At 30.4% G+C, this 115,343-nt stretch carries 99 protein-coding genes (1 of these 99 running past the window's edge); 54 read left to right on the forward strand and 45 right to left on the reverse strand.

Going from position 1 to position 115,343, the window contains the following annotated elements; translation table 11 throughout:
• Positions 1-561: 561 nt before the first annotated feature.
• Positions 562-1,611: a thiamine-phosphate kinase gene (gene thiL, locus FDT66_RS06070; protein WP_138535276.1), complete on the reverse strand. Its 1,050-nt coding sequence runs from the start codon at positions 1,609-1,611 to the stop codon at positions 562-564.
• A 199-nt stretch (positions 1,612-1,810) separates the two neighbouring features.
• Here thiL and FDT66_RS06075 point away from each other — a divergent pair, with 199 nt between their 5' ends.
• The 12 genes from FDT66_RS06075 to FDT66_RS06130 all read left to right on the forward strand — a co-directional run bounded on the left by FDT66_RS06075 (position 1,811) and on the right by FDT66_RS06130 (position 12,290).
• Positions 1,811-3,025, forward strand: coding sequence for a choice-of-anchor B family protein (locus tag FDT66_RS06075; RefSeq protein ID WP_138535277.1), 1,215 nt, complete (start codon positions 1,811-1,813; stop codon positions 3,023-3,025).
• Between the two features lie 7 nt (positions 3,026-3,032).
• Entirely contained in the window at positions 3,033-4,361 is a 1,329-nt protein-coding gene (locus FDT66_RS06080) for a hypothetical protein (RefSeq protein WP_138535278.1), read from the forward strand.
• Between the two features lie 4 nt (positions 4,362-4,365).
• A complete protein-coding gene (locus FDT66_RS06085; protein WP_138535279.1) occupies positions 4,366-5,109 on the forward strand; it encodes an MbnP family protein in 744 nt (247 codons plus the stop codon).
• Between the two features lie 83 nt (positions 5,110-5,192).
• Entirely contained in the window at positions 5,193-6,209 is a 1,017-nt protein-coding gene (locus FDT66_RS06090; RefSeq protein WP_138535646.1) for a cytochrome-c peroxidase, read from the forward strand.
• 106 nt (positions 6,210-6,315) lie between these two features.
• Positions 6,316-6,645: a HesB/IscA family protein gene (locus tag FDT66_RS06095; RefSeq protein ID WP_138535280.1), complete on the forward strand. Its 330-nt coding sequence runs from the start codon at positions 6,316-6,318 to the stop codon at positions 6,643-6,645.
• A 35-nt stretch (positions 6,646-6,680) separates the two neighbouring features.
• Positions 6,681-7,073, forward strand: coding sequence for a four helix bundle protein (locus tag FDT66_RS06100; RefSeq protein WP_138535281.1), 393 nt, complete (start codon positions 6,681-6,683; stop codon positions 7,071-7,073).
• 61 nt (positions 7,074-7,134) lie between these two features.
• Positions 7,135-8,580: a Fe-S cluster assembly protein SufB gene (gene sufB / locus FDT66_RS06105; protein ID WP_138535282.1), complete on the forward strand. Its 1,446-nt coding sequence runs from the start codon at positions 7,135-7,137 to the stop codon at positions 8,578-8,580.
• Positions 8,581-8,592: 12 nt separating this feature from the next.
• Positions 8,593-9,438 (forward strand): N-acyl homoserine lactonase family protein, encoded by an 846-nt coding sequence (locus tag FDT66_RS06110; RefSeq protein WP_138535283.1) that lies wholly within the window; start codon positions 8,593-8,595, stop codon positions 9,436-9,438.
• A gap of 16 nt (positions 9,439-9,454) precedes the next feature.
• Positions 9,455-10,204: a Fe-S cluster assembly ATPase SufC gene (sufC, locus tag FDT66_RS06115; RefSeq protein ID WP_138535284.1), complete on the forward strand. Its 750-nt coding sequence runs from the start codon at positions 9,455-9,457 to the stop codon at positions 10,202-10,204.
• Positions 10,205-10,235: 31 nt separating this feature from the next.
• Positions 10,236-10,625 carry a four helix bundle protein gene (locus tag FDT66_RS06120; protein WP_138535285.1) on the forward strand — a complete coding sequence of 130 codons (390 nt, stop codon included), beginning with the start codon at positions 10,236-10,238 and terminating at the stop codon, positions 10,623-10,625.
• Positions 10,626-10,673: 48 nt separating this feature from the next.
• Positions 10,674-11,987 carry a Fe-S cluster assembly protein SufD gene (gene sufD, locus FDT66_RS06125; RefSeq protein WP_138535286.1) on the forward strand — a complete coding sequence of 438 codons (1,314 nt, stop codon included), beginning with the start codon at positions 10,674-10,676 and terminating at the stop codon, positions 11,985-11,987.
• Between the two features lie 99 nt (positions 11,988-12,086).
• Positions 12,087-12,290 (forward strand): hypothetical protein, encoded by a 204-nt coding sequence (locus FDT66_RS06130; RefSeq protein WP_138535287.1) that lies wholly within the window; start codon positions 12,087-12,089, stop codon positions 12,288-12,290.
• Positions 12,291-12,335: 45 nt separating this feature from the next.
• Here FDT66_RS06130 and FDT66_RS06135 read toward each other — a convergent pair whose 3' ends face one another.
• From FDT66_RS06135 to FDT66_RS06150, 4 genes are all read right to left on the reverse strand, one after another.
• On the reverse strand, positions 12,336-13,922 hold the full coding sequence (locus tag FDT66_RS06135) for an OmpA family protein (RefSeq protein WP_138535288.1): 1,587 nt from the start codon (positions 13,920-13,922) through the stop codon (positions 12,336-12,338).
• A gap of 9 nt (positions 13,923-13,931) precedes the next feature.
• Positions 13,932-14,837 (reverse strand): PorP/SprF family type IX secretion system membrane protein, encoded by a 906-nt coding sequence (locus FDT66_RS06140; RefSeq protein WP_138535289.1) that lies wholly within the window; start codon positions 14,835-14,837, stop codon positions 13,932-13,934.
• Between the two features lie 15 nt (positions 14,838-14,852).
• Positions 14,853-35,900: an isopeptide-forming domain-containing fimbrial protein gene (locus tag FDT66_RS06145; protein ID WP_138535290.1), complete on the reverse strand. Its 21,048-nt coding sequence runs from the start codon at positions 35,898-35,900 to the stop codon at positions 14,853-14,855.
• A 127-nt stretch (positions 35,901-36,027) separates the two neighbouring features.
• The gene (locus FDT66_RS06150) at positions 36,028-37,347 is read right to left on the reverse strand and encodes a serine hydrolase domain-containing protein (RefSeq protein WP_138535291.1); all 1,320 of its coding nucleotides are present in this window, start codon (positions 37,345-37,347) and stop codon (positions 36,028-36,030) included.
• Between the two features lie 98 nt (positions 37,348-37,445).
• Between FDT66_RS06150 and FDT66_RS06155 the strand changes: the two genes are divergently transcribed.
• The 3 genes from FDT66_RS06155 (at position 37,446) to FDT66_RS06165 (ending at position 40,480) form a co-directional block, all read left to right on the forward strand.
• Positions 37,446-38,660: an aminotransferase class V-fold PLP-dependent enzyme gene (locus FDT66_RS06155; protein WP_138535292.1), complete on the forward strand. Its 1,215-nt coding sequence runs from the start codon at positions 37,446-37,448 to the stop codon at positions 38,658-38,660.
• Between the two features lie 231 nt (positions 38,661-38,891).
• Positions 38,892-39,983, forward strand: coding sequence for a zinc metalloprotease (locus tag FDT66_RS06160; protein ID WP_138535293.1), 1,092 nt, complete (start codon positions 38,892-38,894; stop codon positions 39,981-39,983).
• A 71-nt stretch (positions 39,984-40,054) separates the two neighbouring features.
• Positions 40,055-40,480, forward strand: coding sequence for a hypothetical protein (locus FDT66_RS06165; protein WP_138535294.1), 426 nt, complete (start codon positions 40,055-40,057; stop codon positions 40,478-40,480).
• A 44-nt stretch (positions 40,481-40,524) separates the two neighbouring features.
• On the opposite strand, the gene FDT66_RS06170 is transcribed toward FDT66_RS06165, so the two are convergent.
• Positions 40,525-42,072: an SGNH/GDSL hydrolase family protein gene (locus FDT66_RS06170; RefSeq protein ID WP_138535295.1), complete on the reverse strand. Its 1,548-nt coding sequence runs from the start codon at positions 42,070-42,072 to the stop codon at positions 40,525-40,527.
• Positions 42,073-42,090: 18 nt separating this feature from the next.
• Positions 42,091-44,808, reverse strand: a complete 2,718-nt coding sequence (locus FDT66_RS06175) for a TonB-dependent receptor (protein WP_138535296.1) — start codon at positions 44,806-44,808, stop codon at positions 42,091-42,093.
• A gap of 191 nt (positions 44,809-44,999) precedes the next feature.
• On the opposite strand from FDT66_RS06175, the gene FDT66_RS06180 reads away from it, so the two are divergent.
• Both FDT66_RS06180 and serS read left to right on the forward strand, forming a co-directional pair.
• A complete protein-coding gene (locus tag FDT66_RS06180; RefSeq protein WP_171032330.1) occupies positions 45,000-45,932 on the forward strand; it encodes a bifunctional riboflavin kinase/FAD synthetase in 933 nt (310 codons plus the stop codon).
• Positions 45,933-45,990: 58 nt separating this feature from the next.
• A complete protein-coding gene (gene serS, locus FDT66_RS06185; protein ID WP_138535298.1) occupies positions 45,991-47,265 on the forward strand; it encodes a serine--tRNA ligase in 1,275 nt (424 codons plus the stop codon).
• Between the two features lie 123 nt (positions 47,266-47,388).
• On the opposite strand, the gene FDT66_RS14005 is transcribed toward serS, so the two are convergent.
• Positions 47,389-47,532, reverse strand: coding sequence for a hypothetical protein (locus FDT66_RS14005; protein WP_171032331.1), 144 nt, complete (start codon positions 47,530-47,532; stop codon positions 47,389-47,391).
• A 124-nt stretch (positions 47,533-47,656) separates the two neighbouring features.
• On the opposite strand from FDT66_RS14005, the gene FDT66_RS06190 reads away from it, so the two are divergent.
• The 4 genes from FDT66_RS06190 (at position 47,657) to mgtE (ending at position 52,065) form a co-directional block, all read left to right on the forward strand.
• A complete protein-coding gene (locus FDT66_RS06190; protein ID WP_138535299.1) occupies positions 47,657-49,456 on the forward strand; it encodes a tetratricopeptide repeat protein in 1,800 nt (599 codons plus the stop codon).
• Positions 49,457-49,515: 59 nt separating this feature from the next.
• Positions 49,516-49,845 (forward strand): DUF4286 family protein, encoded by a 330-nt coding sequence (locus FDT66_RS06195; RefSeq protein ID WP_138535300.1) that lies wholly within the window; start codon positions 49,516-49,518, stop codon positions 49,843-49,845.
• 74 nt (positions 49,846-49,919) lie between these two features.
• Positions 49,920-50,729, forward strand: coding sequence for a 16S rRNA (adenine(1518)-N(6)/adenine(1519)-N(6))-dimethyltransferase RsmA (gene rsmA / locus FDT66_RS06200; protein ID WP_138535301.1), 810 nt, complete (start codon positions 49,920-49,922; stop codon positions 50,727-50,729).
• Positions 50,713-52,065: a magnesium transporter gene (gene mgtE / locus FDT66_RS06205; protein ID WP_138535302.1), complete on the forward strand. Its 1,353-nt coding sequence runs from the start codon at positions 50,713-50,715 to the stop codon at positions 52,063-52,065. The genes rsmA and mgtE overlap by 17 nt, the downstream gene beginning before the upstream one ends.
• A 171-nt stretch (positions 52,066-52,236) precedes the next feature.
• Here the strand turns inward: mgtE and FDT66_RS06210 are convergent, their stop codons facing one another.
• Complete coding sequence (locus FDT66_RS06210) at positions 52,237-52,767, reverse strand: RNA methyltransferase (RefSeq protein ID WP_138535303.1); 531 nt, start codon at positions 52,765-52,767, stop codon at positions 52,237-52,239.
• A 154-nt stretch (positions 52,768-52,921) separates the two neighbouring features.
• Between FDT66_RS06210 and mutS the strand changes: the two genes are divergently transcribed.
• Entirely contained in the window at positions 52,922-55,495 is a 2,574-nt protein-coding gene (mutS, locus tag FDT66_RS06215; RefSeq protein WP_394347927.1) for a DNA mismatch repair protein MutS, read from the forward strand.
• 167 nt (positions 55,496-55,662) lie between these two features.
• Here the strand turns inward: mutS and FDT66_RS06220 are convergent, their stop codons facing one another.
• The 3 genes from FDT66_RS06220 to FDT66_RS06230 form a co-directional block, all read right to left on the reverse strand.
• Entirely contained in the window at positions 55,663-56,172 is a 510-nt protein-coding gene (locus FDT66_RS06220; protein ID WP_138535305.1) for a hypothetical protein, read from the reverse strand.
• Between the two features lie 836 nt (positions 56,173-57,008).
• Positions 57,009-57,614, reverse strand: a complete 606-nt coding sequence (locus tag FDT66_RS06225; protein WP_317130841.1) for a DUF6705 family protein — start codon at positions 57,612-57,614, stop codon at positions 57,009-57,011.
• A gap of 107 nt (positions 57,615-57,721) precedes the next feature.
• Positions 57,722-58,306, reverse strand: coding sequence for a DUF6705 family protein (locus FDT66_RS06230; protein ID WP_138535307.1), 585 nt, complete (start codon positions 58,304-58,306; stop codon positions 57,722-57,724).
• A 315-nt stretch (positions 58,307-58,621) separates the two neighbouring features.
• On the opposite strand from FDT66_RS06230, the gene FDT66_RS06235 reads away from it, so the two are divergent.
• Positions 58,622-59,083, forward strand: coding sequence for an RNA methyltransferase (locus tag FDT66_RS06235; RefSeq protein ID WP_138535308.1), 462 nt, complete (start codon positions 58,622-58,624; stop codon positions 59,081-59,083).
• Between the two features lie 173 nt (positions 59,084-59,256).
• On the opposite strand, the gene FDT66_RS06240 is transcribed toward FDT66_RS06235, so the two are convergent.
• Positions 59,257-59,463 carry a hypothetical protein gene (locus FDT66_RS06240; RefSeq protein ID WP_138535309.1) on the reverse strand — a complete coding sequence of 69 codons (207 nt, stop codon included), beginning with the start codon at positions 59,461-59,463 and terminating at the stop codon, positions 59,257-59,259.
• A gap of 105 nt (positions 59,464-59,568) precedes the next feature.
• On the opposite strand from FDT66_RS06240, the gene FDT66_RS06245 reads away from it, so the two are divergent.
• Positions 59,569-59,874, forward strand: a complete 306-nt coding sequence (locus FDT66_RS06245; protein ID WP_138535310.1) for a Sec-independent protein translocase subunit TatA/TatB — start codon at positions 59,569-59,571, stop codon at positions 59,872-59,874.
• A gap of 5 nt (positions 59,875-59,879) precedes the next feature.
• Here the strand turns inward: FDT66_RS06245 and FDT66_RS06250 are convergent, their stop codons facing one another.
• From FDT66_RS06250 to FDT66_RS06265, 4 genes are all read right to left on the reverse strand, one after another.
• Positions 59,880-60,521 carry an O-methyltransferase gene (locus FDT66_RS06250; RefSeq protein ID WP_138535311.1) on the reverse strand — a complete coding sequence of 214 codons (642 nt, stop codon included), beginning with the start codon at positions 60,519-60,521 and terminating at the stop codon, positions 59,880-59,882.
• A 147-nt stretch (positions 60,522-60,668) separates the two neighbouring features.
• The gene (locus FDT66_RS06255) at positions 60,669-60,932 is read right to left on the reverse strand and encodes a hypothetical protein (protein ID WP_138535312.1); all 264 of its coding nucleotides are present in this window, start codon (positions 60,930-60,932) and stop codon (positions 60,669-60,671) included.
• Positions 60,933-60,935: 3 nt separating this feature from the next.
• The gene (locus FDT66_RS06260) at positions 60,936-61,502 is read right to left on the reverse strand and encodes a sigma-70 family RNA polymerase sigma factor (protein ID WP_138535313.1); all 567 of its coding nucleotides are present in this window, start codon (positions 61,500-61,502) and stop codon (positions 60,936-60,938) included.
• A gap of 27 nt (positions 61,503-61,529) precedes the next feature.
• Positions 61,530-62,009 (reverse strand): nuclear transport factor 2 family protein, encoded by a 480-nt coding sequence (locus FDT66_RS06265; protein ID WP_138535314.1) that lies wholly within the window; start codon positions 62,007-62,009, stop codon positions 61,530-61,532.
• 138 nt (positions 62,010-62,147) lie between these two features.
• Between FDT66_RS06265 and panB the strand changes: the two genes are divergently transcribed.
• The 7 genes from panB to FDT66_RS06300 all read left to right on the forward strand — a co-directional run bounded on the left by panB (position 62,148) and on the right by FDT66_RS06300 (position 66,419).
• Positions 62,148-62,966 (forward strand): 3-methyl-2-oxobutanoate hydroxymethyltransferase, encoded by an 819-nt coding sequence (gene panB / locus FDT66_RS06270; protein ID WP_138535315.1) that lies wholly within the window; start codon positions 62,148-62,150, stop codon positions 62,964-62,966.
• Positions 62,967-63,222: 256 nt separating this feature from the next.
• Positions 63,223-63,576 carry a four helix bundle protein gene (locus tag FDT66_RS06275; RefSeq protein WP_138535316.1) on the forward strand — a complete coding sequence of 118 codons (354 nt, stop codon included), beginning with the start codon at positions 63,223-63,225 and terminating at the stop codon, positions 63,574-63,576.
• 25 nt (positions 63,577-63,601) lie between these two features.
• Positions 63,602-64,582 (forward strand): 2-hydroxyacid dehydrogenase, encoded by a 981-nt coding sequence (locus tag FDT66_RS06280; RefSeq protein WP_138535317.1) that lies wholly within the window; start codon positions 63,602-63,604, stop codon positions 64,580-64,582.
• Positions 64,583-64,605: 23 nt separating this feature from the next.
• Entirely contained in the window at positions 64,606-65,064 is a 459-nt protein-coding gene (locus FDT66_RS06285; protein ID WP_138535318.1) for a DUF1801 domain-containing protein, read from the forward strand.
• 94 nt (positions 65,065-65,158) lie between these two features.
• Complete coding sequence (locus tag FDT66_RS06290; protein WP_138535319.1) at positions 65,159-65,545, forward strand: VOC family protein; 387 nt, start codon at positions 65,159-65,161, stop codon at positions 65,543-65,545.
• Between the two features lie 26 nt (positions 65,546-65,571).
• The gene (locus FDT66_RS06295; protein ID WP_138535320.1) at positions 65,572-66,009 is read left to right on the forward strand and encodes a hypothetical protein; all 438 of its coding nucleotides are present in this window, start codon (positions 65,572-65,574) and stop codon (positions 66,007-66,009) included.
• 11 nt (positions 66,010-66,020) lie between these two features.
• Positions 66,021-66,419, forward strand: coding sequence for a DoxX family membrane protein (locus tag FDT66_RS06300; RefSeq protein WP_138535321.1), 399 nt, complete (start codon positions 66,021-66,023; stop codon positions 66,417-66,419).
• 143 nt (positions 66,420-66,562) lie between these two features.
• Here the strand turns inward: FDT66_RS06300 and FDT66_RS06305 are convergent, their stop codons facing one another.
• The 4 genes from FDT66_RS06305 to FDT66_RS06320 form a co-directional block, all read right to left on the reverse strand.
• A complete protein-coding gene (locus tag FDT66_RS06305) occupies positions 66,563-67,420 on the reverse strand; it encodes a class I SAM-dependent methyltransferase (RefSeq protein ID WP_138535322.1) in 858 nt (285 codons plus the stop codon).
• Between the two features lie 145 nt (positions 67,421-67,565).
• Positions 67,566-69,443 (reverse strand): tRNA uridine-5-carboxymethylaminomethyl(34) synthesis enzyme MnmG, encoded by a 1,878-nt coding sequence (mnmG, locus tag FDT66_RS06310; RefSeq protein WP_138535323.1) that lies wholly within the window; start codon positions 69,441-69,443, stop codon positions 67,566-67,568.
• Positions 69,444-69,489: 46 nt separating this feature from the next.
• Positions 69,490-69,903: an rRNA maturation RNase YbeY gene (ybeY, locus tag FDT66_RS06315; protein WP_138535324.1), complete on the reverse strand. Its 414-nt coding sequence runs from the start codon at positions 69,901-69,903 to the stop codon at positions 69,490-69,492.
• The gene (locus FDT66_RS06320; protein WP_138535325.1) at positions 69,900-73,349 is read right to left on the reverse strand and encodes a DUF4175 family protein; all 3,450 of its coding nucleotides are present in this window, start codon (positions 73,347-73,349) and stop codon (positions 69,900-69,902) included. The genes ybeY and FDT66_RS06320 overlap by 4 nt, the downstream gene beginning before the upstream one ends.
• Before the next feature lie 110 nt (positions 73,350-73,459).
• Between FDT66_RS06320 and FDT66_RS06325 the strand changes: the two genes are divergently transcribed.
• The 4 genes from FDT66_RS06325 (at position 73,460) to FDT66_RS06340 (ending at position 77,961) form a co-directional block, all read left to right on the forward strand.
• A complete protein-coding gene (locus FDT66_RS06325) occupies positions 73,460-74,293 on the forward strand; it encodes a hypothetical protein (protein ID WP_138535326.1) in 834 nt (277 codons plus the stop codon).
• 162 nt (positions 74,294-74,455) lie between these two features.
• Positions 74,456-75,988: a glutamate--tRNA ligase gene (gltX, locus tag FDT66_RS06330; RefSeq protein ID WP_138535327.1), complete on the forward strand. Its 1,533-nt coding sequence runs from the start codon at positions 74,456-74,458 to the stop codon at positions 75,986-75,988.
• Between the two features lie 150 nt (positions 75,989-76,138).
• Entirely contained in the window at positions 76,139-77,062 is a 924-nt protein-coding gene (locus FDT66_RS06335; RefSeq protein ID WP_138535328.1) for an SPFH domain-containing protein, read from the forward strand.
• A gap of 20 nt (positions 77,063-77,082) precedes the next feature.
• Positions 77,083-77,961, forward strand: a complete 879-nt coding sequence (locus FDT66_RS06340; RefSeq protein WP_138535329.1) for a LytTR family transcriptional regulator DNA-binding domain-containing protein — start codon at positions 77,083-77,085, stop codon at positions 77,959-77,961.
• 198 nt (positions 77,962-78,159) lie between these two features.
• On the opposite strand, the gene tatA is transcribed toward FDT66_RS06340, so the two are convergent.
• The 5 genes from tatA to rnr form a co-directional block, all read right to left on the reverse strand.
• Positions 78,160-78,348 carry a twin-arginine translocase TatA/TatE family subunit gene (gene tatA / locus FDT66_RS06345; RefSeq protein WP_138535330.1) on the reverse strand — a complete coding sequence of 63 codons (189 nt, stop codon included), beginning with the start codon at positions 78,346-78,348 and terminating at the stop codon, positions 78,160-78,162.
• A 69-nt stretch (positions 78,349-78,417) separates the two neighbouring features.
• Positions 78,418-79,107 (reverse strand): head GIN domain-containing protein, encoded by a 690-nt coding sequence (locus FDT66_RS06350; protein WP_138535331.1) that lies wholly within the window; start codon positions 79,105-79,107, stop codon positions 78,418-78,420.
• Between the two features lie 82 nt (positions 79,108-79,189).
• Positions 79,190-79,810: a hypothetical protein gene (locus tag FDT66_RS06355; RefSeq protein ID WP_138535332.1), complete on the reverse strand. Its 621-nt coding sequence runs from the start codon at positions 79,808-79,810 to the stop codon at positions 79,190-79,192.
• A 36-nt stretch (positions 79,811-79,846) separates the two neighbouring features.
• Positions 79,847-80,170, reverse strand: a complete 324-nt coding sequence (locus FDT66_RS06360) for a YbjQ family protein (protein ID WP_138535333.1) — start codon at positions 80,168-80,170, stop codon at positions 79,847-79,849.
• An 11-nt stretch (positions 80,171-80,181) separates the two neighbouring features.
• Positions 80,182-82,401 (reverse strand): ribonuclease R, encoded by a 2,220-nt coding sequence (gene rnr, locus FDT66_RS06365; protein ID WP_138535334.1) that lies wholly within the window; start codon positions 82,399-82,401, stop codon positions 80,182-80,184.
• 111 nt (positions 82,402-82,512) lie between these two features.
• On the opposite strand from rnr, the gene FDT66_RS06370 reads away from it, so the two are divergent.
• The 4 genes from FDT66_RS06370 (at position 82,513) to FDT66_RS06380 (ending at position 85,379) form a co-directional block, all read left to right on the forward strand.
• Positions 82,513-83,442: a diacylglycerol/lipid kinase family protein gene (locus FDT66_RS06370; RefSeq protein ID WP_138535335.1), complete on the forward strand. Its 930-nt coding sequence runs from the start codon at positions 82,513-82,515 to the stop codon at positions 83,440-83,442.
• A gap of 81 nt (positions 83,443-83,523) precedes the next feature.
• Entirely contained in the window at positions 83,524-83,697 is a 174-nt protein-coding gene (locus FDT66_RS14010; protein ID WP_171032332.1) for a hypothetical protein, read from the forward strand.
• 734 nt (positions 83,698-84,431) lie between these two features.
• Positions 84,432-84,866 carry a ribose 5-phosphate isomerase B gene (gene rpiB / locus FDT66_RS06375; RefSeq protein ID WP_138535336.1) on the forward strand — a complete coding sequence of 145 codons (435 nt, stop codon included), beginning with the start codon at positions 84,432-84,434 and terminating at the stop codon, positions 84,864-84,866.
• Between the two features lie 72 nt (positions 84,867-84,938).
• Complete coding sequence (locus FDT66_RS06380) at positions 84,939-85,379, forward strand: GNAT family N-acetyltransferase (protein WP_138535337.1); 441 nt, start codon at positions 84,939-84,941, stop codon at positions 85,377-85,379.
• 2 nt (positions 85,380-85,381) lie between these two features.
• Here FDT66_RS06380 and FDT66_RS06385 read toward each other — a convergent pair whose 3' ends face one another.
• From FDT66_RS06385 to FDT66_RS06395, 3 genes are read right to left on the reverse strand one after another with little or no spacing between them, the layout of a single operon-like run.
• The gene (locus FDT66_RS06385; protein WP_138535338.1) at positions 85,382-87,913 is read right to left on the reverse strand and encodes a TonB-dependent receptor; all 2,532 of its coding nucleotides are present in this window, start codon (positions 87,911-87,913) and stop codon (positions 85,382-85,384) included.
• Complete coding sequence (locus FDT66_RS06390; RefSeq protein WP_138535339.1) at positions 87,903-88,817, reverse strand: FecR family protein; 915 nt, start codon at positions 88,815-88,817, stop codon at positions 87,903-87,905. The genes FDT66_RS06385 and FDT66_RS06390 overlap by 11 nt, the downstream gene beginning before the upstream one ends.
• A 48-nt stretch (positions 88,818-88,865) precedes the next feature.
• Positions 88,866-89,375, reverse strand: coding sequence for an RNA polymerase sigma factor (locus tag FDT66_RS06395; protein WP_138535340.1), 510 nt, complete (start codon positions 89,373-89,375; stop codon positions 88,866-88,868).
• A gap of 181 nt (positions 89,376-89,556) precedes the next feature.
• Between FDT66_RS06395 and FDT66_RS06400 the strand changes: the two genes are divergently transcribed.
• The 3 genes from FDT66_RS06400 (at position 89,557) to FDT66_RS06410 (ending at position 92,190) form a co-directional block, all read left to right on the forward strand.
• Complete coding sequence (locus tag FDT66_RS06400) at positions 89,557-90,609, forward strand: hypothetical protein (RefSeq protein WP_138535341.1); 1,053 nt, start codon at positions 89,557-89,559, stop codon at positions 90,607-90,609.
• 99 nt (positions 90,610-90,708) lie between these two features.
• Positions 90,709-91,296 carry a porin family protein gene (locus tag FDT66_RS06405; RefSeq protein ID WP_138535342.1) on the forward strand — a complete coding sequence of 196 codons (588 nt, stop codon included), beginning with the start codon at positions 90,709-90,711 and terminating at the stop codon, positions 91,294-91,296.
• A 117-nt stretch (positions 91,297-91,413) separates the two neighbouring features.
• Entirely contained in the window at positions 91,414-92,190 is a 777-nt protein-coding gene (locus FDT66_RS06410) for a membrane metalloprotease (protein ID WP_138535343.1), read from the forward strand.
• Positions 92,191-92,219: 29 nt separating this feature from the next.
• Here FDT66_RS06410 and FDT66_RS06415 read toward each other — a convergent pair whose 3' ends face one another.
• Both FDT66_RS06415 and FDT66_RS06420 read right to left on the reverse strand, forming a co-directional pair.
• Positions 92,220-92,792, reverse strand: a complete 573-nt coding sequence (locus FDT66_RS06415; RefSeq protein WP_262709559.1) for a pseudouridine synthase — start codon at positions 92,790-92,792, stop codon at positions 92,220-92,222.
• A gap of 4 nt (positions 92,793-92,796) precedes the next feature.
• Positions 92,797-93,588, reverse strand: a complete 792-nt coding sequence (locus FDT66_RS06420; RefSeq protein ID WP_138535344.1) for an aldose 1-epimerase — start codon at positions 93,586-93,588, stop codon at positions 92,797-92,799.
• A gap of 111 nt (positions 93,589-93,699) precedes the next feature.
• Between FDT66_RS06420 and recA the strand changes: the two genes are divergently transcribed.
• Entirely contained in the window at positions 93,700-94,710 is a 1,011-nt protein-coding gene (recA, locus tag FDT66_RS06425; protein ID WP_138535345.1) for a recombinase RecA, read from the forward strand.
• A 77-nt stretch (positions 94,711-94,787) separates the two neighbouring features.
• The gene (locus tag FDT66_RS06430; protein WP_138535346.1) at positions 94,788-95,366 is read left to right on the forward strand and encodes a GNAT family N-acetyltransferase; all 579 of its coding nucleotides are present in this window, start codon (positions 94,788-94,790) and stop codon (positions 95,364-95,366) included.
• Here FDT66_RS06430 and FDT66_RS06435 read toward each other — a convergent pair.
• From FDT66_RS06435 to FDT66_RS06450, 4 genes are read right to left on the reverse strand one after another with little or no spacing between them, the layout of a single operon-like run.
• On the reverse strand, positions 95,324-95,476 hold the full coding sequence (locus FDT66_RS06435) for a PspC domain-containing protein (protein WP_138535347.1): 153 nt from the start codon (positions 95,474-95,476) through the stop codon (positions 95,324-95,326). The two genes, FDT66_RS06430 and FDT66_RS06435, sit on opposite strands and share 43 nt — an antisense overlap.
• 23 nt (positions 95,477-95,499) lie before the next feature.
• The gene (locus FDT66_RS06440; RefSeq protein WP_138535348.1) at positions 95,500-95,865 is read right to left on the reverse strand and encodes a hypothetical protein; all 366 of its coding nucleotides are present in this window, start codon (positions 95,863-95,865) and stop codon (positions 95,500-95,502) included.
• 3 nt (positions 95,866-95,868) lie between these two features.
• Complete coding sequence (gene dut, locus FDT66_RS06445; protein ID WP_138535349.1) at positions 95,869-96,300, reverse strand: dUTP diphosphatase; 432 nt, start codon at positions 96,298-96,300, stop codon at positions 95,869-95,871.
• 1 nt (position 96,301) lies between these two features.
• Entirely contained in the window at positions 96,302-97,171 is an 870-nt protein-coding gene (locus FDT66_RS06450; protein WP_138535350.1) for an alpha/beta hydrolase, read from the reverse strand.
• A 95-nt stretch (positions 97,172-97,266) separates the two neighbouring features.
• Here FDT66_RS06450 and FDT66_RS06455 point away from each other — a divergent pair, with 95 nt between their 5' ends.
• Both FDT66_RS06455 and FDT66_RS06460 read left to right on the forward strand, forming a co-directional pair.
• Positions 97,267-98,262 carry an NAD(P)H-dependent glycerol-3-phosphate dehydrogenase gene (locus tag FDT66_RS06455; protein ID WP_138535351.1) on the forward strand — a complete coding sequence of 332 codons (996 nt, stop codon included), beginning with the start codon at positions 97,267-97,269 and terminating at the stop codon, positions 98,260-98,262.
• 43 nt (positions 98,263-98,305) lie between these two features.
• Positions 98,306-98,965: a hypothetical protein gene (locus FDT66_RS06460; RefSeq protein ID WP_138535352.1), complete on the forward strand. Its 660-nt coding sequence runs from the start codon at positions 98,306-98,308 to the stop codon at positions 98,963-98,965.
• A 57-nt stretch (positions 98,966-99,022) separates the two neighbouring features.
• Here the strand turns inward: FDT66_RS06460 and FDT66_RS06465 are convergent, their stop codons facing one another.
• Entirely contained in the window at positions 99,023-99,427 is a 405-nt protein-coding gene (locus tag FDT66_RS06465; protein ID WP_138535353.1) for a hypothetical protein, read from the reverse strand.
• Positions 99,428-99,803: 376 nt separating this feature from the next.
• Between FDT66_RS06465 and FDT66_RS06470 the strand changes: the two genes are divergently transcribed.
• Entirely contained in the window at positions 99,804-101,072 is a 1,269-nt protein-coding gene (locus FDT66_RS06470) for an MFS transporter (protein ID WP_138535354.1), read from the forward strand.
• A 70-nt stretch (positions 101,073-101,142) separates the two neighbouring features.
• Here FDT66_RS06470 and FDT66_RS06475 read toward each other — a convergent pair whose 3' ends face one another.
• On the reverse strand, positions 101,143-101,904 hold the full coding sequence (locus FDT66_RS06475; RefSeq protein ID WP_138535355.1) for a DUF547 domain-containing protein: 762 nt from the start codon (positions 101,902-101,904) through the stop codon (positions 101,143-101,145).
• Between the two features lie 22 nt (positions 101,905-101,926).
• On the opposite strand from FDT66_RS06475, the gene FDT66_RS06480 reads away from it, so the two are divergent.
• Positions 101,927-102,631, forward strand: coding sequence for a TIGR04283 family arsenosugar biosynthesis glycosyltransferase (locus tag FDT66_RS06480; protein ID WP_138535356.1), 705 nt, complete (start codon positions 101,927-101,929; stop codon positions 102,629-102,631).
• 58 nt (positions 102,632-102,689) lie between these two features.
• Here the strand turns inward: FDT66_RS06480 and FDT66_RS06485 are convergent, their stop codons facing one another.
• Entirely contained in the window at positions 102,690-103,025 is a 336-nt protein-coding gene (locus FDT66_RS06485) for a hypothetical protein (protein WP_138535357.1), read from the reverse strand.
• Between the two features lie 298 nt (positions 103,026-103,323).
• Positions 103,324-104,982, reverse strand: a complete 1,659-nt coding sequence (locus FDT66_RS06490) for a glycerol-3-phosphate dehydrogenase/oxidase (protein WP_138535358.1) — start codon at positions 104,980-104,982, stop codon at positions 103,324-103,326.
• Between the two features lie 177 nt (positions 104,983-105,159).
• Here FDT66_RS06490 and FDT66_RS06495 point away from each other — a divergent pair, with 177 nt between their 5' ends.
• Positions 105,160-105,594, forward strand: coding sequence for a tellurite resistance TerB family protein (locus FDT66_RS06495; protein WP_138535359.1), 435 nt, complete (start codon positions 105,160-105,162; stop codon positions 105,592-105,594).
• Between the two features lie 4 nt (positions 105,595-105,598).
• Here the strand turns inward: FDT66_RS06495 and FDT66_RS06500 are convergent, their stop codons facing one another.
• Positions 105,599-106,141, reverse strand: a complete 543-nt coding sequence (locus FDT66_RS06500; protein ID WP_138535360.1) for a pyridoxamine 5'-phosphate oxidase family protein — start codon at positions 106,139-106,141, stop codon at positions 105,599-105,601.
• A gap of 83 nt (positions 106,142-106,224) precedes the next feature.
• Between FDT66_RS06500 and FDT66_RS06505 the strand changes: the two genes are divergently transcribed.
• Both FDT66_RS06505 and FDT66_RS06510 read left to right on the forward strand, forming a co-directional pair.
• Positions 106,225-107,700 carry a Na+/H+ antiporter NhaC family protein gene (locus tag FDT66_RS06505; RefSeq protein WP_138535361.1) on the forward strand — a complete coding sequence of 492 codons (1,476 nt, stop codon included), beginning with the start codon at positions 106,225-106,227 and terminating at the stop codon, positions 107,698-107,700.
• A gap of 10 nt (positions 107,701-107,710) precedes the next feature.
• Positions 107,711-108,199, forward strand: coding sequence for a hypothetical protein (locus FDT66_RS06510; protein WP_138535362.1), 489 nt, complete (start codon positions 107,711-107,713; stop codon positions 108,197-108,199).
• 1 nt (position 108,200) lies between these two features.
• On the opposite strand, the gene FDT66_RS06515 is transcribed toward FDT66_RS06510, so the two are convergent.
• From FDT66_RS06515 to pheS, 4 genes are read right to left on the reverse strand one after another with little or no spacing between them, the layout of a single operon-like run.
• Positions 108,201-108,596, reverse strand: a complete 396-nt coding sequence (locus FDT66_RS06515) for a hypothetical protein (RefSeq protein WP_138535363.1) — start codon at positions 108,594-108,596, stop codon at positions 108,201-108,203.
• 36 nt (positions 108,597-108,632) lie between these two features.
• Positions 108,633-109,055: an META domain-containing protein gene (locus FDT66_RS06520; RefSeq protein WP_138535364.1), complete on the reverse strand. Its 423-nt coding sequence runs from the start codon at positions 109,053-109,055 to the stop codon at positions 108,633-108,635.
• A gap of 53 nt (positions 109,056-109,108) precedes the next feature.
• Positions 109,109-109,366 carry a hypothetical protein gene (locus FDT66_RS06525; RefSeq protein ID WP_138535365.1) on the reverse strand — a complete coding sequence of 86 codons (258 nt, stop codon included), beginning with the start codon at positions 109,364-109,366 and terminating at the stop codon, positions 109,109-109,111.
• Entirely contained in the window at positions 109,366-110,385 is a 1,020-nt protein-coding gene (gene pheS, locus FDT66_RS06530) for a phenylalanine--tRNA ligase subunit alpha (protein ID WP_138535366.1), read from the reverse strand. The genes FDT66_RS06525 and pheS overlap by 1 nt, the downstream gene beginning before the upstream one ends.
• Positions 110,386-110,594: 209 nt before the next feature.
• On the opposite strand from pheS, the gene gdhA reads away from it, so the two are divergent.
• The 3 genes from gdhA to FDT66_RS06545 all read left to right on the forward strand — a co-directional run bounded on the left by gdhA (position 110,595) and on the right by FDT66_RS06545 (position 113,502).
• Complete coding sequence (gene gdhA, locus FDT66_RS06535) at positions 110,595-111,938, forward strand: NADP-specific glutamate dehydrogenase (protein WP_138535367.1); 1,344 nt, start codon at positions 110,595-110,597, stop codon at positions 111,936-111,938.
• An 84-nt stretch (positions 111,939-112,022) separates the two neighbouring features.
• Positions 112,023-112,646 carry a LysE family transporter gene (locus FDT66_RS06540; RefSeq protein ID WP_138535368.1) on the forward strand — a complete coding sequence of 208 codons (624 nt, stop codon included), beginning with the start codon at positions 112,023-112,025 and terminating at the stop codon, positions 112,644-112,646.
• 10 nt (positions 112,647-112,656) lie between these two features.
• Complete coding sequence (locus FDT66_RS06545) at positions 112,657-113,502, forward strand: alpha/beta hydrolase family protein (RefSeq protein WP_138535369.1); 846 nt, start codon at positions 112,657-112,659, stop codon at positions 113,500-113,502.
• Positions 113,503-113,504: 2 nt separating this feature from the next.
• On the opposite strand, the gene FDT66_RS06550 is transcribed toward FDT66_RS06545, so the two are convergent.
• On the reverse strand, positions 113,505-115,343 hold the 3' portion of the coding sequence (locus tag FDT66_RS06550) for a BspA family leucine-rich repeat surface protein (protein ID WP_138535370.1). 669 nt of this gene lie beyond the right edge of the window; 1,839 of the gene's 2,508 nt are visible here — the last part of the coding sequence; its start codon lies beyond the right edge, outside the window; the stop codon is at positions 113,505-113,507.

Raw genomic sequence — 115,343 nt, forward strand, 5'->3', positions numbered from 1 at the left:
AATGACCTTGAATAGAGCCATAACAATCAAAAACAGCCTTACTAATGTCAATTCCAAAAGTTTCATTATATTTATTCATATGAAATGATTTAGGAAAGAATAAACTACTTGAACTCACAACAACTTGAAATCGAGATCTAAAGTCTCACAGAACTGAACGTGATGTAAAGTAGAAAAGAGAGAGGATTATCAATGTTGTCGAAGTCTAAGCTTCACCGTGTATACTAACCTTAATTCTCTCTTTTATTCTTTCTGATTATTTGTCAAATTTATTAAAAGACAAACTTAAGCCGTATATATCTCATAGCTAATTAGTTGCTTAGTTGCTTAGTTGCTTAGTTGCTTAGTTGAAGTTAAGGCTTATTTGCAAGACCTCCAAATTTTTAAATCTGGCTTATTGATAAAATAAGGTAATAAGAAAATAAAAAATTCGGCTCGTGCTAAACCGAAGAAATATTGATAATTTGCACGCTACGAGCCATATACAAAACCGTTAAACGAACAATAAAAAAACCGAAAACTAAAAATTTTCGGTTTTTTTAAAATCAATTTTATATTTTTTTATTCATTCTGTAACCCATTCCAACCCTGAGCTTTCAGTTCTATTTCCTGGTTGGCTCTGGTAATTAATTGTAAACCTTGGTTTTCTTCTGTGATATGTCCAATAATCGAAAAGTTAGGATTGCCTTTTATCTTGTCAAAATTAGAAATTGGCACAGTAAATAGCAATTCATAATCTTCACCTCCACTTAAAGCTACCATAGTAGAATCTAATTCAAATTCTTCGCAAGCAGAAATTACTTGAGGATCTAAAGGCAATTTATCTTCATAAATTTTACAACCTACTTTACTTTGTGTACAAATATGAAAAAGCTCAGATGAAAGTCCGTCAGAAATATCGATCATAGAGGTTGGTTTTACCTCTAATTCTTTTAAAATTCCTGCAATATCTTTTCTTGCTTCTGGCTTTAGTTGTCTTTCTATTAAATAGGTGTAATTATCTAAATCCGGCTGATTTTGAGGGTTTACTTTAAAAACCTGCTTCTCTCTTTCCAACACTTGTAAACCTAAATAAGCTGCACCTAAATCACCAGAAACCACAATTAAATCTGTTTCTTTAGCAGTGTTTCTATAAACAACATCTTCTTTATTTGCTTTTCCAATAGCAGTTACAGAAATTAAAATTCCTTTTGTTGATGAGGTAGTATCACCGCCAATTAAATCAACTTTATAAGTATTACAAGCCAACTGAATTCCTGCATATAATTCTTCAATTGCTTCCAAAGGAAACCTATTAGAAACAGCAATGGAAACTGTAATTTGTTCAGCAACAGCATTCATTGCATATACATCACTTAAATTTACCATTACAGCTTTATAACCCAAATGTTTTAGTGGCATATAACTTAAATCGAAATGTACACCTTCTATCAACAAATCTGTTGTAACCAATGTTTGTTTTTCTGATGCATCTAAAACAGCTGCGTCATCTCCAACAGCTTTTATTGTAGATGTATTTTCAACTTTAAAATATTTTGTAATATGATTTATTAAACCAAACTCACCAAGTTCAGCTAACGATGTTTTTTGTGGATTTTTATCTTCTAACATTTTGCAAAGATAAATACAATAAAAAAGAATACAGAATTACTTTAACAAAGTTGTTCAAATAATTTACATTAATATGTTTATTTTTGATAGCTAGAAGGTTAACTTGTTTTTTTTGCATTGTGCTTCTAACAAGTTTTAAATACTAATTAATAATAATTTCGTTATTTAAGTAAAGAATTTATTCCCTATAAAAATAAAAATGATGAGAAAAATTTGCTTTCTTTTAATTTTGGTAGCCTTTAGCTGCACTAAAAAAGATGTTTTTAATGCACCTAATCAACTAATTATAAACCCCATAGCTAAATGTGAAAATGGATTTGCAGGCGAGTTTCCATGTAATAATTACGATTTACTTACATATATTTCTTTAGAAGAAATCGCTGGAGATAATACAGAAGGTAATGATAGTTGGGGTTGGGTAGATCCTGTCACAAATAATGAATATGCACTAATGTGTACTAATAAAGGTGTTTCTTTTATAGATATTACAGATCCAGCAAATGCAATTATCGTAGGTTTTTTAAAAACAAGAACAGAAAACAGTTCGTGGAGAGATGTTAAAGTATATAATGATGTTGCTTATATTGTTAGTGAAGCCAAAAATCATGGTGTACAGATTTTTAATTTAAACAGATTAAGAGACGTTACAAATCCTCCAGTAGAATTTACTCAAGATAGAGAATATGTTGGTTTTGGTAGTGCACACAATATTGTAATTAATGAAGAAAGCGGATTTGCTTACGCTGTTGGAACACAGTCTTTTTCTGGAGGACCACATTTTATGGATTTAACAAATCCCTTTAACGTTGTTTCTGCTGGTGGTTACCAAGAAAGCGCATACTCTCATGATGCCCAAGTAGTAACATACAAAGGTCCAGATAAAGATTATACAGATAAAGAAATTTTAATAGGCAGTAACGAAAATGAAGTTGTAATTATAGATGTTACAGACAAAACTAATCCAACCAAAATTTCTGCAATTTCATATTCAAACATAGGATACACACATCAAGGTTGGTTTACTGAAGATTTTAAATATTTTATTGTAGGTGATGAACTTGATGAAAGAGATAAAGGAGTAAATACACGAACCATTATTTTTGATTTTACAGATCTAGACAATCCTATATTACACTTCGAATATTTAGGAAAAACTGCAGCAATAGATCATAATGGCTATGTAAAAGGAAATCTGTTTTTTCAAGCAAATTATACTGCAGGTGTAAGAATTATTGATATTACTAATATTGAAAATAAAAATTTTACAGAAATTGGTTTTTTTGACACTTATCCAGAAAATGACAATACCGCTTTTAATGGCGCTTGGAATGTGTACCCTTATTTACCAAGTGGAAATATAATTGTAAGCGACATAAATCGTGGTTTATTTGTTATTAGAAAAAGCAAAACATAATTTTTTAATGAAAAATTATTGGCTCATTTTTAGTTGTTTTTTTATATTAAGTTGCTCAAATTCAGATGGTATTTATATAAATACAAATACGCAACAAAACAATACCTCAACAATTGTAAACACTTTTGGAGGCAGTAAAAATGACACTTTTTATTCCGTTGAAAAAACATCAGATGGAGGTTATGTTGCTGCTGGTTTTACACAAAGTAACAATGGTGATATTACCAACAAAACAAATGAATCTTTCAATTTTTGGGTCGCTAAATTTTCTTCAGAAAATATAGTAGAATGGCAAAACAATTTTGGTGGTTCTAATGACGATAGGGCTGCAGATATTATTCAAACTTCTGACGGTAATTTTGCCATTTTAGGATATACTAGAAGTTCCGATTTAAATGTTTCTGTAAATGCTGGTTCACAAGATTTTTGGCTAATTAAAATTTCAAATACAGGAAACCTACTTTGGGAAAAAACATATGGTTTTTCGGGTGCAGATTATGGCACAACACTTTTAGAAACTAAAAATGGTGGATTTTTACTTATAGGTACTTTAGATATTACAGCTTCTGGCGGACAAGGAAACTCAAAAAGAAACGAAATAAAACATGCTGGTGGTGATTATTGGGCCATAAAAACAGATACTTCTGGAAATTTAGAGTGGAGTAAATATTTTGGAGGTTCCTTTACAGACATTCCTCTAGGTGTTTTAGAAACAGAAGAAAACGATTTTATAATTGCAGGCTCATCAGATAGTAACGATTTTAATATTTCCAACAATAAAGGAACTTACGATTTTTGGTTAATCAAAATTTCAAATACAGGAAACCTACTTTGGGAAAAAAGTTTTGGTGGTACAGAAATTGACGAAGCAAGAGCAATTTCAACAACAAATGATGGTAATTTTATAGTCGTTGGCGATACTAGAAGTTCAAACAATGATGTTGCTACAAATGCTGGAGCAGCAGATGTTTGGATTATAAAATTTTCTAAAGAAGGAAATTTAATATGGGAAAAAACCATTGGTGGAAGCAGTTTTGATGTTGCAAGATCTATATCTAAAACACAAGACAATAGTTTTGTTATTGCTGGAAGCTCAAGAAGTTTAAACAATGGTTTTTCAAATAATGGCGAAAATGATGCCCTCGTTTTAAAAATTAATTCTGAAGGAAAAGTGCTTTGGAAACAAACTATTGGAGGTGCTAAAATAGATTTTTTATACGACGCAGTAGAGCTAAATAACAAATCAATTATTGCTGTTGGAGAAAGCAGTAGTGCCGATTTTGATATTCCTGAAAATAAAGGATTTACAGATGCGTTAATTATTCAAATTAAATAAAAAAATGAAAAAATTTAGTTTTCTATTAATTGTAATTTTAATGACTTTTAATAGTTGTAAAGAAATCGATTGTTGTGAAAATCCGCCTTTTATTAATTTAAAATTTACCCATAATTGGAATGGAGTTCCATTAACGAATTTAGATTTTAACGAGCTCAAATTTACAACTGAAAATGGCGAAAAAATCAGCATCGAAAGATTGCGTTATTTGGTTTCAAACATCAATTTAACAGGTTTTAATAATTATGTTTTAGTAAATGTGGGAGAAAATTCTGGAACAGAAATTAGTATTTTAGATGTAAAAGATGGTACTTACGACCTTACTTTTCATTTTGGATTTTCTAACCAAGACAATTTAGATGGCGAGTACCAATTATTAAATTCTGTGAGTTTCGATGTTCCTGCAATGTTGGGTGGAGGTTATCATTTTATGCAGTTAGATGGAAAATATATAAACAATAACAACCAAGAAACTGGTTACAATTACCATGTAATTAGAGCAGTTGATAGAACAGATCCTGCAAATTTAAAATTCGAAGACACTTCTTTTGAAGTAAATCTTGGAAAAGTGCAAATTAAAGGCAATACCGAAATTGAAGTTAAGGTAAATATTGCAGAATGGTTTAAAAATCCGAATTTGTGGAATTTAAACGAATTAGACACCAATTTAATGGGCAATTTCGAAGCTCAAAAAATGATGAGCGCAAACGGAAAATCAGTTTTTTCTTTGGGAGAAGTTAGTCAATAAATTAAATGTTACCTTGAATGTAATCAAAAGGTATTTACAAAATGAAATTAAAATCTATTTTTCTTCTCTCCTTTTTATTTTTGATGCATTGCACATCAAAAGAAGAAGAAATCTATACACCAATTCCTTATAATTTAGAAATTCCTTCCTTATTTGCCGATAAATTAATTGCTCCCATAATTCCCATCAACAATCCATTAACCGAAGAAGGAGTTGCCTTAGGAAAGAAATTGTTTTTTGATAAAACACTTTCTGGCGATAATACACAATCTTGTGCTTCTTGTCACAATCCTAAAAAAGCATTTACAGACGAAACACGTTTTAGTGATGGAATAGATGGCAATTTCGGAACCAGAAACTCTATGCCATTATTCAACTTAGCGTGGAATTTCGATGAGCGTTTTACTTGGGATGGAAAAGATTTTAGTTTAGAAAAACAAGCTTTTGAGCCAGTTTCTAACCCCATTGAAATGCATGCCGACTGGAAAATTATTACTAAAAAACTGCAAGAAAACTCAGAATATCCAGACTTGTTTTTACGTGCTTTCGGCACTTCAACAATCGATTCTGTTTTGGTAACGAAAGCAATCGCACAATTCGAAAGAACCATCATTTCTGCAAATTCCAAATTCGATAAATATCTTTTAGGAACTGCAACGTTAACGCCAGAAGAACAAAACGGATTCAACATTTTTATGGATGAAACAAAAGGCGATTGTTTTCATTGTCATGGAAGTAACAACAACCCACTTTGGACAGATAACAAGTTTCACAACAACGGTTTAGATGCCACTTTCACAGATTTAGGTTTAGGAAAAGTTACTGGAGATCCTAACGATAATGGAAAATTCAAATCACCATCCATAAGAAACTTAAAATTTACTGCACCTTATATGCATGATGGCAGGTTTGCAACCTTAGATGAAGTTATCAATCATTATTCTGAAGGACTTCAAAAATCTTCAACAATAGATCCTTTAATGAAAAAAGTAAATCAAGGAGGCGTAAATTTATCATCCAAAGATAAAGCCGATTTAAAAGCCTTTTTACTATCACTTTCCGATGAAGCATTTATTAATAATACAAACTTTAATAAATAATCAATAAAACCAATTGCTACATTGTGTTTCATAATGAAAGTTGTGTGTTTTTCTGCGACATATATTGTATATTTGTACCCAATTTAGATTTAATCTATTTAAAATTATGATAAAAGTTTCAGACACAGCAAAAAAGAAAGTCATTGAACTAATGACTGACGATGGCTTTGACGCATCTAAAGACTATGTTAGAGTAGGCGTAAAAAGTGGTGGTTGTTCAGGTTTATCTTACGATTTAACTTTTGATAACAAACAAGAAGAAAACGATAAAGTTTTCGAAGAAAATGATGTAAAAATCATTGTTGATAAAAAAAGCTTTTTGTATTTAGTTGGAACTACCTTAGAGTATTCTGGAGGTTTAAATGGAAAAGGTTTCGTTTTTAATAATCCAAATGCCAACAGAACTTGTGGTTGTGGTGAGAGTTTCAGTTTGTAAATAGGTTCAAAATTTAAGATTTAAAATTCCGGGTTATGGCTTCTGTTAAAATATTCGAAGATTTAGAAATTTGGAAACTTTCCAGAGCTCTTTGCAACGATATTAATTTTGTAGCTAATAATACTGAATTGAGAAAAGATTACAAACTATATAGTCAAATAGACGGTTCTTCAGGTTCAGTTATGGATAATATTACTGAAGGATTTGAAAGAAATGAAAATAAAGAGTTTATTCAATTTTTATCAATTGCAAAAGCATCCTGTGGAGAAACAAGATCTCAATTATATAGAGTTTTTGATAGAAATTATATTAATGAAAAGGATTTTAACAAATTAAAAGAACAAGCACTTAAATTAAGTAAAATGATTGGTGGTTTTATCAGTTATTTACAAAAAAGTGATTTTAAAGGAAGTAAATACAAGAGTTAAAGATGAAAGTAAAGTAGCTAACGTCCCACAACTTTGAACTTTAAACAAAGAACCTTGAACCATGAAGTATACAGAAGAAGATTTAGAACAAGAACTAAAAACCCAAGAATATAAATACGGTTTTTATACAGATATAGAAAGTGATACATTTCCAGTAGGTTTAAATGAAGATGTTGTTCGTGCAATTTCTAAAAAGAAAAACGAACCAGAGTGGATGACTGAATGGCGTATAGAAGCATACAGAGTTTGGGAAAAAATGGAAGAACCAGAATGGGCAAACGTACATTATGAAAAACCAAAATTTCAAGATATTGCCTACTATTCTGCTCCAAAAAAGAAACCAAAATTAAATTCGTTAGACGAAGTAGATCCTGAATTATTAGATACTTTTAAACGTTTAGGAATTTCTATAGACGAACAAAAAAAATTAGCAAATGTTGCTGTAGATATTGTAATGGATTCAGTTTCTGTTGCAACAACTTTCAAGAAAACATTAGGTGAAAAAGGTATTATTTTTATGCCAATTTCTGAAGCAATTCAAGAACACCCAGAATTGGTTCGTAAATATTTAGGAACTGTTGTACCAACAACAGACAATTTTTACGCAGCATTAAATTCAGCTGTTTTTTCTGACGGATCTTTCTGTTACATTCCAAAAGGTGTAAAATGTCCAATGGAATTATCAACTTATTTTAGAATTAACGAAGGTGGAACAGGACAGTTTGAAAGAACTTTAGTAGTTGCAGACAAAGGGAGTTTCGTTTCTTACTTAGAAGGTTGTACAGCTCCAATGCGAGATGAAAATCAACTACATGCAGCTGTGGTAGAGTTAATTGCTATGGACGATGCAGAAATCAAATATTCTACCGTACAAAACTGGTATCCTGGAAATAAAGAAGGAAAAGGTGGTGTTTACAACTTTGTAACCAAAAGAGGTTTGTGTGAAAACGATGCAAAAATTTCTTGGACACAAGTAGAAACTGGTTCTGCTGTAACATGGAAATATCCTTCTTGTATCTTAAAAGGAAACAATTCAGTAGGTGAATTTTACTCAATTGCTGTAACCAACAACCATCAGCAAGCAGATACTGGAACAAAAATGATTCACTTAGGTAAAAATACCAAGTCAACTATTATTTCTAAAGGTATTTCTGCAGGAAAATCGCAAAACTCATACAGAGGATTAGTACAAATAAATGCAAGAGCAGAAAATGCACGTAATTTTTCTCAATGTGATTCTTTATTGATGGGAAATGAATGTGGTGCACACACATTTCCATACATTGAAGCAAAAAACAAATCGGCACAAATAGAACACGAAGCAACAACCAGTAAAATTGGTGAAGACCAACTGTTTTATTGTAACCAACGTGGAATTGATACTGAGAAAGCAATCGCATTAATCGTAAACGGATTTAGTAAAGAAGTGTTGAACAAATTACCAATGGAGTTTGCTGTAGAAGCTCAAAAATTATTGGAAATTTCTTTAGAAGGTTCTGTAGGATAAAATTCAATTAAAATGAAAAAAATACTTTTCTTATTATTTGCAATTAGTATTGTAAGTTGTAAAAATTCAGAAAAAAAAGTAGAAGAAACTGCTAAACCAGAAGTAAAATTACATCAATTAATAGGTGGTTCAATTTTAGTAAAAAAATTAGAAGTTTTTTCTCAAGACACAACGTATACAGGTCAGCAAAAGCAATTTACTGATGCTTATTATGTAATTGAACACCCAAAAGGAAACTTAATGTGGGATGCAGGTTTACCAGAGCAATTAGTAATGCCAGAACCTTATGACGAACCAAGTGGAGTTTACAGAATTCAAAGACCAGATTCTTTAGTAAATCAACTAAAATCAATAGGTTTTAAAATTGAAGATTTTAAATATTTCGCAATGTCTCATTCACATTTTGATCATACAGGACATGCAAATTATATGAAAGATGCAACACTATTAATTCAAGAAAATGAATTTAATGCAAATCTTTCTGATACGTTACAACAAAAAAACACTGCTCTTTCAGTATTAAAAAACATCAAAAAAATAAATGGTGATTATGATGTTTTTGGTGATGGAACAGTCGTAATAAAATACATGCCTGGGCATACCATTGGTCATCAAGTTTTATATGTTGAAGTTGCAAATTCTGAAAAACCAATTTTGTTAACAGGTGATTTGTATCATTTTGAAGAAAACAGAACAAATAAAGGAGTTCCTTCATTCAATTACGATGTAGCTCAAACCTTAGAAAGCATGAATAAGTTCGAAGCTTTTGCAAAAGAAAAAAATGCAGAAGTTATTATACAGCATTCACCAAAAGATTATCAAAAATTAGAAAAAATATTAAACGCTAATAAGCAATAGTAAATCGCTAAAGAAGATGTTAAAAATAGAAAATTTACAAGCAACCATAGAAAATAAAACAATCTTAAAAGGATTAAATTTAGAAGTAAAAGCTGGTGAGGTACACGCAATTATGGGTCCAAATGGTGCAGGAAAAAGTACTTTGGCAAATATTATTGCTGGTAAAGAAGAGTACGAAGTTACAAACGGATCTATTGAATTAAATGGTGAAGATATTAGCGAATTAGCTCCTGAGGAAAGAGCACATAATGGTGTATTTTTATCTTTTCAATATCCTGTAGAAATTCCTGGAGTTTCTGTAACCAACTTTATAAAAACCGCTATTAACGAAACTCGTAAAGCAAAAGGTTTAGAAGACATGCCTGCAAAAGACATGTTAAAAATGATTCGTGAGAAATCTGAATTATTAGAAATAGATCGTAAATTTTTATCTCGTTCTTTAAACGAAGGTTTTTCTGGAGGAGAAAAAAAGCGTAACGAAATCTTTCAAATGGCAATGTTAGAACCAAAATTAGCCATTTTAGATGAAACAGATTCTGGTTTAGATATTGATGCTTTGCGTATTGTTGCAAACGGAGTAAATAAATTAAAATCAAAAGACAACGCTGTAATTGTAATTACACACTACCAACGTTTGTTAGATTATATCGTACCAGATTTTGTACACGTTTTACATGATGGTAAAATTGTAAAAACTGGTGATGCTTCTTTGGCTTTAGAATTAGAAGCAAAAGGGTATGATTGGATTAAGCAAGAGTTAGTTTAAAAATTGTTTCTATTGTTTCAAGTTTCAAGTTTTGGCTACTATTAAAAGGTTTGAAGATTTAGAAATATGGCAACTTGCTAGAAAATTATCTCAGCTAGTTATTTTTATATCTAAAAACACAGAGTTAAAAAATGATTATCGCTTTAAAGATCAAATAAAAGCTTCATCGGGTTCAATTATGGACAATATTGCTGAAGGTTTTGAAAGAGATGGAAATTTAGAGTTTAGACAATATTTATCAATAGCAAAAGGTTCTGCTGGCGAAACACGTTCACAATCGTATAGACTTTTTGATTCAGAATATATTTCTGAAGAACAATTAAAACAATTAATTACTAAGTGTGAAAGCTTGAGTAGAAAAATAGCAAGTTTTATTAGCTATTTAAATAAAAAAGATTTTAAAGGAAATAAGTTTAAATAAGCAACAACTTGCAACAAAAGAAACTTTAAACCTGAAACTTATAGAAAAATGGAATTAAAAGATAAAATATTATCACAATACGTAGCTTTTGAAAATGATAAAGATATCAATTCTGATGTTCACGAAATTCGTTCAGAAGCATTTAAAAACTTTGAAAGCTTAGGTTTTCCAACCAAAAAACTAGAAGCTTGGAAATACACTTCTTTAAACTCCGTTTTAAAGCAAGATTATAGTTTATTTCCTAAAAATGAAAATGCAGTTGAATTAGCGGATGTAAAAAAATACTTTATACATGATATAGACGCTTACAAATTAGTGTTTATTGATGGAAAATACAGCTCTTTTTTATCACAAACTACGCATGATACTATTGATGTTTGCTTAATGTCATCAGCATTATCAAAACCAAAATACAAAGCAGTAATTGAAAACTATTTTAACAAAGTAGCGCAAAAAGACAATTTAACTTCTTTAAATACTGCTTTTGCAAATGAAGGAGCTTACATTTATATTCCTAAAAATGTTGAAGTAGAAAAACCTATTCAAATTATTAACTTTACAACAGGTTCTGAAGCTGCAACAATGCTACAACCAAGAAACCTAATTGTTGTAGAGCAAAACGCACATGTTCAAATTATAGAACGTCATCAAAGTTTAACTTCTAACCCAGCTTTAACAAATTTAGTTACAGAAGTTTTTGCAGCAAAAGATGCCACTGTAGATATTTATAAAATTCAAAATGATGATTTAAATGCTTCTTTAGTTGACAATTCTTATATAGAACAAAAATCTAATAGTGTGGTTTCTGTACATACTTTTTCTTTTGGAGGAAATATTACCAGAAACAACTTAAACTTTTATCAAAAAGGAGAACACATAGATTCTATTTTAAAAGGAATTACAATTATTGAAGGAAAACAACATGTAGATCATCACACTTTGGTGCATCATATAGAACCTAATTGTGAATCTCATCAAGATTATAAAGGAATTTATAATGAACGTTCAACAGGTGTTTTTAACGGAAAGGTAATTGTTGAAAAAGAGGCTCAAAAAACGAATGCTTATCAGCAAAACAACAACATTTTAATTAGTGACAAAGCAACAATTAATGCAAAACCTCAACTTGAAATTTTTGCTGATGATGTTAAATGTTCTCACGGTTGTACCATTGGTCAGTTAGATGATAATGCTTTGTTTTACATGCAACAACGTGGTATTCCTAAAAAAGAAGGAAAAGCTTTGTTAATGTTTGCTTTTGCAAATACTGTTTTAGAAAGCGTAAAAATACCTGAAGTAAAACAACGTATTGCAAAAATAATTGCTAACAAACTAAACGTAAAAATTGGTTTTGATTTGTAAGTGATGCAGTTAACTTTTGTTTTGAACAAGTTAATTAAACTTACACTTTTGCTTTAATTTTGTTTTGGAATCAACTTTAACTTTTTAAAAAATAAAATTATGAACAAGACAATCAAAACAGTATTATTAATTGCTGGAATTATTTTAATTGCATACGGTATTTATACGATGATTCAACCAGAAGCACAAGTTTCTATTGGAGATTTAGATTTAGTAGAAGCACAAGACAACACAAACGCTTACATAACAATTGCAATTGGAGTTGTTGCTCTAGCTTTAGGTTTGGTAAAAGGAAAAAGCTAATTATTAAAAAATCTATAGTAAAACCACTTAGAAATAAGTGGTTTTTTAATGCCCAATTACAACAGGATTTAATATTACAAACTCTGTTCTTCTATTGTTTGCATGTTCTTTTTCAGAACACTTTACACCGTTTTTACAATCATTAACCAATTGTTCTTCTCCAAAACCAACTGCTAAAATTCTGTCTTTATGAATTCCTTTATTAACAATCCAGTTCATTGTAGCATTTGCCCTTTTCTCTGATAATTTAAAGTTAAAATCGTCATTTCCTCTACTATCAGTATGAGCTCTAATTTGAATAATTATTTCTGGAAATTTATTCATAATGGCAACAACGGTTTCTAGTTCTTTTTCTGAAACTGGTTTTATGGTTGCTTTTCCTAAATCGAAATAAATTGGGGCAATGTTTAACATTACTGCATCTTTAACCCTAATAAAATGATCGTTTTTTTCAGGATTTAAAGCTAAATCAACTTCTAAAACTCCATCATTTTCTGTAGCAATTTCAATACGTTTTTCATCGAAATATTTTTTAGAAGCAACAATTTTATAGTTCGATTTACATTGTACGGAAAATTTGTAACGTCCTTCTTTATCTGTTAACATACTTGCCAATTCTTTGTTATTATGATACAAAACAACATTTGTTGCTGGCAAAATTTTGTTGTTTTTAGAGCTTATAACAACTCCTTCAATAGTTTCTGAACAATCAAAATATGGTGCTTTTAATTCTTTAAAAGCATAAATATCATCATTTCCTTTTCCATTAATTCTATTGGATGAAAAATGACCTGTATTCTTTCCTCTTTGCTTTACAAAAGCAAAATCATCAGCAATGCTATTTATTGGAAAACCTAGGTTTATAGGCGTATAAAACTCTCCTTTTCTATTGAGTTTTGATACATAAACATCAAGTTTTCCTTTGGAATTTGTATATCCATCAGAAGAAAAGTAAAGCACGTTGTTTTCATCTAAAAACGGAAACATTTCTTTTTTAGATGTATTTATCGAATTTCCTAAATTTATTGGAGTTCCATAACCTCCATCAGCATTAATTGAAACTTTATAAATATCTGTTTCTCCATAAGACCCTGGCATATCAGAAATAAAATACAATTCAGTTTCATCCGAATTTAAAGCTGGATGTCCAGTGTTAAACTCGTCACTATTAAAAGGTAATTTTACCACATTCGTCCAAACTCCTTTTTCGTTAATTTCTGCCTTATAAAGCTGAATTAAATTAACACCGTTTTTATTTGTTTTATATTTTTTATGATTGTAGTTATTTCTAGAAAAATAAACTGTTTTTTTATCTTTTGTAAAAACCAGATTAGATTCGTGGTATTTTGTATCTATTTCTCCACCAAAAGGTTTCACGTTTACAATTTGTCCGTCTGTTGTTAAAGTTCCTTGAAATAGGCTCAAAAATGGCTCATGATTGCCAGACCAAACTCGTTTCATAAAAACAGTTTTACCTGCGGAAGAGAAAATTGCAGTAGAGTCTCCAAAATAGGCAACACCAAAATCTTGAAATTTTTTATTAACATCTAAATTTGTGATACTATAATTTTCATTTTGACCACAAATAAATGCGTAAGAGAAAAGAAAAGATAATATGATTAGTTTTTTCATAATTCGTTTTTAAAAGAATCTTGGGCTTTTTAATTTTTGTCGATTAAAATCTATCAAAAGCATTATTTCGTGAGAACCAAAATTAAAATTTCCAAAATTTGAAATACTTTGGTCGTAAGAATATCCTATTCTCATGTTATCATTTAATAAGAAACCAACTACGCCAGAGAATGATTTATCGAACCTGTAAGAAAGTCCAAATTCAAACTTTTCTTGCCATAGAAGATTTGCAGAAATATCTACAGAAACTGGTGCACCTTTTACTCCTCTAATTAAAGTTGAAGGTTTGAATTTTAAATTATCATACAAATCGAAAACATAACCAGAAGTTAAGAAAAAGTGCATTTTTTCTGAAGCTGTAGAAACGATTCCTCCAGATTTTTCTAAATATCTTGTTTTTAAAAAGTTAGGAATTGAAAAACCTGCATAAAATTTATCTGTATAATAATATGCTCCAGCACCAAAATTTGGAGCAGTTTTATCAACTGGAACATTTAAAGGATCGTTTGAGCTATTTGATGATAAATTTCTTACTTGTAAAGATGTTAAACCTGCTTTTATACCAAAAGCCAATCTACTGTTTTCTGAGGTTGTAATAGTGTAAGAAAAATCTCCAAACAAGTTAGTTTCTACAACTGGACCAACTCTGTCGGCAATTAAGGAAAGTCCTAAACCTACAGATTTTCCTACAGGAGAATTTACAGAAAGGGTTAATGTTCTTGGGGCACCTTCTAAACCAACCCATTGCGACCTTCCTAAAACTCCAATACTTAAAACACCTTTAGACCCTGCGTATGCTGGGTTTATAACATTCATATTGTAGTTATATTGAGAATACTGTGGATCTTGTTGACCAAAAAGCCAACAAGAACTTAGTAAAAGTGTAACGCAAATTATATATTTAATACTTTTCATAAACTTCTTTATTTTTTATCTTCTTAAATATACCCAACCTGTTTTTGGTGATCTGTTTCCATCGTTGAAATATATTGTGTAAAAATAAGCTCCTGTTGGGAGTAATCCATTATTTAATGATGTTCCGTCCCAAGAAATTGGTTTACTATTTGGGTTTCCATTATGTTGGTATTCAAATAATTTATAACCATATCTATTTACAATTTGAATTCTAAATTTAGGATATTCTACATGTAAATTAGGTATTTCAAAAGTTTCGTTGATAGTATCTCCATTTGGTGTAAATGTTTCTGGAACTTTTATCACAATATTTGGAGATATTGTTGTGATTTCTACAAAATCGTCTTCTGTATTATTGCCATTTCCAGGTATAGAATCTGGATCTGTAGTGCCAGAAGCTGTAACCTCAGCAGTACTTACCCAATTTCCTATGTTTAAAACTTTCGCTGTAATATTTAACGTTTCTGTTGTATTTGTTTGTATTAAGTTAATAGTCCAAATTCCTGTAGATTCTTCATAAGTTCCTAAAGAACTTGTAACATTTACAAACTGATATCCTGAAGGAAGCAAACTTGTAACTTGTACATTTGTAGCTTCACTTGGTCCGTTGTTTAGTAAAGTTACTGTAAACGTAATATTTTCATCTACAGTAGGGTTTTGATTATCTACTTGCATTCTTAACTCTAAATCTGCAACGGAAGATGCTGTAAATGTTACACACGATTTATTGTTTACTATATTAGAGTCTCCTTGATTAATTGTTTGTACTTCTGCACAGTTTTCATAATTTCCAGAAGGAAGCACTTCAACTTCAATAATAAGAATTTTGACTTCATCTTTATTAACAATACCAACATTCCAATTTCCAGTAACATTGTCATAAGGGCTAGAACTTGTGTGTTTTATATATTTTAAACCTGAAGGTAAAAGGTCTTTTACAACAACTCCTGTGGCTGTATTTGGTCCAAAATTTGTAACTGAAATTTCATAACTTATAATATCACCAACGTTAGGAATTGTGTTTCCTAATAACTTTTTAGAAACGCTAACATCTACTACAGAACCTGGTGTAATTGAAACTGAACCAACATTGTTTGATGTATCAGAATCTGATTGATTAGCTCTTAAATTAGAGGTTGTATTGGTAATTACTTGACCTGTTGTACCTGTATTTACAGTTGCTGTAATTTCTAAAACTGCGTTTGAGCCATTTGTTATGGTGCCAATATTCCATAAACCAGTTGCTGGATTATACGTTCCATTTACTGAAGTAGAACTTAAGTACGAAACTCCTGTTGGCAAGACATCTTCTATAGAAACATTTGTAGCGTCATTTGGTCCATTGTTGGTAATTGTAATTTGATATACGATCGATTCTCCTTCATTTGGTGATGCATTACTTACTGTTTTTACAACTTCTAAGTCTGAGTTTGTGACTGTAATGCTTTCTTCTAAATCGTCTGTTGAAGAATTTAAATCAGATTGGTCTTGTGTTTTAGAAATTGTACTAATTAAAGTAGTACCTCCAGTTCCTGCACCAACTAAAGCTCTAATTGTTAAGGTTTCTGTAGTTCCGGATATTAAAGAGCCAATATTCCAAGTTGGAGCTGTCCAAATTCCTTCACTTGGTGTTGCTCCAACATAGGTTAATCCTACTGGTAACACATTAGCAATAATAAGATTTGTAGCAGTTGATGGTCCGTTATTTGTAGCTGTAATTGTGTACATAATAACGTCTGCTTCATTTGGATTATTATTGTCAACTGTTATAGATACTACAACATCTGCATTAACTTGTGGAACAACATTTGCACACGCATAATCGTCTTCTGTTGTAATTCCATTTCCAGGTGTAGAATCTGAATCTATTTGATCTGCAGCAGTAATTTCTGCACAATTTTCATAAACTCCAATTCCCAAAACTTCAGCTTCAATAAAAAGAATTTTTGTTTCATCTTTTGCAAGAGAGCCAACATTCCAATCTCCTGTTACATCATTATAAATACTAGAACTATTGTATTTTACAAATTTTAAACCTGAAGGTAATAGATCTTTTACAATTATTCCTGTGGCTAGGTTTGGTCCATCGTTTGCAACTACAACTTCGTAACTTATAATATCACCAATAATTGGTGTTGTATTATTCCCTAAAACTCTTGTTGTAAGACTTAAATCAATAGAAGAACCTGGTGTTATAATTACTTCTCCAACGTTATTAGAAGTATCTGGATCTGCTTGATCTGCAACTAAATTAGATGTTGTATTTGTAATAGTATTTTGTGAAGTTCCAGCATCTACAGTTACATTAATTGTAAGCGTAACAATATCTCCATTATTAATAGTTCCAATATTCCAAAATCCTGAACCTTGATTGTAATTTCCAACATTCGCAAAATGACCAGCATAAGTTACGCCACTTGGTAAAACATCTACCAAACTAACACCTGTAGCATCATTAGGGCCTTTATTTTCTACTGTAATCTTGTAAATAATAGTATCTCCTTCGTTAGGTGATTGATTCGTTACAGTTTTTACAACTTCTAAATCTGAACTTGTTACAGCAATAGATTCAGAATTATCATCTGCAGTTATATTTGTATCCGTTTGATCTTGTGTATTGGTAATTGTATTTACTAAAGTTAAACCTTGAGAACCTACATCTACCTTTGCTTGTAATGTTAGTGTAGCTGTATTTCCTGGGGCCAAAGAGCCAACGTTCCAATTTGGTGCTGTCCAATTTCCACTACTTGTTATTCCTGTAAGATAAGTTAATCCGCTTGGTAAATTATCTGTAACTACTAAGTTTGTAGCTGTTGCTCCACCATTATTTTTAACACTTATGGTGTACGTTATAATGTCTCCTTCGTTCGGATTTTTATTATCTACAATTTTAGATAAAACAATGTCAGACTCACTTATAACTGAAACAGATGCTGATAAAACATCACTTACAGCATCAGGATCAGATTGCTTTCCGTTTGCAGCAGTTGTTGTGTTTGTAATTATTTGTCCACTCGTTCCAGGGTTTACTTTCGCTGTAATATTTAAAGTTTTTGAAGTTCCGTTTGGAACATTTCCTAAAATCCATAAACCAGAACCTGGATTGTAAGTTCCATTACTAGTATCGCTAACATATGAAACATCAGAAGGCAATAAATCTGTTAAATTTACTCCTGTTGCATCATTTGGTCCTTGGTTTTCAACTTTAATAGTATATATAATATTATCTCCTTCATTTACCAATGATAAATTAGTTGTTTTTGTTGTAACAAGTTCTGAACTAGTTATGTTAATGCTTTCTGTTAAATCGTCTGGAGTTATATTTGAATCTGTTTGGTCATGTGTTTTACTAATTGTATTTACCAATGTTTGTCCTCCAATTCCTAAGCCAACAATTGCTTTTACTGTTAATGTTGCAGAGCTTCCAACTGCTAAAGAACTTACTTGCCAATTAGGTAATGTCCAAGTACCTTGACTAGGTGTTACAACTCCATATGTTAAACCAGCTGGCAAAGCATCTGTAACATTTAAATTGGTTACTAATGCTGGCCCATTATTTGTTGCAGTAATTGTATATGTAATTACATCACCAATATTAGGTGTTGGATTATCAACAACTTTTGTTAACACAATATCAGATAGGTTATCTATTATGAGTGTTGCAGAAAGTTCGTTTCCAGCATCTGTTGGGTCAGATTGGTCTCCAATTGCTTTTGTGGTTGTATTTGTAATTGTATTTCCTGCTTGACCACTATTTACAGTAGCTTTAATGTTTAAAGTAACAGTTTCTTGGTTTAGTATGTTACCAATTATCCAATGTCCTGAACCATTGTTGTAAATACCATTTGTAGTTGTATGAGTTACATAGGTTACTCCAACTGGTAAAATGTCTGTTAAAGAAACATCTGTTGCATCTGAGTTTCCATTATTAAAAACCGAAATTGTATAGGTTACCTCTTCACCTTCAAAAGAAGTTCCATCATTGCTACTTGTAGTTACCGATTTCTTTGTAATTAAATCTGCACTAGATACTATAATTGTAGATGAAAGCACATCTGTTGTTGTTACAGAATCTGATTCGTCTCCTATTGCTGCAGTAGTTGTATTTGTGATTGTGTTTCCTCCTTGACCTGCATCTACAATTGCTCTTAATTTTAAAATTTTTGTAGATGCATTTGCTAAAGTTCCAATTGTCCAAACTCCTGTTGTTGCATTATATGCTCCAGAAGTATTATCACTTAAATAAGTTACTCCTGAAGGTAATTTATCTATTAAACTTACATTTGTAGCATTACTTGGTCCATTATTAACAACTTTAATTGTGTATTCAATAGTTTGTCCTTCATCAGGATTTTGGATGTTTACAGATTTAGTGGTAACCAAATCTACACTTGTAACATTAATTGACGCACTTAAAATATCTCCAGAGTTTGTTGGATCTGATTGATCTCCTTTTGCTGCAGTTGTTGTATTTACAATTGGTGTTTGTAAAACTCCTGTTCCTGCATCAACTTTTGCAGAAATATTTAAGTTTTTAACTGCTCCGTTTATTATTGTTCCAATATTCCAAAGTCCTGTTGTATTGTTATATGTTCCATTAGAATCATCAGAAATATAAGTAACACCAGCAGGTAAAACGTCTGTTAAGGTTACATTGGTTGACTCTGAAGGTCCGTTGTTTGTAACTTTAATATTATAAACGATGGTAGCACCTTCATTTGGTACTGCAATATCTACTGTTTTTACTGTAACTAAATTTGTACTTGTTACATTTATTATAGCACTAGTAATATCTCCATTTGTTCCTGGATCTGATTGGTTACTTTTTGCAGTTGAAGTTGTATTTGTAATTATAGAACCTCCTGTTCCTGCATTAACAATTCCTGTAATTGTTAGGGTTTCAGAAGCACCATTATTTATGTTAAAACCATTCCAAATACCAGATCCTACATTGTAACTTCCAGCAGTACTAGAATGATTTACATAAGTAATACCTGTTGGAAGATTATCTATCAAATTAACACCTGTAGCATCACTCATGCCGTTGTTTGAAACTTGAATTGAATAAATAATCGTATCACCTTCATTAGGAGTTGTGTTATCTACAGATATTTTAGTTATCAAGTCTGCAGATGTTACAACAACTGTTTCAGTTAAGTCGTCTACTGTTGCATTTGTATCTTTTTGATTCTGGGTATGAGAAACTACGTTTGTTAATGTTAATCCTCCAGAACCTGCATCCACACTTGCTTGTACAGTTAAGGTTTGTGGGTCATTTACAGATAATTTTGAAATGGACCAATTTGGAGCATTCCAAACACCAGATGTCACTGAAGCAGTTCCAAAAGTTAAACCTATTGGTAAAACGTCTGTTAATACGAAATTTGAAACTTCTGCACCTGACTTATTTTCTACTGTAATTGTATAGGTTAAAACATCTCCAATATTTGGAGTATTGTTGTCTACCGTTTTTGTTACAACAATATCTGAATTATTTGCAACAACAACATCAACAGATAAAAGGTCTGGTATTGTATTTGGATCTGTTTGATCTCCAACAGCAGCTGTAGTTGTTGTTGTTATTGTTTTTCTATTAGAACCAATACTTACTTTTGCTAAAATTTTGAGTTCTTTAGAATTCCCACTTGAAATATTACCAATAGACCACAAGCCAGAACCTGAGTTAAAGTTTGTGCCACTTGGTGCTATAAAGCTATCCAAAGTTAAATCATTTGGTAAAAGAGATGTTAAAGAAACATTCGTAGCATCATTTGGACCCTGATTATTTACTAATATGGAATAAGTAACGATATCACCTTCATTAGGGTTTAAATTATCCGCAGAAATCTTAGTTACTAATTCTGAACTAGCAACAGAAATTGATGCATTTAATATGTCTCCATTAGTAGTTGCATCAGTTTGATCTCCTGTTGCAACAGTTGTAATGTTTACAATTGATGTTCCTGCAGTTCCTGCATTTACTGTTGCATCAATATTTAATCTTGCTGTTGCACCATTTGCGATATTACCAATTGTCCAAATTCCTGAAGCTGCATTGTATGCTCCAGAAGCATCGTCATTAAGGTAAGTTACGCCATTTGGTAACATATCTGTTAAACGAACGTTTGTTGCATTACTTGGTCCATCATTCTTTACGGAAATAGTATATCTTACAGTATCTCCTTCATTTGGAGAAGTGTTGTTTACTGTTTTTGTTGTTACTAAGTTTGAATTGGTAATTGTTATACTCTCGTTAAAATCATCTGCAGTAAGATTGGTATCTATTTGCGTTTGAGTGTTTGAAACTACGTTTGTTAATGTTAATCCACCAGTACCAGAATTTACGGTAGCAACAATGGTTAAAGTTTCTGTTGTTCCAATTGCTAAAGAACCAATGTTCCAATTTGGTGAAATCCAAGCACCTGTACTTGGTGTAATTACTGTTGCGCTTAAACCAGCTGGAACCAAATTTTTAACAACTAGGTTGTCTACTCTTGTTGGACCATTATTTTTAGCAGTAATCGTAAATGTTACTACATCGCCAACATTTGGTGTAGCATTGTCAACTACATTTGTTAAAACAATATCCGCTAAATTTCCAATAGTAATAGCTACGCTATCTGAATTGTTTGTTGCTAAAGGATCATTATTATTTGCAGTTGCAGCAGATGTTGTGTTGGTAATTGTTGTACCACCCGTTCCAGCATCTACAGTTGCAGTTATTGCTAAACTTGCAGTTACATTTTTAGATAAATTTCCAATCGACCATAAACCAGTTGCTGTATTGTAAGAACCTGTTGTAGAGGTGTGACTTACATAAGTTACACCTGTTGGTAGGCTTTCTGTTATTGTTACTCCTGTTGCATCACTTGGTCCATTATTAGTAACTGTTAAGTTATAAATGATGGTTTCTCCTTCATTAGGGTTTCCTTTATTAACAGTTAAATTTGTACTTAAATCATTAGAAAGTACCTTAAAAGATGAAGTTAAAACATCATTTACAGTTGTTGGGTCTACTTCTGTTGCTTGTGCGGTTTGACTAACTACATTGTTTACAGTTTTACCTGCAGCACTTGCATTTACTGTTGTCACAATATCTAAAGAAGTAGAATTTCCACTTGCCAAAGATGTAATAGACCAAACTCCTGTTGCTGCAGTATAAGTGCCAGAACCAGTATCTGAAACGTAGGTTACGCCTGTTGGTAAAATATCAATTAAAGAAATATTTGTAGCTGTGCTTGGACCATTATTAGTAACCGTTAATGTGTAAGTAACTGAGTCTCCTACATTTGCTTCTGTAACATTTACAGTGTTTACAGTAACTAAATCTGCACTAATTACACTAATAGTAGCTGTTAAATCATCTCCAACAGTTGTTGGGTCTGATTGATTTCCTGAGGCAGCAATAGTTGTATTTGTAATACTTGTGTTACCTGTTCCTGAGTTTACAGTTGCAGTAATATTTAACGTTTCAGTACTATTTGTTGCAATATTTCCAATTGACCAAATTCCTGAAGTAGGGTTGTAATTTCCAGCAGCATCATCGCTTACATAAGTTACCCCAATTGGCAATCTATCAGTTAAAGTAACGCCTGTTGCATTGTTTCCAGAATTATTATTTACAGTAATGGTATAAACAATCGTTTGACCTTCTGTTGGTGAAGTGTTATCTACTGTTTTTGTAGTAATTAAATTGGTACTCGTTACTGTTAAAGAAGCAGCTAATGAATCTGGTGTAGCGTTAGAATCTGCTTGATCTGCTGTTGCAGCACTTGCAGTGTTCACAATTGTATTTCCACCAGTTCCTAAATTAATTTTTGCATCAATTAATAAGGTTTTACTAGCTCCTTGAGACAAAGTACCTATTGTCCAAATTCCTGTTGTACTGTTGAAGGTTCCTGATCCATTATCAGAAACATAAGTAACACCTGTTGGTAAAACATCTGTTAAAACAACATTTGTTGCAGTATTTGAACCTGTAGCATTTGTTACTTTTATAGAATAAGTAACTGTATCTCCTACATTTGGTGATGAATTATTTACTGTTTTTACCGTAAATAAATCAATTTGATTTACAGAAATTGTTTCTGAATCATCATCTGCAGTTGAATTAGAATCTGTTTGGTCTTGAGTATTAGAAATTGTATTTGTAATACTTGTTCCTGCTGTACCAGCGTTTACAGTTGCTTGAATAATTAAATTTCTTGTTTCGCCTGATGGCAATGTTGCCAGCGTCCAAGTTGATGCTGAGGAATTCCAAACTCCTGACCCAGCAAATTCACTTACAAAAGTTAAACCTGTAGGCAACACATCTGTAATTACAAGATTTGTTGCATTGGCAGGTCCTCTATTAGTAACACTAATCGTGTAGTTAATTGTATCTCCTTCGTTTGGAGTATTGTTATCTACAGTTTTACTTAAAACGATATCTGCAGCATTACCAATATTTAGCGTAGTTGATAATTTATCTTTAGCAGCACTTGGGTCTGTTTGATCTCCATTTGCAGAGGTTGTTGTTGCTACAATAGTTTGACCTGCTGTATTTGCATTTACTTTTGCAGAAATTATTAATGTTTTACTATTATTTTTACTAATACTACCAAGGTTCCATAAGCCAGTTGCATGGTTATAACTTCCACTTGCATTATCACTAACATATGTTAAGCCAGTTGGTAAAATAGAAGTTAAACTTGTATTGGTTTCGTCATTTGGACCATTATTGGTTACTTTAATTCTAATTTCTACAGTATCTCCTTCATTTGGAGTTGTATTATTTGAAGAAATTGTTGTGATTAAATCTGCTTGAGTTACTTTAATTACTGCTGATAAAATATCGCCAGAAGTATTTGTGTCAATAATGTTTCCTTGTGCAGCAGTTGTTGTCGTTGTAATTGTTCCTAATAAGGCAGCATTAGCATCTACAGTACCAATTAATAATAACGTTGTTGAATTGTTCTTTGCTAAGTTTCCTATACTCCAAACTCCAGTAGTTTGATTATATGTACCTGAATTAGGTACTGCTGATGAAAAATTAATTCCTGTTGGTAATAAACTTGTTAAATTAACACCTGTCTCATCATTTGGTCCATTATTTCTAACTTGTATCGTATAAATAACAGCATCACCTTGATTAGGTGTTGGGTTATCAACTAAAATTGTAGTAACTAGATTAGAACTAGAAACTGTTAATGAGGCAGTTAAAGAATCTCCAGCAGTTGTTGGGTCTGCTTGGTCTCCTGAAGCTCTATTTGCAATAGTATTTGTAATTGTTTGTCCAGAAGTACCTGCATTTACTATTCCAGAAATAACTAAACTTGCTGTGGTGTATTTTGGTATATTTCCAATAGTCCAAACTCCAGTTCCACTAGAATAACTTCCACTTGTTGTAGATGCTGATACAAAAGAAATACCTGTTGGTAAACTATCTTCTAAAGTTACATTAGTTTCATCATTTGGTCCATTATTTACAACATTAATGGTATAATTAACAGTATCTCCTTCATTTGGATTTGAGTTATCTACTAAAATTGTAGTTACTAAATTAGAACTCGTAACATTAATGGTTGCAACTAAAACATCACCATTTGTTGTTGGATCAGCTTGATCTCCTGCAGCTGCACCTGTATTAAATGTTATTGCATTTCCACCAGTATTATTACCTACAGTAGCTACAATATTTAATGTTTTGGTTTCTCCAGAAAGAATGCCTCCAATTGTCCATACACCTGAAGTCTCATCATAATTAGCACCAGCATCATCACTTACAAAGGTTAAACCAGATATTGTGCTTAAAATATCTGTTGTTAATGATACATTGGTATCATCATTAACTCCATTATTAGTAACGTTAATCGTGTAAATAACAGAATCGCCCACATTTGGAGTGTTGTTGTTTACAGTTAATACGGTTATTATATCTGAAACTGTAACTGTAATATCAGCACTTAAAACATCTCCTACAGTTGTTGGGTCTGCTTGATCACCATTTGCAGCCGAAGTTGTATTTGTAATAGTTGAGCCATTTGTACCTGCATTAACTGTTGCTGTTATGTTTAGTGTTTCTGTATCTCCATTTGTTATGTTTCCTATTGTCCAAACACCTGTAGTATTTGAATAAGAACCTGTTGTTGCTGATGCACTTACAAAAGTAATTCCACTTGGTAAATTATCTGTAAGTGATACATTTGTTTCATCATTAGGTCCATTATTGGTAACATTAATACTGTAGATTATAGTATCTCCTTCATCTGGTAAAGTATTATTCACCGTTTTTACAGTAACTAAGTTTGAGCTGGTTACATTTATAGATGTAGATAAATTTGGATTTAAAACTGATGTATCTGTTTGATCACCCAAGGCAGCTGTAGTGGTTGATGTAATCGTAGTTCCTCCTGTACCAGAATTTACAGTTGCATTTAATACCAACGTTTCTGTGTCTCCATTTGTTAAAGCCCCAATACTCCATAATCCAGAGCCAGCATTATAAGAACCTTTACTTGGGGTATCACTTACATAAGTTAATCCTGTAGGTAATAAACTTGTTAAACTAACATTGTTATCTGTTGATGGACCATTATTAACAACTGTAATTGTATAAATTACTGTATCTCCTTCATTTGGAGTACTATTATTTACAGCAATGCTTGTTGCTAATTTTGCAGATTGAACGGTTAATGAAGTTGATAACACATCTCCAGTTGTAATTGTATCTACTTGATCTCCTGTTGCAGGGTTTGTAGATTTAAAAGTATAAGTATTTCCACCTGAAGCTAAGTTTACAGACGCAGTTATATTTAATGTTTTTGTTGCTCCAGAAGCTAAGTTACCTATTGTCCAAACTCCTGTTGTATTGTTATAAGCTCCAACACTATTATCACTTACAAAAGTTAAACCGCTTAAAGGCCAAGTATCTGTAGTAAGACTAACATTTGTTTCATCACTTGGTCCTGCATTTCTTACTCTAATTGAAAACACGACTGTATCTCCTTCATTTGGAACAGAATTATCTACTGAAAAAATAGTAATTAAGTTTGCGGAAGTAGGAATAATATCAGTTGTTAAAACGTCACCAACTGTTGTTGGATCTGTTTGATTTCCAGCAGCAGCTGTAGTTGAAATAGTAATTGTTTGATTTCCTTGATTAGAGTCTGCAGTTACATTTAACACTAAATTTACTGAACTTCCTCCACTAATATTTCCAATTGTCCAAACTCCTGTTGCATCATTATATGTTCCTGCACTTGCAACATTACTAACATAAGTTAATCCAGAAGGAATTAAACTTGTTAATGAAACGCCTGTTGCGCCACCTAAACTTGTATTTGTAACGGAAATTGTAATTGTATTTGGTGCATTTACATTTGGTGTAGGGTTACCAACACTTATATTAGTTACTAAGTTGATATTAGATACACTAATTGTAGTACTTAAAGTATCTCCTGAAGTCGTAGTATCTGTTTCTGTAGAAGTTACAGAAGTTACTGTATTTACAATATGAGAACCTGCTGTTGCTGCATCTACTGTAGCAGTAATTTCTAATGATTTTGAAGCTCCAATTGCAATTGTACCTGCTGTCCAAATACCTGTTGCTGAAACATAAGTTCCTGTTCCATTATCTGAAACATAAGTAATACCTGTAGGTAAAACATCGGTTAAAGAAACATTTGTTGCTACATCTGGACCATTATTTGTAACAGAAATTGTGTATTTAATAGTTTCTCCTTCATTTGGGGTTGTGTTATCTACAGAAATTATGGTAACTAAATCGATACTTTTCACATTAATATTTGCAGCTGCTGGCAACGCATTTGTTGCTTGTTGATTGGTTACTAAAGCGTTGACAGGAGTTGTAATTGTAGTTCCTGCTGTACCTGAGTTAACAGTTGCTGTAATTTCTATACTTGCATTGGATCCACTTGCAATTGAAGCTGGAGTCCAAAGACCGGTTGCAGAGTTATATGTTCCTCCACTGTTATCACTTACAAAAGTTAATCCTGAAGGTAAAATTGATGTTAATTTTATACCTGTAGCTGTGTTAGGTCCTGCATTAGAAATTGTAATAGTATATTTTACAGTATCTCCTTCATTTGGAGCTGCATTATCTACAGTAATTGTTGTAGTTAAACTTGCTTGACCTACAGTAAGTGGAGCTGTTAAAACATCTCCAGTTGTTGTTGCATCAACTTCAGTTCCTGAAGCAGTAGATGAAACAGTTCCTATAATTGTAGATCCTGCAGTTGCTGCATTAATTGTTGCAACAATATGTAAAACATCACTTTGATTATTTAAAATATTTCCAAGAGTCCAAACTCCTGTTGCGCTATTATAATCACCACTAGAATCGTCAGATTTATAGGTAACTCCTGCTGGTAAAGCAAATGTTAAACCTACATTAGATGCGTTACTTGGACCATTATTTTTTACTTTAATTTGATAGGTAATTTCGTCACCTTCATTTGGTGTGCTATTATTTACAGAAAGTACTGTAACCAAGTTTGCTTGTGGAATAGGGTTTACAACAACACTCGCAAAATCATCTTCAGTAGTATTTCCATTTCCAGGAGTAGAATCTGGATCTGTTTGATCTGCAAAAGCAACTTCTGCTTCTTGAGTATATATACCTGTAGGATTTACAGATGCTGTAATATTTAAAGTGTTTGTTGCTGCATTGTTTAAAGAGTTTATAAACCAATTCCCTGAAACTTCATCATAAGTTCCTTGAATAGCAGTTGCACTTACAAAAGTATAACCTGATGCCAATTTGCTTAAAACATCTAAATTGGTTACGTTGCTTGGACCATTGTTAGTAACTTCAATTGTAAATATAATTGTGCTTCCTACATTTGGAGTTGTATTATTTACTGAAATTGCTAAACTTAAATCTGCTTCATCATCAACCGTTAATGTTACAGTTGCTCTTTTAGAAACTGAAGTAGGTATATTTGTTACTTCATAAACAATGGTAACTGTTTTTCCTGCTTCTGCTAAAGTTGGTGTATAAGTTAATTTTCCTGTAGAGTTGTTAAAGCTAACAGTCCCCAAAGCTGTACCACCTGAAATCTGTGTAATTGTTGTATTTGCTCCTGGAAGAAAATCGTCATTCGTTAAAATATCTATTTCTGTTGGTTGCCCTACTTTTACATTACCTGAATCTCCATTTGCAACAGGTAAATTTGTGTTTGGATCTGTTGTATTAGGATTTCCATCATTATCTATATCTGGATCTCTTGCATCTGGAATTCCATCTCCATCAGTGTCTCTTTGAACAACAATGGTTACGATTCCGTTTGAACAATTTAATGGATCTACAATTTCGCACAATTTGTATTCTAAGAAATAAATTCCTGCAGAAACTGCACTTGTTATTTCTATATTACCAGAATTAAGGTTTAACGAAATACCTGTGTTGGTAACACTTATTTGAGTTAAGTTTACATCAGCAATATTTGCAATTGCATTGTTTAAAAGATCGTTATTTAAGACATTAACAACATTTGAGTTAGCCGTGTTTTCAACCACTGTAGCAGCGTCATTATTTGCATTAATAATGTTAGAAATAATTGATAATACTGCTGCATTAGATGTAACATTAGTATCACATACAAATGATGGTGTGCTTACCACTAATCTATATTGATTGCTATTAAAAGAACTATTATTAGGAACTACTTTTAAGTCTGGAGTTGTAGCCCCTGTATAAAATGCATTATCTGTAACGTTTGTCCAAGTAGAAGTACCACCAATATTAACTTGCCATTGATAAATAACATCTGTACCTGTACCAGTTGTTAATGGATTACCAGAAAAAGTAACGGTTCTATTAATATTTGTTAAATGATCTTTAGGCTGAACTGTAAAACCTGTTACTGCTTTAGAAGCTTGTAGAAAATCATCCGTCCCATTAGTATCTTTGTCTGAAGGTAATGTATTGTAAACATTGCTTGTTACACCTGCTGCAATAACTAAACCATTAGCGTCTACAGCTGGATTACCAGAACCATATTTACCATTATTATCAGCATCTGTATTTGCTCCATAAACTTCATTTACATCATTACAAGCATCGTTATCAGAATCTGTATCTAAAGAATTGATGATTCCATCTGAATCTACATCATTATTTGCTGCATCTTCAACAGTGTCTAAAATACCATCATTATCATCATCTAAATCGTTAATGTCTGCTACTAAATCTCCATCTGTATCTTTTAAAATTGTGATAGAAATTGTTGCTGTTGTACAGTTTGTAGGATCTATATTTTCACATACTTGATAATCAAAAGTATATACACCAACTGGTATTGTACCATTTGTAGTTAATTCTCCTGTTGATAAATCTAATATTATTCCTGTAGGAACAGAACCAACAGTAGTTATTGTTACGTCTGCATTATTAACTGAAACTGCATTTAATTCATCATTAGACAAAATGTTAGCAGTTAAAACTTGTGGATTATTTTCTGGTGCTGATACTGTATCGTCATTAGCAACTATAGAATCTGGATTAACCACTAATTTTGCAGAACTCGACTCAAAAGTTGAACCACAAATTACTGAAGGATTTGAAACCTGTAGCCTATACAAACTATTATTTAAAGAAAACCTTGCTGAAGAAATTGTTAAGCTTAAGGTGTTTGTTCCAGAATATGTTGCATCGTCTGCAATATTGACCCAAGTTGTTGCACCTGGAGTGGTTGTTTGCCACTGCAAAATTGGTTGCGTACCTGAACCAATTGTGTTTAACGCTACAACTATTGTTGCGTTGTCTCCAGAATTTATGGTGTATGTTGAATTTGGATTTGTTTTTATACTTTGAGCTGTAATAGATGGTTGTAAATAATCGTTTGTACCATTGCTATCTGCATCTCCAGGAAGTGTTACATAAGCTGAACCTGAAATTCCAGCTGCGGTTACTAATCCGTTGGCATCTACTGTAGGATTGCCTGTTCCATAAATACCATCATTATCAGAATCTGCACTTAAACCATAAACTTCAACAACATCATTACAAGAATCGCCATCTGAGTCTAAATCTAAAGAATTTAGAAGTCCATCTCCATCTGTATCAACATCACAGGCTAAAACTGCGATAAAAAAACCATCTCCTTCATTTGGACTCGGACCTACAGTTGTTGTAGACCAACTTACTGAATTAATTGGATTTAAAAATTCAATCGTACCATTGGCATCTCCACCTGGTACAGCTACGCCTGTTAACGTTGTATCAGAACTACTAGAGAGCGCAGCATTGCCAGTTGTTATAATTCTAAATGGCTCAGAGAATGTAAGTGTGTTTCCTGCAAGTTGTGCAATGTGAAAACGAATAATCCTTGTTTCACCACCTGCTAGTGTAAATGAGCCTCGACCTCCTGTACCACCACCATATTTAATTGCAGGTAGTACACCTGCGGAAGGACTAAAAAATGAACTTGGGGAACTGAAATTTGCCGATGTTACATCTGCCGAAGTCCACGGTGCTCCATTATTGCTAACTCCTGTTAATGTGAAATTAGAACCATCTACTGTCCCATCTATTTGATTTGGGTTAACAAAAGTATAGGTCCCTGTAGCACAAACTTCATTAACATCCAAAATTCCATCATTATCATCATCTAAATCGTTAACATCTGCAACACCATCAAAATCTGTGTCTAATAAAACATTAATAGTAATAGTTGCTGTTTGACAATTTGTTGGGTCTGCGTCTTCACATAAGGAGTATGACAAGGTATATATACCTGGAGCTACAGTGTTATCTACAGTTATATTACCTGTTGTTGTTTCTATTATAATTCCAGAAACTACAGATCCAGTTGTAGTAAGTGTTGTTGTTTTTCCTGCACCATTAATAATTGGTAGCACTCCAAGAAAAGTATCGTTTGCAATAATACTTGGACTTAAAGCTAAAGGAGAGGCTGCTGCACTTAATTGTGAAATTGTGTACGAATCGTCTGTAAGAACAATTGGATGCTTATTTACAGTCAATATTGCTGCAGTACTGATTTGTGGATTTAAACATACATTAGCTACTGGACTTACAATACATCTATATTTAAAGCCATTTTTATCTGATAGTGGATTTGCTATTGAAAGTGTTGCAGTAGTTGCGCCACTATACAAACCTCCATTTGCAATATCTGCAAAAGTTCCTGTTCCTGAGTCTTCTTGCCATTGATAAACTGGGTCCAAACCTGTACCTTGCAATTGAGGAACTACTGTAAAAGTTGCTGTGTCTGTAATAGAAACAGCTGTATTTACAGGTTGTGTTGTTATACTAACAACTTCTTTAGAAAGCTGTTTATAGTCTTGGATATTATCATTATTAGAATCTAAAGGAGATTTAACATATGCTCTAGTTGATGGAGCAATACCTGCAGCAATAACTAGTCCATTTGCATTTACACCTCCATTTGCTAAGGTTGGTGTTGCTCCATATTGTCCATTTGTATTTGTATCTGTACCTGCGCCATAAGCCTCGTCTGTGTCTGCACAACCATCTCCGTCACTATCTGTAGATAAGTAATCAAAGGAGCCATCATTATCTGTATCAATACTGGAAGAGACAGTAGACGCTTTGCCTTCATCTATATCAGTAATACCATCATTATCTGAATCTAAATCTCTAGAATCGATAACACCATCTCCATCTGTATCTTTGGTATCTTCAACCGTAATTGTTCCGGTTGCATTTATAGTACTACAACCACCTGTTAAAGGAATTGTATAATTGTAAACTCCCGGTAAAGTTGGAGTTCCTGTTATAGTTATGGTATTATTTGCCCAAGCTGCAGAAACACCCGGAGGTAAATTTGTAGCTATACCAATACCTGTTGCTCCTGTTGTAGTGTGTGTAATTGCTGTTAACGTTTGATCTTTTTCTAAAGTTGGTGTGGCAGAAGGTGCAGACACTGTGTTATTGGCAACTATTGTGATTTTTCCTGAAATAGTTGGTGCTGCTGCACACTGATTACTTGTTGTGCTTATTGTATAATTAAATACTCCTGCTGAAGTTGAGGTTGCGGTTCCAGAAATAGTAAACGTTTTTGCAACTTGATCATAAACTCCTGAGACTCCTGCTGGCAAACCTGTAACTGTTGCGTTATTGATATTTACCCCAGTATAAACAATATTTTGAATTGGACTACTTTCACATTCATTCTGATTATCTGTACCTACAGCTGAAGTTAAACGAATACTTGCTGGTGTTCCTAAAATTGTAAACACAGCACCATCATTTAGTGTAATTCCATTAAATGTAAGTACTTCTGAAGCTAATGCATTGGCAACTACTTTTGAAATGGTACCGTTTGTAAAATCTCCATTTCCATCTTCATCAATTAATAAAGTAAAATCAGTATTAAAATTACCTGGTAAACATAATCCTTTCAAATCAAAGGTAAAATCTACAGTACCTACATTGCCAGTATGTTTCACTTTCCACTCTCTAACAACTCTTTTTTTACCAAGTTCCGTGGTCGGTAAATCTGTTGTTTGTTCTGTTAAGACTGCATTGTTATGACCAATTAATAAGAAATCACCATTATCTAATGAGCTAGCATTAGTAAGTACAATATTTGCTTTTCCACTTTGCCCAGTACCATCACCAGAACCTGTATTAATACTGTTGGACTGAATTTGATTCAATCCACTAGCGTCATCTTTTCCAATTCCAAAAATATCGTTCCAATAAGTAGCATTATTCCATACTGGAATACCTGCTGAATTTAAATAATTTGACACAGATTTGTCTAGAGTAATACCATATTTAATAGCTAAATATGATTCTACTTTCTTTTTGTCATCTATAGACAATGATTTTGGGTACATTAAGACTTCTGCGATTTCTCCATCTAAAGGTAACCAACCTGAAGAAGTTGGATTGTTTGTGGCACCAATGAGTGGTACTAATTCAATTTCAGACCAGTCGCTTCCTCTTCTAGATGTTGTAATGAAAGCTCCATTTAATCGTGCAGATTGATTAGAAGCAAATGTAGCACCAACATCGTAATTATTGATAGTGAACTTAGTGGTCAAATCTGGAATTACATAATATTCGTAGGGAGATCTATCACTTACTAGTGCCCAATTTCTTAACAACCCTCCAAAAAAAGCTTTCCCCCAATTTGGAGTATCATTACCAATTGTAGGGTTTTGTATAGTTGAACCTATAACAGTAGCATTTTTATCTGAATTGGTTTTATAAACGGCATAAGCTTCTTGGGCGACAATAGAAGAGTTACCATCCAATCTATTGGGTGGCAGAGGAACCGCAGGTGCTCCAGTGTTTAGTATTTCGACAGTAGGGTTAAAGTTTAGTGCATTTTGCTTATAACCTACAGAACCAATCTTGGTAAAAGAATTAATTCCTGTTTGATCTAACCAAGCTGTCAAATCAGTACCAGAAGCAGTTACTCCATCATTAGCTTTCAACCAGAGATTAGATCCGGTGACTCCAGGCCCTGGTGTTGAAATATTAGAATCCAAGACAAATGTAAATACAGCATCACTTGGTAGCTTAACATTATCAAATGTTATTATACCTGAGATAATGGAGGTTGCGTCTATTACCGACACTGTACCATTTGTAAAATCGCCATTGCCATCCAAATCAATTAACATCTTATAATTCATCAGCCCAATTGGAAGACCTGATAGACCAAGGGTATTAAAGCTCAAACTGACTGTTCCTACATCATTTGTGTGGGCTACCTTCCATTCACGAGCCAAACGCTTTACATTAGCTTGAGAGGCAGGCAAGTCTGTAGATATTATATCAGTAAATAACTTATTATCATGGCCAATCATCAAGAAATCTCCTTCATCCAATGAAGAAGGATTGCTGATTATTATGTTTCCTTTGCCGCTTTGACCTGTCCCATCACCAGAACCTGTATTAATACTGTTGGATTGGGTTTGGTTTAAACCACTTACATCATCTTTCCCTATACCAAAAACATCATTCCAATAAGAGGTATTGCTCCATATTGAATTACCTGCCGAATTGATATAATTTGCTACTGAAGACTCTAAGCTGATTCCGTATTTTATTGCCAGATAGGATTGAATTCTAGTCCTTTCTGAAGCTGTATGAGCTACAGGATACATAATGACCTCAGCCATTTGACCCTGAAAAAAATTTGGATCACTGGACCACTGCGTTCTACCTACATATGGAATATCACTAAAGTTTTCCATTGAACTACCTCCTCCTGCAATACTAATCGTACTAAAAAACTGTCCGTCAATGTATGTTTGTTGCTCTGTGGCACCCTTTCCTGGAACTATTTGAAAGTTTCCAATTCGCGCTTTTTCGGTACCCAAATTTCCGGTGGATCCTGCATAAAGAAGATTAGAAATATTATTGTTTCCAGTCCACATAGACTGCCCTCGCATCATATACCCTATATTTGTCGGTGGATTACTATCGGGTGTAGAAACACTTAATACAGCTCCTCCATTGCCAGCTAAATCTCTTTTAATTACTGCATATAAAGTTTGGAAGGTAATGGCAGTATTTCCGGTCATATAATCACCAGTTCCATCAAAATCAATTGCATTATTAAAATTTATGGATGACACACCTGTTTGAGGATCTCCAGAAACAGTAAATGTATTGTTTCCACTCTGATCTACCCAAACTGCCAGATTACTTCCACTGTTGGTTACTCCTTCATCGGCTTTAAGCCAAAGGTTAGACCCCAACACACCTCCAGGTCCAGAATTAATACCAGTTGCAAAAGCCAAAACAGCTCCATCTGGAAGATTTACCCCATTAAAAATCAGTTTTGAGCTTCCAAATGAATTTGGAACAATTTGCTGAACTAAACCAGTAGTAAAATCTCCATCACCGTCTGAATCAATCAACAAGCGGTAATTATTGACATTGGTAGTTCCTCCGGAAGTAGTAATTCCATTAAAGTCAAATTCCAAATCAACAGTTCCTGGATCACCTGTGCGCTTTACCTTCCACTCCCTTCCTAGTCTAAGCATTGATAACCCTGATGGCAAATCGTTCAGTTGTTCTGTCAAAGCACCATTATTATGGCCAATCATCAAAAAATCACCATTCTCTAAAGATGAAGGGTTGCTTAAAATAATATTTCCTTTTCCACTTTGCCCACTACCATCACCAGAACCTGTATTAATACTATTAGATTTTACCTGATTTAACCCACTAATATCATCCTTTCCAATTCCAAATACATCATTCCAATAAGAAGTATCATTCCATATAGAAGCACCAGACGAATTAGTATAATTTGCAACTGATGGATCTAAGCTGATTCCATATTTTAATGCCAAATAACTTTCAAGTTTTATTTGATCACTAGAGACCAAATCTTTACCAAAAAAAGAAATCTCTGCAATATCTCCAGAAAAAAAAGATATAGGATCTGATCTACTTGTTTCTGAATGGGCTATTTTAAAACTTTTTTGTGAGTTAGAATTATAATTAGATATTGTTTTTGTTCCTACTAATTCACCATCTACATATAATGTTGATGAGGAACCATCATATTTAGCAGTAAAGAGCTTCCATTCATTCAGGGCAACTGCTCCCCCACTAATACTAGTTAAAGCTGAACCATCTCCCATCAAAAACTCCCACTGTCCACTAATTATTTCTATAGCATATCCATCAATTGAAAGAAAATAGGTATGAAGACTATTTATAATGCTTGCACTATTTGTCAATTGGTTAGCACTTACCAGTATACTTAGAGTAAATGGAGCAGTATTTAATTTTACATCATAAGGAATTGAAACCCTGTCATCAGTACCATCAAAAATTATGGTTGAATTAAAGTTTGCTTGTTGGGAAGTAACTTGAGGATCTCCGACAATATTGGTTAGATTATTATTTGTCTGGTCTATCCATGAGGCTAAGGTTCCTGATGAAGGTGCAACCCCAGTATCTGACTTTAACCACAAATTAGCCCCCGAAACTCCTCCTGGATTCGTTTGTGAAAATGTAATTATAGATAAAAAACTAAAAATAAGAAAATTTGTTCTTTTTAAAGTTGAAGTAAATTTTATAAATGAATTTAAGTAACTGATTGCCATACTTACATTATATTTGTTTGTGAAAATTTCACTAAATAATTTTGTGTAAAAATATTAAATTTTAACAAGTTTATAACATATTTATTGTTTTTATAGTGACTATAAAGCCTTTAACATTTTAAAAATGTTAATTTATACTTTTTATCAATTCAGATAAAAACTTATTTTCATCAAAACCTGTTAAACCAAAACGCACAATTACCATTTCTTCATTTGGCAAAATATATACTCTTTGTCCTTGAAAACCATCTGCAAAAAACATGTTTTTTGGAACGTCTTTAAATTGTTTTCCTGCATTTAACCAAAATTGTGCACCATATATTCCGTTAGAAGTTGGTGTAGGTGTAGTTACATAATCTACCCAATTGTTGCTAAACAATTGTTCTCCATTCCAATTTCCTCGACGCAAATACAATAATCCGAATTTTGCCCAATCTCTAGCAGTTGCCCAAGCATAAGAAGAACCTACGTAATTTCCATCCAAATCGGTTTCTACAGTCATAGAATTCATACCTATTTTATCAATTAAATTTGTGTACCAAAAATCTAAATATTCTTGATGTGTTTTAAACTGACTTCTTAAAATTCCTGAAAGCAAATTGGTGGTTCCAGAAGAATAATTCCAAGTTTGGTTTGGTTTCCCTACCAATTGTTTTTTTTCTTGTTCTTTAGCCATATTTCGCTCTAAAAACAACATTCTTGTCGCATCAGAAATCTCTTCGTAATTTTCATCCCAAGCCAAACCAGAATTCATTTGTAGCAAATTGTGAATGGTAATATTTTTTCTATCGTCATTTTGCCAACTTTTAATTGGTGCTTTGTCTTGCACATTTAATTTCCCTTGAGATTGTAAAATTCCGAATATGGTTCCAGTAATACTTTTCGTCATAGACCAACCCAATAATTTTGAGTTTTTATCAAATCTATCAGCATAACGTTCTGCAATAATTTGGTTTTTATAAATTACAATTCCTGCTCTTGTTTGGTTTTTCTCTTCAAACAAATAATTTAATGCTTTTTCTAATTTTTTATAATCAACATTTGCAAAAACAGTATCTTTTTGAGGTGCATTTCCGTAAGGAAAAGGCGTATTGTTAACAGGCTTCGTTCTTTTAGGAACTAAATAGGGTGCAGTTGCATCACTTTCATCTAACATTAAAACAACTCCTAAACCTTCTCTATAAATTGCTTTTCTGGTTAATAAGCCAAATGCGGATGAGATTGCAACCTTCCTCTCTTTATCTACTTTATCGCTTGCTAAATTTACGGGTGAAAAATTATTATCAGTTGTATCTGTTAATTCTAAACTTCTTTCTGCTAAAAAAACAGAAGAAGCCATGTTTTTTGCAGAATAACCAGACAACATATTTAATTTCGGGTAATTATAAATAACTGTAAGTATTAACAAAACAGCTAATAAAAGTAAAATTCTTTTCAAAATCTTCATCAACACAAGTTTTAATAATGTAAAAATAAGAAAATCATCTTCAGTTTATGAAAACTTAAAATTACATCCTCTATCTTTGTAAGATAAATAGATTTTATATGATTAATGTTGATAAAATAAGAAAAGATTTCCCAATTCTTAAAAGAACTGTTCACGGAAAACCTTTGGTGTATTTTGATAATGCTGCAACTTCGCAAACTCCTCAAATAGTAATTGATGCTATTGTAAATTATTACAGTAATTATAATTCAAATATTCATAGAGGCGTACACACTTTAAGTCAAGAAGCAACTGATAAGTACGAAGAAGCACGAATTAAAATTCAACGTCATTTCAATGCTAAAAATCCTTATGAAATTATTTTAACTTCAGGTACAACACATAGTATAAATATGGTTGCCTCTGGTTTTGCTTCAATTTTAAAAAAAGGTGATGAGATTATTGTTTCTGCGTTAGAACACCATTCAAACATTGTGCCTTGGCAAATGTTATGTGAAAAAACAGGCGCTGTTTTAAAGGTAATACCAATGTTAAAAAATGGTTCTTTAGATATGGAAGCCTATTATAAATTAGTAAATAAAAAAACCAAATTGGTTTTTTGTAATCATGTTTCTAATGCTTTAGGTACTGTAAATCCTATTGAAAAAATTATAGAAGCTGCTCATAAATTTGATGCAGCAGTGTTAATTGATGGAGCACAAGCAACACCTCATATAAAGCCAGATGTACAAGCTTTAAATGTAGATTTTTATGTAGCTTCTGCTCATAAACTCTGTGGACCAACTGGAGTTGGTTTGCTATATGGAAAAGAAGAATGGTTACAAAAACTACCTCCATATCAAGGTGGTGGAGAAATGATTGCTACTGTATCTTTCGAAAAAACTACGTACGCAGGTTTACCTCATAAATTTGAAGCTGGAACTCCAAATATTTGTGGTGGAATCGCTTTTGGAGCTGCAATAGATTATATGAATGCTGTTGGTTTTGATAATATTGCTTCTTACGAAGATGAACTTTTAAAATACGGAACACAAGAATTATTAAAAATTGAAGGTTTAAAAATTTACGGAACCACTTCAGAAAAAACAGCGGTTATTTCTTTTAATGTTGGCGAAATTCATCCATACGACATAGGTTCTATTTTAGACAAGCTAGGTATTGCTGTAAGAACAGGACATCATTGCGCACAACCCATTATGGATTTTTATAAAATTCCTGGAACCGTAAGAGCTTCTTTTTCATTTTATAATACCAAAGAAGAGATAGATATTTTAATAAATGGAGTTAAAAGAGCTGTTATGATGCTTTCTTAAAAAACATAATTCTTAAACATACTATTTTACCTCTTGAAAACCTCAAGAGGTATTTTTTTTCAAAAAAAACTTACTATTTAAAAAATAAATGTATATTCGTATCGCTAAAATTTTAAACACTTTTGTATTTATTTGTTATTTTTTAAACAAATTAACTATGAATTACTTAAGTTTTTAACTTATTTTAACAGTAAACTAACTTATTTTTTAACCCCAAAAATTCAATTTAAAATGATTAAAAAAGGATTATTAGCGTTACTTTTTGTAACTGCAGTTTTTATTGGTTGTCAAGAAAACTCTACTGACATTCCAAATGAGCAACAAGACCAAACAAGTGTTGACATGACAGATTTTTATCTGTTTACTGATGAAGTACAAAACTTATCTAAAGGTGCTGGAAAGAATAAAACCAAAAACTGTTATTCTATGGAGGTCTTAAACAGACAACTAAATGAAATACCTGGTTTATACAAAAAAATGTACGACGTTGAACTAAAAACTAGAAAATTTTTAGCAGCTAAAGGTAAACCAACAAAACCAGGAGGAGGAGGTTCTGATGGTGGTACTGGAGGTGATGATGTAGATGTTGCACCAATAAATGATGGTTTAGGTGTAATTAACATTCCTGTATACGTTCACGTTGTATATAGTAATGCAAATCAAAACATTAGTAATACGCAAATTGCTTCTCAAATTAGTGTTTTAAATGAAGATTTTAGAAAAGCAAATAACGATTTAAATTTACCTTCTGGAACTACGTTTGCAAACGATGCAACAGATGTAGAAATAGAATTTACTTTAGCAAATACTTTTAGATATAGTAACGCAAGAACTTCTTGGGGAACTAATAATGCTGTAAAAAGTGCATATCCTCCAGTATCTCCAAGTACACACTTAAATATTTGGGTTGCAGAAATTGGTGGTGGAATTTTAGGATATGCTCAGTTTCCTGGTGGAAATTCAGCAACTGATGGAGTTGTAATTTCTCCTCAATATTTCGGAACAACTGGCTTTGTTTCTGCACCTTTTAATAAAGGTAGAACTGCAACTCATGAAGTTGGACATTATTTAAATTTACGTCACATTTGGGGTGATGGAAGATGTCGTCAAGATGATTTTGTAGCAGATACACCAAGTTCTGATGGACCAAATTATGGTTGTCCTTCTTTTCCTACAGTAAACTGTAAAACTCCTGATATGACTATGAATTATATGGATTATACAAACGATGCTTGTATGTATATGTTTACAGACGGACAACGTAACAGAATGAGAGCTATTTTAAATCCTGGTGGAGCAAGAGCTGCTTTAGCTGGAAACTAAAAAACACCATTTTTTAATATTAAAGACGTCTTTTTTAGGCGTCTTTTTTATTTTTATAAATATAAATTTTCATGAAAAACAGTTATAAAATTTTAATGTGCTTACTATTAATAGCTAATTCTTGTTCTGCACAAAATAATGATATTGATCCTTTGTTTATCGAATACAATGCTCATACCAGAGGTAACTTTTTAAATATAAAATTAGAAAAAGATATTTTAACTTTTGAAACACCAAGTGTAAACAAAAAATTAAATTTAGAGAAAGATGAGATTGAAAAAATAAAAGCTGAAATAAGTGTCATAAATCTTTCTAAAATCCACTCTTTAAAAGCTCCTACTACAAAAAGATTTTCTGATGGAACAATGATTGCTTTTTTTACAATTAAAACCTCAAATGATGAATTTACATCTTCTGAATTTGATCATCAAAACCCACCAAAAGAACTTTTAAAGTTATACCATTTATTAGAAAGTTATGTAAATAAAAAAGGTTGAGAAATAAATTCTCAACCTTTTTTCTAATATCTTAAGTAATACTATTATCTTAAAGCAGGAGAGTAGTTTGTTGGAAAATCATCTGCTTTCGCTAAACCATCAGTAGCTACAGTAAAGTTTGAACCAAACTTAGCATCAATAGCTCCTAAAATTCTATTTGCCATTAAAGCATAACCTCTACCTGTTAAATGGATACCATCTAAACTTACCAAACCACCAGTAACTAAACTAGTTGTCATTGTATATCTATCAAATCTAATTCCATTTGCAGCTTCTCTTAAAATTGCATTTAAGTCTATTAAAGCAACATTATCATTGGAACTTGCTACATCAGTAATTGTGGCATTGTATGCTTCTGTAGCTGCTTGTACACTTGCCAATTCTGTAGATGTTAATACCCATTGATCTGCAAGAGGTACACCAACACCATTTACAGTTGCAGGATTGCTTGGATCTGCTAAAGTTCCTATAAATGAAGAACTTGGTAAAACTAATAAATCGTCTGCTGTTGTTTGTCTTAATTGAGGTAATGCTGCAAATGCAGGATTTATAGCGCCTAAATCTGTTAAATCTTCATCTACAATTACAACTGCATTTTGACCTGCAGCAAAAGAAATTGTTCTTTTTGCTACTTCAGCGTCTGCAGCAGCCTGAGTCATTGCTCCTCCTGCAACCAAAGCTCCAAAAGCTTGCTGAATTCCTCCATTATATTGAGCATAAGCTGCATTTACAGCTGTTGCTGTTGCTGCGTCTAAAGGAACTGGATTAAAAGGTACTGTTGTAAAATATGGTAGTAACGTAATGTCTGGAACTGTAGCAATTACTCCTTTTGCTCCTCCAGAGGTCATTGCTGTAACCATTCCTCTAAATACATTGTCAAACACTAAAGGATTTGTAATATCATTACCTCCATAAGTAGAAGGATCTAAGTTACCTGTTGGGTTTCCTGCAGATGGTGATTGGTCTACACCAGAACCACCTGAAGTTGCAAAACTTAAAACGTCATTACCACCAACTTCACTCAAAGTAAAAAAAGTTGGGTTTTGCGCCATTGCATCACCTAAAACTGTTGCTCCTACACTAGAAGCCATTCTACCAAAATATGGGTTTAAAGTAGCATAACCAGGAAAAGTTAAATGAAAACTTTTTGCTCCAGGAATTCCAAAATTATTAAAAGAAGTTCCAGAAGCCCTAGCTCCTAAAATTGTTTTTGGCAAAGCCATTAATCTTGTTGGTCCTACTCCATTAAAGTATAATCTTGGTGGTTGTGCAGCAATACCTCCTACTACAAAACCTCCAATATTATCTGACATTAATGGTTGGTTAAACTCTCCACCTCCAGCTAATTTAAATTTAGTGGCTAATGTTTTTGGAAAAGAGTTTTCTTGTGCTTTGATAAACAAAGCTCCATCTGTGAAACCTCCTGTAAAGGAAGCTCCTACCGCAACGTATTTAGAAAAGTCTAAATTATTTGCATTTACACTTACTTGTGGTTGTACTTCTCCTTCAATTGGATCTAATTCATTATTTACATCACAAGATGCAAGACCTATTGATATTAAAAGTAAACCTATATATTTATAATTTTTCATAAAATATCTTATTTTTTATTAGTTATTAATTGTCCAAGAAAGGTAGTATTGAGAACCAATAGCGCCTACTCCTGGTGCACTAAAATATTCTTGTCCTGTTAAATTTGCTCCTCCTAATTTAATTACAGATTTTAAAGAAGGTATTGTATAATTAATTTGAGCATCTATTACTGTTCTTGCGTCTACTGTAGCGTCTAAGAAAGTTGATTCCCATAAAAATTCATTTTGCCATCTTGCGTTGATGTTAAACCCAAAGTTTTCAAATAAATTGGTATGACCAAATTGTAATTTTACTTTGTGTTCTGGTGTATTAAAACCAGCTTCAAAATCTGGATCTGATGCTTGATCAAAATCAAATTTAGCGTACGTATAATTTACACCTAAATCAAATCCGTTTAAAACCTTTGTGTTTAAACCTATTGAAGCTCCGTAAGAAGTAATATCTGCAGTTGTGTTTGTATATGTTTGAAATGCTTTGAAATCTCCATTTTGTAATGCTAAAAGAGATAAGCTATTGTCACCTACAGTTCCATAAAAAGGTACTAATACGTTTTTACCAGAAATAAAATCATTGTAAATGTTGTAGTATCCACTTAAATCAATAGTAATTCTAGATTCTCCTGCAGTAACTAAACCTCTATAACCTAATTCAAAAGCCGTAACTTCTTCAGGTTTTACTAAAGGCGAGTTTGATGCTGTTGGAGTACCATTTTGAACAGAAGTTGCAGAGAAAGAATTCTCGTAAGCCAATCTACCAGATAACGTAGTTGTTGGTCCACCAACAAATGGCTGACCTGCAGTACTTACGTTTAAAGGAGAAGATGTGTATCTATCTAAATTGTCTGGAGCAGAACCTACTAAAATCGCTGCACCCGCATCTAAACCAATGTATTGGTCTTGTGTTGTTGGGTTTCTAAATCCTTTTTGAAAAGACGCTCTGAAGTTATCGTTTTTATTTTCTCCAGCTGCATAAGCCAAAGATACTCTTGGTGAAAAATTACCATCAAAATTTTGTGCTTTGTCATAACGAACAGAAGCTGTAAACTTCAAACGATCATCTTCTAAAAACTTCTTTTGCATTTGAGTGTAAACACCATATTCATCATAATCTATAGGACCATCAAAGTCTGTAAAAATACTTCCGTTAGAGTTCAAAGAATAAAGTCTGTAAGAACCACCTATTTGAAACTCTGCCCAATCTATTAATTCTTGAAAATTATAGTTTACATCTGAGTGATATAATTTTGTTTGATCCTGAAATCTAGAACCTGTAACCAAACTTGGGTCTGCAGTAACTTCATCGAAGGCAGCTTGATAAGCTGGTGTTCCAGGAATTAAACGACCTGTATCAGCTGCTGCTCTTGCTGCTACGTGAGAACCTGTTACTAAATAAGTTCCTGCATATTGTGTAAACCAATCTTGATCAGATTTCCATCTTCTATTAATATTAATTGCTGCAAAACGCGAGTCGTAAGAATTACCTGCATCTTCTGTAGTAACATATCCTCTAACAAAAAAGTTTTTACCTCTTAACTCTAATTTTTGCTGTGCTAAATAAAAGTCTCTAATATTATATCTATTTGCTCCTTGATAAATGGTATTACCAACACCAAACTTAGAATTAAAAATTAATTCTAACCTGTCGTCTCCAAAAGGCCTATAATGTAAAGCTGTGTTTAATTTAACACTTTTAGCTTCATAATCTTTCATTAAATCTCTTTCTTCGTACCCTGTTCTACTAACTCTACCTACAGCACCGCCTAAATCTACAGCAACCTCGTCACCATAAACATTTAACCCATCATAATCATTTACAGATCTGTCTCCAACTGCATATTCTCCATTTCTTGTGTTTCTATAATCTGTAGCAAACCATTCTGTACCTTTTAAATAAGAAAGTGTTGCTTTTGCTGCAAATTTTTCAGAAAAAGCATACGCCATTCTAATACTTACATCATGAAAGTTGTTGTCTCCTGCTGCATCTTGACTCGTAATACCATACTTGTAAGAAAAACTAATTCCTTGATCATTAAATGGACTTCTACTTGTCATAAACATAATACCGTTAAAAGCATTTGCTCCATATAATGCTGAAGATGCTCCTGGTAAAAGTTCTACTGTATTAACGTCTAATTCAGACATTCCTAATAAGTTACCAATTGCAAAGTTTAGCGCTGGTGATGAGTTGTCCATACCATCAACTAATTGCATAAAACGTGTGTTTGCAAAAGTTGCAAAACCTCTTGTATTTACAGATTTAAATGTTAAACTGTTTGCATTTACATCTACACCTTTTAAATTTTCTAAACCATCATAAAAAGATGGTGCTGTTGTATTTTTAATTGCTCTAGCATCCATTCTTTCTACTGTAACTGGAGACTCCATAATACGTTCTGGAGTTCTAGAAGCGGAAACAACTATCTCGTCAAGAGAAGTTTCATTTTCTGTTAAATTAGCTTCTACTTTTTGATTGTTTTTGGTAATTTCAATTTTTTCGGTTTTGTATCCCAACATTGAAACTTCAATTGTAAAAGGTGGTGTTTCTGACACTTTTAATACAAACTCTCCATCAAAATCTGTTGTTGTACCCACAGCTTTATTAGAAATTTTAATGTTTGCTCCTGGAAGTAAATCTCCTGTATTCGCATCTTTAACTGTACCTGTTACAGTGGTTTGAGCCACCATAGCAATGCTACTAAAAGCGATACAAACGAGTAGTAAAATCTTTTTTATCATAATTTGAATTAATTTGTTAACTATATGCAAAATACAATTTTTTTTGAATTATTAATTAATTGGTTAATTATTTTATCATTTTAACAAAAAAAGCACTCCTATTTATCATAATCTCATATAAATAATCCATTCTTTTCGTTAAAAAATAACCAATTAGTGTTGTACATTTGTGCTTAGAAAAGTTATTTTTTTTGAAAACTATTATTAATATATCCAATTTTTTAACGGAAGAAAAAACATTTGTTACCATTGGTACTTTTGATGGAGTTCATTTTGGGCATCAAAAAATATTAGAAAAATTAGTTTCAGAAGCAAAAACAGCTGGTAAAAAATCTGTTTTACTTACTTTTTTTCCTCATCCAAGAATGGTTTTGCAAAAAGACACATCAATAGAATTAATTAATACAATTAATGAACGTGAAAAACTGTTAAAAAAAACCGGATTAGATTATTTAATTATCCATCCTTTTAGTAGAGATTTTTCTAGAATGACCGCATTGGAATTTGTGAGAGATATTTTAGTGAATCAATTTAATATTTCAAAACTAATTATCGGTTACGACCATCATTTTGGAAAAAATCGTGAGGGTAACATCCAACAACTTACAGAATATAGCCACTTATACGATTTTAAAGTAGAAGAAATTCCTGCACAAGATATAAACGATGTTTCTGTAAGTTCTACCAAAATAAGGCGTGCTTTGGTAAGCGGTAATTTAAAAACTGCTAACAATTATTTAGGATACAATTTTATGCTGAATGGAACTGTTGTAAATGGAAAAAAATTGGGTGGTAAAATTGGGTATCCAACTGCAAATATAAACATTGAAGAAGATTACAAATTAATACCAAAAACAGGTGTTTACATTGTTAAATCTTTGATTGATAAAAATACTGTTTACGGTATGATGAATATCGGAAACAGACCTACTTTAAACGGAAATCATCAAACAATAGAAGTCCATTTTTTTGATTTTAATAAAGATTTGTATGGTAAAAAACTCACTATAAAATTAATTTATTTTTTAAGAGATGAACATAAATTCGATTCTGTAAAATCTTTAGTTTATCAACTAAAAAAAGATGAAGAAATTGCAAGAAACTACATAAAAAACAATCTTTAATTCTACATTGGTAAATTCTTAAGCTTACTGTATATTTGCCACATATATACAGAACAAAATGTTACAAGTACAATTTATTAGAGAAAACAAGCAAACCGTTTTAGAGGGTTTGGCAAAACGAAATTTTGCAAATGCAGAAAGCATTATAAATCAAGTTTTAACTGCAGATGAAAACAGAAGAGCTACACAAGTTACTTTAGACGATGTTTTAGCAGAATCTAATAAATTATCTAAAGAAATTGGTGGCCTTTTTAAGTCTGGAGAAGTGCAAAAAGCCAACATTTTAAAAGAAAAAACAAGTCAGTTAAAAGAGCAATCTAAAGAATTGTCAGAAACTTTAAACGGTTTTGCTGACGATCTTCAAAAATTATTATACCAAATTCCTAATATTCCTCATACTTCTGTAAAAGCAGGAAACTCTGAAGAAGATAATGAAAAAATTTTTAGCGAAGGTACAATTCCTAATTTAGGTGAAAATGCTTTACCTCACTGGGAATTAGCAAAAAAATATGATATTATTGATTTTGAATTAGGTAACAAAATTACAGGTGCTGGTTTTCCTGTTTACAAAGGAAAAGGAGCAAGGTTACAACGTGCATTAATCAACTATTTTTTAGACAAAAATATTGCGGCTGGTTATAAAGAGTATCAAGTTCCACATTTGGTAAATGCTGCATCTGCAACTGCAACTGGTCAATTACCAGATAAAGACGGACAAATGTATCATTCAAATGAAGATGATTTGTATTTAATACCAACTGCAGAAGTGCCTATTACAAATATGTTTCGAGATAATTTAATACAAGAAACAGATTTTCCAATAACAGCAACTGGATATACACCTTGCTTTAGACGTGAAGCTGGTAGTTATGGTGCTCATGTTCGTGGTTTAAACAGGTTACATCAATTTGACAAAGTAGAAATTGTAAGAATTGAGCACCCAGAAAACTCTTACAACGCTTTAAATGATATGGTAGAACATATCAAAAACATTTTAAGAGAATTAAAATTACCTTACAGAATTTTAAGATTATGTGGTGGAGATACAGGTTTTACAGCTGCTTTAACATTTGATTTTGAATTGTTTTCTACAGCGCAAGACAGATGGTTAGAAATTAGTTCAGCTTCAAATTTTGAAACTTTTCAAGCGAACAGGTTAAAACTTCGTTTTAAAAATAAAGATGGAAAAAGCGAATTAGCACATACCTTAAATGGTAGTTCATTAGCATTACCAAGAGTTTTAGCAGGAATTTTAGAAAATTATCAAACTGAAAACGGAATTAAAATACCAGAAGTTTTAGTGCCTTATTGTGGATTTTCTATTATTGACTAAATTAGTAAGCAGTCGTCAGTTGGCAGGAATCATTCAGTTTGTTTGCGGTTGAATGCAATCGTAATTTTAAGTATCTGTTTGCAGTCAGAAAATGACTGCCTCCCGAAGAATAAAAACTGTAGACTAATTAGAAACCACTGCAACCATTAATCTTTTGTATTTATTCATTTCTACAAGAGAATTTAAATACGCAGATATTTGACCCTTTTTCATAAACTCTATTGAGTTGTTTTTAGCAATTTCGTATTGTTGTGTAAAAGTTTTCATAATAGTTAATTTAATTGGTTATATACTCTAAAGACAAGTTTCGTGCCAAAATGTTACAAAGGAAGCTTTAAAAAGGTATTGGTTTAATAAAAAATTAACAATTTTGTTGTTTATATTTACATCTATGAAAAATCTTTTTTTTCTTATTTTATTCACAATCAGTACTTTTAGTTTTGCTCAAAACACACCGCAAAACGATTATTTACTTGCGGAAAATTATTATAGAGAAGGTGAGTATGAAAAAGCAACCCAGCTTTTTAAAAAGCTATATACTCAAACACCTTTTAATACTACATATTTGGGTCGTTTAATATCATGTTACCAAGAAACAAATCAGTTTCAAGAGGCAGAAAATTTATTAAAATCACGTATCAAGTCAAACAACTCACAAGTTTACTTATACGTTTATTTAGGTTATAATTATGCTCGACAACAAGAAGAAGAAAAAGCAAAAATTAATTATGATTTGGCTATAAATTCTTTGGAAAAAAATGCTGCTTATGGTGGTGTTATTGGACGTCTTTTTAAAGATTATAGTCTTTTAGATTACGCTATTTTGGCTTACCAAAAAGCGATGGAAAAAAATAAAAATGCAAATTATAACTTTCAAATAGCACAAATTTATGGTGAAAAAGGAGACTACAAACAAATGTTTGAAGCTTACATAGATTTAGTTGATAAAAATGAACAATACTTTAGTCTTGTTCAAAGATATTCGAGCAAATATATTACTGACGATTCAGAAAACGAAGCCAATATTTTATTCAGAAAAACATTATTAAAAAAATCTATAAGCAACCCAAAAGACACTTGGAACATGCTGCTAAGTTGGTTGTTTGCACAACAAAAAGACTATACAAAAGCCTTTATACAAGAAAAAGCTTTGTACCAAAGAAATCCTGTAGAATTATCAGAAATATTTACCTTAGGAAAAATTGCTTTCAATAACAATAATTTTGATGCAGCTACGCAATGTTTCAACTTTATAAAAGAAAACTCAACCAACAAAGATGAAAAAATAGATGCTAATTTATACATTGCTAAAATAGCTGTAGCCACAAAAAACCCAGATACAGAAACGCTATTTCAATCACTTTTTAATGAGTTTGGTAAAAACTCTTCAACTATAAAAATACAGGTAGAATATGCTGATTTTTTAACTTTTGTAGAAAATAAACCTGAAAAAGCAAAACAGGTTTTAGAAGAAGCAATAAACTATTCCAGTTCTAAATTTGATCAAGCAAGAATTAAATTAAAACTTGGCGATATTTTAGTTTTTACAGGAAAGTTTAACAAAGCATTGATTTATTTTTCTCAAATTCAAACACAATTAAAAAATCACGAACTAGCACAAGAAGCTCGTTTTAAAGTTGCTCAAACTAGTTACTTTAAAGGCGATTTTACTTGGGCAAAAGCACAACTTAAAGTACTAAAAGGTTCCACAACACAGCTTATTGCTAATGATGCTGTAAATTTGTTCTTAATAATTTCAGATAATGAACCCTTAGATTCTATTCCATCAGGTTTAAAAGAGTATGCAAATGCAGAATTACTGGCGTATCAAAATAAAGATAATGAAGCCATAGCCGTATTAAACTCCATCTTAGAAAACGAAACCTTAAAACAATTAAATGGTGGTTTTGTTCCGATTACAAATAATGTATACTTTAAAATTGCAAAACTGAAAATAAAACAACAAAAATACGAAGAAGCAATTTTAAATTTCGCAAAAATTATAGCCGCAGACAATCAAGGATTTTTAACAGATGATGTTTATTACGAAATGGCAGAACTATACAACTCTTTAAATGAAACTGAAAAAGCTAAAGAGTACTATCAAAAAATAATATTTGAGCACCCTTCTAGTATTTACTTGGTAGAAGCCAGAAAAAAATACAGAAAATTAAGAGGAGACAACATATAATTAATTGGTTTTTAGTTATTTTTCTATAGACCACCAACTAAAAACAAACACCAAAAAAAATGTACATATACAACGTAACAATAAATATTGACGACAATGCACACGATGAATGGTTAATATGGATTGAAAATCATATTTCTAAAGTTTTAGATACAGGCAAATTTTCATCTGCAAAACTTACAGAAGTATTGGTTGAAGAAGAAATGGGAGGCAAAACATATTCCATACAATTCACAGCAAGCTCAAGAGAAGATTTAGATGAATATTACAAATTAAATGCAGATGAATTAAGAGCAGAAAGTTTTCAAAAATTTGGAAATAAAATGATGACTTTTAGAACAGAGTTAAAAGTTGTAAATGAATTTTATCCAACCGCAATCAACAATTAAATAGCTTTTACCCAAAATCCTCATTAAAAAATTACCAATTTTTAACAGTACATTTGTAAACCAATTTTAATTAAATGAGTGTAAAAGCAAAAAAACATTTAGGCCAACATTTTTTAACCGATGAAATTATTGCAAAAGATATTGCAGATGCTTTAACGGAAAATGGTTATGATGACGTCTTAGAAATTGGTCCAGGAATGGGTGTTTTAACAAAATATCTACTTCAAAAAAAATCAAAAGTTACCGTTTTAGAATTAGATCGAGAATCTGTAGTATACTTAAAAGAAGTGTTTCCAGTAGAACACCTCAACTTAAACACCTCTAAAGAAAAGTTTGAAATTATTGAAGGTGATTTTTTAAAGAAAGAAATTTCAGAAATTTTCGATAAAAAACAAGTTGCAATTATTGGCAATTTCCCATACAACATCTCCACCCAAATTGTTTTTAAAGCTATTGAAAACAGAGAATATGTAGCAGAATTTGCAGGCATGTTTCAAAAAGAAGTAGCTATGAGAATTGCAGAAAAAGAAGGCAGTAAAGTTTACGGAATACTATCTGTGTTAACACAAGCATTTTTTGATGTAGAATATCTTTTTACAGTTCCACCAAGCGTTTTTAATCCGCCACCAAAAGTAGATTCTGGTGTAATTCGTTTCACAAGAAAAAAAGATTATTCACTTCCTGTAAACGAGAAATTGTTTTTTAGAGTTGTAAAAACAGCCTTTAATCAACGTAGAAAAATGTTGCGTTCCAGTTTAAAATCTTTCAATCTTTCGGAAACCTTAAAAGAAGACCCTATATTTGCGAAACGTCCTGAACAATTATCTGTTCAAGATTTTATTTCACTTACGCAAAAATTAGCAGCAAATGATATTGGAAATTAATGAAGAATTTCTAGACAATCTAAAAGAACTTATCGCTTCTAAAAACGATAAGGAAATATCTGCGTTCTTTTCTGAAGTGCATTTTGCAGATATTGCAGAAGTTTTAGATGAGTTAAATTTCGACGAAGCAATTTACATTATCAAGCTTTTAGACAGCGAAAAAACATCTGAAATTCTAACAGAGTTAGATGAAGACACGCGTGAAAAAATCTTAGAAAATTTATCTGCCAGAGAAATTGCTGACGAAATTGGAGAGATGGATTCTGATGACGCTGCAGATATTATTGGTGAACTTTCCGAAGAACGTCAAAGACGTGTAATAAATGCTCTTGAAGACGATGATTTAGCTGCAGATATTAAAGAGTTATTATCTTATGACGATAATACTGCAGGCGCTTTAATGGCAAAAGAACTTGTAAAAGTATACGAAACTTGGACGGTTGCTGGCTGTATGCGAAGAATTCGTGGTCAAGCAAAAGAAGTAACCAGAGTACATTCCATTTACGTAGTAGATAAAGAAGATAAATTGGTAGGTAGGTTGTCTTTAAAAGATTTAATTACCTCAAAATCTGACCAAAAAATTGCCGATATTTTAAAGCCAAAAGTAGATGCTGTAAATGTTCACGAAGATGATGAAGAAGTGGCAAAAATTATGGCAAAATACGATCTAGAAGCCATTCCTGTTGTGGATGATAACAACGTTTTGGTTGGTAGAATTACCATTGACGATATTGTAGACGTAATTAGAGACGAAGCTGATAAAGACTACCAAATGGCAGCAGGATTCTCACAAGATGTAGAAGCAAATGACACCATTTGGGAAATTACAAAAGCACGTTTGCCTTGGTTAATTTTAGCACTTTTTGGAGGCTTTATTTCAGTTTCTGTTCTTGGTAGTTTTGATAGTGCAATGAATAATTATCCAGAATTATTCTTTTTTACACCATTAATTGCAGCAATGGCAGGAAATGTAGGTGTACAATCTTCCGCAATTATTGTGCAAGGTTTGGCTAACGACAGTTTAAAAGGTTCTTTATTTAAAAGACTTTTAAAAGAAATTTTACAAGGTTTGTTAAACGGATTTGTTTTGGCAGCTTTGTTAATGTCTGCAGGAATGTTGTTTTTAGGTTTTGGCTTAAATTTAGGAATTACTGTTGCAACTTCCTTAATTTCTGTAATTATAATCGCTTCAATTATTGGAACATTTATCCCTATTATTTTGGCAAAAAGAGGCATAGATCCTGCATTGGCAACTGGCCCTTTTATTACAACCAGTAATGATATTTTAGGAATTCTTATTTACTTTTCAATTGCGAAACTCGTTTTAGGGTTTTAGGGCGTTTCCTTTCAGGTCGCGCTTTCCACTATATCTTTTTGTGAAAAACAAAAAGGATGCCGTTTCAATCGCTAACGCTGGCTTGTTAATTAGCTTTTTTTGAAGTTAAAAGTATATTACTTGTTTAAAAAATAGTTTTGCATTTCTAATTTTGCAAGAAAATCAAAACAGTTACAACTTCATTTTACAAAACAAATCCCAAATTACAACACCTGTTGTTACAGAAATATTTAAAGAGTGTTTCGTACCCAATTGCGGAATTTCTATACACAAATCAGAAGCATTTACCACTTCTTGTTGTACACCTTTTACCTCATTTCCCATAACAATTGCATACTTTTCACCTTTTTTAGGATGAAAAACATCTAATTTTGTGCTGTTTTCTGCCTGTTCAATAGAAAGCACTTTTACATTTTCGTTTTGTAACTTTTTAATCAGCTCTAAAGTATTTTCTTTGTATTCCCAATCTACAGATTCAGTTGCACCCAAAGCTGTTTTATGAATTTCTTTGTTGGGTGGTGTTGCACAAATACCACATAAATATATTTTTTCAATTAAAAAAGCATCAGAAGTTCTAAACACAGAACCAATATTATTTAAACTTCTAATATTGTCTAAAACTACAATTAAAGGCGTTTTTTCAACAGATTTAAATTCATCAACTGTAATTCTACCTAACTCGTTATTTTTAAGTTTTCTCATATACTTTGGTTGTTGGTTTGTGGTTTATAGTTTTTGGTGTCTTAACTAATAACCAAAAACTAAACACTAACAACTATATTTTATATCTTCGCAAAACTAACTGAAAATTTCCAAAACCTTGGCAAAATCCAAATCAAAAAAGGTAACGCCTTTAATGAAACAGTACAATGCAATCAAGAATAAATATCCTGATGCTATGTTGCTTTTTCGCGTGGGAGATTTTTACGAAACATTTGGTGAAGATGCTATAAAAGCAGCTGGTGTTTTAGGAATTACACTTACAAAAAGAGGTGCTGGAAGCGATTCTGAAACTGCCTTGGCTGGTTTTCCTCATCATTCTTTAAATACCTATTTACCAAAGTTGGTAAAAGCAGGAATGCGTGTGGCAATTTGCGATCAATTGGAAGATCCAAAAATGACCAAAACCATCGTAAAACGTGGTGTCACTGAATTGGTAACTCCTGGAGTTTCTTTAAATGATGAAGTTTTACAAACTAAAAAAAACAATTTTTTAGCTGCGGTTCATTTTGATAAAAAACAACTCGGAATTTCGTTTTTAGATGTTTCTACAGGCGAATATTTAGTAGCTCAAGGCACTGCAGAATATATAGATAAACTATTACAAAACTTTTCTCCAAGTGAGGTTTTAGTTCAAAAACAACACAAACAGCAATTTTTAGAGCTTTTTGAAAATAGATATTATACTTTTTATCTGGATGATTGGATTTTTCAAACGGAATATGCCAACGAAACTTTGCAAAATCATTTTGAAGTAAAAACACTAAAAGGTTTTGGCGTACAAGATTTAAAAAACGGAATTATTGCAGCTGGTGCTGTGTTGTATTATTTATCAGAAACACAACACAACCAGTTAAAACACATTCAAAATATTAGCAGAATTGCAGAAGATAATTATGTTTGGATGGATCGTTTTACGGTTAGAAATTTAGAGTTATACAACCCAAACTCAGTAAATGCAGTAACACTTTTAGATGTTATTGATAAAACCATTTCGCCAATGGGAGGAAGATTGTTAAAACGCTGGTTGGCACTTCCTTTAAAAAATATCGACGAGATTAAAAACAGGCATGAATTGGTAAAGTTTTTTATAGATTCAAGTGATTTTTCAAAAACAGTAACTTATCAATTAAAACAAATTTCCGATTTAGAAAGACTCATTTCTAAAGTGGCAACAGGCAAAGCTTCACCAAGAGAAATTGTATTGTTAAAAGATTCTTTAAAAGCCATTTTACCAATAAAAGTAGCATCACAAAAAAGTAAAAATAAAGCCGTAAAAGAACTCGGAAATCAACTACATACTTGCGAAGTTTTAATTGAAAAAATTACGGAAACCTTGTTTGATGATGCACCTGTAAACATTAATAAAGGAAATGCAATTGCCAATGGTGTACATCAAGAATTAGACGATTTACGCGCAATTTCATCTTCAGGAAAACAGTATTTAAATGATATGTTGGCTCGAGAAACTGAAGCAACAGGAATCACAAGTTTAAAAATTGCTTTTAATAATGTTTTTGGGTATTATATTGAAGTGAGAAATACGCATAAAGACAAAGTTCCTGATACATGGATTCGTAAACAAACTTTGGTTTCTGCTGAAAGATACATCACTGAAGAACTTAAAGAGTACGAAACCAAAATTTTAGGTGCAGAAGAAAAAATTCAGATTTTAGAGCAAGAAATTTTTTCTAAATTATTGCAATATGTCATAGGTTTTGTACAAAAAGTGCAAGAAAATGCGCAAATTATTGCAAAAATTGACTGCTTACTCTCTTTTTCTGTTTTAGCAGTAGACAATAATTATGTGCGCCCTATTATGGATGAAAGCACAGATTTGGAAATTAAAAATGGAAGGCATCCTGTTATTGAAAAACAATTGCCAATAGACCAAACGTATATTGCTAATGATGTTGTTTTAAACAGAAATCAACAACAAATAATTATGATTACTGGACCTAATATGTCTGGTAAATCAGCCATTTTAAGACAAACAGCACTCATTGTACTATTGGCACAAATGGGAAGTTACGTACCTGCACAAAATGCAAAAATTGGTATTGTAGATAAGATTTTTACCAGAGTTGGAGCGAGTGATAATATTTCTATGGGCGAATCTACTTTTATGGTAGAAATGAATGAAACTGCTTCCATCTTAAATAATGTTTCTGAACGTAGTTTAATTTTATTAGATGAAATTGGTAGAGGAACCTCTACTTATGATGGAATTTCGATTGCTTGGGCAATTTCTGAGTTTTTACACGAACACCCATCCAAAGCAAAAACATTATTCGCGACTCATTATCACGAATTAAACGAAATGACTGCTACTTTCGAACGCATTAAAAACTTTAATGTATCTGTAAAAGAATTGGAAGACAATATTATTTTCCTTCGTAAGCTCGTTTCTGGCGGCTCTAATCACAGTTTTGGTATTCATGTAGCAAAATTGGCTGGAATGCCCAATATGGTGATTCGTAGAGCGAATAAAATATTGGCGCAATTAGAGAAAAACAATAAAAATGCGGACGTTAAAGATGTTTTAAAACAAACGCAACACGAAGAAATGCAACTCAGTTTTTTTCAGTTAGATGACCCGCTTTTAGAAAATATTAGAGACGAGATTTTATCGACAAATATTGATACGCTAACACCCATAGAAGCGTTAATGAAATTGAACGAAATTAAGCGGATGTTGACGAAGAAATAATGTTTATGTGTATGATTAGTGGCGTGTTTAAGCACCTAATTTAGCAAATAAAAACCGAATAGAAATCCGCGAGGATTTTCGTATTTAAGCTAGAACTAGCAATAAATTATATACGGATTGTTGTGTACAGTTATTTTGATAAATAAAATAGAACATAAATAGAATTATTAGTTACAAGGTTTATGGTCACTGAATGTTGAATTTTGTGTAAATACAGTTCCTATACTTTCAACAAATATATTATAATTCATATAACCAATAACTGTAAAATTAATTCTGTCATTTTGAGCACTTGTTGAAAGGCTACCACCTGTGTGATGCCAAGTGACACCCAGTGTAAATCCAGATATCCATGAGTTTAAATTACTTCCTGAACAGCCATTAAAATTGAAACCAACATTCATATAAACACCAAAACCTCCAATGTAAGCACTTTTTTTAAAGTATCCTTCATCATCACCTCCTCCACCTCCATCATTTGGTGGTGCATGCGTAATGACTGCTGAATTAGAAGATCCATTTGTTATTGACTCCATTCTATTTAAAAAAACGTCCATCTCTTCAATATTATCAAAATATATAGGTTCTGGTAATTTATTTTTTGATTTGCTTAAGAGAAAAGTTGATTCATCTTGAAAAGTATAATTATTGTTTCTTTTTTTTAGATGTTCAATCAATTTTTCTTTTGTTAACTTTTCTTCTTTTATAAGTAATTCCTCATCTGAACATGAAAAAGAAATAATCGTTAAGAAAAGGTAATAATTTTTAATTTAGTTTTCATTTAATTTTTTTTTAATAAATAATACTACTAAAACGGCAATTACTATCAAAAATATTTGCCAAAATAAAATTTTCATTTTGATTTATTTATAAGTTCATTTTACTCTTTCGATTTTCAATAACTCGGTTTACTTATTATTTTATTTCGGTTTCAACTTTCACATTTCCGAAGTTGGATTGTCAGTCCTTAATATTGACTTTAAGTTAGTTTAATTGTACACAACCATTTATATCTCTATAAAAAGTTCTTTTAACCCTTATTATTTAATATTAAAAACAAGGTTTTATGTTTTTTAACTAGCATAAAATAGAAGGAAAATCTCTTTTTCTTTTACCATAGTTTTTTAGCAATTATTTTATTTGGTAAACATAAACGATAAAAAAGTACTTGTCAATCCCTGAGCACCGTATATTTTTTGTATCCCTGAATTCAGGGATACATATCCCTGAGCTCAGGGATAGCTGTTTTTTAATTAATTAATTTTGAGTTGTTTGTGAAATGTTTTTAGCTCCGAATAATAATTTAAAAAAACTGTTTTAGAAATTTTAAGAATTATAAAAACGCAAATTTTTGTTTTAGAGTAAAAAATTGTATGAGGTTTTGGATTTTTTTTAATCAACAAATATTGATACTTTAATACCCATTGAAACATTGATGAAATTGAACGAAATTAAGCGAATGTTGATTAAAAAATAAACTCCTTTAAAAATTAAAAGAGTTTACTTTAGTTACTTATTGTTTTATCAGTAAATATTCTCCATAAGGTACTCTAGGTTCTTGCGGAGCATCATCGTAAGGTAAAATTATGCTATCATTACTATAAATTACAGCAGATAATTTTTGGGGATTGCTATTAGGTATAAACCTTAAAACAATGGTAGATTGTAAATAATCTCTTTCTGGATCATTAAAGTACATTTCTATTCTACGCTCATTAGATGTGCAAGTAATACATTTAGGTCTTTCATTTGGTTTTATTATATATGAACCTCCTATGTTTTCTTCTTTATTAGAATTTAAATTAGCTAAAGTATTTACTAATTCAGTACCATTTTTCTTATAAGAATATTCAGCAACTAAATAATCTCTAAAGATATCCCTAATTTTGATTTTATGTTTTTTTTGTATTATAATTAACATCTCACTGTCTGTAGATTGAAACTTCCATGTACCTACAAATTTATCTAACTCGTTGTTTAAATCTTTGTAGTATGCTCCTTTAGGTGTATTAGAAGGCGCATCTAAACCAACTATTGGGTTTTGTGCTTTACATGATATAGCTGCCACTATTAATAGTGTAAAAATTATTGTTTTAAAGACAATCTCTTTATACCTCATCTTCTTATATAAATCTAAATTTATTTTTGATTCCTATAGATAAATAAAATCAATATAAGTGAAAAATAAACTCCTTTAAAAAAATTAAAAGAGTTTATTTTAGTTACTTATTGTTTTATCAGTAAATATTCTCCATAAGGTACTCTAGGTTCTTGTGGAGCATCGTCGTAAGGTAAAATTATGCTATCATTACTATAAATTACAGCAGATAATTTTTGGGGATTGCTATTAGGTATAAACCTTAAAACAATGGTAGATTGTAAATAATCTCTTTCTGGGTCATTAAAATACATTTCTATTCTACGCTCATTAGATGTGCAAGAAATACATTTAGGTCTTTCATTGGGTTTTACAATAAAAGCACCACCTAAATTTGCTATTTGCTTACCACCAAAATTACTCAAGGTATTTACTATTTCAACTCGATTTTTATTATAAACATATTCTCCAATTAAAATATCATGATAATCTGGAGCTATAAAATACTTATCTTTTTTCTTTAATGTTATTAAAAACTGCTCATTTGTATTCTCAAATTTCCAAGTACCTACAAATTTATCTAACTCGTTGGTTAAATCTTTGTAGTAAGCTCCTTTAGGTGTATTAGAAGGCGCATCTAAACCAACTATTGGGGTTTGTGCTTTACATGATATGGCTGTCACTATTAATAGTGTAAAAATTATTGTTTTCATAATATTTATTGTTTATTACATTCTTCTTTAATAATTGTTTTATTATCTGGGCTTAATGTAAGTTTTTTTCATACATATTCAATTTTTACAACTAAAAAGTAAGTTATTTTTTTTCTTAATTAGAATGCAATCTATTTTATAAACCTAAAGTAAAAAAAGCACTTGTTAATCCCCAAACATTGAATGTTTTTTTTAACTTACACAAAAAATTGTGTGAGGTTTTGGATTTTTTTTAATCAACAAATATCGATACTTTAACACCCATTGAAACATTGATAAATTGAACGAAATTAAGCGAATGTTGATTAAGAAATAATGGTAAATAACTTAGAACAAGGTTTTTTTGGTATTGGAATTCAAAATGGAAAAACACCCGAAAATTTAGGTGTTTTATGGCGTTCTGCTCAAAACATGGGCGCAAGTTTTATATTTACAATTGGCAATAGATATGCAAAACAAGCTTGTGATACACATAAAGCTGTTGGTGCTATGCCTTATTTTCATTACAAAACGTTTGAAGATTTTTTTGAAAACTTACCAAAAGGATCACAATTGGTAGGTGTAGAGCTGCATGAAAAATCAACACAATTAGAAACCTTTGTACACCCAAAACGTTGTGTGTATTTGTTAGGTGCAGAAGATCATGGTTTGCCTAAAATTGCTATTGAAAAATCGCATCATTTAGTTAAATTTAAATCGGAATTAAGTTTAAACGTTTCAGTAGCTGGTAGTATTGTAATGTATGATAGACAAGCAAAACTTCACTTTAAAAATTAGTATTTAAGGCTTAATTTTTTTTAATCACTATACGTTTTTATTTTTTCTTACTTTTTTAAAAACTTTGTATAAAATATATACTAAAAAAGCTAAAATTAAAATTTGTAAGGTTTGCCAAACAAATGCTCTAAAACTAAAATCAGAAATTACTTCTTCCATGTTATTGTTTGTTATTAAATGGTTTTAATATCATTTTTATTTGAGTAAAAATTAATAATACAAGCCAAAGCGCCTACAAATGGCACAAATAGTATAAAAGCTCCCCAAATTAAAAAACGCATATTGCTTTTTTGTTTGGCTGCTAAAACCAATGCAAAAACTACTAAAATAAGTAGTAAAGCTAAAAATATTGTAATCTGAAAAGCGGAAATCATTAACATTGGTATTGTTTTTAGTAAAGGTACAAATTGTAATTAAAAATAGAAATTTACGTTAATCAATATTAGAAAAAGCAATTTATTAAAATATCTCATTATCTTTGTGGTATGAATATAGTATTCTTATTTATTAGTGGTCCTGAAATTATGGTGATTATGTTAATTGTAGTCATGGTTTTTGGTGCAGATAAAATTCCTGAAATTGCCAGAGGTTTAGGTAAAGGAATGCGTCAGGTTAAAGATGCTACAAATGATATTAAAAGAGAAATTAAAGATAGCTCTGATATTCAGAAAGCAGAAACTGAGTCTATTAAAAAAACCGCTGAAGACTCTACAAAAGGCATAAGTGAAGAGTTTAAAAGTGTACAAAAAGATATAGAGGATTTTACTGGTCCAATTAAAAGACAATTTTAAAGTTTTTACTTTACTCTACTCATTGTTAATCCATCTCTAATAGGTAGTAAAACAGTTTCAATTCTAGCATCTTCATTTAATATGCTATTATATTCTAAAAGTACCTTAGTATCTAAATCTTTAGGGTCTAAATCTTCTACAACTTTTCCACTCCAAAGTACATTGTCAGACAAAATAATTCCTCCAGAATTCATTTTATTAATAATTAAATTAAAGTAATTGATGTAGTTTGATTTATCAGCATCAATAAAAACCAAATCAAATTTCTCATCAATTGTTGGTATAATTTCTAAGGCATTTCCTACAAACTGTTTTATTTGATTTTTGTATCCTGATTTTTCAAAATATTTATTTTGAAGCGTTTCTAACTCTTCATTTTTGTCAATCGTAAAAATGGTGCCATTTTTAGCTAAACCTTCTGCTAAACAAAGTGCAGAATACCCTGTATATGTACCTATTTCAAGAATATTTCTTGGCGTTGTTAATTTTGAAATCATAGACAAAACTCTGCCCTGAAAAGCACCACTTAACATTCTTGGGTTCAGTACTTTTTGCCAAGTTTCTCTACTTAATTCTTGTAAAATTTGTGGTTCTTTTTGAGAGTGCTCAACTACGTAATTGTCAATATTATCGGGTAAAAAATGCATTTTCTATGTCTGGTCGAGCGCAGTCGAGACCTATTAAAATCCATAAAATAAATACCTCTCGACTGCGCTCGAGAGGACATTTCAAAAGTACAAAAAAACGGAACTTATTATAATAAGTTCCGTTTTTATATCTTTTAAAAGTGTTTACTAAATACTAGTTTCTTCTAACGCTTTTTTTAATTTTTCTTTGTCTTGTGTTGTCATACAATGTGTTACTTGCTTGCAGGTTTTAGAGTGTCCTTTATAAATTTTTGTCATTTTTATATTTTGTTTCGTATATAATGAACAAATTCTACATCTTATAAAATGAATGTTTAACTTTAAAAGCTCTAAAGTTGTGGCTTCTCCATACTGGTTTTTATCGCAGATGGTAGTTGCTTCGTCGCAAGTTATTTTTAATTTTTTAAACATTTTTTAATTATTAAACCAGTTATCTTCCATACATTTTCTAAGCTGTGTTCTAGCCCTATGAATGATAACCCATAAATTTGACGCAGTAATATCCAACTCCTTACATATTTCTTCCGTTTCAAACTCTTGTATTGTTTTGAGTCGAAACACCATTGCATATTTTTCTGGTAAATTATCTATACAAATTTCTAATTGATTTCTAAGTTCTTCTGTTTCAATACTTTTTTCTGAAGCATTGTCCCAACTTTGTGGTACTCTTTCTTCCAACCAATCTCCTTCATTTTCTCCACTTTCATAAAAATTCATTCTAACTTCGGCTTTCCCTTTTTTAGAGTTAATTTTACGATAATAATCTATAATTTTTCTTTTTAAAATAGAAACTAACCACGTTCTTTCGGTAGATTTTCCTTGGAAGTTTTTAGCAGATTTTAATCCCGCAAAAAAAGTTTCTTGTACCAAATCTTTTGCCAAATTACTATCATTTACGCGAGAAATTGCATAATTGAACAGATAGTCTGCATAATTATCTATCCATTTATTGGTATTAATTGTGTTTTGTTGGTCAGCCATTTATAAAATAAAGCACCAAATATACTGCTATTTTTTTTCTTTTAATGCATCGCAATTTTCTCTTCTTCTCATATCCACCAAATAAATTATTTGCCAAGTTCCATTATTGTTAAAAAGTTGAAAAGAGTTTGCTCCACAATGGCTAAATTTTCCGTTGAAATAAAATTCGTAAGGTGTCCAAACGGAAGCCAAATTACCATCAATTTTAACATCTATAGAGGTTAATTTTTCTAGATAAATATGTTCAGGGTTTTTATTGGCAACTCCTGTAAGTAATTTTTCTACACTATCTGTCTTTAATATTTTAGTTCCGTTTTTATCAATTGAGGTCGTTTGAATTTTTATTTCTTTATGCAACGTAGATTTCATAAGAGTACTATCACCTTTATGTAAGCCTTCAAAAAAAGTATCAATAACGCTTTTTATGGCAATTTCATCTTTATTTTCTTGTCCGTAAATAGCCACAGAAAAACTAATACTAAATATAAATATAACAACACGAAACATAATTTACTGGTTTTTAAAAAGCTAAAGCTACTAAATTAATTTTATAGTTGTTTAAAACAACTCATTTTTAGAAAATTGAAAAAATGTAGAACATCAATTGCTTTTTCTTACTTTTACCACAACAAAAAACTATAAAATATGTCTGCAGCTAAAAAAGAATATAAACGCGTTACCGTAAAATCGTTGGTAGATATGAAAGCAAATGGAGAAAAAATATCTATGCTAACTGCTTACGATTATACCATGGCAAAAATTTTAGATAGCGCAGGAATTGATGTTTTATTAGTAGGCGATTCTGCTTCTAATGTAATGGCTGGTCATGAAACTACCTTACCAATTACATTAGATCAAATGATTTATCATGCAAGTTCTGTAGTAAGAGCAATTGAGCGTTGTTTGGTGGTAGTAGATTTGCCTTTTGGTAGTTACCAATCAGACCCAAAAGAAGCTTTGCGTTCTGCGATTCGAATTATGAAAGAATCTGGTGGACATTCTATAAAATTAGAAGGTGGTAAAGAGGTAAAAGAATCTATAAAACGTATTTTAAATGCAGGAATTCCTGTAATGGGGCATTTAGGTTTAACACCGCAATCTATTTACAAGTTTGGAACATATACAGTTAGAGCAAAAGAAGAAGAAGAGGCAGAAAAACTAATGGAAGATGCTTTAATGCTTGAAAGAATTGGTTGTTTTGCCATTGTTTTAGAGAAAGTGCCTGCAAAACTAGCGAAGCAAGTTGCTGATGCAATTTCGATTCCAGTTATTGGAATTGGCGCTGGAAATGGAGTTGATGGTCAGGTTTTGGTAACTCATGATATGATTGGAATGACACATGAATTTCATCCACGTTTTTTACGTAGATATTTAGATTTGTATAAAGACATGACTGGTGCTTTTGAAAGCTATATTACAGACGTTAAAAGTGGCGATTTCCCGAATAAAAAAGAGCAGTACTAAAATAAATTATTAGATTATTGGATAGTTAGAATGTTAGAAAATATTTATTTTACAGTATTTTATATTTTATTAATTCCTTTAATTAGAATATTTTTTGATTTTATCTCTAAGAAAATAAAAAGTAAAAGAAATATGGACATTCCTTTATCAAACTTTTTTTATAAGTTTTTTAGATTTTACACATATTACCTTTTTCCAATAATGGCTTTTGTTTTAATTATTAATAAATGGATAAATTAATCTAAAATACCAAACCGTGCATCGCTATAAAGATTTAAAATTTTGGCAATTAAGTAGAAGTTTTTGTAAAGATATTTATCATATTTCAAATAGTTTTCCTTCAGATGAAAAATTTGGTTTAGTTTCTCAATTAAGAAGAGCATCAGTATCAATACCTTCAAATATTGCAGAAGGAGCATCAAGAAAATCTAACAAGGACTTCGCAAGGTTTTTAACTATAGCTTTAGGTTCTTGCTATGAAATTGAAACTCAACTTTTACTTTCTTTAGATTTAAATTTTATTGATAAAGAAACGCTTAAAAGCCTTAATAATACATTACAACAAATTATTAAGATGATGTCAAAATTTTCATCCTCTCTAAAAATCTAAACATCCAATAATCTAAAAATCTATTTTGAAAATTCTACATTTAGATACAAATCATCCGCTTTTATTAAATCAATTGACTGATTTAGGTTTTATAAATGATGAAGATTACACATCATCAAAAGAAGAAATTGAAGCTAAAATTCATAATTACGATGGTTTTATTATTAGAAGCAGGTTTTCTATTGATAAAAATTTTCTTGATAAAGCCAAAAATCTAAAATTTATTGGAAGAGTTGGAGCTGGTTTAGAAAATATAGATTGCGCCTATGCAGAATCGAAAAATATCGAATTAATTGCTGCGCCAGAAGGAAACAGAAACGCTGTTGGAGAACATTCTTTAGCCATGTTATTATCACTTTTTAACAAGTTGAATAAGGCCGATAAAGAAGTGAGAAATGGAAAATGGTTACGTGAAGAAAATCGAGGAATTGAACTCAATGGAAAAACTGTTGGTTTAATTGGATATGGAAATATGGGAAAATCGTTCGCAAAAAAACTACGTGGTTTTGATGTAAATGTTCTTTGTTACGATTTAAAACCAAACGTTGGCGACGAAAATTGCATCCAGGTTTCTTTACAAGAACTGCAAGAAAATGCGGATGTTTTAAGTTTACACACACCGCAAACTAACCTTACAAAAAATATGGTGAATGCAAATTTTATCAATAGTTTTAAAAAGAATTTCTGGTTGATAAATACTGCACGTGGAACATCAGTAGTAACTAGTGATTTGGTTTCTGCATTAAAATCAGGTAAAATTTTAGGTGCAGGTTTAGATGTTTTAGAATATGAAAAAACGTCTTTTGAAAACTTATTTAAGAAAGAAAAAGGAGGTTTCGACTGCGCTCAACCTGACAGTGAAAATTATAAAATACCTGAGGCTTTTCATCACTTAATCAACTCACAAAATGTAATTTTATCTCCTCATGTTGCTGGCTGGACCATAGAAAGCAAAGAAAAATTAGCACAAACAATTGTAGATAAAATCAAAGCAAAATTTTGTTAACTTGTTGGCTTAAACTCAAAGTCATGCAATACAAGGCAAATTCTCCAGAAGATTATATCAATCAAGTTCCAGAAGAAAGACAAGAAGCACTTAAGAAATTACGAAAAACCATTAAAGAAAATCTACCTAAAGACTTTCAAGAAGGCATTCAATATGGAATGATTGGGTATTTTGTTCCGCATGAAATTTATCCAAATGGTTACCACTGTAAGCCTGAAGACCCTTTGCCTTTTATGAATATTGCTTCTCAAAAAAACTCCATTAATGTATATCATAGTGGTATTTATACGGTTCCAGAAATTCATGATTGGTTTGTAAATGAATACCCAAAACATAATTCTCGCAAATTAGACATGGGAAAAAGTTGTATCCGATTTAAAAAAGTAGACGATATTCCTTATAATTTAATTGCTGAATTATGTAAAAAATTGACTGTAAAAGAATGGATTGACATTTACGAAACTAATATTAAAAAGAAGTAATATTTTGTCATTTTGAACGAAGTAAAACGAGGTCGAAAAATCTTTAATTTAATGAGGTTTCTCCATAAAATCGAAATGACATAAAATAAAAATTATGAAAAAAAGAGTCACAGGAATTGGCGGATTATTTTTTAAATCAGAAGACCCAACAGCATCCAAAGATTGGTATCAAAAACATTTAGGTTTTAATACAGATGATTATGGATCTACTTTTTGGTGGAAAGATAAAGCAGGGAAAGACGCATCTACTCAATGGAGCCCTTTTGCGAAAGACACGAAATATTTCGAGCCTTCAAAAAAGGAATTTATGTTTAATTATAGGGTTGAAAATTTAGTAGAATTATTAGCCGAATTAAAAAAAGAAGGTGTTACCATTGTCGGAGAAATGGAAACTTATGATTATGGAAAATTTGGATGGATTTTAGATAATGAAGGAAATAAAATAGAGCTTTGGGAACCTATAGATCAAGCTTTTAAATAATTTAAAACATTATAAATCAATTAATTATGTCAAAAAAAGAAGACAACTTACAACCAAAAGAAATTAAAAAAACGGTCACAGAAGAATCTAAAGAAACCTTAGATAATTTAAAAGAAAAAGCAAATGAAATTAAAAACGCCGCTTCAGAAAAAGCGTCTGAACTAAAAGAGGATGCAACCAAAGCTTTTGATGTAGCTAAAGAAAAGATAAACGAAACTTTTTCTGATGAAAATATGGACAAAGTAAAAGAAAAGCTGAATGAGTATTCAGAAGAAGCTAAAGAAAAGGTAAGTGAATTTGCAGAAGATGCTGGAGAGATGTATGAAGATGTTAAGGAAAAAGCATCTGAATTTGCAAGTGAAGCTGCAGAAAATTTAGCAGATTTAGCAGAAGATGCAAAAGAAGAAATTGAAGAAGCAACTAAAAAAACAAAAAGTTTTTTTAAAAGACTATTTGGAAAATAAATATTTAAACCATGAATTTTTTATCAAACTATCCAGCAGAAGTACTAATTCTCTTTTTTTTAATTGTCACGTTTATTCAATCTGGAATTGATAAACTTTTAGATTGGAAAGGAAACGTTGCTTTTATTACAGAACATTTTAAAAACTCTCCGTTAAAAAACAGTGTTCCATTATTACTAGGTATTATTTTAATTATTGAAATTATTGCAGGTATATTAATGGTGATTGGTGTATACCAATTATACACTTCAGAAGCAAAAGAAATTGCTTCTTTCGGAATTGAGCTTTCTGCCATTACTTTAATCTTTTTATTAATAGGACAACGTTTGGCAAAAGATTATGCAGGAGCAATGTCTTTAGCAGTCTATTTTATCATCTCAATATTGGGTGTATATTTATTAAATAGTTAAAATTTATATTAATTATTATTTTAATAAGTATAAACTATTAAAAAACCTCTTAAAAGGCTTATTTTAAGAGGTTTTTTTATTTTTATAATACTTAGAGGTGTTTTATTATGTGAAATTCTTTCTATGAAGTTAAAAAGAGCTTTTTAATAGTTTTTAATTATATAAATTAGAGAAGAATACTCTGAACTAGTTCTTGCATTTAAATTTGAAGCAAAACCTCTATGCAAAGCTAAAAAAGGTTTTAATTTTCCTGTTTTATATTTTTCACTTAATAGTGCTACATAAAAGCTATCAAACTTCATAGGCAGTGTTTCATCAACAATCATTTCTACTTCAGAAAAAAGTTTATGAATAGAAAATTGAGAAAAATGCCAAAGATGTCTAGGAACATCAAAAGCTGCCCAATGTTCTTTATAAAAATTTGCATCGCAACTTTTATAATTTGGAACCGCAACAACAATTCTTCCTTTAGGCTTTAATAAACTTTTAAGTTTTTTAATGGTTGTTTTTAGATTTTCCATATGTTCTAAAACATGCCAAAGTGTAATTACATCAAATTTTTCATTTGTGAAATCAGAAATATTTTCTTTCAAATCTATTCCTTTTTTTAATGCAATATTTCTTGCACTTGGATTTGGTTCTACTCCAAAAACTTTCCAGTTTTTCTTTTTACATGTTTTTAAAAAATCTCCTGTTCCAGCACCAATATCTAAAAGTTGTTTTTCTTCAGTTTCAAAAGAGTTAATTAACGATAATTTTCTTTTTAAAGTATAGCTTTTTACAATTTGATATATTTTATCAATAAAACTTTTTTTACTATCTGTATGAGAAATATAATTATCGCTTTTATAATACGAATCTAAATCTGATGGAACAGGAGATGTAACCAACATTTCGTATTCTTCATTTTTCATAACTTCAAAAAACTCACCTGAAACTGTATGATCTTTACAGTTTAAAAAAGGAACTAAATTTTTATAAAGTTCTTTTTCATTCTCCATATTTGTAATCTTTTTTAATAATGTTCCACGAGGAACAGTTGCAATTTTTTTAAATTTAATTTTTGATTTATTTGGATAAAATAAAATTTAATGAGTGTTTGTTTAAAACTTGTTCCACGAGGAACATTTTAATTTCTTTGCTTTTTTATCTTCCCATATATACCAAAAGAACAGAAATATCACTTGGTGAAACTCCACTTATTCTACTTGCTTGAGAAATAGAAGTTGGTTGTATTTTTGTTAATTTTTCTCTAGCTTCAAAAGATAAAGATTTTACTTTACTATAATTAAAAGTAGCAGGTATTACAACGTTCTCTAACCTGTTTAGTTTATCTGCATTGTTCTTTTCTTTTTCAATATAACCAGCATACTTTAAATGTATTTCAGCTTGTTCAATAATTTCTTTATCGATGTTGTTTTCTTCTAAAAAAACTTTCAGTTTATCAATTACATAAAATTCTGAAAAATCTAATTGTGGTCTTGAAGCAATTTTATACAACTTCATAGATTGATTTATGAGCGCCAAACTTTTTGCTTCCAAAATAGGGTTTATTTCATTTTCGGTTACACTAGTTTTTTGTAAAAAATCAACCAACAAATCTGTTTTTCTTTGTTTTTCTAATACTCGATCTAAACGCTCTTTAGAAGCCAAACCTAGTTCAAAACCAATTGGAGTTAATCGTAAATCAGCGTTATCTTGTCTAAGCAATGTTCGATATTCTGCACGAGAAGTAAACATTCTATATGGCTCTTCAGTACCTTTTGTAATTAAATCGTCAATTAAAACCCCAATATAAGCTTCGTTTCTTTTTAATATAAATGGTTCTTTATTTTGAATTTTTAAAGCAGCATTTACACCCGCCATTAAACCTTGAGCTGCTGCTTCTTCATAACCTGTAGTTCCATTTATTTGTCCTGCAAAAAACAAGTTTTCAATTAACTTGGTTTCCAAAGAATGTTTTAATTGTGTAGGTTGAAAAAAGTCATATTCAATTGCATAACCATATCTTAAAAACTTTACGTTTTCAAAACCTTCTACAGAACGAATTGCTTTGTCCTGAATATCTTCTGGAAGTGAAGTTGAAAAACCATTTACATACATTTCGCAAGTTGTCCAACCTTCTGGTTCTACAAAAATTTGATGCCTATCTTTTGTTGCAAAACGATCTATTTTATCTTCAATAGAAGGACAATATCTTGGTCCTGTAGATTGTATTCTACCATTAAACATTGGTGAACGATCAAAACCTTCTCTAAGAGAATCGTGAACATTTAAATTTGTGTAGGTCAACCAACAAGAACGTTGTTCTGTTAATGGTTTTGATGTTGGTAAATAAGAAAACTTTTCTGTAATTTCATCACCAGGTTGTTCTATCATTTTAGAATAATCTAAAGACCTTCCATCCACTCTTGGAGGAGTTCCTGTTTTCATTCTTCCAGCTTCGAAACCTTTTTTCACCAAGTCTTCTGTAATTCCAGTTGAAGCCCCTTCACCTGCTCTACCTCCACCGAAACTTTTATCGCCAATATGTATTAATCCGTTTAAAAAAGTTCCTGCAGTTATGATAACAGTTTTTGCTTTTATCTCTAGACCTAAAGCTGTTTTTACACCTATAATTTTGTTTTCATCAAATAATAATCCGTTTACAGAATCTTGATAAAAATCTAAATTATCAGTTTGTTCTAACATAGTTCGCCAACATTCAGCAAATTGCATTCTATCAGATTGCGCTCTTGGACTCCACATTGCAGGTCCTTTAGATTTGTTCAACATTTTAAACTGAATCGCAGTTTTGTCTGTAACAATTCCACTATAACCACCTAAAGCATCAATTTCTCTAACAATTTGCCCTTTAGCAATTCCACCCATTGCAGGATTGCAACTCATTTGTGCAATATTCTGCAAATTCATTGTGATTAATAACGTATGTGCGCCCATATTTGCACTTGCTGCTGCTGCTTCACTACCTGCGTGACCACCACCAACTACTATAACATCATAAATTGTTGTAAATAAACTCATATATATTACTGTTCCACGTGAAACTATAATTTTAAATAACTGATTATTAGTTAATTAGGTTTAACAAAGCATTGTTTTCTTGGTTTCTCATCTCTTTTCTTTCAGGTTCTGTTTTATCCTTAAAACCAATGTAATGCAAAATGCCATGTATCATTACTCTGTGTAGTTCATCTTCAAAAGAAACTTTAAAATCGTTTGCATTATCCGCTACTCTTTCTACAGAAATAAAAATATCTCCATTAATTAATTTTCCTAAAGAATTATCGAAACTAATTATATCTGTTAATGTATCGTGTTGTAAAAACTCAACATTTAGTTTGTGTAAATAAGCATCATCACAAAAAATATAATTGATTTCACCAGCTTCACAATTATGATTTTCGATTATAGTTACTATCCAATTTTCTAACGCCTTTTCGTTGAGAATTTTAAAATCAGTTTCGTAATTAAAAGTTATCATTTCTCTTTTTTCTGAGGTTCAGAAAAATATTCTCGAACCTTAATTTTGTAATTTTCTTGCAAAGGTAATGATTGTCTATTTAATATTTCTATTTGATTGTAAAACTGCTTTTTAAAATGCAATGCTTTTACTTTGTTACGTTCACTTTCTTTAAAATTAGCAGTAGATTTTCGTTTCTTATCTTCACCTTGCTCTAATGTTGCAGCATCTAATTTTAGTAATTCATAATTTAAACGTTGCATTCTTTGTAAAGTGCCTGCATTAAAACCTTTTTCTAGTATTTCATTTTCTAATTGCTCCATGGTTTTTAATGCTTTTTTTGCTGCTGCATTACCACCAGGATTACCATTTTCACTTTCTTTTATAGCATTTTGAAGTTCTTGCCTTAGTTTAGATTGTTCTTTGTAAATTTCATACAATTCGCCATCTAAATCGTCATTTTCACCATTACCTTCACCATTCCCTTTTCCATTTTCACCTGATTCACCATCTTTTCCTCCTTTACCATTTTTTCCTGACTTTCCAGCATCTCCAGATTTACCATTTTCTCCTTTACTTCCAGGTTTACCTTTATCGCCAGGTTTCTTTCCTTCTTCACCACCTTTTTGACCTTCTCCTGGTTTCTGTCCAGATTTTTGTCCAGGCTTCTCCCCTTGTTTTTTCATACCTTCTTTCATCTTTTCAGACAATTCTCCTTGCTTTTTAATAATATCAGGTAAACTAAAATCTCCTTTTTTTCCTTTGCCCATTTTCATTGACATGGAGTTTTTCATATTATTTAAAATATTACTTAAATAATCTGCAAGATTATTTGTCGAAGTCATTACGTAACGCTGGTTGGATATTCCATTGTTAAATCTGTTTTCAGAGAAGTTTTCTAAAGATTGCTCCAAATTATAGTGTGCAGTAGATAAATCGTCTTGAATTTGTGTAGATATTTTTGGTAATCGCATAGAAAGTACATACAAACTATCGTCAATATGTTCGAAATACGTTCGAATATCATTTTGCTTTTTTAAATCATTACCATAATCTGGATGACCAACTGAAATATCACTAAATTTATTCATTAAATTTTCTTGTTGGAAAGAAAAGGTTACTAAATTTTCTAAAATTTTTCGCAAATCTTCCATATTCTCTTCAATGGATTCACCTTCCATTGCTTCCATGGCTTTTTGCATTTTTGCACTCATTTCTTTCATCTTATTAGATGAATTTTTCTGGCTTTTTTTAGTTTGATTTTTATCTTGCTTTTTAATATTTTCTTCAGAATTTTTTAACTCTTTATCAATTGCTTCTTTTTCATCTTCCACATCTGGCAATTCCATTGGCTCTTTTAATTTTTCGTTATCCTTAGCCAATTCCTCTAATTCATTTTTTAATTCTTTAAATTCTTCATTAATTTTTTTCTGGTCTTCTAACGTGGCATCTTCTTTATTTGCTAACGTTTCTTGTTTTTTTGCCAATTCTTCTAACTTATTGGCAATTTGCATTGTTTTTTGCTCTACATAAAAACGTTTTGTTAGCTCTAACATACGCTCTAAACTTCGCCTTTGTTGTTTGTTTTGTTGTGCTAATTCTTTGGCTTTTTTTACTAAATCTTCTTTATTTAATTTATCAGCCATTTTTTGAATTTCGTCTAACAGCTTCTGTTGCTTGTCTAATTTTTTGAGTTCTTCAATTCGTTTTTTGAGTTCTTCTTTCTTTTCTTGAAGATTCTCATTTTCTTCCTTTTTCTCGTCTAAATTTTCTTGCAATTCGTCTGTTTGACGTTGCATCATTTTTTTGTAATTTTCTTGACGTTTTATAAAGTTTTCTACTTTCTTTTTATCATTCCAACTTAACTTTTTCTTGTTTTGCAAGTCTTCTTGAATTTTATTCAGCTCCTTCTCTTGTTTTTCTTGTTTTTGTATGGAATTTTCTAAACTATTAATCGTATTTCGCTGTTCTTGTAAAATTTCTTGCTCAATTTCTTGGGTTGTTTTTTGTCGGTAATTAAAAACTTTACTTTTTGCTTTCTTATTTCCGTTTACAGCATCGTTATCAAAAACTTCAAAAAATAATTCGTAGTTGATACCTGGTTTTAAATTTAATCCGTTAGGAAATTGATAGAAAAAAGTTTGAATATTTTCTCTTGAAATTTCCAAATTAAATGTTTGTTGATTTTGAGGATTGATAGCATCGTAATAAACAATTTGTAATTTACTTAAACCATAATCGTCAGATATTTGCCCCGCAAACTGAGCTGTTCCTCGTGAAATACTATCGATATTTGTTTGTACAGAAATTTCTGGAACTTCATCTTTAATAATACCAACAGAAAACTGTAAATTTTCATAATCTTTCAAGTTTTCATTGGAAGATGTTATTTGATAATTGAGTGAATTTCTGATGTATTTCGAAAATTCAAAATTAGAACTTGAAATATTTTTGAATAAATTTCTTTTTTTATTGTTGATAAATGCTACAGAATCCGTTTGAGAAGCTTCTACTTTCCATGTAATTCTGGTGCCTTCTGGTACTATAATATTTCCTGTGTTTTGAATGGTTTCATTTCGCTTTCCAACATATCTTGGATAATTCAACTGCAAAGCAATATTGTTGATTGTTGGTGTATTTATAATTTCAATATTAAAGTTTTGAGACTGTACTCCATTTGCTTCAACGAAAAATTTAATTGGTTTTTGAACGTCAGAAAATGTGTATGAGAAAGTTCCATTTCCATTATTTTGTAAAAAATACTGCTGATTATCGTAAATAATTTTTGCTTCAGAAGGTAATACAGTTCCTACTGTGTTTACAATAATTGTAATTGGTTTTCCTTGAATAACTTGTAGGTTTTCATTTTGTAAAGAAAAAGAAAATGGTGCTGGTGGATTGTATGCTTTTCTATGATTTACAACACGATCTAAACTTTGTGTAAAAATTCCGTTATTACCTGATATTAAGGTAATTAACCAAATTAAAACAGGTACAATTGCATATTTTAAATACTTCGTGTTTTTCTTAAAATCAACTGCTTTTGCAAACGGAATTGGTTGTAATTCTTCCGATTTTTGATTGATACTCGCCAATAACAAATCTGACTGATTTGAGCTTTCTTTCAATTGTAAAACATTCAGTAATTTGTCGTTAACTTCTGGAAAATGTGCACCAATAATTTTTGATGATTCTTCCAAAGAAATTCCCTTACGTAAACCTAACAGTTTAAAAATAGGAATGACTATAAAACGAATGAGTAGAAAAAGTTCAACCAAAATAAAAACCCAAAAAAGGAAAGTTCTTGCAGTTGGTTTTAGCCATAAAAAATACTCTATAAAAAGAGTAAAAATTAGGTATAAGAACCCTAAAGAAAGAAATAAAATACTTCCTTTTATCAGTTCATTTACGTAGTATTTTTTCGTAAATTGATGTAGTTTTTTCTCAATTGTTTTAAATGCGCTCATAATCAACTAATAAAAATACTATTTTTACGTGAAATTGAATCCAAATATTTGTTAAATGAATTTGTAAGCATTTAAAAATGATACCCACTAATTCAAAATAAAATAAAATTATGAAAAAAATAAGCACAATTTTACTACTTCTTTTAACAACATCTATTTTTTCGCAAAGTCCATGGACAAAAGAAAAAGGTGATTTATTTATTAACTTTTCTTATACCACAATTTCAGATTATAATGAGCTTTTTGGAGACCCAGATTACAATACAGAAAGAAATATTACTGATAGAACTTACCAAATTTATGGAGAGTATGGCTTTACAAATAAAACTTCTTTAGTTTTTAGTGTTCCTTTAAAATCTATAAAAACAGGAGAAGCTTCTAATTTATTAACAGGTTTTGCAAATACACAATCTGGAACTGAAACTACTTTTGGAAACATTCAATTGGGTTTAAAACATCAATTTTATAACAATGGTTGGGTTTTAACTGGACAGTTATTATCAGAAATAAATACAAGTTCTTATGATGATGCTACAGGAATTAGAACTGGCTATGATGCTTTTACTTTTACACCTCAATTTTTAGCTGGAAAAAGTTTCGGAAAAACATTTTTACAAACACATATTGGAGCAGATTTAAGAACGAACAATTACAGTTCTAACTTTAAAATTGGAGGTGAATTTGGAGGAAAAATCACTCAGAATATTTGGTTAATTGGTTATATAGATGTTGTAAAATCTTTCGAAAATGGAGATGTTAACATACCTACAAACAACATGTTAACAGGTTTATATGTAAACGATCAAGAATATGGTGCTTATGGTTTAAAAGGAATTTTACAATTATGTGATTTAGGATTAACAGTTGGTTTTGGAAATGCATTTTTTGGAAATAATGTAGCAAAACAAACAGCGTTTTCTATTGGTATTTTTAATACTTTTTAAATTTTAGTTTTAAAATAAAAATTTAATCAAGCCTCAAATAATTTAAAATTATTTGAGGCTTTTTTAGGTAATTAACTTTTTCAAATTATAAAATTATCTCTTTTCTAACTTCACTCCTCTTCCAATAAAAAACTATCTTTGCGCCATCAAAAAAATAGAAAAATGGAATCTAATGTTCGTGTTCGTTTTGCCCCAAGTCCTACAGGACCTCTACACATTGGTGGTGTAAGAACAGCTTTATACAATTATTTATTCGCTAAAAAACATAATGGAACTTTTGTGTTAAGAATAGAAGACACAGACCAAACTCGTTATGTTGCAAATGCAGAACAATATATAATCGACTCTTTAAATTGGTCCAATATTCCTTTTGATGAAGGTCCAGGAAAAAACGAAAAATTTGGTCCATACAGGCAATCTGAACGAAAAGATTTATATAAAAAATATGCAGATATTTTAATAAATTCTGGTTGGGCATATTATGCTTTTGATACTGCTGAAGCATTAGATTTAGAAAGAAAAAACCACGAATCTGAAGGAAAAACCTTTATTTACAACTGGCATAATCGTTCAAAAGGACGTTTGGTAAACTCACTAGTTTTAACTGATGAAGAAGTACAAAACCGAATTGAAAATGGTGATAAATACGTAGTTCGTTTCAAATCTCCACGAGATGAAACACTTGTAATGAATGATGAAATTCGTGGAGAAATTAAAATAGACACAAATATTTTAGACGATAAAATTTTGTTTAAATCTGATGGAATGCCAACTTATCATTTAGCAAATATTGTAGACGATCATTTAATGGAAATTAGCCATGTAATTCGTGGTGAAGAATGGTTACCATCTATGGCTTTACATGTTTTACTATACAAAGCTTTTGGTTGGGAAGCTCCAAAATTTGCGCACTTACCATTAATTTTAAAACCAATTGGAAAAGGAAAATTAAGCAAAAGAGATGGCGATAAATTAGGTTTCCCTGTGTTTCCACTGGCGTATACAAATGAAGAAACTGGAGAAGTTTCTAGAGGATACAAAGAAGATGGTTATTTCGCAGACGCTTTTATAAATATGTTAGCGTTTTTAGGTTGGAATCCTGGTACAGAACAAGAATTATTTTCTTTACAAGATTTAGTGCAAGAGTTTGATTTAAAACGTGTTAGTAAATCTGGATCTAAATTTAGTCCAGATAAAACAAATTGGTTTAACCAACAGTATATGCAACTAAAATCTGATGCAGAATTAGCTGAATTATACCTTCCTATTTTACAATCAAAGCAAAATATAATTTCAAGCAAAATCGACAAATCTTATGTTCAAAAAGTGGTGTCTTTAATAAAAGAAAGAGCTGTTTTTGTGAACGACTTTTGGGAATTATCAAATTTCTTTTTTGAAGCTCCTACTGAATATGATGCAAAAGCATCTAAAAAGAACTGGAAAGAAGGAACTGCTGAATTAATGCAAGAATTAATTTCAGAAATTGAAAAAATACAAGATTTTTCATCAGAAAATACTGAAAAAGTAATTAAAAATTGGATTACTAATAAAGAAATTGGTTTTGGTAAAGTAATGCAACCTTTGCGTTTGTCTTTAGTTGGTAAATTAGCAGGACCTCATTTATTTGATATTATGGAAATGATTGGCAAACAAGAAACTATTAAAAGAATTGAAAACGCGATTGATAAATTGTAATATTTTCAACCTTATTTTATAAACCTCTCATTTATTTGAGAGGTTTTTTTGTTTTAAAATGTAACTTTTTTTAAAAAAAGGGTCTAATAATTAGAAAATGATTTTACTATATTTACAACTAACTGATTACTAACTCTCAAAAAAACTACTATGCCACCTATTTTACCTATTATTCTTGTTATTGGAGTACTTATTCTTTTCGCTTCTTTTTTTATGGTAAAGCAACAAACAGCTGCTATCATTGAACGTTTTGGAAAATTTAATGCGATTAGACACTCAGGTCTTAAGCTCAAAATACCTTTTGTAGACAGAGTTGCAGGAAGATTGTCATTAAAAATTCAACAATTAGATGTTATTGTTGAAACAAAAACATTGGACGATGTTTTTGTAAAATTAAAAGTTTCTGTACAATACAAAGTAATTACAGAAAAGGTGTATGATGCTTTTTATAAATTAGATTATCCTCATGAACAAATAACATCTTACGTATTTGATGTAGTTAGAGCAGAAGTTCCGAAAATGAAATTAGATGACGTTTTTGTTAAAAAAGACGACATTGCCATTGCTGTAAAAACAGAATTAAACGATGCTATGTTAGATTATGGTTTTGATATTATTAGAACCTTAGTAACTGATATAGATCCAGATCCGCAAGTAAAAATAGCAATGAACAGAATTAATGCTGCAGATAGAGAAAAAACGGCTGCACAATATGAAGGTGATGCACAACGTATTTTAATCGTTGAAAAAGCAAAAGCTGAAGCAGAAAGTAAGCGTTTACAAGGACAAGGTATTGCAGATCAAAGACGTGAAATTGCACGCGGATTAGAAGAATCTGTAGATGTTTTAAACAGAGTTGGTATTAATTCACAAGAAGCCTCTGCATTAATTGTTGTAACACAACATTATGACACTTTACAAGCAATTGGAAGCGAAACCAATACAAATTTAATTTTATTACCAAATTCACCACAAGCTGGTAGTCAAATGCTAAATGATATGGTTGCAAGTTTTACTGCAAGTAACCAAATTGGAGAAGCAATGAAAAACCAAAAGCCAAAAGATAAAAATTAAGACTATAAAATATTTATAAAATGTCTTTACTAAAGTCCCTTAAAAATTGGCTTTCAAAACCTTATTATTTTAACCCATCTACAAAATTTAAATTAAAAATAAGTTTGTATCATGGGTTATTTATTTTCTTTTTCCTATACATTTTTAAACCTTTTTACTTATCTCAAATTGAAGTTATTTTTTTAGAATATACCATAGGTATTGGTATAATTACATTTTTAGGTACTTTTATTATGCTGTATATTCCAGCATTATTATTTAAAAATTACTTTAATGAAGATAATTGGACTGTTGGTAGAAATCTTTTTTTAATGATTGCAGGAATCACTATTGTTGGCTCATTCTTATGGTACTTTGGGGAAATATATAAAGAACCATATAACTTGAAAAAGCTAGCGTATTTAGAGTTTATTTCTTACACTTTCTTGGTAAGTTTATTTCCTCTTTCTTTCTTTATTTTCATAAACGAAAAAAATGTGAGAGAAAAGCGTGAGAAAAAAGTAATCGAGTTTAAAAATAAGAGAGAAAATATAAAAGTAAACGAGCTTGAAAAGGAAGTTATAATTTACTCTGACAATTCCAAAGAACATATAAGTTTTCATATTGACAAATTAATATATATCACTTCTCAAGGAAATTATGCCAGTTTTTTTATTCAAAAAGAAAATGGCGATTTAAAGGAGAAAATTTTACGCGCAACATTAACTAGAATTGAAAAAGACTTAAAAAAGTTTGATACCATTATTCGTTGCCATAAAAGTTATATTATAAATACTTCTTTTGTTAATGATATATCTGGAAACGCAAGAGGATATTTATTAAAGTCTGAAAGCATCCCATTTCAAGTTCCAGTTTCTAGAAGTTTTAGTAAACAATCTTTACATAGTTTGTTAAAATAAACCTTCCTTTTTATCCCAAAAAACAAAATTTATTTCCCTTTTATAACAAATATTATATTTATAGGGTATTAGGTATTATATTTGGAGAACAAAAAAATTGAATTAAATCGATTGGGGGATTTATTTGATTCAAATCACAAAAAAAGCGCTGTTTGATTTCAAACGGCGCTTTTTTCATATGTTTAAAAATAACTGATGTTACTTTTTTTCTTCTAATTTTTCTTCAGGTTCTTCTTTAGAAGCGTTTTTAAACTCTTTTATTCCACTTCCTAAACCACGCATTAACTCTGGTATTTTTCTACCACCAAACAACAGTAAAACTACAACAAGTATTATTACTACTTGTGTACCACCAATCATTCCTATAAGTATAGATAAACTATTCATTTTTTATTTAATTTAATAGTACAAAGATACAAAAAAGGTTTGTACAGTTATATATTGTTTTAATTTCTATTAATTTCTTTTTTCTATAATACCACCAATTACTTTTTTGTCTTTTAAAACTTCAGGTTCACCTTTATAAAAAATAGTTCCGCCAAAACTAACTTTGGCATTTAATATTTTATTTGATGTAACCTCTGCTTTTGCTCCTGTACCAGCTTTTACAATAGAATTTTCTGAAGATTTCATATTATAGCCATGATAAATACCATATAAATCTACATCAACTTCTTGATTATTTGTGATTCCAGATAATTTTATGATTCCACCAGAAGAAGCTCTAACTTTAAGTTCTTTTGTTGTTAAAGTTAAGTTTATAAATGCTCTTTCTTGTGCATTTACTTCTATTTTATCTTGGTTAAAATCTTTACCAGTAATGGTTGCACCTTCATTACCATCAATAATATCAATATTTTTGTTGTAATAAATTTTGATTAAAATTTTGCCGTTTGCAGCATTATCTTCAGGTTTTAAAGAGAATGGTAAAGAAAGTTTTAACGTATTATCTACATTTTTAATTTTTACCATTTCTGATTTTTCACCAGTAATTTCTAATCTTTGATCTGAAGCTTTTATAAGCTCCACTTCTATTCCATTATATACTTTTAACGTATTATAATCACCTAAATTTTTAGTAACGGTTGTCTGAGCATTTGTTAAAAAAGCAACAAATAGTAAGTTTAAAAAAGCTATTTTTTTCATTATAAGAGGTTTAGTTGATAATTTTAAGTAAAAAATTATACCACTATAAAGGTTTTTATCTTTTTTTATTGTGTGACTATGGTTAAAACTTAGCTTCTGTAAAATTATCTAACTTAATCACTTTACCTTCTTTAGGGTTTTTTATAGTTTTAAAAACAATGTAAATAAAAAATAAAGAAATTAAACCTCCAACAATTAAAGAACCAATTGGACCTAGAATATCTGCAATACCAACAAATATTTTCTTTACCCAACCTCTTCTTCCAGAAGTTCTCATTTCTTCTCCATTTTGCAAACCTATTGCAATATTGTATAAGAAAATAGTAATTCCTGTAAAAATTAAAAATCCAATACCTGCTGGTTGTATTTGTTTTACTATTGAATAGTTTTTAACTTTTGAATGCAATAGATTTTCAGAAAAAAAAGATTTTACATCTTCATAAATAGTAGCATTTATAAAAAGTTCTATTTCCTCTTTATCTTCATCTGATTTAAATTCAATTAGCATTGAAGAATCATCATTTATAAAAATTAAATTTTTTATAATACTATATCTATAAATAGCTACATTCTGAACATTTTTCTGCTCAATTAAACTTTCAATATCTGCATCTATAGATTGTTCTGTAATCCAAATATTTTTTTCGTTCGCAATTAAGTACTTCTTATTTTCTGCTGTTTCTGATATTATCCAATATTTCATTTCTAAAAATTATTGTGCTAATATCGTTAAAAAAAATTATTCAGCTCTAACAGCAGTTCCAGTTATTGAAACTAATAATGTTGATGAATTTGCTAAAGGCTCCACATCTAATTGAATACCTACTACTGCATTTGCACCTAATTTTAATGCATTGTCTTTTAAATTTTGAAATGCTTTTTCTTTTATTCTTTCTAAAGCTAAGGTATATTTTTCGTAATATTTAGACATGCTAAACATATCTTTAAAAGACATCTTTGTTCCGTTTGAAGAATAACTAGAATCATAAGCTGTACCTGTTACAATACCTAAATAATCTACTATTTTGAAGTTTTCTATATTGTGTGTTGTAGTTAAAATCATTGTTTTATTTTTTACTCTTCAATTAAATTAAAATCTAAATGTTTGCGTTCTAAATCGGTTTTCTTTACCTGAACTTTTACATCGTCTCCTAATTGATACATGTTTTTTGTAGACTGACCAACAATAGCATATTGTTCTTCATCAAAAATATAATAATCGCTTTTTATATCTCTAATTCTAACCATTCCTTCACACTTGTTTGTAGTAATTTCTACATAAATTCCCCATTCTGTAACACCTGTAATTACACCCTCAAAAATTTCATCTTTATGATCTTGCATGTATTTTACTTGCATGTATTTTATAGATGAACGTTCTGCTTTAGAAGCCAATTCTTCTCTATGTGAAGAATGTTTACATTTTTCTTCATAAAGAGCTGCTTTTGGCGTTTCTCCTCCATCTAAATAATGTTGCAATAGTCTATGTGTCATCACATCTGGATAACGTCTAATTGGTGACGTAAAATGGCTGTAATAATCAAAAGCCAATCCATAATGTCCAATATTTTGTGTGGTATACACTGCTTTAGACATTGTTCTAATAGCAAGTGTTTCAATCATGTTCGATTCTGCTTTTCCATGAACATCATTTAATAATTGATTTAACGATTCTGAAGTAGACTCTTTAGTAGTTGTATCAATTTTATAACCAAATTTGCCAATAATATTTTCTAAAGAAGCTAATTTTTCTTCATTTGGCTCGTCATGAACTCTATATATAAATGTTTTTCCAGAAGGTCTTCCTTTATGTCTTCCAATAAATTCAGCTACTTTTCTGTTAGCCAACAACATAAATTCTTCAATTAATTTATTAGCATCTTTAGATGTTTTAAAGAAAACACCAATTGGATTTGCTTCTTCATCTAAATTAAACTTCACTTCTACTCTATCGAAAGAAATAGCACCTTGTTTCATTCTCTTTTTACGAAGAATTTTTGCCAATTTATCTAATTGTAAAGTGGCTTCTACCACTTCTGGAGTAACTGTATATTCTTCGTCAATAATAGAAATATCAGCTGGCATTGTGTAAGGCTGAATATCGTCTGACAACGTTACATTTTCAATAATATCTTGTGCCTCTTCATAAGCAAAACGTTGATCAGAATAGGTTACAGTTCTCCCAAACCATTCATTTACAATTTGTGCTTTTTGGTTGATTTCAAAAACTGCCGAAAACGTTAATTTTTCTTCATTTGGTCTTAAAGAACAGACGCCATTACTTAACATTTCTGGCAACATTGGCACTACTCTATCTACCAAATAAACCGATGTTGCTCTATCATAAGCTTCGTCATCTAAAATAGTTTTTGGTTGTAAATAATGCGAAACATCTGCAATATGAATACCTACTTCGAAATTTCCGTTTTCTAATTTTGTGAAAGATAATGCATCATCAAAATCTTTTGCATCTTTAGGATCTATCGTAAACGTTAAATCTTTGCGCATATCTCTACGTTTACCAATTTCTTCTTTTGTAATTTCTATCGGTAAATTTTGTGCTTCTTTTTCTACTTCTGGCTCAAATTCATAAGGTAAATCGTATTCTAATAAAATAGAATGCATTTCTGTATTATGGTCTCCAGGTTTTCCAAGAACTGTCGTTATTTTTCCAAAAGGATTTTTAGAGTTTTCTGGCCAATCTTGAATTTTAGCCTGTACTTTATCACCATGTTCTGCACCATTCATCTTATTTTCAGAAATAAAAATATCTGCGTACATTTTATGATTATCACAAATTACAAATCCGAAATTTTTATTCTTCTGTAAAACACCTACAAACTCTGTTTTTGCACGTTCTATAATTTCTACAACATCGGCTTCTAACTTGTTACTTCGCTTTCGTTTGTAAACATACGCTCTTACAACATCGCCATGTAAACCCTTACCTAGGTTAATATTTGGAACAAAAACATCATGTTCATAATCGTCTGTTATAAAATATCCGTTTCCATTTGAAGTTATATCTAAAGTTCCAATAGAATACTTTCTATCTTCATTAATTTGAAACTTTCCTCTGTCTACTTCTTTAATTTTTTTGGTAGCAGTTAATTCTGCTAATTTTTTAATAACCTGATTTTTTCCATCAGTATCTTCAATTTTTAATTTTGAAGCTATTTGTTTATAATTGAAGAACTTACTACTGTCTTCGTTTAAAATTCTGAATATATTTTTAGTTAAATCTTTTACAACTTTTCCTTTCTTTTTATATATTTTTTTTTTCTTTTTTCTCATTTAAAATTTTGTATTTAATACGATACTAAAATAGTATTTATTCTCTTGAATCTTATTAATTAATTGTTACGATTCAATTTTGTACTTTGCTTGTTTATTAATTTATTTTTTATGTCTCATATTGATAAAATCAATACTAATTCTTGGTTTGTAATTGCAAACTCTACTTCTGGTAATGGCGATTTTTCTAAACAATGGAAGGAAATTCAACAGTACTTAAAACATAAGAAAATAGATTATTCTTTTGCTTTTACAAAATTTTCTAAACACGAGGTTGATTTGGTACAAAACGCTATCAAAAAAGGGTTTAGAAACATTATTTCCGTTGGCGGAGATGGAACACTACACAATGTAGTTCACGGAATAATGCTGCAAAGGTATGTAAAAACTTCCGAACTAACTATTGGTGTAATTCCTTTAGGAACTGGAAACGATTGGATAAAGACCTACAACATTCCGAATCATATTGAAAAATCAATGGAAATTATCTTTAGAAAGAACACGATTTTACAGGATATTGGTGTTTTAAAAACAGCGGATAATAATCTTACTTATTTTAATAATGTAGCTGGTTTAGGGTATGATGGTTACATTGTTAATAAACTAAAAACTTTAAAAAAGTTTGGTGCAATTTCTTATTTATTAGCCGGAATTTATGGTTTGCTATTCTATAAAAAATCAATATTTAAAATTATTTTTGATAATAAAGTGATTGAAACCAATTGTTTAATGACAATTATTGGTATTTGTAAATTTTCTGGTGGTGGAATGCAGTTTACAGAAAATGTAAAACCGAATGATGGTTTATTAGATATAACCGTTGCTAAAAATCTCACTTTTTTAGATTTGGTATTTAACCTTCCTAAGTTATATTCTGGAAAAATTACACATCATAAAAAAGTAGCAACTTATAAAACGAAAAAAATTGCTATAATTCCGCAAAACTCAAAAACATTTATTCAAGCAGATGGTGAGTTGGTTGGAACTGGAGCAATTACTGCAGAAATTGTTGAAAAAGCTATTAACTTTATTATCAATTAAATAAAAAGTTAAAAAAATCTTAATTTTTTTGTAACGTTTTTATTTTTAATGCGTCTTTATAGTTAGAAGATGTTAAAAAATATGAAAAATCTGTACAAAATAATTACTTTATTTGCTATTATCTTCATTGCAGGAATTTTTGTAACTGTAATGACAGTAAATAGTTCTTTAAATAAAGTAGAGAAACCTTCTAAAACTGTAGAAATTCAAAAAGATACTTTACATCTCTTAAAAGCCGAGAAAAAAACGGTTTAAATTGCATTCAACGTAATACTCTATTTCTTTGCATACCTTTTAAAATTTTCTTTCAATTTATTTTTTCTAAAATGAGCTATTTTTAAAATATTAAACTTGTTTCATTTTAATCAATTTTTAAGTTATCAACATTCTATATTATTATATTTTTTCTTTTATAAAATTTTTAAAAAACTATGATGGTTATAATAGTGTGTGAATAGTTACTATAAAAATTTTACTTTTTATTTTAATATGTGAGTTATTAAAAACTACTGACATTTTATAAGCTATTTAAAAGGTTAAAAATCAATCTTAAAATACAGTTATTAACAAAACTTATAAACAGCTATCAACCTAATTTTATCAATAAATAACATTTCATTTACTGTAAATAAATTGTAAATTTTATGTTGATAAACTTTTATGAAAAAGGCATAATTAAATTTGCATATATCAAGTTCTTCCTTGTATTGAAATAAAAATTAAAACTACCAAAAAAAGTTACGAGTTTATTACGACAACTTCTTAACATTAACTTAAAACAGATAAAAGGTTTAAAAATAAGTAGTTATTAAAAAATTACAAATTTTGATTGTTTATAACTGTTCATAACCATAAAAAACTATATTTTTGTTGATGTAACTATCTGTCATTCCGATTAAAGCGATAGCGAAACAGAGAAATCTATAAAATTACTTTATAATGTAAGATTTCTCTATAAAGTCGAAATGATAATATATAAAAATTAAATTATGACAATTGCTATTGGTAACGATCACGCAGGAACAGAGTACAAATTCGAAATTATAAAACATTTAGAAGAAAAAGGACATAAAGTCTTAAATTTTGGTACCGATTCAAATGGTTCTATGGATTATCCTGATGCCATTCATCCAACAGCAGATGCAGTAGAATCTGGTAAGGCAGCATTAGGAGTTATTTTATGTGGATCTGGTAATGGAGCGCAAATGACTGCCAACAAACACCAAGGAATTAGAGCTGCTTTGTGCTGGAATAAAGAATTGGTTGAATTAACAAGACAACATAATAATGCAAACATTTTAACGATTCCTGCACGTTTTGTGTCTTTACAACAAGCAATAGGTTTTGTAGATGTTTTTTTAAATACAGAATTTGAAGGTGGAAGACATCAAAATAGAGTAGATAAAATTTCTTGTGCTGGATAAATATTTTAGTTTGTCATTTCGAGTAAATTTTCGAAGTATGAGAAAATTAGTATCGAGAAATCTTTATAAATAATGAACTTCATTACAAAAAAATTCCAAGAATTAACTATTGATGAATTGTATCAAATCTTACAACTACGATCAGAAGTTTTTGTGGTGGAACAAGATTGTGTGTACCAAGATGTAGATGGAAAAGATTTTAAATCACTTCATGTTTTTGGTACTAAAAATGATAAAATAATAGCTTATACAAGAATTTTTAAGGCTGGTGATTATTTTAAAAATGCTAGTATTGGTAGAGTAGTAGTAGCTGCTAATGAACGTAAATATGGTTTTGGTCACGATTTAATGAAAGCTTCATTAAAAGCAATAAAAACACATTTTAATGCTGATAAAATTACCATTTCCGCACAAAAATATTTAAAGAAGTTTTACGAATCTCATAACTTTGAACAAATAGGAGAGGAGTATTTAGAAGATGGAATTCCTCATATTAGAATGGATAGAGGTTAAATTTAAAATTGCACTCTAAAACTCAAGTTTGGTGTAAAAGGCAAAGAATAATTATCTATTCTTCTTACATTATTTGCACTGTTTTCATCTACAATATAGTAAGAGTTTATGGTATTTTGTTTATCAGTTAAGTTGGTAAAACCTACTCTTAAAATGGCATTTACAGCTTCAGTAAAATTAAAATTATAACTTGCAGAAGCATCAATTCTAAAGAAATTTTCTAATCTTTCGGAATTAGGATTGCTGTAGTTTACAATAGTTCTATTACCATCTTGTATGGTTTCATTTCCTTGAACTGGTTTTGTATACGGATTTCCAGAACGTAAAATTCCGCCAATAGAAATTTTAAAATTATCGTAAAAACTATAATTAAAAGCAGCACTTACAGAATGTGAAATATCTAAACTGTTTGGAAATGTTTCCGGGTTAAAAATATCAAATGTATAATTGTTAACTGCGTACGAATAACTCAACCAAGTACTAATAATTTTATTTTTTTTGTTGATTAAAAATTCCACTCCTTTTACTTCGTAATTTCCTACAGAATTAAATTGCTGAATATTATTATAAAAACCTTGGTTTGCAGCCGTAATTCCATCTACTTTTTTATAAAAACCAGTTATATCTGCATAAAATTTATTAGCAGCATAGGTTGTACCTAAAGAAATTTGTTTGCTTTTTACAATGGGTATATTTTTATTGTCAGATAAAATCCAACGTCTTTTTTCAATTCCTAAAAAATTATCTTGAAAATCTACTTTTTGAGTAGTGGTTTGGTTTTTAAACTCAGCTTCTAATTTTAAAGAAATTTGGTTATTCAATTTCTGACTGATATTTATTCGAGGTTCAACTACAAACTCATTAAACTTATCAAAATAATTTACTCGCAAACCAAATCTTGCGTAGGTATTGTTTTTCTTATATTCAACTTCCGAGAACAAAGCACTTTTTAATAATACATTTTTTACTGTTTTAGAAAAAGTAGGTGCATTTACTGTGGTGGTATTTCTAACTCCTATTTCATTAAAAACCAATCCGTTTAAAAAGTGAAAAGTATCAGAAAATTCATATTTAGAAGCCACTTTAAATTCGGTTTCTAACACATTATTAAACTGTGTTTGAAACTGATCTGTGTCTTTATTATAATCGGAAGCATCTATATTATAATCAGATACAAAAGCCGAAATATTGGTAGAAAACTTTGAATTCCAATCTGCATTCCAATTGATAATTCCTCCTAAATTTTCTTGTTTAAAAACACTATTTTCTTCTATAGTAGTATTGTTAGAAGTATAGGCTTCTTCGTAATTTAAATGATTTGTAATACCTATAAAACTTGCTCTAATTGAATGATTATAATTAATATCATACAATACTTTAAAAGAGTAATCGTAAAAATAAAAATCTGTAGATGAGTCGTTTACAGTATTAGAAGAAACAGAGTTATCTTGAAAACTTCTATTAAAATAATTGGTAAAAGTGGGTGTAATTAAAAAATCTGTAAAAGATCTTCTTCCAGAAATATGTAACTCTAATTTTTCTGAAACAGGAATGTTTACAAAAGCATCTGTACTTAACAAATTAAAACCTCCGCCACCAGAAAATTTATTGGTAATTCTATTTGAAGTTTGCATATTTATGGTAGATGAAACTCCGTCTGAAAACAAACTACTTGTTCCGTTTTTAGTAACTGTAACTTTGTTTGTTAAATAAGGGTTGTAAGCAGAAATTAAACCAAAAAAATGACCTGTATGATACATTTTAATACCATCCCAAAGCATTAAATTTTGGTCATTGGTACCACCTCTAACATTTATATTAGAAATACTTTCGCTTGCACTCTCTATACCAGGTAAAATTTTAATCGTTTTTAAAATATCTGGCTCAATTAAACCCGGTAAAATTCCGAATTTTTCTGTGTTTAAAATGGTACTTCCATCTTCACTTTTTTGCAAACCAGTTGTTAAAAATTTAGCAATACTTATTTCAGATAATTGCTCTGAACTTTCTACAAGAAAAATTTCTTTACACTTTGGTTGTAAATACAAATCTTTCGCTTTTATAATTTGTGAAGAATATCCAATAAAAGAAACTAAAAGAGAAGCATTTAAAGAAATAGTATTCAAGGTAAATTCTCCATTAAAATTCGTAGTTGTTCCAGTATTAATGTTTATTATTTTTATGGAACAAAGAGACAAAGGTGTTTTTGTTTTTGCATCTAAAATAACCCCACAAATATTAATTTTCTTATCTAAAAAGGAGACAGTTACATATCTATTATCTAGAGTTTTGAACTGTAAAAAAGTGTTCTCATTTAAAAATTGAAGTACTTCAGAAAGAGAAAAATTTGCGTTTGGTTTTTCTAAAAAAACTTCTGTAACATCTGCATCTGAATAAGAAAATTTAATGTTATACTGTTTTTCTAAATCTACTAATAATGAAGATAATGCTACTTTTTTAGAAGAATCTTGTGCAAATTGACTATTTACAAAAAATAAAAAAACGCTAAAAAGAAGTAGAATTTTACTGTTCATAATTATAAACGGTAATTATGTTTCCTTCAATTTTATAAGATAATTGCAAAGGAATGGTTATAGATTGCATAGCTATATTTACATCTGTGTGAGAAAAACCACCTGTATATAATTTATTTACATCTACATTGTCCGTTTTAACAGTGTAACCAAATTGGTTTTTAATTTCTTCTAAAACTATTTTTAGAGGCGTACTTTTAAAGTTAGATTCTTTTTGTAACCATGAATTTTCACTGATATTAAACGTCGTATTTGTATCAACAACACCATTTACCACTCTAAAAAGAGTTCCTTTTGGTAATTTTACAAGCGTATCTTTATAAGCTACACTTACCAAACCTTCGTAGGTTTTTACTTCAAAATAATGGTCTCTTTCTTTTACGTTAAATTGCGTTCCTAATACAGTTACATTTCCAATAGATGTGTTTACTGTAAATTTTTTTCCTTTTTTTACTTTGAAAAAAGCTTCTCCATCCAAGTTTAAATTTCTGTTAGATTCCCATTCTTTTTTATTGAATGTAATTTCAGAATTTGCATTTAAAATTACTTCAGATTCATCAGGTAAATTAAAATTTATGGTTTCTGCAAATTCTGTTTCATAATTAGTAGAATTGTTGAATAATAAAAAGTAACTTGTTGTTAACAAAACAATAAAAATTGCAGCATATTTATAGAGTTTTTTGAAATTAAAAGACACCACTTTTCCTTTTTTAGAGGTGTTGGCTTTCCTTGTTTTAAAATCTAACAAAGCTTTTTCTACATCAACTTTTGGTGTTTCTATTTGTGCAGCATAATGTACAATTTTTTCAAACTTCTTAAAATCTTCAGTTTCTTTTAAACGCACCAAATCTTCATCAGAAATCTCTCTGTTTAACCATTTTAATATGTCGTTTTCGTTTTTCATTTTATACTCCTATATAAGTGTAACAACTAAAAAGTATTTTACCCTACCTTAAATTCCATCAATTTTATTTCTTAACTTTTTTAAGGCAGAAGACATTCTTTTTTCGACTGCTTTTTGAGAAATTTCTAACAATTCTGCCATTTCTCTGTATTTTTTTCCATCAATTCTATTCATCAAAAAAACTTCTCGTTCACTTGCTGTTAAATCGGAAATGGCTCTTTCTAACTTCTTTTTAAATTCTTCTTCTTCTAATAAATATTCAGGGCTTTGGTTATTCACATCTAAATAAGGACTACTTTTTGCGTATTCAAAAACTACTTTTTCGTGTTTTACTTTATTTAGAAATAAATTATTAATTACTGTAAACAGGTAAGATTTTGCTTTTTCGAAATTGATTTTCCCGCAATTTTCCCATATTTTTATAAACGCTTCTTGTGCTAAATCTAAAGATGAATTTTTATCACCACTTTTGTAGTATGCAAAATTACTTGCAGACTGAATATGTGAGGCATAAAACTCATTAAAATAAATTTCATCACAAAGTGATTTTGGCTTCATAAGAAAGTTTTGAAAAATAAAAGTAAAAAAAAATTATAACAAAGGTAGGGTAAATATCTTCTTGGTTGTTTTAACTATAGAACAGCAAATTAAAATGTTCTAAAAAAAAAGGTAGGGTAAAATAAAACTAAATTGTTTTACATACAGAACTAAGAAATATTAACTTTTAAAATAATTAAAAATGAAAACTATTAAACTTTTAACAACATTAGCTTTAACTGTAATTTTAGGATTTACATCATGTCAATCAGAAGAAAATACAGAATTAGGTACAAACCCAAATGCAAATTCATCAACCTCTCCAACAGCTACAAATTTCGAAAGAGCTTCTATGAATGATGGATCTGAAGACGATTTTTTAGATGGTAGCGCATGTACAGAATTACTATTTCCTTTATCAGCTACAATTAACGGAAAAAACATCACCTTATTAAGTAAATTAGATTTTTCTGCAGCATTAAATATTTTAGGAGAATTTAATGATGATGATGATACAGTAGCATTTAACTTTCCAATAAATGTTCGATTAAGTAATTATACAGAAGTAGTGGTAAACTCACAATCAGAATTAGATGCTTTAAAAAGCGATTGTGAAAGTGCAGAAGCACAAGGTAAAGATGCTATTTCTTGTATCGATTTTAAATTTCCAATTACAATGCTAACTTATAATATTAATTTAGAACAAACAGGAAGTGTTGTAATACAATCAGAAAAGCAATTATACACTTTTATGACAGATTTAAATTCTGATAAATTGTTTACAGTAAACTATCCAATAAGTGCAACTTTAAGCAATGGTACAGAAATACAAATTAATTCTGATGCAGAATTACAAGATTCAATTTCTGACTGTGTACAGTTTGAAGATGAAAAAGACGAAGCAGAAAAAATGGCTTTAGAAGTAGAAGCTATTTTAACAAACACTAAATTTAAAGTAGAAAGTTTTATAGATGCTGGTGTAAATACTGCAAGCGATTATGTAAACTGGTCTATAGAATTTACAAACGATTTAAAATTGGTTGCTAAAAACACTGTAAATGCAACTTTAGGAGAAATTGAAGGAACTTATGAAGTAAGTTCAGAAACAGATGTGTTTTTAAACATAAACTTTGGAAGTAACAATACAGTAAGTGCATTAAATAACGACTGGATAGTAAGTGCTTATAGCGATACTTTAGTAACATTAAAAAGCAAAACAGATGCTTCAGTTACGTTAACATTTAAAAAACTTTAAAAAAAGAAAAAGTAGTAAGTTGATTAACAACTAAGTTGAATTTAATCTTACAACTATTTGAAAAACAGTAGTTGTAAGGTTTTTTTAAAAAGAGAAAAAATGAAAACAATATATATAACAATAGCATTAACTATTGTAACAATGTTATCAATAAATGCTCAAAACGATACTAATAAATCTACAGCAGGTATTAAAGGAGGTTATAACCTTTCTTCTGTAAGTTTCGACGGAAATTCTGAAACCGCAAAATTACACGGTTTTCATATTGGTTTTTATGGAGAATCTTATATTGGCAAACACTTTTCTGTACAACCAGAAATTTTATACTCACAACAAGGGTATAAAATTATAGACAATAGTGGAACGTATACACAAAAGTTAGATTATATAAATGTTCCATTAATGTTTAAAATGTATCCAGTAAAAAGTTTCTTTTTAGAAGCAGGACCTCAAATAGGATTTTCTATTTCACATAAAGAAACATTTGACTCAGGTTTTGTATTGTATGATACTTCCGAAGAATTTGAACCTAAAAATTTTGATTGGGGTATAAATTTAGGCGCAGGTTTTAAAAGTGATGCAGGTATTAGTTTAGGCGCAAGATATCATATTGGACAAAACGACATTTACGATCAAGACAAACCTAAAAACAGAGTTTGGCAAATTTATTTAGGTTTTGAGTTTTAATATTATTTATTAAGAAAAAGAGAAGTAGAGTTGCTTCTCTTTTTTATTCAGATAAAAAAATTTCAAAAAACTACAACTACAATTTTTTCGTATATATACACATAAATGCTTCATAAAATGAAAAATATTTTTTTAAAATCGGTTTTAATTTGTTTGATTCTTTTTTCGTGTTCTTCAGAAAATGAAAACATTGAAATGCCAGCGGAAATGGTTGATGTTACAACCAATAGGCAACCAACAGGTTCTTCTGCAAACGACCTTTTATCGAACACTTTTTTTAAGAAATTAGTGGTAGAAATTGGATATATAGAAGGCTTTAAACCTTCACAAACTGCAATTAATAACTTTAAAAGTTTTATTGAAAGTAGAATAAATAAATCTGAAGGAATTGAGTTTATTACCAAACAAATACCTGCTACAGGAAAAACAACTTACACAATTAATGAAATTGATGAAATAGAAAAACAACACAGAACGCAATACAACCTTGGAAATAAAATTGCAGTTTGGGCTTTGTTTGTAAATGGAAAATCTTCTGGAGATACAAACACAAAAGCCACTTTAGGAAGTGCTTATTTTAATACTTCTTTTGTTATTTATCAAGAAACTATAAATGGTTTTAGTGATAGTGCTTTTGAACCCAATAGAACCATTTTAGAAACCTCAGTAATAAATCACGAATTTGGCCATATTTTAGGACTAACAAACTTAGGTACAGAGTTACAAAGTGATCATGAAGATCCACAAAATCCAAAACACTGTGTTGAAGAAGATTGTTTGATGTTTTTTGCTTTAGAAACAGGACAAGGAATGGCAAATATGCTTTCTGGAGGTCAGGTTCCAACTTTAGATGCACAATGTTTAGCAGACTTAAAAGCAAATGGAGGAAAATAAATTTATGTATAATAAATAAAATATTATACTTATTTATTTATGAGTGTTTTTACTTCCTTTACAGCACCAACCTCCAAATTTCCTAATTCAATTTCACCAATTCTAACACGAATTAAACGTAAAGTTGGGTAACCAACAGCAGCTGTCATTTTACGTACTTGTCTAAATTTTCCTTCTTTAATTGTGATGGAAATCCAACTTGTGGGGCCATGTCTTTCGTCTCTAATTTTTTGACTTCTCAAAGGAAATTTAGGATCATTAATCATGGAAGCTTTTCCTGGTTTTGTCACATATTTTTTTCCATTAAAACCAATTTCTACACCCTTTTTTAGTTTTTCTATTGCTTCTTGTGTTATTTGTCCATCCACTTGAACACAATATTCTTTTTCGAATTTATTAGATCTTATTTCTGCGGAAACTTTACCATCTGTTGTTAATAGCAACAAACCTTCAGAAGGCACATCTAAACGTCCAATTGCCATAGTTCCTTCAGGAAAATCGTACAAATCACCCAACAATTTCTTTTTCCTTTTTGCAGGATTTACGAATTGAGAAATCATTCCCCAAGGTTTATGAATGATAAAATGATGATGTTTTTCTATCAATTTATAAAACTTTTATACATATAGAAAACACCTCTTTTCCTGAAGAAATTGACATATTTTCTTCCGAAAATTTTTCGTCTGTGTAAGAAGTATATTGTGTAATTGGCTCAATACATAACATATTATCAACTTCTGTCCACAACATAAAATTATTGAAGTTTTTTGTGGTGATTTCAAGGTGATTTCTATCCGAATTTTCTAAAATTATTTTATCCGTATTTAAAACAGGAAAAGCATTGTGCCCAGCTTCGTAAATTTCTTTTAAAGTTATTTTTTTATCATTGGCAATCAAAGTATCTTTTCCAGTATTTGATAATAAAAAAGCAGGATGATAGCCCAACATAAAAGGCATTCCAGCGTCAGATGTAATTATAAAATCGATTTTTAACGTGTTATTTTCAAGAGAATAATGTTTTTCAAACGTAAAATCGAAAGACCAAAAAAGCTTTTCTTCAGTAGATTTTTCAGGATATTTACTATTATTTACGCTTGTGTTTTTTATATAGTTTTTCCTGAATTTTGCAGTCTTTTCACCTGAAGAAATTAAAGAATATTCCAATTCACGTAACAAACCATGTTGATCTTGAATGGCATCTCCTTTTTTAGTATGGACTCTAAAATTATTTTTTGAAGTCGGACCAATTACCGGAAACATTTCATCATCCGATTTTCGCCAACCTTTACTTCCTTTTTGATGTATGTATTCATTATTACTAACTTTAAAAGAAATTAATTCGCCTTTTTCAATGTGAACAATGCTATTTTTATCTATTAGTTTAATATTTTTTTCCATCATTTAAATTTGAAGTAACAATAGTACAAAAATCAATAATAAATATTAGGAAATTGAAACTTGTTTTTTGTAACTTGCTACACTATTTAAATTAAAAAATTAGCAAGATTTATGGCAGCAGCAGACAAAGAAAAAACAGCGAAATTAAAAGCATTACAACTTACTTTAGATAAATTAGATAAAACTTACGGAAAAGGTTCTGTAATGAAGCTTGGAGATGTTGTAACAGAAGATATTGATGCCATTTCATCAGGTTCATTAGGGTTGGATTTAGCTTTAGGTGTTGGTGGATATCCAAGAGGTAGAGTTATAGAAATTTACGGACCAGAATCTTCTGGTAAAACAACCTTAACTTTACACGCAATTGCAGAAGCCCAAAATGCAGGTGGAATTGCTGCTTTTATTGATGCAGAACATGCTTTTGATAAATTTTATGCAGAAAATTTAGGGGTAGATATCGATAATTTAATCATTTCTCAACCAGATCATGGTGAGCAAGCTTTAGAAATTGCAGAGAATTTAATTCGTTCTGGTGCAATTGATATTGTTGTAATTGATTCAGTTGCTGCATTAACGCCAAAAAGCGAAATTGAAGGTGAAATGGGAGATTCTAAAATGGGACTTCATGCACGTTTAATGTCGCAAGCATTAAGAAAATTAACGGGTACCATTTCTAAAACAAAATGTACGGTTATTTTTATCAATCAATTACGTGAAAAAATTGGTGTAATGTTTGGTAACCCAGAAACTACAACTGGTGGAAATGCATTAAAATTTTACGCCTCAGTTCGTTTAGATATTCGTAGAAGAACACAAATTAAAGATGGTGACAAAGTTATTGGAAACAGTACCAAAGTTAAAATCGTAAAAAACAAAGTGGCACCTCCTTTTCAAGTAGCAGAATTTGATATTATGTATGGTCAAGGAATTTCTAAAGTTGGTGAAATTTTAGATATTGGTGTAGAGTTAGGTATTGTAAAGAAAAGTGGTTCTTGGTTTAGTTATGGTGAAACCAAACTAGGTCAAGGAAGAGATGCTGTAAAAGGATTAATTAAAGACAATCCTGAATTGGCAGAAGAGTTAGAAGGAAAAATAAAATTAGCTATTGAAACACAAGAATAAGTATTAAAGGTTCTAACAATTATTTTATAAACTGCTATGGAAGTAATCAATCTATAGCAGTTTTTTAATTTTAAAAAATGATTACAATTTCTAAAAACCTTCAATTAAAAAAAATAGTTTCCGAAAATTCGGAAGTATTATTTGAGTTAATGCAAGCAATTTATCCGCCAGCTTATCAACATTTTTGGACAGATAATGGTAATTGGTACATAAATACTCAATATTCTAAAGAAAATATTTTACAAGAGCTTTCAGAAAAGAATACAGACTATTATTTTGTTGTTTTCAATGATGAAATTGTGGGTAATTTTAGAATTATTTGGGGCGAAAAACTCGCTAATTTATCAGAAGAAAAACAAGTAAAACTACATCGAATTTATTTACACCCAAAAACACAAGGAAAAGGTTTGGGTAAAAAACTACTTTTTTGGTTAGAAGAAAAAGTCAAAGAAAAAGGCTTTAAAATTATTTGGTTAGATGGTATGAACAAACAACCACAAGCTTTTCAGTTTTATGAAAAACTTGGGTATATATATCATTCTCATACATTTCTTCCTTTTGAAAACATGTTAGAAGAATATAAAAAAATGAGTCAGCTTTATAAAAAACTCAATTACTCTTTAGACAGTACTTTTACCAACCAAAGAATTAAGTAGGCACCAACACCAAAACCTGCTAATAAAACAAGTAAAACAAATAAAATTCTTAAATTTTGTGTTGTAAAATTAGTTTTGGTACTCAACCACTCACATACTCCTAAAATCATACTATTATTTTTTTAATTTTTATTTATCCTTTAAAAGGAGGAATTTGAACTACTAATCTTTCAATTTCTTGAACAATTTCTATTCTGCTTTTTGATGAAAATTCGAAGTATAAATTTTCCCAATCTCCATCGTAATCTATTTTTTTAGTTTTTGGATTTTCAACCTTTTTTAAATTGATAACTCTCAAATAAAATTGACCATTTATATCGTTTTCTGGTCTAAAATCTAAGTTAATAGCCCTCATTAGACTATAATTATTTAAATGTAGTAAAGAACTAGAGTCTAAGTAGGTTAACGTTTCTTCTTTAGGATCCACTTCGTAAAATAAATTCCATTCTACATTCCATCCAGAAGTAATTCTTAAAGGTTGTAAATTAGGTTCTTCCATAAATTAAACTCCTGTACTTCCAAAACCTCCAGAACCTCGTTCTGTTTCACTTAAAACACTAACTTCTTGCCAATTTACACGTTCATGCTTTGCAATAATTAGTTGCGCGATTCTTTCACCGTCATTTATTACAAAATCTTCATTAGAAAGATTTACTAAAATTACACCAATTTCACCACGATAATCTGCATCTACAGTTCCTGGAGAATTTAAAACAGTAATTCCCTTTTTAGCAGCCAAACCACTTCTAGGTCTTACTTGTGCTTCAAAACCTACAGGTAAAGCAATAAATAAACCTGTTTTAACAATAGCTCTTTCCAAAGGCTTTAAAGTGATTGCTTCGCTAATATTTGCTCTTAAATCCATTCCTGCAGCTCCTTCTGTTTCATAATTTGGAGTTGCGTGTTTCGATTTGTTAATTATTTGTACGTTCATTTTATAAATTGAATAAAAATGTGATTGTTTCTAAAAATTCTGCTTTCCAAAAAGATTCTGTGTGTTTTCCTTCAGGAACTATTTTTGTGTGAATATTTTTTTCAGGAAATCCTAAATCTACTAATAATTTAGCCATATTTTCAGTATCAGGAATCATAGTATCTCCTTCTTTTTCACCAACTAAAAAATAGATTTTTGTGTTTTTACGATTTCCATTTGCTTTCGCAAAATCATTTACTTTATCAGAAAACCAAAAAGAAGTAGAAAGTGCACCAATTTTACCAAAAACCGCTGGCTTTTTTAATCCACCATAAAAGGAAATTAATCCCCCTAAAGAACTACCAATAATCGCAGTATTTTCTGCAGCAGGTTTTGTTCTGTAATTAGCATCAATATATGGTTTTAAAGTATTTGCTAAAAAATCAATATAAATTGCGCCTTTTCCTCCACCATATTTTTCGTGTTTCCAGGGTGTATATTCTTCAATTCGTTTCTCACCACCATTTTCTACACCAACAACTATAAAACTTTTACCTGTTTTTTTATAAAGGTTATTTAAGGTTTCATCAACAGCCCATTCACCTACAAAAGAGGTTTTTTCATCAAACAAATTTTGAGCATCGTGCATGTAAATTACGTCATAATGTTCTGTAGTTTCATTATAATTTGGGGGCAAATACAACCAAACTTTATGAGAAATATCGTTTAGACCTTTAATTACAAACTCTTTTTCAAGAATGGAAACATTGGCAGCTTTGGTCGATTTTTTTTCTTCAACCTTTGGTTGAAATTCTTTTTTTATTTCTGCTTTCTTTTTACAAGAAATAACAATTAAAAAAATACAAATAAATATAAGAATATAGGTTTTCATATAAATGTTACTAATGTAAACAAAGATAATAAATCAAACAAGCATTCATCCATAGTTACTTATTTTATTACATTTGAACTTTAAAATGAAGAATGATGAATGAACAGACAAAAATAGCCGTTTTAGGAGGTGGAAGTTGGGCAACAGCCATTGTAAAAATGCTTACAGAAAACCTAGAAACTGTTGGTTGGTATATGAGAAGTAAAACTTCCATAGATCATATTAAAAAAAACAATCATAACCCTAATTATTTACGAGCAGCAGAAATAGATGCAACCAAGTTAGATTTATCTTATGATATAAATAAAACAGTTGCAAAATATGATGTTTTAATATTTGCAATTCCTTCTGCTTTTTTAACTTTGGAATTAAAAAAACTTACAAAACCATTAAAAAATAAAATTATTTTTTCTGCCATAAAAGGTATTGTACCAGAAACTGGTTTAATTGTGGGCGAACATTTTCATAAGCAGTACAAAATTCCTTTTGAAAATATTGGTGTAATTACAGGACCTTGTCATGCAGAAGAGGTTGCCATGGAACGACTTTCATATTTAACAATTGCTTGTAGAGATGAGCAAAAAGCAAAGTTTATTGGAAAATCTTTAAAAAGTTGGTACATAAAAACCAAAATTTCTGATGATATTATTGGAACTGAATATGCTGCTATGCTAAAAAATATATATGCTGTTGCAGCAGGAATTGCACATGGTTTAGGCTATGGTGATAATTTTCAATCAGTATTAATGAGCAATGCAATTCGTGAAATGAAGCGTTATATTAAAAAGGTTCATAAAATGAAACGCAACATTAATAACTCTGCATATTTAGGTGATTTATTAGTTACTGGATATTCCATTTTTAGTAGAAACAGGCAATTTGGAAACATGATTGGAAAGGGTTACACTGTAAAATCTGCACAAATGGAAATGAGTATGATTGCTGAAGGGTATTATGCTACAAAAAGTGCTTTTAAAATGAAAGAAGAAAACGGAGCTAAAACACCTATTATTGATGCTGTTTACAATGTTTTATATGCTGATAAAGATGCAAAAAAAGAATTTAAAAAGTTGACAAATAAATTAGATTAATTGTTTAATTTTGAACATTATTATGTTTTATTAAACAACAACCATGAAAACAATACAAGAAGTTGTAGAAAGTACCATTAGAAAAACACCTTTTATTGAAGAAGCTTTACATGAAAAACTTATAAATGTTTCTTCATTAGCAAGAATAATTTTGCCAGAAGTTTCTTCAACCTTAAAAAAAGATGTAAAGGTTGGCGCTGTTATGATGGCAATAAATAGGCTTTCACCAGCAAGTACTTTACGTATTAGAAAAAATATAAAAAAACTTGCTTTAGATTTAGGAGACGTAATTGTAAGATCAGACTTGTGTGATTTTACTTTTAAAAACACGACCTCACTTTTAAAAGAAATTGCAAAAATTTTAATGAAATCTTCAGAAATCTCTGATTATTTTTTAACTGTTTCTCAAGGAATTTTTGAAACCAATATTGTTACAAGTAAAAATTTAGAACCTTTTGTAAATAATATTTTTGAGAAGGAAACCATAATTTCTAGCGTTTTAGATTTGGCTTCCATCACCATAAAGTTGCCTAAAGAAAATCAAGAACAATCTGGTATTTACTATTTTATTTTAAAACAGTTGGCTTGGGCAGATATTCCTTTACAAGAAATAATTTCTACCACAAATGAAATGACAATAGTTGTAAAAGAGAAAGATATCAACCAAACATTTGCTATTTTAATGGATATGAAATTGAACTAAAAAAAAGCGTTCTTAGATTTTTTCTAAGAACGCTTTCATTTTTGTGGTTTAAAAAAACTACTCGTTATTCGAAGCTAAAATGGTTGTATTTTTCTTCATTCTAATGTCATTTGCTTCGTAAAAATTGGTAATTCTTTTTACTTTCATAGTTTCATCTTTTGCAACCCCTGTTTCTTGGTCGAAAAGCATCACATCTACCCATTTGTAGTGCACAACAAATCTTTTACCAAATAAACCCTCATCAAATAAACTTAATTTGCTTGGAGACTCTATATCTTCGTCATGAAATACAATTTCTTTTCCTTTACTATCTACAAATTTAAAATTGTCAGTTACATTTAAACCTTGGTAGGTTAAAGTTAGTTTCTTTTCTGCAGAAGATTGTGCGTTTGTGTTTTGTGTAAATAATGTTATTGTTGCTAAAATAAACAAATAACTAATGTTTTTAAATAAATTTTTCATCTTGTTTCGTTTTTGATTTTCAATTTCATTTTTTTGACAAAGAACTTTAAAAAAAGGATTGTCGGTTTTATTTCTACTACAAATTTCAGGCAGAATTATTTTAAAAATGAACTCTTTTAGAAAAATTATTATCCCAAAAAGATTTTTATTTCTTATTTAAGAAATTTTTAAGAAAAACAAACAAATAACTCTATAAACTTCTGTTATGTAGTAATTTATGGTTTCATTTTTTTATACATGAAATTGATGAAATTAATATTTTTGAACCTAAAAATGTATTAATAATGGTTTTAAAAAGTATAAAACGAAACACTTTTAAAACACTATTACTAAATTGAAGTTTTGTAGATTTACCAAGAATTAAAATGAACATAAATTGGCAAAACAAGATCCTTATGCAGCTTTAAGAATAAAAGAATTCAATATTTTTTTATTTGTAAGATTTTTATTGGTTTTTGGTTGGTCTATGCAATTTATTGTGATTGAATGGCAGGTATATTCAATTACCAAAGACCCACTTTCTTTAGGAATTATTGGTTTAATGGAAATAATTCCGGCTTTTTCAATGGCATTATTTGCAGGTCATATTGTAGATCAAAGAGAAAAAAGAAACTTATTAGCCATTTGTACAGCTGCATTTTCGTTGATTAGCTTAGGGCTATTTTTATTAACTACAGATAGTGTTTTACAAAGTTGGTCTACCAATGCTATACTATATTGTATTTATGGTTTGGTATTTTTCGGTGGTTTTTTACGTTCTTTTTTTGGACCAACAATATTCTCTTTAGTGGCGTTATTGGTTCCTAAAAAAATATATCATAATGCTGCAACTTGGAGCACTAGTACTTGGAAAACAGCAGCTGTTTCTGGAGCACTTTTTGGAGGAATTTTTATAGGTAAAATAGGTGTAGATAAAACATTGTGCTTGGTTTTTATTTTGGTAATGTTGGCATTTATATTCACTTTTCTAATTAAAAAGAAACCAATTTTAAACACTAAAATTGGCGAACCAATGAAAGAAAGCTTAAAAGCTGGAGTACAATTTGTTTTTAACAACAAAGCTATTTTAGGTGTTTTAACCTTAGATATGATTGCTGTTTTGTTTGGTGGAACAGTTGCCATTTTATCGGTTTTTGCACAAGATGTTTTAAAAGTTGGTCCAGAAGGTTTTGGAGTTTTAAATGCTTCTATTTCTATGGGAAGTATTGTAACCATGTTTTTAACAACCTATATTCCTATTAACAGAAATACTGGTAAAAAAATGTTAGTTTCTGTTTTTATTTTTGGGCTAAGTATTATTGCTTTTGGATTATCATCTATTTTTTGGGTAAGTGTTTTGGCATTATTTATAAGTGGAGCTGCAGACGGAATTTCAATGGTAATTCGTCAAACAATTTTACAAATAAAAACACCTGATGATATGAGAGGTAGAGTTTCCTCTGTAAATTCTATGTTTGTAGGTTCTTCTAACGAATTAGGCGCTTTTGAAAGTGGGTTAGCGGCTAAATTAATTGGACCAGTTGCAGCAGTTGTATTTGGTGGAACAATGACTTTAATAACAGTAGTTGCAACAGGAGTTTTAAACCCAACATTAAGAGAGTTAGATTTAACCGAAGAAATAGAAGCAAACGAAAAAGAGGAATAAATTTTAAAAATAAGTTCTCTTTTTCCCTTATATATAAAATCGAATATTTTGTAAAATACTCGTCTGAAATTTATTTAGGAATTTTTCTAAAATTTCCTAAACTCAATGTCCAGTCATAATTACTAAATTTTAATTTTTTTGGTTTTTCTGGAGTAATATTATAATCCGCTAAAATTTGTCTAGCACCACACAAACCACCAAAATCTGCTCTAAACCAAGAAAATAATGAAACGGATGTTGCAGTTCTTGTTTCCTTATCGTAAGTTGTTTGCTCTTTTAGGTATTCTGTAGTCATAAAATCGAACTCGGTATCTAAATCTTCAGGAGTGAATACTGCAACTGGAGGACAACTTTTTGCGCCACAGTTTAATGCAAAATGAATTCTCCAATCGATATTTTTTACGCGTAATTTTCGTTCGTATTTTGGTCTGAAATATTTACGCAAATATCCCCAGCTTAACTTTATTCTTGAGCGTCTTAAAATATCGTGTTCAATTTCATCAAAAGACAGTGTTTCACCAGCAATTTTTACTCTTGGTTTTTTAAAATATGCACCTCTATCTTCATATTCTTTAGGGTTTTCTGTCAAAGAAATTTGTATAAATGAATTATAAACATTTACCCAAAATGCAATTTTTTGATTATCGGTTTTTAATTGGCTTACCAAATCTTCAAGAGTACTTTCTTCTAAAATTTTTACTTGTTTTTCATAAGATTTATTATCCATTATATTTTGTAGTAAATCTTGAGAAACTTCATTATAATTTACAGTATCTTGTGCTTTAAAATTAAAGGCTGAAGTTAAAATTAGTATTAAAAAAAACTTTTTCATAGAGTTTTACGTAAGTTTAAGTATGTTATTAAGTATTATAATTCCTGTTTATAATGAACAAGAAAATCTTGTAAAAAGACTGTCGTTTTTGTGTGAACAAACTAACAAAATTTCTATAGAAGTTATTGTTTCCAATTCTCCAGAGACCTCAGACAACAGTACAGAGGTGTGTAAGAATTTTGATAAAGTTACATATTTTACAAGCGATAAAAAAGGAAGAGCAGCACAAATGAATTTTGGTGCCAGTAAAGCAAATGGTGATGTTTTGTTGTTTTTGCATGCAGATGTAGCACTTCCAACGGATTTTTATCCACAAATAAAAAAAGCTATTGAAGCTGGCAATAAAGCTGGTTTTTTTGCTTACAAGTTTGATAAAGAAACTCCTTTTTTAAACTTCAACAGTAAATTTACAACTAGAGATGGTTTGTTTTCTGGAGGTGGAGATCAATGTCAGTTTTTTACAAAAGAAATATTTGAAGAGTTGAATGGCTTTAATGAAGACTTTTGTATTATGGAAGATTTCGAAATGATTGGAAGAGTAAGAAAACAAAAAATACCGTTTACAATTATTCAATCCAAGGCAACAGTAAGTGCAAGAAAATATGAAACAAACTCGTGGTTTAAGGTAAACTTAATTAATGGTTATGTTTTTTTACAATATAAATTAGGTGTGCACCCAATAAAATTGAGAAAAACCTATAAAAAACTCTTGAGGGAAAGTGTATAAAAAAACCGTTTTTTGAACTTCAAAAAACGGTTTTTTAATTTAAATTTTATTGAAAAAACTATTTAGCGAAAGTAAGCGCTGTAATTGTTTTTACTTTTGTTTTTTCTCCTGTTAATTCTCCATCTTCATCCATAACTTCAATTTCTTTTTCAGCCCAAGTAATATTGAATTTTTTTCCAATTAAATCATCGTCATACAAACTGATTTCTATTTCCTCATTAATGTCGTAGAATAAAGTTTCTTTTTTAGCATCGTCTACAAATTTATAAAAATCATCATCAGTTATTCCTTGAAAAGTTGCTGTTAATGTATTTAGATTTACAACAGTTTTAGTTGTAAAAGAAAGTGATGCAGAAATAAATAGCACGCATGCTATGGTATATAAAGTTTTCATTATTTTTAATTTTAAGATGTTTGTTTTTTTAAATATAGAAGCTGTTCTTTTTCCTTAAAAGAATTGCTTTTTGTTGAAGTAATATGAACTATATTTTCATAAGCCTTAAAATTAATAATAAGCAATACAAAGATAATTTATTTCCGAATTATTTATAAAAAAAATTGTTAAATTTTAAACAAATAAAACTATTTTTAAATACTGAAAAACAGTATTTTAAGTATCTTTTTAAAAAAACATTTTTCCGTTTATTAAAACTTAAACAGTGTAAGAATTTTTTTATTAAAAAGAAGTTTTTTTACTCGAAAGTGGTGGCTAATTTTAAATGCTTTTCTAATTCTTTTTGATGAATTTCTGTTGTTTTTTTATCCCAAGAAAAAGTAGTTTTAAATATTTGTGTTACAAATTCTTTGTGTAAATCTACACTTGGTTTGTCAAAAAACAAGCGTCCAGTTCTTCGCATAAAAAAATCTGTTGGAGTACAAGTCATTTCATTTTCGATACAAAATAAAACTTCGGCTCTTATCATTTTCTTTTTTTCACCTTCTTCAGACATTCCTAATGATAAATCATCATATTTCTGTAAAATAATATCTGTTTGTTTTCCATAGTTATATACTAAGTATTTTGCATCTTTTTCATCAAAACCTACTTCAGCAATTCTATTATGAATAGCATCAATATAACTTTTAACCTCTTTAAAGTTTTCAAAAGTTCCACCAGAAAGTATAATTTCTTTGGTTTTAATTTCACCAAACTTTTTGTCAAACCTTCGTTCGTATTTTTTTTCAACCAAATCTACAATACGTTCTGCCATTTTTCTGTAACCTGTTAATTTTCCACCAGCAATAGAAATGAGTTCTGTGTCAGACACAAAAATTTCATCTTTTCGAGACAATTCACTTGCAGATTTTCCTTCTTCATGAATCAAAGGACGCAAACCAGCCCAAGACGATTGAATATCACTTAAAGAAATATTAATTTCTGGAAACATATTATTTACGGCTGATATTAAGTAAGTTGCGTCTACCAAACTTGTTTCTACGTTGTCTTTATCTTGTTGATAGTTGGTGTCTGTTGTTCCAAAATAAGTAACTCTTCCTCGCGGAATTGCAAACATCATTCGTCCATCTGGAATATCAAAATAAACAGATTGTTTTACGGGTAATTTTTCGTGGGCAACTACCAAATGAACACCTTTGGTTAAGTGCAAACGCTTGCCAGTTTTAGAGTGATTGGTTTGTCGTAAAGTATCTACCCAAGGTCCAGTTGCATTCACAACGTATTTTGCTTTAATATCAAAAGTAGTGTCAGAAAAAGTATCTTTTACTTTTGCGCCAACCACTCTTTCATCTTCATAAATAAATTCGGAAGCTTCTGTATAATTTATAATTTTTGCATCATAATCTAAGGCAGTTTTTAAAACTTCTAAAGTTAAACGCGCATCATCTGTCCTATATTCTGCATAATAACCTGCACCGTTTAAAATATCTTTTGGCAGTAAAGGTTCTTTTTTTAGCGCTTTCTTTTTATCTAACATTTTACGTTTGTCTTCACCTTCTACAGACGCCAAAATATCGTACACTTTTAAACCAATTGAAGTCAACCAAGATCCGTAAGTTCCACCGTCAATTAAAGGTAGAATCATTTTTTCTGGAATGACTAAATGTGGTGCTAATTTATGTACAATGGCACGTTCTGTTCCTACTTCTTTTACCAACCAAAAATCGAATTGTTTCAAATAACGCAAACCACCATGAATAAGTTTTGTAGATTTACTTGAGGTTCCAGAAGCAAAGTCATTTTTTTCAATTAAAGCAACCTTCATACCACGTGAAGCAGCATCTAAAGCAATACCTGCACCTGTAATACCACCTCCAATTATTAAAATATCGAATTCTGTGGTTTGTAAATCTTTGGTAATTTTTTCTCTGTTGAAGTAAGAAAATTTTTTCATAGTAATAGGTCTATTATTTGTAATTTTTCATAGAAATGGTAATGCCTACTAAAATACGAAAAAGCAAAACATTCATTTTGAATTTTTATAGTTTTTTAAGTTAAAATTTTTTACCAAAAAATGTAATTTTATTTCATTTACAGCTTTTTATGTTTTATTTTTATAAAAAAAGTAAAAATGTCATTTTCAAATATATATTTAACAGGAAAACACAAACAGGAAATTGGTCATTTTGCCAATATTGTAAAAATTGCAAAAGTAGATGGTAAAATTACAGATGATGAAAAAGACTTGCTGATAAAAGTGGGTAAAAGGCTAAATATTACGTTAGACGAATTTTCGATTATTTTAAATAACCCAGAAAAATTCCCAATAAATCCGCCTGTAAGTTACGAGGAAAGAATTGAGCGTTTGTATCGCTTAACAAAAATGATTTTGATAGATGGTGAAGCACATTTAAAAGAAACAAAATTATTTAAAAAAATTGCTGTAGGCTTGCATTTTTCAAATGAAAGAACAGAAAAGGTTTGTGCAAAAGCAATTGAATTGGTACTTAAAAAAGCAGATTTAGATGAATTTACAGAAACGATTAAAAAGGTAGATAGTAATTAATCTTTTACTCTAAAATATGAGTTGGCAACCCATCAATACTTTGTTGGTTCGTTTTTTTCCAATAGTTTTTTATACCCTCTTTTCCTTGTTCTTTAGCCCAATCGTTTAAATCATTTCTTTCACCTTTGTATTCCATGTAAGGAATTGACATTCCGCACGAAGTTTGTGCAGATTCAACCTGAATATCAAAAATTTGTCGCGTTCCAGGAGTTTCTGGAAATAAGGAAATTAATTCATCCCAAGAAGCATCTCCTTCTTTTATTTCTTTTCCTTTTCCATACAAACGTAAAATATTTGGTACTTTTTCGAATGAACAAAACATAATAGTAATACGTTCATTTTCTAATAAATGCGCAGCAGTTTCATTGCCACTACCTGTAACGTTTAGCCATAAAACCCTATTTTCTTCAATAATTCTGAAAGAATCCATTCCTTTTGGCGATAAATTTATTCTTCCGGAAGTTGGAGCAGTTGCCACAAAAAATATTTTTTGAACTTCTATAAATTTTTGAAGTCGGGATGTGATTTTAGTGTAGAATTTAGACATTTTAAAGTTCAATTTGAAACTACGAATTTACAACATCTAAAATTATTAATTTCTTACCTTTAGCCAAAATAAAAACCATTTGTATGGAATACGGATTTCTTTCAGTAATACCACCCATTGTTGCCATTATTTTAGCGTTAAGAACCAAACAAGTGTACATTGCTTTGTTATTTGGAATTTGGTTTTCTTGGTTGATAATTGAAGGCTGGAATCCATTAAACGGAACTTTAGCCATGATTGAAGGAATGGTAAACGTTTTTCAAGACAAAGGAAGTACAAGAACTATTATGTTTAGTGCTTTGGTTGGAGCGCTGTTAATTTTTATTCAATTTTCGAGAGGAGTAGAAGGATTTATCAATATTATTAATAAAAAATTGGTAAAATATGAAAACAAAAAATCGGGTTACAGCAGAGTAATGGTGCAAATTTTAGCAACTTTTACAGGACTTTTATTGTTTGTAGAAACGAGTATTTCTTCTTTAACTGTTGGGACTTTATATCGTCCAATTTTCGATAAATTAGGAATTCCGCGTGAAAAACTGGCTTACATTGCAGATTCGAGTTCTGCACCATCCTCCATATTAATTCCTTTTAATGCTTGGGGCGCATTTATTATGGGATTGTTACTCACACAAGGAATTGACAAGCCTTTTGCAATGATGATTGCTTCGATTAAATACAATTTTTATCCAATTTTAGCAATCGGAATTTTGTTTTTTATCATTTTATCAAGAAAGGATTTTGGTCCCATGAAAAAAGCCGAAAAAAGAACCAAAGAAACAGGAATGTTACTAAATAAAGGTTCAAAACCAATGGTTTCAGATGAGGTAACTTCATTTCCCCCAAAAGAAGGCATTCCTGCAAGAGCTTATAATATGGTTGTACCATTAGCAACCATGGTTTTTATGATGCCAATAAATTTAATTTACACAGGTTGGAATGAGGTCAAAGACTTCTCATCAACTTTTGATCATATAAAACAAGCAATTGGTGCAGGTTCTGGTTCATCATCTGTTTTATATGCTGTAATTACAGCGCTTTTAGTCGCAATTACAATGTATACCATTCAAGGATTTTTAAAACCAAAAGAAGCTGTAAACTTAACTTTAAAAGGAATTAGCGAGCTAATGCCATTAGCACTATTAATGTTATTAGCATTTGCAATTGGAAACGCTTGTAAAGAGTTAGAAACTGGAGTTTATGTAGCAAATGCAACCAAAGAATGGTTATCACCTCAATTATTACCAGCTGTTGTTTTTATAATTAGTTCTTTTATTGCATTTTCCACAGGAACTTCTTGGGGAACTTTTGCAATTATGTTGCTAATTTCAATACCAATGGCTAATACTCATGGAGCAGACGTAACAATTGTGGTTGCAGCCACTTTAGGAGGAGGAATTTTCGGAGACCATTGTTCGCCAATTTCAGACACTTCTATCATTTCGTCTATGGCTTCTGCTAGCGATCATATAGATCATGTAAAAACACAATTACCTTATGCTTTGGTTGGTGGCGCAATCACTGTTATTTTGTATTTGATTATTGGGTTTTTTGGGTAAAATAAATTTTATGAAAGAGAACAAAATATTTAAAAAAACAACGAAAACAATAAGTGATGGTGCTGACCAAATTATAGATCAACTTAAAAACGGACTTTCTAAAATCGGAGATTTAGGAACGAATACAAAAAACAAGTTTATTGATTATGTTAAAGATGTTTTTAGTGTTTTACCATTATTAGAAAAAGCAGGTTTTAGAACAAATAGATTAATTGTTGGAGTTTCAATTCCGCCCTCAGTGGAAATTCATTTTAGTAGATTTAAGGAAATTAATCAGAATGAAATCGATATTTTAAATGAGGAATACAGAGATAAGAAAATGTTTAAATTGATTTTAAAATCATTATTGATGTCTAATGAATTTCAATCAAAATTATCATCAGAAAGTTTAGTTTTTGCAGAAACCTGTATTGAAATTTCAATTCCACCAAAAGTGAGTATTAAATACTTAAATAAAGATATTGCAAACCTGATTAAACTAGAAGCTGATTTTGATTAATTTACTTCACCAAAACCCCACGTTTTTTCAATTCAGGAATTTCTCTTAAAGCACCTTCTTTAACCGTGTTTTTTTTGAATAAAAATGTTTTTTCATACAAAGTATTTCCTTCGAAAAAAGTTACTTGAAAACGATTGTTTAGTTTGAATAGTTCTGGTTGCATAAACTCAATTTTTGCAAAAGAATTTGCTGGGAGTTTTTCTACTTTTTTACGCAATAAAGAAGTCGTTTTTTTCTCCGAAAAACCTTGTGAAACAATCACTACCATTTCTAAATCAACATTTTTATTGTTGATAAGATATACATTCCAATCATTGGTGTTGTAAATATCGTTAAACTCATAAACAACAGCCATTTCTACGTTGGTAACTTCTGGTATTTTAATGTCTTTTTTCATATATGCTGAATTTATTTCAAAATAATTAAAAGGTTATTATTTTGTAAAAACGAGTATTTTTTGTCCTTCAGCATTAAAGAAAGTTAATGTTTTATCGTCAACAGAATAGGTATCTATTTTTGATAATAATGAACCAAAAGCATCAGCAATTTTCATTTCTGCACACATCATTTTTGTTTCACCAAACATAGAAAATTCGATGTTTTTTTCTTCAATAGTATTTATAGATGAAAAGAAGTTATTACAACCATTATTACCATTTACTTTTTCTTCTTCTATGGTAATAAAAGGAGTTTTTTGATGGTTGGTAAGTTCTTCTTTGGTAATATTTGCTATTTTAGAAACAGTCCAAGTTCCTTTAATATCGTTTAAAAAGTCTGCTTTCGTTTTCTTATTTTCTGAATTTGTACTACAAGAAACCATAAGAATTGTACAAAAAATTAAAAGTATATTTTTCATTGTATTTATTTTAGAAATAATATTTCAAAAAGTATACCAACTATTGGTTTAGGTTACCAAATTTTATAAAAAGCTTCCTTAGAAATTTGGGTACCATCACAATCTTCGATTGTTAAGGTATGTTCACCTAAATTTCCAAATTTATCTTTTGGGTTTTCTTCGCTATATTTTAAAACTTTTCCATTTTGATATACAGTAATTTGTTTCAAAATTTCGTCAGCATCATTGGTCTCAAAATACCAAGTAGAGTTTCCCCAGTTAGAGTATTCATCATCTCTTCCTTCATCCCAAAATTGTGTGAAGTAATTCATTAAATTACCGACTTAAATTGTTCTAAGAAACGTTTATCATTTTCGTAGAACATTCTAATATCTGGTATTTGATACAATAACATTGCAATACGCTCTATTCCCATTCCAAAGGCGTAACCAGAGTATTTTGTTGGATCTATATTGGCGTTTTTAAGTACGTTTGGATCTACCATTCCACAACCCATAATTTCTAACCAACCAGTACCTTTTGTAATTCTGTAATCGGTTTCAGTTTCTAATCCCCAATAAATATCTACTTCTGCACTTGGTTCAGTAAATGGGAAATAAGATGGACGTAAACGTATTTTCGACTTTCCAAACATCTCTTTTGTAAAGTACAAAAGTGTTTGTTTTAAATCGGCAAAAGAAACATCAGTATCTATATACAAACCTTCTACTTGATGAAAAATACAATGTGCTCTTGCAGAAATATCTTCATTTCTAAAAACTCTTCCTGGAGAAATTGTACGAATTGGTGGTTCGTTTTCTTCCATGTAACGCACTTGCACAGAAGAGGTGTGTGTTCTTAATAAAATATCTGGATCTTGTTCAATAAAAAACGTGTCTTGCATGTCTCTTGCAGGATGATACTCTGGCAAGTTCAATGCAGTAAAATTATGCCAATCGTCTTCAATTTCTGGACCTTCAGAAACTGTGAAACCAATTCTGTTAAAAACCTCTATAATTTGATTTTTTACTAATGAAATTGGATGACGAGAACCCAATTCAATTGGTTCTGCAGGACGCGTTAAATCGCCGTAAAATGATTGTTGACTCGAAGAACTTTCTAAAGCATCTGTTAATTCCGCTACTTTTCCTTCTGCAGATTTCTTTAAATTGTTTAAAGCTTGTCCGAAATCTTTTCGAAGTTCTGCATCTACATTTTTAAATTCAGCAAATAAATCTTTTAGCAAGCCTTTGCTTCCTAAATATTTAATTCTAAACGCCTCAACTTCATCTTTAGTGGTTGCGTTAAACGCTTTTACATCTCCAATAAGTTCTTTTACTTTATCTAACATTTTCGGGTAAAATTGAGCCACAAATTTAGTGTTTTTTGTAGAGTTTTATCAACCTAAAACCTAAAAAACCATAACAGCTTCCGAAATCGATTGAAATAAGGTTAAAAACAAGTTAAATAAAATATATTTTTTATTTTGTCAAATTATAAATTACCTATCTTTGTTATATTAAATTTTTATATAATTCGTAAAAAATCATATTTAAAACTATGGAGTTAAAAATAAATGAGTTTATGGAAATGGTTAAAAGTAGAAATAACCATGAGCCAGAATTTTTACAAGCCGTTCAAGAAGTAGCAGAAACTGTAATACCTTATATTGTTAATCACGATATTTATCACGGAAAAAATATTTTATTAAGAATGGTAGAGCCAGAAAGATTAATTTCTTTTCGTGTTTCTTGGGTAGATGATGATGGAGAGATTCAAGTAAATAGAGGGTACAGAATACAAATGAATTCGGCAATTGGCCCATATAAAGGAGGTTTGCGTTTTCATCCAACAGTAAATGCAAGTATTTTAAAGTTTTTAGCTTTTGAACAAGTATTTAAAAACTCATTAACCACATTGCCAATGGGTGGTGGAAAAGGTGGCTCTGATTTTGATCCAAAAGGGAAATCAGACAACGAAATTATGCGTTTTTGTCACGCTTTTATGAGCGAATTATTCAGACATATTGGCCCTAATACAGATGTTCCTGCTGGAGATATTGGTGTTGGAGCAAGAGAAATTGGTTTTATGTTTGGGATGTATAAAAAACTAAATAACGAATTTACTGGAGTTTTAACAGGAAAAGGACAATCTTGGGGTGGTTCTTTAATACGACCAGAAGCTACAGGTTATGGAACGGTATATTTTGCACAAAATATGTTACAACGTAAAGACGATTCTTTTGATGGTAAAAAAGTAGTAATTTCTGGTTCTGGAAATGTTGCTCAATTTGCTGCAGAAAAAGCAATCGAATTAGGCGCAACAATTTTAACGTTATCAGATTCTGGAGGTTATATTTTAGATGAAGATGGTATAGATACTGAGAAATTGAAGCATATAATGCATATTAAAAACGAAAAACGTGGTAGAATAAGCGAGTATGTAGATAAATATCCAGATGCAAAGTATTTTGAAGGCGAAAGACCTTGGTCTGTAAAATGTGATATTGCTTTACCATGTGCCACTCAAAATGAGTTGAATGGAGACGAAGCAAAACAATTAATTAAAAATGGTTGTATGTGTGTTTCTGAAGGTGCAAACATGCCTTCTACACCAGATGCAATTCATGAATTTCAAAAAGGAAAAATTTTGTTTGCTCCAGGAAAAGCATCTAATGCTGGTGGAGTAGCAACTTCTGGATTAGAAATGAGCCAGAATTCTTTAAGAATTTCTTGGTCTAGAGAAGAAGTAGATTCTAGATTAAAAGATATTATGGAAGACATTCATGATTCATGTGTAAAATATGGTGAAAACGAAGATGGATCAATTGATTACATTAGAGGAGCAAATATTGCAGGTTTCGTAAAAGTTGCAGACGCAATGTTAGCACAAGGTGTTATTTAAAAAACCTTTATAAGTTACTATAAATTGGAAACGCATCAATATCTTGATGCGTTTTTTCGTTTATTTGTGCATCTAAAATATTTTATGAACGTACTAATTTTTATCCTTTTTGGTTTTTTTATTGCTGCTGGAGGCAGTATTACTCCTAGTTTTTTAAATTTAACAGTTGTAAAATTTAGTTTAAGAAATGGAAAAAAAGCTGCTTTTTATTTAATTGGTGGTTATGCAACTATTTTGTTTTTTCAAGCGAATATTGGAGCTTATTTGGCTAGCATTTTAATGAAAAACTCAGAATATATCACGCTGATTCAAAAAATAGGAACAGGAATTTTATTTTTATTGTCTATCAATTTTTTTCGATTGCATTTTACATCAAAAGTTATCAAAGAAAAGCAGGAAATTCCAAAATCTAAGGCATATTTTCATGGAATAATGATGTCTTCATTAAACACAATTGCAATTCCTTTTTATTTCACATCTATATCACTTTTAATAGGGTTACAATATTTTGAATACTCATTATTAAATGCATTTTATTTTTCTATTGGATCTACTTTAGGTTCATTTACTCTATACTCTATATACGCAATTGTTGCAGAAAAAATTGAACATAAATTACAATATATTGCTACTAAAATGGATTTTATTTTAGGATGTTTAACAGGAGTTGTAGCTCTTGGAAATCTTATTTATTTAATTTATAAATAACCTATTGTTAATGAAAACTTTAAAAAACTTTATTGTTGAAGGAAAACATGAAAAACCAATTATTACAGACGTTTTTTACAAAGAAACACATCAACCCAAAAACGTAGTCGTTTTTTGTCACGGATACAAAGGGTTTAAAGATTGGGGTGCTTGGAATTTAATGGCAAAAGCATTTGCTGAAGCTGGTTTTTTCTTTGTAAAATTCAATTTTTCACACAATGGAGGTACTTTGGAGCAACCTATAGATTTTCCAGATTTAGAAGCTTTTGGAAACAATAATTACATTAAAGAATTAGACGATTTAGAAAGTATTTTAGATTGGATATCTAACAATTCAGATTTTAAAAATGAAATAAATATTAATGACATTTCAATCATCGGTCATAGTAGAGGAGGAGGAATTGTTACTATAAAAACTGCTGAAGATTCTCGTGTTAAAAAACTAATTTCTTTGGCTGCAGTTTGCGATTTTGGTTCAAGAAGTTCAACAATTGGCGATTTAGAAAATTGGAAAAAAACAGGAGTAAAATATGTTTTAAACGGACGAACAAAACAAAAAATGCCACATTTTTATCAGTTTTATATTAATTTTAAAGAAAACGAAGAACGATTAAATATTGAAAGGTCAGCAAAAAAAATTACAGTTCCACACTTAATAATTCATGGAAATACAGACACTTCAATTTCTGTAGAAGAAGCAAAAAAAATACATTCTTGGAACCCTAAAAGCACGCTAAAAATCATTAAAAATGCAGATCATGTTTTTAATGTTTCTCACCCTTGGGAAAAAGAAGAAATGACGAAAGCATTAAAAGAGGTTACTACAACTTGTATTGATTTTATAAATAACAATTAAGCTTATTTAAGAAATATTTTTTTTGAAAACATTCCTTTTTTTGAGTTTAATTTTAAAATGTAAACACCATTTTTAAAATTTAAAAGAGAAACTTTTTTATTTCTATCATTATTTTCCAAAGCAATTTCTTTTAACTTTTTCCCTAAAACATCAAAAACAGTAAGTTTTGTAACGTTTTCTAAAGCTCCCTTAATATTTAGTGTTTTATTTTCCGAGATAAAAATATTTACATTTTGTAAACTTTCATTTTTAATGTTTAACGTTTTATAACTTGTATGAAGAAAAAAACGACCAACTCCATCATAGCCTTCGTCTAAATCTATAGAAATATTCTTGTTTTCTTCTAGTTTTGTAAAGGTATTTAAATAACGATCTTCTAAATAAATGTTGATTCCTTCTGGTTTGTTTTGAGAAATAATTTTGAAATCAATTTGTCTATCTCCTTTAATTCCAACAGGAATAATATTGTTTTCAAAATTACTATTTGGTAAGGTTTGAATAGCCAAATTTTTACTATTAATATCACTTACAAGTTTTGTATATATATTTAAGTTTCCTACACCAGAAAACTGTGAGCTATCATAGCCATTATCAAACCCAGTTGTTTTGTTTTTATAATAAAAAATGTTAGTATTTTTTTTATAATTGTCTAAATTAGATACAACTAGTTCTAAAGAAAAAATTTGATTTTCTATTTTATTAAAAACATCTGTTGCTTGGTGACTTTGCCATGATTCTAAATAATTAAAAGTTCCACTTCCAGAAGCATCAACAAAAAAACCTTGTCCTGGTGCAATAAACCTTGCTGCAGAAGCATTATTTATGGTAACATAATCATCGATTGTATTGTCCCAAAGCCAAAGTGTTTCTTCACTTAAAACGCTTGTGTTGTTGCTTAGTAAATTATTTGCGTTGGCATTTGAATTTGCGGGTAAATAAGATGGAAAAGGATTTCCAATTAAATTGGAATTATCAATAGTTCCTGTTGAAACAGAAATTGAAACATCTGTTGTTGGCATATTTCCTGTAAAACTAATACTTCCAGTGCTTGAAAGTTGTACTCCATAACCTTTTCCGTTAGTTAAAGAACCTGTAGAACTTGGTTGATAAAATATGTAACCAGTTCCAGCGAAGCCCATAGTTGTGCTATTATCATAATAATACAAACCAACATTACCATTTCCTGTGTTTAAAGTATTACTACTAATAAAGTTTTCAACTGTTTCACCAACAACTGGAGGAGATGCGTTGTAATACTTTTGTCCATTCGCAATATCTCTTGTGTAAGTTAGGTTGCCAGTAGAAGTTCCAGAAATAATTAAAGAACTACCAGAATTTAAAGATAAACCACTATTGGTAGTAAGATTACCATTTACAGTCAAAGCCCCAGACACAGAAAGTGAAGCTCCAGAGTTTATGGTCAAATCATTTATATTTGCAGTTGTACTGATATCAATATTAGGATAATTTGTAGCTGTTGGTATAGTTACATTTAAACTACATTCAGGCACGTAACCATCCAACCAATTTGTAGTTTCAGACCAATTACTGTCTGTACTTCCAGTCCAAGTGAAAGAGGTTAATTCTCCTCCATCAGTAAAAGTCCAACTATAAGTAGCAATTATACTAGCTTTTGCTGCGATTGCTGCAGGAGAGCAATGTTTAGAACTTCCTCCATGAAAAGCAATTCCTGTTTGCAATGTTTGTGCCTCCCAGCCAATTAAAAGAGCATTATAATTTGCTAAAGATAATTTAGCTCCCTGAAATATATTATTCATAGATGTAACACCACTAACATCCCAACCGCTAATATCTTGGTCAAATGCACTATTTCTAAAAGT

Origin of the sequence: Polaribacter aestuariivivens, from assembly GCF_005885675.1 — a bacterium.
Taxonomy (GTDB): domain Bacteria; phylum Bacteroidota; class Bacteroidia; order Flavobacteriales; family Flavobacteriaceae; genus Polaribacter; species Polaribacter aestuariivivens.

Coding starts and splice junctions, on each gene's coding strand:
- thiL (WP_138535276.1), bottom strand. CDS start 1,611: ATGTTAGAAGATAAAAATCCACAAAAAACATCGTTAGCTGAACTTGGT.
- FDT66_RS06075 (WP_138535277.1), top strand. CDS start 1,811: ATGATGAGAAAAATTTGCTTTCTTTTAATTTTGGTAGCCTTTAGCTGC.
- FDT66_RS06080 (WP_138535278.1), top strand. CDS start 3,033: ATGAAAAATTATTGGCTCATTTTTAGTTGTTTTTTTATATTAAGTTGC.
- FDT66_RS06085 (WP_138535279.1), top strand. CDS start 4,366: ATGAAAAAATTTAGTTTTCTATTAATTGTAATTTTAATGACTTTTAAT.
- FDT66_RS06090 (WP_138535646.1), top strand. CDS start 5,193: ATGCATTGCACATCAAAAGAAGAAGAAATCTATACACCAATTCCTTAT.
- FDT66_RS06095 (WP_138535280.1), top strand. CDS start 6,316: ATGATAAAAGTTTCAGACACAGCAAAAAAGAAAGTCATTGAACTAATG.
- FDT66_RS06100 (WP_138535281.1), top strand. CDS start 6,681: ATGGCTTCTGTTAAAATATTCGAAGATTTAGAAATTTGGAAACTTTCC.
- sufB (WP_138535282.1), top strand. CDS start 7,135: ATGAAGTATACAGAAGAAGATTTAGAACAAGAACTAAAAACCCAAGAA.
- FDT66_RS06110 (WP_138535283.1), top strand. CDS start 8,593: ATGAAAAAAATACTTTTCTTATTATTTGCAATTAGTATTGTAAGTTGT.
- sufC (WP_138535284.1), top strand. CDS start 9,455: ATGTTAAAAATAGAAAATTTACAAGCAACCATAGAAAATAAAACAATC.
- sufD (WP_138535286.1), top strand. CDS start 10,674: ATGGAATTAAAAGATAAAATATTATCACAATACGTAGCTTTTGAAAAT.
- FDT66_RS06130 (WP_138535287.1), top strand. CDS start 12,087: ATGAACAAGACAATCAAAACAGTATTATTAATTGCTGGAATTATTTTA.
- FDT66_RS06135 (WP_138535288.1), bottom strand. CDS start 13,922: ATGAAAAAACTAATCATATTATCTTTTCTTTTCTCTTACGCATTTATT.
- FDT66_RS06140 (WP_138535289.1), bottom strand. CDS start 14,837: ATGAAAAGTATTAAATATATAATTTGCGTTACACTTTTACTAAGTTCT.
- FDT66_RS06145 (WP_138535290.1), bottom strand. CDS start 35,900: ATGGCAATCAGTTACTTAAATTCATTTATAAAATTTACTTCAACTTTA.
- FDT66_RS06150 (WP_138535291.1), bottom strand. CDS start 37,347: ATGAAGATTTTGAAAAGAATTTTACTTTTATTAGCTGTTTTGTTAATA.
- FDT66_RS06155 (WP_138535292.1), top strand. CDS start 37,446: ATGATTAATGTTGATAAAATAAGAAAAGATTTCCCAATTCTTAAAAGA.
- FDT66_RS06160 (WP_138535293.1), top strand. CDS start 38,892: ATGATTAAAAAAGGATTATTAGCGTTACTTTTTGTAACTGCAGTTTTT.
- FDT66_RS06165 (WP_138535294.1), top strand. CDS start 40,055: ATGAAAAACAGTTATAAAATTTTAATGTGCTTACTATTAATAGCTAAT.
- FDT66_RS06170 (WP_138535295.1), bottom strand. CDS start 42,072: ATGAAAAATTATAAATATATAGGTTTACTTTTAATATCAATAGGTCTT.
- FDT66_RS06175 (WP_138535296.1), bottom strand. CDS start 44,808: ATGATAAAAAAGATTTTACTACTCGTTTGTATCGCTTTTAGTAGCATT.
- serS (WP_138535298.1), top strand. CDS start 45,991: ATGTTACAAGTACAATTTATTAGAGAAAACAAGCAAACCGTTTTAGAG.
- FDT66_RS14005 (WP_171032331.1), bottom strand. CDS start 47,532: ATGAAAACTTTTACACAACAATACGAAATTGCTAAAAACAACTCAATA.
- FDT66_RS06190 (WP_138535299.1), top strand. CDS start 47,657: ATGAAAAATCTTTTTTTTCTTATTTTATTCACAATCAGTACTTTTAGT.
- FDT66_RS06195 (WP_138535300.1), top strand. CDS start 49,516: ATGTACATATACAACGTAACAATAAATATTGACGACAATGCACACGAT.
- rsmA (WP_138535301.1), top strand. CDS start 49,920: ATGAGTGTAAAAGCAAAAAAACATTTAGGCCAACATTTTTTAACCGAT.
- mgtE (WP_138535302.1), top strand. CDS start 50,713: ATGATATTGGAAATTAATGAAGAATTTCTAGACAATCTAAAAGAACTT.
- FDT66_RS06210 (WP_138535303.1), bottom strand. CDS start 52,767: ATGAGAAAACTTAAAAATAACGAGTTAGGTAGAATTACAGTTGATGAA.
- mutS (WP_394347927.1), top strand. CDS start 52,922: ATGAAACAGTACAATGCAATCAAGAATAAATATCCTGATGCTATGTTG.
- FDT66_RS06225 (WP_317130841.1), bottom strand. CDS start 57,614: ATGAGGTATAAAGAGATTGTCTTTAAAACAATAATTTTTACACTATTA.
- FDT66_RS06230 (WP_138535307.1), bottom strand. CDS start 58,306: ATGAAAACAATAATTTTTACACTATTAATAGTGACAGCCATATCATGT.
- FDT66_RS06235 (WP_138535308.1), top strand. CDS start 58,622: ATGGTAAATAACTTAGAACAAGGTTTTTTTGGTATTGGAATTCAAAAT.
- FDT66_RS06240 (WP_138535309.1), bottom strand. CDS start 59,463: ATGTTAATGATTTCCGCTTTTCAGATTACAATATTTTTAGCTTTACTA.
- FDT66_RS06245 (WP_138535310.1), top strand. CDS start 59,569: ATGAATATAGTATTCTTATTTATTAGTGGTCCTGAAATTATGGTGATT.
- FDT66_RS06250 (WP_138535311.1), bottom strand. CDS start 60,521: ATGCATTTTTTACCCGATAATATTGACAATTACGTAGTTGAGCACTCT.
- FDT66_RS06255 (WP_138535312.1), bottom strand. CDS start 60,932: ATGTTTAAAAAATTAAAAATAACTTGCGACGAAGCAACTACCATCTGC.
- FDT66_RS06260 (WP_138535313.1), bottom strand. CDS start 61,502: ATGGCTGACCAACAAAACACAATTAATACCAATAAATGGATAGATAAT.
- FDT66_RS06265 (WP_138535314.1), bottom strand. CDS start 62,009: ATGTTTCGTGTTGTTATATTTATATTTAGTATTAGTTTTTCTGTGGCT.
- panB (WP_138535315.1), top strand. CDS start 62,148: ATGTCTGCAGCTAAAAAAGAATATAAACGCGTTACCGTAAAATCGTTG.
- FDT66_RS06285 (WP_138535318.1), top strand. CDS start 64,606: ATGCAATACAAGGCAAATTCTCCAGAAGATTATATCAATCAAGTTCCA.
- FDT66_RS06290 (WP_138535319.1), top strand. CDS start 65,159: ATGAAAAAAAGAGTCACAGGAATTGGCGGATTATTTTTTAAATCAGAA.
- FDT66_RS06295 (WP_138535320.1), top strand. CDS start 65,572: ATGTCAAAAAAAGAAGACAACTTACAACCAAAAGAAATTAAAAAAACG.
- FDT66_RS06300 (WP_138535321.1), top strand. CDS start 66,021: ATGAATTTTTTATCAAACTATCCAGCAGAAGTACTAATTCTCTTTTTT.
- FDT66_RS06305 (WP_138535322.1), bottom strand. CDS start 67,420: ATGGAGAATGAAAAAGAACTTTATAAAAATTTAGTTCCTTTTTTAAAC.
- mnmG (WP_138535323.1), bottom strand. CDS start 69,443: ATGAGTTTATTTACAACAATTTATGATGTTATAGTAGTTGGTGGTGGT.
- ybeY (WP_138535324.1), bottom strand. CDS start 69,903: ATGATAACTTTTAATTACGAAACTGATTTTAAAATTCTCAACGAAAAG.
- FDT66_RS06320 (WP_138535325.1), bottom strand. CDS start 73,349: ATGAGCGCATTTAAAACAATTGAGAAAAAACTACATCAATTTACGAAA.
- FDT66_RS06325 (WP_138535326.1), top strand. CDS start 73,460: ATGAAAAAAATAAGCACAATTTTACTACTTCTTTTAACAACATCTATT.
- gltX (WP_138535327.1), top strand. CDS start 74,456: ATGGAATCTAATGTTCGTGTTCGTTTTGCCCCAAGTCCTACAGGACCT.
- FDT66_RS06335 (WP_138535328.1), top strand. CDS start 76,139: ATGCCACCTATTTTACCTATTATTCTTGTTATTGGAGTACTTATTCTT.
- FDT66_RS06340 (WP_138535329.1), top strand. CDS start 77,083: ATGTCTTTACTAAAGTCCCTTAAAAATTGGCTTTCAAAACCTTATTAT.
- tatA (WP_138535330.1), bottom strand. CDS start 78,348: ATGAATAGTTTATCTATACTTATAGGAATGATTGGTGGTACACAAGTA.
- FDT66_RS06350 (WP_138535331.1), bottom strand. CDS start 79,107: ATGAAAAAAATAGCTTTTTTAAACTTACTATTTGTTGCTTTTTTAACA.
- FDT66_RS06355 (WP_138535332.1), bottom strand. CDS start 79,810: ATGAAATATTGGATAATATCAGAAACAGCAGAAAATAAGAAGTACTTA.
- FDT66_RS06360 (WP_138535333.1), bottom strand. CDS start 80,170: ATGATTTTAACTACAACACACAATATAGAAAACTTCAAAATAGTAGAT.
- rnr (WP_138535334.1), bottom strand. CDS start 82,401: ATGAGAAAAAAGAAAAAAAAAATATATAAAAAGAAAGGAAAAGTTGTA.
- FDT66_RS06370 (WP_138535335.1), top strand. CDS start 82,513: ATGTCTCATATTGATAAAATCAATACTAATTCTTGGTTTGTAATTGCA.
- FDT66_RS14010 (WP_171032332.1), top strand. CDS start 83,524: ATGAAAAATCTGTACAAAATAATTACTTTATTTGCTATTATCTTCATT.
- rpiB (WP_138535336.1), top strand. CDS start 84,432: ATGACAATTGCTATTGGTAACGATCACGCAGGAACAGAGTACAAATTC.
- FDT66_RS06380 (WP_138535337.1), top strand. CDS start 84,939: ATGAACTTCATTACAAAAAAATTCCAAGAATTAACTATTGATGAATTG.
- FDT66_RS06385 (WP_138535338.1), bottom strand. CDS start 87,913: ATGAACAGTAAAATTCTACTTCTTTTTAGCGTTTTTTTATTTTTTGTA.
- FDT66_RS06390 (WP_138535339.1), bottom strand. CDS start 88,817: ATGAAAAACGAAAACGACATATTAAAATGGTTAAACAGAGAGATTTCT.
- FDT66_RS06395 (WP_138535340.1), bottom strand. CDS start 89,375: ATGAAGCCAAAATCACTTTGTGATGAAATTTATTTTAATGAGTTTTAT.
- FDT66_RS06400 (WP_138535341.1), top strand. CDS start 89,557: ATGAAAACTATTAAACTTTTAACAACATTAGCTTTAACTGTAATTTTA.
- FDT66_RS06405 (WP_138535342.1), top strand. CDS start 90,709: ATGAAAACAATATATATAACAATAGCATTAACTATTGTAACAATGTTA.
- FDT66_RS06410 (WP_138535343.1), top strand. CDS start 91,414: ATGAAAAATATTTTTTTAAAATCGGTTTTAATTTGTTTGATTCTTTTT.
- FDT66_RS06420 (WP_138535344.1), bottom strand. CDS start 93,588: ATGGAAAAAAATATTAAACTAATAGATAAAAATAGCATTGTTCACATT.
- recA (WP_138535345.1), top strand. CDS start 93,700: ATGGCAGCAGCAGACAAAGAAAAAACAGCGAAATTAAAAGCATTACAA.
- FDT66_RS06430 (WP_138535346.1), top strand. CDS start 94,788: ATGATTACAATTTCTAAAAACCTTCAATTAAAAAAAATAGTTTCCGAA.
- FDT66_RS06435 (WP_138535347.1), bottom strand. CDS start 95,476: ATGATTTTAGGAGTATGTGAGTGGTTGAGTACCAAAACTAATTTTACA.
- FDT66_RS06440 (WP_138535348.1), bottom strand. CDS start 95,865: ATGGAAGAACCTAATTTACAACCTTTAAGAATTACTTCTGGATGGAAT.
- dut (WP_138535349.1), bottom strand. CDS start 96,300: ATGAACGTACAAATAATTAACAAATCGAAACACGCAACTCCAAATTAT.
- FDT66_RS06450 (WP_138535350.1), bottom strand. CDS start 97,171: ATGAAAACCTATATTCTTATATTTATTTGTATTTTTTTAATTGTTATT.
- FDT66_RS06455 (WP_138535351.1), top strand. CDS start 97,267: ATGAATGAACAGACAAAAATAGCCGTTTTAGGAGGTGGAAGTTGGGCA.
- FDT66_RS06460 (WP_138535352.1), top strand. CDS start 98,306: ATGAAAACAATACAAGAAGTTGTAGAAAGTACCATTAGAAAAACACCT.
- FDT66_RS06465 (WP_138535353.1), bottom strand. CDS start 99,427: ATGAAAAATTTATTTAAAAACATTAGTTATTTGTTTATTTTAGCAACA.
- FDT66_RS06475 (WP_138535355.1), bottom strand. CDS start 101,904: ATGAAAAAGTTTTTTTTAATACTAATTTTAACTTCAGCCTTTAATTTT.
- FDT66_RS06480 (WP_138535356.1), top strand. CDS start 101,927: ATGTTATTAAGTATTATAATTCCTGTTTATAATGAACAAGAAAATCTT.
- FDT66_RS06485 (WP_138535357.1), bottom strand. CDS start 103,025: ATGAAAACTTTATATACCATAGCATGCGTGCTATTTATTTCTGCATCA.
- FDT66_RS06490 (WP_138535358.1), bottom strand. CDS start 104,982: ATGAAAAAATTTTCTTACTTCAACAGAGAAAAAATTACCAAAGATTTA.
- FDT66_RS06495 (WP_138535359.1), top strand. CDS start 105,160: ATGTCATTTTCAAATATATATTTAACAGGAAAACACAAACAGGAAATT.
- FDT66_RS06500 (WP_138535360.1), bottom strand. CDS start 106,141: ATGTCTAAATTCTACACTAAAATCACATCCCGACTTCAAAAATTTATA.
- FDT66_RS06505 (WP_138535361.1), top strand. CDS start 106,225: ATGGAATACGGATTTCTTTCAGTAATACCACCCATTGTTGCCATTATT.
- FDT66_RS06510 (WP_138535362.1), top strand. CDS start 107,711: ATGAAAGAGAACAAAATATTTAAAAAAACAACGAAAACAATAAGTGAT.
- FDT66_RS06515 (WP_138535363.1), bottom strand. CDS start 108,596: ATGAAAAAAGACATTAAAATACCAGAAGTTACCAACGTAGAAATGGCT.
- FDT66_RS06520 (WP_138535364.1), bottom strand. CDS start 109,055: ATGAAAAATATACTTTTAATTTTTTGTACAATTCTTATGGTTTCTTGT.
- FDT66_RS06525 (WP_138535365.1), bottom strand. CDS start 109,366: ATGAATTACTTCACACAATTTTGGGATGAAGGAAGAGATGATGAATAC.
- pheS (WP_138535366.1), bottom strand. CDS start 110,385: ATGTTAGATAAAGTAAAAGAACTTATTGGAGATGTAAAAGCGTTTAAC.
- gdhA (WP_138535367.1), top strand. CDS start 110,595: ATGGAGTTAAAAATAAATGAGTTTATGGAAATGGTTAAAAGTAGAAAT.
- FDT66_RS06540 (WP_138535368.1), top strand. CDS start 112,023: ATGAACGTACTAATTTTTATCCTTTTTGGTTTTTTTATTGCTGCTGGA.
- FDT66_RS06545 (WP_138535369.1), top strand. CDS start 112,657: ATGAAAACTTTAAAAAACTTTATTGTTGAAGGAAAACATGAAAAACCA.